The organism is Nostoc sp. (assembly GCF_054880495.1).
The window spans coordinates 57,672-173,014 of the sequence record NZ_JBTYKD010000104.1; the positions used below are offsets into that span (position 1 = coordinate 57,672).

Here is a 115,343-nt window from a genome sequence, read left to right on the forward strand (position 1 = left end):
TTTACCTACCATTGTCAGCCGTTGTCAGGTGTTTAATTTCCGCACTTTGTCTATTCAGGCAATTGTGCAGCACCTCCATATTGTAGCAGATGCAGAATCTATCTCTATTGATGATGAGGCACTAACAGCGATCGCACGACTCAGCGATGGTGGATTGCGGGATGCACTGCAATTATTGGGTCAAGTGAGTCTTTTAGATGAAAATATCACTGCCAATCATGTCATGGAAATCGCTGGTGGTGTGACAGAAACAGAATTAATGTCAATTTTACAGGCAATATCTACGAACAACACCTTTAACTTGCTGCAAGTAGCAAGAGTTTTAGTAGATTCTGGTAAAACGCCCAAATTGATTCTCTCTAATTTACTGCAAACATACCGAGATTTACTGATTATCAAGTCTGCACCCAAAGAGCAATCCCTGCTAACTGGTTGTGTTAGCTATGCTCAACTCAAGGTTTTAGCAAATCACTGGAATTTCGAGACGCTTAACTTGTCTCTAGCAGAGTTACAAAAAGCAGAAAACTATCTTCGGTACACAGTAAATGCTGCTGTGTGGCTAGAAGTTTGCTTACTGAACCTGATACCCAGTTTATTGCCTGTCAGTGCAACCAAGACGCTAACTGCTAAACCTGTAAATGACGGCAAGTTGCTACCAACGCTTGGAGTATACACCACAAACAAGGTGACAGCTAAAACTGTCGATGGCAAAGGGCATGATGACAAATTGTTACCAACAGTTGCAGCCCAGACTACTAACCTGGCTCAAATTTGGCTTTCTGTGATGGATATAGCTAAACCTAGTAATCAAAAGCTGTTGGCTCATGCAAATCTCGTTAAATTGCAAGGTGACAAGGCAATTTTAGAGGTTACACCAGCTTACCTGAATAAGTTTGAGAGTAGTAAAGAGGCGATCGCTAAAATGCTGCAACGAGCGACCCAAAGTCAACAACCAATAACTGTGTTAATTAAAGCCAACAAGAGCAGTAACGGGAGGGTAAAAGCATGATTGTCTTGCTGACAGGTGATGACCAACACGCCATCCAGGAACAGCTAAACCAATACAAAGCAGAGATTGATGCCGAATGGCTCACACTTTGCTATCACCGATTTCCAGCTGATGACCTTGACCGAGCCATCAGCGTAGCTCGCACTCGTTCCCTGACTGGTGGTAAAAAACTGGTGATTGTGGAAAATTGCCACCTCAAGCAGTGGAGTGATACTGAGTTAGAAACTTTGCAGCAGCTTGTTCAAGTGCCTGAATTCACAATTCTGGTGTTTGTCGCCACCAATGTAGATAAGCGCCTGAAGATTTACAAACATATTGTCAAGTATGCCAAGTTGTTTGAGTTTCTATTGATACCACCTTGGCGTGCTGATTTAATTGAGAAGGCGATCGCGACTCAGGCTAAAAAAATCAAGTTGGTGCTGTCAAAAGATACAGTGGAATATCTAGCAGAAGCAATTGGTAACGACATGACCCGTGCAGCCACTGAGTTACGCAAACTGTATATCTATGGTAAGGGCAGACAACTAGAGTTTGCAGAAATAAAAGAATTAGTACCATGTCAAACTCAGAATAGCCTACAACTGGCATCTGCTATTCGCCAAGGAGAAAGCAATCAAGTTTTGCACCTGCTAGATGATTTACTGTCACGCTCGGAACCATTAATGGTGATTATTGCTACTCTCCTAACGCAGTTTAGAACTTGGCTGTGGGTTAAGTCTGCAATTGTTTCTGGGGTTAAGAAAGATAGTGAATTAGCTCAACTGTGCAGTATCAGCAATCCTAATCGCATTTACTATTTGCGTCAGGAGGTAGCAAATACAAGCATCAATGCTTTAGCTAAGGCAGTAACTATGATGCTGGATTTGGAGATGTCTATTAAGAGGGGTGCTGAAAGTAAGGATTTACTGCTAATAATTCTTAGTGTTAGCAGGTTATTTAAGTTAACTTAATCAACATAAAGTTGACTGAGAGTTTTGGATTTTGGATTGTATATTTGATTTCAGTCTAAAATCCAAATTCACTAATAATGATACTAGTATCTGACAAAACTTTCACAAGTTATGCTTACCCTTATCTCGCCTTAGACAACTTCAGTGCTATTAACAAACCAATTTTCAACCATTAAATTATTAAAAAACTCAAAATCAGAAACATTATTAGTTACCAGTATTAAATTATTACAGTAAGCAATACTCGCAATTTGACCATCTACAAAAGCAGGAGTTTTACCAATCTTGGATAATCTAGCCCTTTCTTGGGCGTGCCATTGTGCTGCCTTTAAATCGTAATCAAGCACTGGTAAATTTAATACCGATTCATGAATATAATTCCAAAGAGACTCTCGCCGCTTAGATTCTGGCAACCGCAAACAGCCATGTAAAAGTTCATGAACAACAACACTAGAAACGACAACTTCTGATTTATGAATATCTAGTTTGTGCAAAACATTGGCATTAGGAATAGGACGTGCTGGCTCTGAGAGAATATTGGTATCCAGTAAGTATTTTAAGCTCATAGATCAATTTCTCTTCCCACACTACGATCTCGTAAGTCAGCGAAATCATCATCAGTAAAGATAATCCCCTCGCTTTGGATTACGCTTCTAAATTTTTGTAATCCCTGCCAAAAATTATCCCCTCTAGATTCCTCCTTTTTTTGACGGAGAAACTCAAACAAATAGTCCCGTTCTTCTGTGGGTAAACTTTCAATAGAATTAATAATTTCTTGTAAATTCATCATAGAACCTCCTAATCAAGTAAACCCTACCTTTGCTAACTCTATTTTAATCTTTAAATCCAAAGCCTCAGCCTCTTACATTTAGCCAATTTCCGCAAAAATATGATACAGTATCGGGCGCAGTGGGGGCAAATGTTTCTGGAAGGCAGAAGCAGCGATTAGCGTAGGCGTAGCCCGCCGCAGGCATCGCTAGATGATTTACTGTCACGCTCGGAACCATTAATGGTAATTGCTGCTACTCTCCTAACGCAGTTTATAACTTGGCTGTAGGTTAAGTCTGCGATGTCTGCGACGGGCTACGCCTACATTTTTGGGGTTAAGAAAGATAGTGAATTAGCTCAACTGTCCAGTATCAGTAATCCTAATCGCATTTACTACTTGCGTCAGGAGGTAGCAAATACAAGTATTAACGCTTTAGCCAAAGTAGTGATTATGGTGCTGGATTTAGAGATGTCTATCAAGAAAGGTGTTGATAGTGCAACCTCTTCAAGTAATCGAGCGTCAGGTAAAAATTTACTGCCAACAATTCTCAGTATTAGTAGAATCTTTTAGTATTGAGTATAATTTATGTTAATAAATGCTTCCATCAAATTGGATGGAAGCGTATTAGCAAATTTCAAAGAATAAACTAGATACGAAAGGTAATCACTCATGTCTGACGATTCCCATCCTAATTCTGCTGTCAACGCTGCTGCTACAACCAACATTCACCACGCTAATTTACAGGATTTACCTTTAAGTGCGGCGCGTAGATTATATAAAGGTGGGATTCGACCTGGTGAACCGACAAGAACCAGGGTGCAAGCCCAAGAAATGTTAGAGAAGATTCCCCCATCTCAACGCGCAGGTGTTGACGGCAAATCTGCGGCTAGTAATGCCGAACAATATCTATCTGATAAACACGCTAGTCATATCAAACCCCACAGCAAAGGAGGGTCTAATAACCCCAACAATATCAAATGGGAGAATGCCAAAGACAACATCACTCGTGGTGATAAGACCATGAGTTGGCAGGAACAAATGAGACTGAATGCCAAATTGCAGTTTGACAATCTCGCAGGTGCTGTTAAAGCAGGTTTTCAAGCTGCACCTTTGGGGGCTGCTGTTGGTGCAGTAACAGCCGCACCTTTTTCGCTTCTAACTAATGCACTGCGTGTAGTCCGAGGCGAAATTTCTGCACAAGAAGCGACTACAGCAACATTAAAAGATACCGTCATGGGTGGTGCAGTTGGGGGTGCAACGGCATTTGCAACTACAGCAGTAGTAGCAGCTTGTCCACCAATTGCGATCGCATTAACTGCATTAACTACAGTAGCACCTGCATTAGCTGTTGTTGGTGCTGCGGGTATGGTTTACGAGTTTTTCAAAATCCTTGATGACCATAAACAGGATGTAAGAGTATATTTCGAGTCTTTAACTCAGCAAGAACTAGCGAATTTGCAAGCAATTGAAAATGAACTGATTTATGAACATCAGAAAAATCTAGAATTTTTGTCCGAAGCAGAAGCCATTAATCAAGAAATTACAAATCGTCCAATTGCACCGGGGATAGAAGGGGCTATGCAACGGTTACGTGAATCAGTGGCTATTGCTCAATCTTTAGGACTCACATCAGCAGATAGTAAGTTGTTACCTAATTCTCAACTTCCTTGCCTTCCTCCTCATTCCTAGATAATTAGTCAAAAATTATATGATTTTTATAATTCCTCTTCTATTCGGTGCTTTAGGGGCGGCGGTTGGTGCTGTTGCAGGTGCTTTTACTGCTCATGCTACTGGCGAAAAGGACAGACAAGCAGCCAAGCATCATAGACAAGTTGCAAATGAATTAACGGACAAATACACCAATTTAGAGAAAAAATATTATGAATTTGCTGATGAAAGCAAAAGGCAGATTAATGATTTAACTCGTCAACACGCATTAAATGAAGTAGAAAAAGACTGTTTGCGTTTGGCATTGCGATTACAACAAAATCTCATTTCCTTAATGTGGGAGATTGATAGAGAATCAACAGCAGATGCTTTAAATAGATTTCAAACAGCAGTGGAACAAACTAACCAAGTTCTCTACCAATTAAAAGAGGAGTTAATTATTGTTCCTAATGATTACTATGCAAATCTTTTAACAGCAATAGCAGCAACTAAAAAAATCAACACTGTAAAATCCAACGATGTTGGCAGTAAAACTGTTCTCAGTGTTGATTTAGGCAGAACTTCCACAAAAACTTGTGTGAGTCGTGAACGCGGTAGTGTTGTGTTTGTACCTGCCAACGTTAAGCAAATGTCAATAGAACAGGTACGTGGTGGTGTTTTTGAAGTTCGTGCTATTGATCCTTTAATGAATTTGTGGCTGGAATATCAAGGCAATGGATATGCTGTAGGTCAACTGGCAGCAGATTTTGGAGCGAATCTAGGAATCGGACAATCTAAGGTAGAAGCTGCACTGGTAAAAGTGTTAGCAAGTGCTAGCTACTTTAAACTCAGAGACGATATCTCAGTTGTACTGGGTCTGCCTTTTCTTTCCTTAGAGCAATTTGAAAACGAAAAAGCATACTTGATTAGTCAAGTAGGCGGGCCTCATGTGTTGAACTTCCGAGGCGAATCTGTGTCGCTGAACGTCAGTAACGTATGGGTAATGCCAGAGGGCTATGGCAGCCTGTTGTGGTCTGAAGCTCAACCAAAGAAAAGTCCTAGCAGTCCCGATTTTACAAAAATATCGCTGGCGATCGTCGATATTGGACATCAAACCGTGGATTTGTTGATGGTGGATAATTTCCGATTTATTAAATATCTTTCTAAGAGTGAAGACTTTGGTATGAACAAGTTCTATGAATTGGTGTCCGCCGAAATTGAGGGAGCAGATAGTCAATCTCTAGCTCTGATTTCCGCTGTGAACAAACCCAGAGGTGAACGCTATTACCGTCCTAAAAGCGCAAGCAAACCCACTAACTTAGACGATTTTCTTCCTAACCTCACGGAGATGTTTTCTCGTGAAATCTGTAGCCGTGTGCTAGCCTGGTTGCCAGAACGTGTCAGAGATGTAATTTTCACTGGTGGCGGTAGTGAATTCTTTTGGGACGATGTTCAACGTCTGTTCAAGGAAGCTAGAATTAATGCCTATTTAGCTGCACCTTCTCGTCAAGCTAATGCTTTAGGACAGTACATTTACGGAGAGGCTCAATTACGGAAAGGCTCAATTATACGCTGATCGCGTTTTTTGATAGAGGCTTTAAAGTATCCTCATTAGTGTTAGATTACGAACTAAGTAAACCTTGTACTGCTTCTAACTTTATGACTTTTTCAAACCGATATGATTATAATCCCATTCAGTGGAAAGAACAAATTCTTGAAGATGCACCTGAATGGCTACGTTTAGATTACATCAACCGATTGTTAAATGGACTTACTTATGTAGATCGTGACTCTAGACCTGAATTTCAAACTCGTGATCTTATTCCTCTTGGAATTAAAGATTTACATGAAAAACTTTGTATTTTAACTCATGATGACACAGAACCAATCTACAACGATTCTTGGTATTGTTGGGAACACCTATGTTCACATCTTCGGACGTGTCAATGGAATCATTTTTATGATTTTATTGAACTTGTAGGAAAAGAAATAAAACAGCTAGAACAAAACTCTTACTACAAATCTAAAGATGAATGGATTAATATTTTTGGTTTTGAAGTTTATCGACAGAATTTAAATAATTTTTTTGCAGAACATCAAGTTGGTTGGAATCTTAATGAAGAAAGCAAATTAATACGTTTTGTACCTCAAGTTCTTACCAATAACATTGAGCAAGTTCAATTAGATTTAAAAAATACTTTTGAACCAGCAATAGCACATTATAAAAAAGCATATTTTTTTCTGACTCGGTATCCTTTTGATTCCGAAAACTCAATCAAGGAAATTGTCTCAGCAATTGAAAGTATTGTTAGACAAATTCACCCGAAAGAAAACACTTTAGGAAATGGAATAAAAAAAATGAACAAAGACGAAAGATGGTCTAAACAATTTCTAGACATAATGCAGAAAGTTTACGACTATGCCAATAGTGAACCTGGTGTAAGACATGGTGGAACTATTAGCCCTAATGTACAGAGAATAGATGCTGATTTTTGTTTTCATGCAGGAACTTCCATTATCAAATACTTGAGTGAATACTATTTATGTGAGATAAATATTGATATAGTTCTTAATAATTTAATAGAAGAAGTGCCTCCAATCGAGTAATAAGGTTGGGTGTCTACCAATGCTCTAGGGGATTGCAAAAAATAAATTATCCAAAGATTGTAGGGTGGTTTATGGTTTGTTACAGACTATCTTGCTGACACACCCTACAAATTGGAGATTTTTTATTTGCAATTCCCTAACTCTTGGAAATCCAGGTTTTTCTTCAAGAGTTACAGAACAGAAGGTGATACTGTTCAACCTCATTAATCCATTTAGGTTGTTGCTTCTAAATTATTTTCCACATTGAGCAACAATAGAGAAAAATGCCAGAAAACCCCAGTATGTTAGAAAAACGTTTTTATTTAGCTTGCATTCACCATTTTCATCTAACTCGTATTCATACCAATTGTCTTTTCTGCGTATTTTGAATCGCTCAAATAAATTACTTCTAAGACCGTCTGGCTCCCACTCATACCAATAAGGGAGATGTCCTCTTTTGGCACTATGTCTAAAATCTGGTTTAGAAACAATAATTCTTTCTGTTGGTTCTATAATGCTTAGTTCTTTCCAACCAACTTCAGCGAGAAATCTGTACAAAACATTTGGATTTCCTGCTTCAATATCGTTTTGTATACCTCCTGATTCTATATAAATTTCTTTTTGGACACTGAAACCAAAATGACCACCACTATGATTTACCCAAAGGTGGTCAATTTTACAAAACTCACAATCTGACGGGTTTTCAGTAGGTAGGATTTTTATTAAATCAGATGCAAAAAAACCTTCAATTCGATGATTTTGATTTATTATTTGATTAATCAATTTATTAGTTTCTTTATTAGCTTTTTCCCATTCTTTTCGTTTTAGCAGATATTCGAGTTTAGAATGTTTTATTAAAAAAGGGTTACTTGTATTTGAATTTTGCATATTTTCTTTGAAATCATAACAATCTTAATATTACTATTTTAAGTATAACCTGATAAATTAATTAAAAATTGAACACTACTTTTGGGTAAAAATATTACTTTTTGGGATTTACTACTACTCCCCCATTGGGGGATTTTTTAGGGCAATGAGCGAAAAATACCGCCATGAACACGCCCAATTACAGTTTATTACTTCAGAGCTTTTGGACACCACTTCGTACACCCATTACAGAAAATTCCAACTCAAATAACCATCCTACTGAACCTACAGATATTGCTGAATTTCTAGGTGAAGATTTACTCTGGCAACAGACTATCCCTGCCAAAGAACCTAATCTGAAAAATATCCCTAATGACCTGCCAAATAAATTAATTAAAGCACTTCAATCATTAGGAATCACCCAACTTTACTCTCACCAACTTCAAGCCTTACAAGCAATTAGACAAGGTAAAAGTTTAATCCTCACCTCTCCCACAGCCAGTGGCAAAACTCTCAGCACATACCCCGCCATTCTGGAAGGTTGCATAAATGAAGAACATCGAGCATTAGCATTTTATGGACTGCGAGCTTTAGCGCTAGACCAGTTCCACAAAATCTCTGAACTACTCTCTACCATACCAACACAATCCAGACCTATACTGGCAATGATCACTGGAGATGTCAAATCAGAAAAACGAGAACAAATCCTCAAGAGTGAACCGCATATTTTAGGTGTCACACCAGAATTAATCCACTTTCAACTCAAGCAAGCCTGGAAATCCGCGCATTGGGCAAACTTTTATCAGCGATTACGCTATATACTGCTTGATGAAGCTCACACCCTCTCAGGCAGCTATGGCGCAAATATGTCCTGGCTGATTCGTCGCATTAAACTAGCAGTAGATCATTACGGTGGTGACTCCAAGAAACTGCAATTTATCTTCCTGAGTGCCACTTGTGGTAATCCTAAACAACTGGCTCTGAAAATCTCTGGCTTAAAACCAACTAAACTCAACCCCAAACCCCTAATTTGGATTCGTAAAAGTGGAGCAGCTTCACCATCTAGACAAATAATTGTCACTCAGCCCAGTTACAATCTGACTGGTGATACCGCTCGAATAATTCAATTTTTGCTCAATCAAGGTAAATCAGGTATCGCCTTTTGTAACTCCCGTCGCAGCGTGCGGGAACTAACAGAATTACTCAAATCAAACCAAGTAGCCGCATTCTACAGTGGCATAACTTCTAAGCGTCGCGCAGAAGTAGTTGACCAACTCCAGTCTGGCACGCTCAAGTGGATTATTGCCACAGAAGCATTAGAAGCTGGAATTGACCTACCAGAATTAGAATGTTGCATTTTGCGTGGCTGGCCTGGTTCCAAAATGGCATACCAGCAACGCAGTGGCCGCGCCGGACGTTCTCAGTCTGGACTGACAGTGCTGCTTCCCAATGCTTTCAATCCCATTGACTGCTATGTAGCAGAACATCCAGAAATGCTGGTATCGGGTGAAACTGAGGAAGTGTTCTTTAATGACGAATATCCCATTTTTGCTGCTAAACATTTGATGTGTGCAGCCGCAGAAACTGGTATTCCTACTAATAAAATCAAGCACTACTTTGGCACAGCAGCTTACGAGGTAGCAAAACTCCTGTTAGCCCAAGGGCATCTAAATAAAGGTCGTAATGGACTGTGGGCAAAAGGCTATCCCCATAAAGATGTTAACTTTCGGGGTGGCTTATCCCAAACTACCATCAAGCTAGTAGATGCAGAATCTGGGGAAGAACTAGAGGAAATCTCAGAAGATATTGCTCACCGGGAAGTCCATCCCCAAGCCATCTACAAACGACAAGATGCCAATGGACGAATGCTGACTTATCAGTGCATCTCCCTTGACTTGAACAGCAAGCAAGCAATATTAAAACAGACAGCAGATAGCTCACTGTTTACAGTTGCAGTTACAGAATCAGAAACCAGTAGCCTAACAGTGCTGACAGATGCGGTGAAGTTACCATTGCTGTTTTCTCAAGTCAGTGATGTTGATGACTGTCAGGAATACTTAACTCTGGAACTTAGTTTTGGTGAGGTTAAGCACATTACCAGTGGTTACAGTTTAATGACCCAAATCTATGAGCAGACTTGTTTGAACAAGCGGTGTCTTAACTACAAAGAGCTGCTACCTAAAGAACATCGTTGTCCACTTTGTAGCAAACTCACACGCAAAGCTGTAATTGTGAAAACCCTGTCAGAAGAAAAATTTGAGCAGCCTTTCCGTACTCAATTTTCAGCACCAATGGTCAAAGTAGCAATTAACTCAAGTGCGCGGGAATACCTCCAGCACAATGCCTTGGAAACTAGAACCAATTTAACCCGCAGTGGAGAACCTATTCCACCAGGCTATCAACAGTTGTGGGAATATTCCAGTACCTTGATTGCTATCCACAGCTTTGGGCATCAAATTATGAGAGCGTTACAGCTGGTGGCTAGAGTTGACCCAAAACAGGTGAATTTTACAGTAGTGAAGGAGTTAGGGGAAAATAACAATTACACAGGCTATTTCTATGATACCAGTGATGGCGGTAATGGTGCGGCTGAAGCTGTGTTTAAACATCTGCCAAAACTTGCTGGTGCTGCTAAAGCGATCGCACAGGATTGTAACTGCGATACTGGCTGTGCCAAGTGTATAATTCAACATGGTTGCCCTGATGGTAACACTGGTTTATTGAAGCAGATGGGATTACTGTTGTTAGATGCGATCGCCTCCACCGGGGCGTAGCCCTACACCTGATGTTTGACAAGAGCATCGTCGTAGACATCGCTCAAATTCCTGATTTTATTGTTCCAGATACTCAATCACTGCCTCCAAGTCTGCGATCGCTCGATTAAATCGATTGAGCATTGCTTCTGCTACTTCTGGTTGGGCGTTGACAGTCGGTAGTTTTTCCCTTACTACACCTTTGAGCGCTTCTAGCCACAGCGACAAATTTGTATGTCGAACTGCTGTCAACAATCCCATGTTGGTAAGAACAGACAAATGAAATCCAAGTTGGTCTTGTCCACCGTAACCCAAATATCCGTTACTCAGTTCTAGTTTTTCTGGAGTAAACTCAAAATACTGGTCAGAGGTAATACCAGATCCTTCGAGTTTGGGTTGTGGTAATGGAGGTTGGGATTGAGTCATTATCAATTAGGATTGTTGTACAGCAGGTAATTTTGACATTTGCAAAACACTGTCTGACCAAATGCCAAGTTCTTGAATAATCTGGTTTTTAGCATCTGTGTCATTCCAAGCTTGTTCCCAGTTAAACAGCCAGCGTGTGAGAAACCTTCCTAAGTTTGCTAACTCAAAAGCATTGTCAATATCTATATCTGGGGCTATCCACTCAAGGAAATACATAGTTTCTCTAATCAGGCTTTTGACCACATCCTCATGCGTAGAGTCACTGAAAAGTTGACTTATCCGTGCTAAATTAGTTGCCAATTTTCCCAATCTAACAGGAATACTATCTTGCACAAAGGTTTCTTGCTCATAAGTTAAGCCACTATTCATCCCAGAAACTCCATAAGAATTTGGGACACAATTTGTTTAATCCTAACGTCCATAATTTTCATTGAACGATTAATGTTTTAATAAGATATGCGTTAGCCTTACTCCGCAGGAGTTGCAAGCTACGCGGAGCGTCTCCAGGATTTGGCTTTGGCGTACCCTTCCTTACAGGGAAGCAAGGGGAGCAACGCGAAAAAGTGAGATCAGGGTTTAATTCTCAGTTACATAGCTAGATTCTCAATAAAACAGGTATTTCGCTGCGATCGCACTATTAAACAGGTCATTTATACCCCTAATTTTTAGCACCTCACCAAATCGCGTTGCTCCCGGAAGCAAGAAGCAAGCTACGTGTAGCGTCTCTAAGAGTTGCCATCGCTTGCAGCTTAATTTTACAGGTATCTAGAATTAGCGCGATGTCTACAACGGGCGTAGCTGAAGCACTCCCACACTTGAGCAGTCCGCTTTACCCAGTCTATGAGGTGCGATGCCGAGTAGCCCGCCGCAGGCATCGCTATAATAAAACCAGTATCACTGAGGTAAAACTCACAATGTCCATTACACTTGATCTGCCACCGAAAGTTGAGGCACTGCTGCGACAGCGTGCTGAAAGTACTGGACAAGATATTTCGCAAATGGCGCTAGCGGTGCTGACTTTAGGACTGAGTTTGGACGATCAAGATTTTTTTGAGGCTTTAAAGGGAATCCAACGTGGGCTTGATGATTTTGAGCAAGGACAATTTTCGAGTTTAGAGGACTTCATTGCTGAACAAAATCAGAAATATGGATTGTCTCTTGAAGCATGACGTACCGCATTGATTTCTCTAGCATTGCGAAAGCCGAAGCGGATGCCGCATTCTTAAGTTTTTCTCAGTTTACCACAGATGAACGCGCCCAACTCTGGTATCAAGGGCTGATTAAAACAATCGCCTCTCTGCAAGAAATGCCTCGGCGCTGTCCGATCTCTCGTGAGGATGCCTTCTTTAGCCAAGAAATTCGCGACTCTTCTTTACGGGCAAGGGAAGCAAACCTATCGCATTCTATTTACGGTTCTTGAAGACCAGCCTATTCCCACGGTGAGAATTCTCCATATTCGTCATACAGCACAGAAGACAATCGGTGATCCCGAAGTAGAGGATTGATGGAAATGATCAATGCGGCAATGATAGCAATTCTCAAACGAAGGATGCGTAGGCGTAGCCCGTCGTAGACATCGCTAGTTGTTGCCGAAAAGTGGGAGAGCGATGTCTAAGACGGGCTATTCGGCGATCGCACTTTATTTAAGCTAATGAATCTGGAGCTTCTGTGAATGGAATTCGTGTCATTGTTTCGTGCTTTTATGCGATCGCTCTTGCTGAATTTTACAGGTATCTAGAATCAGGGCGATAGCGAACTATCTCCATCCCATACTTCCTAAAATCTACAAAATCTCATCAATCAGTACTGTACCACCGTCACAAAAGTCTATGCCGAGATGACAATCTTCAAGCAGGGCAGTTCCAATCAATGGACGACGACCTATTCCTAGAACTATAACCTCACGCTCTAGACCATTCCACACAACTGTTACACGATAAGCAAAGGCTGCAATACTGGAATCATCGGCAAGGTTGGCATCAATTCGAGCCACATAGGGGAGTTGAAGCTCATTAACGACCGCAATTGGCAGGGTCAGAAAGCCTTCAAAACCTGTATCTACAACAAATTCAATTTCTACATCTGAACGTCCTGGAGGACGAAGTATTACACTCATTCGAGCTTGTAGCCCGACCACAGTACCGTGTATCACTTACTACTCTGTCCTCATTAATGTCCCACCAATGGTATAGACAGCATTAAACCCAATCCGTCCCGCCCAAATTGGCGCATCCGATTGTTTAGCTTGTAATCGACGACTCGTTATTAACAAATCATCCCCAATTTCATAGTCACCGGTTTCAACATTAATTGAAATAATTTTGCCAATATTTTCTGCTGTCTCAATTTGAGTACGGAGATTTTCATAATGTTTTTTGCCCCGTCGAGTAATTTCTTCGCCGCTAAGTTTAGGGTAAACCATAGCCATTCTCCGCATTCCGGCGCTAATTATTTGTTATGGATATTCTAAACTAGAATACCCAATTCAAGCGATCGCCCAACCACGGTTGATCTGTCTACTCAATCTTTATCTATGGAAGATGGGCGATCGCAATTCTCAAACGAAGGATGCTCCCGCTAGCTGTTGCCGAAAAGTGAGAGAGCGATGTCTACGACGGGCTATTCGGCGATCGCACTATGTTTGAGAATTGTGGATGTTGGGTAACATACGTCAGGGCAACCTACGGCGAGAGGCGATCGCTCCGAGAATGATCATCATAGGTGTTTCTTGTTCTGTATTGGCAGGTAATTAAAGCGAAACTGTTGGGGTAGGCTGATTTTGATTGGGGGAACTGGGGTTAAGGATAGGGATACAGCGCTTCCGGCTATTATGCAATACAGTTTTTCTCCTTGCCCTCTCCTATCAAAGCTTTTAGATTTGAGGATGTACCTCATAGCTGCCGTAAGTGCTGTATTATGTCCTTGATTGACAGCTAGTTCTTGTATCTTGGCTGTACGTATAATTAATTTGCAGCTTACCGCTGCATGGGAGAGATGTTATATTCTCTCCACCATGCCAGTAATTAATCTTGCCGATATTCAACAAATTACTAAAACACAGCAACAAGTCCTATTACCCAGTCAAAAATTTCATCCAAATCGCTCTGCCTTTGACTCTATAGTTGCAGATAACTTTTCTTTGGTGATGAGACAACTATTTTTAGGACTGACTGTAGAACCTTTATTAAATGCCTATCCTCAAATTGCTCAGTGGGTTGATCAAATAGAGGAACTTGCACCGGAAATTTTTAAATCTCGCAAGAAGTTATTAGTCGATAATCCAGTTATTGCACCTCTTGCAATTAATGACGATAAACACTTTATTCAAGTATTAACAAATCTAGCATTTAAACAAGGTATTCCCAGGCTTTATGAATGGGCTATACGTCATCCACATTTAAGCTGGCAAGACCGGGTAAAGTTGTGGACTACGGCTAGACAATACTCAGTTAATCCTAGCCAAATACAACTCGTAGTTTTAGCATTACATCCTGTTAAACCAGCCCAAAGATTAAATGTATGCTGGAATAAAAAGGATCAGATGCAGACGGAAAAATGGTTAATTAAACTACTGACTAAACCTCAAGATGAAAAATCACAATCAAACATAGTCATTCCTGAGTTATCGTCAATGGTCAATTTAGAAGCTATTCCAGAAGTCAAGATTTAAGAGGCTAATGCCTCTGCCATTGGCAAATGCTTATTAAAGATAACACCAATGGTACTTAAATCAACTTTTGAACATGGATGGCTATTACCAAAACTACTGAAATTAGATGATGAATATCAAGGTAGGTGGGAGCAATGGCGATGGACAATGGAAACTGGAGAACTACCTAAAGAAATACCACAAACTGACTTTTTAGACTTAGGACATCCTCAAGTTTTACAGATGCTCTCAAGCTGTCTGCAATCTATTTCTACAGGTGGATGTGGCAGTTCTTCCAGATTTATTCCCTATTTCACTGATTGGTTACTTTATGCACTAGGGCATCCCAGCATTGCTAAATTGCCTCATGAGCCAGAGGGATGTAACGGTGCGAGTAATCGTCTTATTCAAGAACTGGAACTGAAGCTTTTGATTTCTTGTCCCTTCGATTACTTCGGTCATTTGTTGGCTGCTAATCGTTACGGGCAATCGAGAGCTAAATTCTATCCTACTCCTACTTGGACAGCCAGGACAATGGCTATTGCAGCAGTTGAAAGTTCTGCTGCAATAGCACCATTTCATATATATGAACCAGCACTTGGTACAGGAAGATTAGCATTGGAAATGTCCAATTATGCCATCAGTTTAACAGGCTGGGAGTGGGATTCATTACTAATAAAAATAGCAAGTTTAAACTTCATGCTTTATGCTCCATACTTGGCATTGCCTATTCCTAGTTTGGGTGGAGATTTAGTCATCGGAGACACCCTGACTGGCAAGGGTATTTCTTTTATCCGACCAAATTTAAAGTATGAAACTTCCGCATCAACACGTCAAACGAAGCTAAATAATAGGTTACTAATTAATGGTATTAAATACGAAAACACTAAAGCAGAAAATATGTTACAAGGAAGTTTGTTTTGATGAAAACTAAAATTACTGAGTGGCAACAACTATTTCAAAATTGTGTCAGTAATCCTCCTCTGCCAATTTCCTTGCCCACTATAGCCATTGCCAATCCTCCCTATTGCAAAATTAATCTCGCTTCCGATTCAGAACTAGCCCGATTTGAGATGGCTTATAAATGGATACAACACGGAGATAGAAGCTACGTTATTACATCCAAGTTGAAAACCCAAGCAGAACAAGAGTGCTTATTTGTAGAACAGTGTTTAAATCAATTGCAACCTGGTGAAATAGTCTGTATCTTGGTATCTAATGGAATTCTGTCTTCATCTAACCAAGCACACTTTCGCCAATGGCTATTAGAAGACATGGCTTTACTAATTGCTTCCATTCAGTTACCTACAGAAAACTTTCAGGTAGAATGTGGATTGGGAATTATCACCAGCTTTTTGATTCTTCAGCGCAAAGGTGGAGATTTACCAGTACCAGAAGACTACTCAATCTTTATGGCAGTTGCGGATAAAATTGGTTTTGATAGTCGAGGTCGTCGTCTGTTTCGTCCAATTACAAATGGGCAACAAACCCAAGAAATTGATAGTGATTTACCGCTAATTATGGAAGAATTTAAAAAGTTTATGACACAGGTTTTGCGAAATCATGTTTACCTAAAGTAATTCAGGACTTATATCAAGCCAGGTACGTAGCAGGCACTCGTTAAGCATGAAATAAAGCACTTCCCCTGTCTCGCTCTGCGATCTTAATGATAAGTCTTTCACCGAACATGATATTACAGGGGAATTACAGGAGTGCCTCGCTCCGCGAGGAGCTTTGCTAACAATATTGTGTCAAAATTTAATGCAATCCTGGTGTTTGATAAACTCGTGCTGGGAAATTTTCTAAAACATCAGTTTCACTGCTACTAGACTCCTGTGCAGGTGCTACATCTTCTTCTGGTAATGGCAGCATCCGCGCTGCTGACTCAATCCGTTCATGTAATGCTTGTGTTAACGTTTTAATATCTGGAATTGTCACCTGACTTTCTAAAGCAGGTTTAACTTGTGTGTCCCAAAGAGCCTCACTATCATGCGCCCGTTTTTCATCGGCTTTGGACACGGGAATAATTAAAGGATAGGGAATAGAAGCTTGTCCCTCGGAACTGTAACCAGGACTGGTAATTACGCACTTGCCTTGAGGAAATTTCAAAATTTCGTCAGCACTGATTACAGGCATTTTTTGCAAATTCTCACTCCAGCTAATTGAACGGCTCATTTGTCCGCCAAGCGATCGCCCTGTGGTACGATTTTTAATCAGCACTTCCTTCTCACCGTAACGCTTTGAGTAATCCTCAGCCGTTTTGTAATTACCAGGATTAAACAAAACATGAGTACTACAAGCTGATGCGATCGCACTCCCCATCTTATCTCCATAAATATCGTAAAGTTGCTCTAAACTTTGGATACCCAGAATAAAGCAGGCACCGTTGGAACGATATTCATTAATCCACTGTGGTAATCTGTCTAGCTTAATTGATGGTAATTCATCCAAAGAAATAATCAACGGGTCTTTGCGGGGACGGCTCAAATTACCAACAATCATCAAGTGCATTGCAGCTGCCAGCAGAGGCCCAACCACACTGCGGCGTTCATCATCTAGCTTGAACACCACCATCTCTCTACCTTCAAGCTTAGTGGGAATATCCGATTTCCCTATAAATGCCCTCAGCAAATCAGCTTGGATGAAAGATGAGAAAGTACCTGCTGCTGTGGTCAAAATCCCAGAAATAGTCTTCTCTGCATCCTTGGCACTCAAAAATTGAATAAATGAAGTCGCCACCCATTCATCCAACCTTTTGGACTGTACCGCATGGTCAAGACGCTGTACCAGTTTTGGCAACCGCAGCACCGCATAAAGCATCGCCATATCTGGGTAAGGTGAACCCTTGACTAACTGTAAAAGTGCCTTAGCTAACAAGTCCCCGGCTTTAGCAAAAAACTCATCACTTTTACCACCACTGGAAGCATTGCGGTTAATCACTTGTCCAATTTCTCCTGCCATTACCCCATCGCGTGCATCACGCATATAATCTAAAGAATTAATAACACCGCTAAAGGGTTCACCGGGGGCAAATACTCGTACTTTATAGCCATAACGGGCTGCTAAGGGTGCATGAAGTCTTAGTTGGTCGCCCTTCTTGTCGTAGAGTAAAATCGGGAAACCCTGCTGCATCGCACTTTCTAACATCCGGTCTATGGTAGAGTAGGTTTTACCAGACCCAGGCGCACCTATTACCAGTGTTCCCCTTTCGGCATTGGGAAACCAAACTGTAGGTGCAGCACCAAGCATAGTTTGTATGTTAGCCAGCAACCCCCGCCATTTACCTTTTACCCAATAGCGAGGAGTTCCAGACCACAGGGTAACTTTATTGTGTTTACACTCCTTGATTTGCTTGAGTGCTAGGTTAGTTGCTGCTAGTTTCTCGCTGATACCGGAGACTTTACCAGTGGTGATTTTTCCTTTACCAGTACCACTGATTTGCAACAACAGTATAACGAACAGTATTCCACCTACCATCATCCAACCTTGGGGATTGTTATACTGTTGAAACAACTTGCCAAAGTCAATGCTAGCCAGAGGTGTTTGAAAGGATGACACTTCAATTAATGTCGAGTTAGCAGTGATCTGGTTGTGTGGTAGATTTTTCTGGTAAATGTTCATAGCAGTTAAGTAGGCATTTAGCAGAAATTTTAGCTACCAAGTGAAAGCTAAAGTATTGACCTTCTGGACATTTTTTTAGAGGTGTTAGAAACTCTATTTCTAGAGGAGTGTCAGATACATAACAGCTTTATGAGTGGTTGCTGTTAAACCTGGCCAATAAATCCTCACGGGAGAGATTCGATAACTGCAACAGTAAAGAAGCATACTCTTGTGAAGGTAGCTCTAGAATAGGCTGAATAATTGTGGCTAATTGTTCATCTAGCGTACCAAATCGAACTGTTAGTAAATTTTCTACAACCATCCGTTGCCCTTGCTTTTGAGCCTCTTGCTCCCACTGTATATATAGTGGTGATAATTTCATGATTAACCTCCTGTCATCCTCATCTATATTTTCGCTAGTTTGTAAATTAGCATTCAAGATACTTTATTTGATGGCGTAGTTTAAATCTGCGGTGGAGAGTAATTGCCTCATAAACAACGATTGGTAAATAAGTTTTGAGGCTAACGCCTCATGCGTTGGGCAATCATATTTATGTACTCCAATGGTTAAATCTAGGGTTTCAAACAACTCTAATCGCTCCAATCAGTCTACTGCCAAAACTGCTGCTTCTAATCCCAAAGCTAATACCAAAGCTCAAGCAGCTAAATCTAAAGCTCCTAACACTCAATTGTCAGACTTTGATATTGAGGATATTGACCCAGAACTTCTCAGCGACAGTTATAACCAAGTTAGACGACCCTTACTGCCTTACGGCATTGTCGTTAATGACAAACCCGCCGGACTTCTAATTCCAGAAGATCAGCTAGAAAAGGCTGGCTGGCTTGATATACCTGATGAGAACGACCTAACTATTGTCACCCTAACTGAAGATGTTACTGGACTCTTAATTACTCAAGCACGGTTACTAGTTTTAGCTTTTGTACCAGAGTATATCCGTTATAAATCAGATGTTGAAGACTTGGGTGGTTCTTTTGTTGGGCTTTATGATGAATACAAGCATAACCTTGACAAGAAAACAATGGATGTGTGTTCAGAACATGCACTGGTGTTTCTAGATGAGGATAATCAACCCCTGCATACTACTCCTGTCGTTGTCCGCTTTAAGAATGTAGCTCTCTGGAGTTTTAAGTCGGTGCGTGAGGAGTTTTACCGTTCTTTGGAGAAAACCTTTGCTGACTATTTCCAAGTGCCATTTAGTGGCAAAAACGATAGGTGGCGTAGCTTAGGTGTGCTGTCAGTCGAGTTCAAAGCTGTCAAAGAGGGCGAAGGTAAGAATAAACACGACTGTTGTAAGACTGTAGATTATACCAAACCCACCGTTGAAAATCTGTCTCAATTTTATTTGGGTCAACCCACAGCTAAAGCCCTAATTTGGCAACAACATAATGCGATCGCTGGTTTTAATGAACCTCAATCCCTACCTGCTTTGCCAGGAGAATCGGTGTCTGTAGACGTGGAAGTATTGCCACCAAATAAGAATAGAAACAAAACTCAAAGCGTTCGTAAATCGAAACCAGCGACCAAGCCACCTCGCAAAATTCAACTTATTGACGATGACGACTTCCTCGATGAAACCGACGATTTGGAAGCTGAGTTAGACGATGATGATTTTGAGGAGGAAGACGATGAACTGGATGATGAGGAATAGTCCAATGCAACTATAGCGTCAATGAGAGTATGTCACATAAAAATACCCTGCCGTAGCAGCAATGACTATGGCAGAGTTTTCTTCTAGATTTCGAGTTATCAACTTCGAGAATTTTTACTATTAATGAAAAGCTGACTATCAGCAAGTTGATAGCCAGTGCCATTGAAACAAAAATTCAATTGACGTAGTTGCTCTTGCTCAGTTTGCAGTACCTTAATGCACGGTAATGCCTGACCTCGGTTCTCTCCCACTTCTAACAAATGCTTACCTGGTGGCATATTGGGATTCAAGTAACTCAAGAATACCTGAGTAATTGGTTTGTCCTTTCTGAGCCAGTAACCAGTATACAGACATCCCAAAGCACCACAGACATCAGGCGTATTCAAGTTGAAAACCGCGAACCTACCGTCTTTTCCTTCCACACTCCAAGCCAGTATATTTTTAGCAGATACTTTGGCATTCAACTCTGTATTTTCTACAATCACCTGTTCAATTACTGAAGCAGGCACAACATTAACAGCTTTGTTCCAAGTAACGGTTGCCGCATTTAAGCTACAGCCCCCTAAGCTCATGAGAATCGACAGCAACAAAAAGATGCCCAAACCAATCCGAAACCAATGAATCCAGTAGCGTACCCTCATAGTCGGTGCTGGTAATTGATATGCAGTTGTCTTCAGTGGTTGAGACTGACTAGGGGAGGCGGAGTCAGAATAAACTCCCTTTCCTTCCAGTGTTTGCCCAAAGTGTATTTTTGAATTGGTATCAGTATCAAGTATTTCTTTTATCTCATGGGGCGAGGTAATAGAAGTTTTAGATAAATCTGTCATACTCTACCTCCCATTTTCAGTATTGTTAGCAGTGCTGATGTAGCTAGAATTTACATTAGGAGAACAGGTCAGCGTTACATTATCGCTATTACTGTTGCGATAACTAGCTAAAGCGGTTTTGCCGTAATCTTTAAGGCTGAGACGACCGAGGGCATCTGAGCCATTTCCATCAACTTTGCTGTAATCACCACCAAAATGCTTTTGAGCCACTCGTTCAATTAGGCGTTCGCCCGTAAATCGCTCTCCTGTAGCCGGATCGATTTGCTCTTGCGTCACTTGAATTTTGTTAGCCATATCAGCCATAAACGCCCTATCTTGGTCGGCTGGGGGAAAAAACTCAAATAGTTCAGCCTCTGTTGGTTGATGCCCTTGCTCCACTTGACTCAGAAACTCTTGACCTCCAGGCTTGGCAGCAATTAACTGCACTGCATAGGGGTTATAACTCATGAACTGGTAGCGACCGAGAGCGCGACCACAATTTAAACCCCCATCCGCACAGGTATGTATGCCAATGGCTTTGTAATCCCCACTACCAGCGCTCTCAATTTCCGCAATTGCATTTAAGAGCGATCGCAAATCAATACCAGAGAATGATTGACCTGTTATCGACCGACTACCATTACTAAACGCGCATGGGTTAATCTTCTCTATTACTCCAGTACGGTTGGTAGTCTTAGCTTTCGGCTCTCTTGTCGCTCCAGTTGGTAAAGACGCAGTATTTGTCCTCTGTTCACTCAAATTGCCTACAAATATCAGAGAGTTAACCTTGTAGCTGAAAAAAGGAACAGGCCCGATAAAGTAAGGTGTACAACCCATTCGCCAAGCACAGAACCGAAAGAACAAAGCCGTATCTACCGTATCAGTAGTTTCATCCGGCTCCATTACCACCACCTTAAAAGCTTTACCAAACGGTAGCCGTCCTGTTGGTTCCCGACCGTTATTTACTGCTTTCAGGATACCCCGCCCGCCCTCGACTTCTTGGTATTTACCGGAAATCCACTGTTTACCTTCCAACTGACCACGTTCCTGACGACCTGTATTCTCCAAATCATCCAATTCTAAGTAAGCGCAGTCTTTTTCAGTACAAGGCACAGAAAACCCTTGCACGTCTGAACCAGAAATCGTATTGTTACGGCGGTTTTCTGTTGGCCCATAAACTACATCAATCCGCATTACCAAGCTACCAATTTCAGTGATGGGATTAGGCATTAATCCTAAAGGTACTTGTCCCAAACCAGGAATATCCGAAACATTGCTATTCATCCAACCTGTAAATTGTTGTAGCTGTACTGCATCTAAGTTAGGAATTGAAGAAATGGAAAACTCTGACAAGTCGATTTCTCCCAGCTTCATTTGCCCAACTTCATACTGTGTTAGTACTTGAGCTAGTGTTAAATTAGATGCGGCAATTCCCTGAGATTTTAGTAAAGTGGCAACAGGTGTAATATTGTTTACTTGCATCTTAGCTAATTCTGGAACAACCTGAGCTAAATGGCTCAATGTCTGCTCCCCAATCAGGGGAAATTCACTCAAGGCAATTTTGTTTAAATCTATACTGTTAATGTCTGTGTTCGCCTTTGGTTGTGTGCGGAGAGCGATCGCCTGGATCGCCTGCAAAGAAAACTCCTCTGCCTGCAATGCTTCACTGATATCTCCTAACTTCAAATATTGGTCAGGAGTCATACCCACATTCCAAGTGCGACTCAGGTCATAACCTAGTGTCTGGCTGTAGGGACTGCCATCAATTGCACCAGATTGACTGATACCTGGTAGCTGGGCCAGAGAAATACGGCTCCAGTCTGGCAGCAAAACTTTAGTAGCAGGTAGTCGAGACTGAGGATTTGCAACTTCTACAATTCGAGTTGGTAAATTGCCATCACCAATTGTGTTGATTGTAGCTTGTGCGGCGATACTATAAATAATACAAGTAATGACAACCAGAAGAGATATCCATGCTTTTTGAACGTTCATAATTTCAGGTTTAAAAATGACAGCAACTATACCCCAATCAGCAAAGTGATTTATTGAATAAAAACCCAATTAATTGTTGCTTATGGGGTATAGGAAGAGAGTGAAAATATGACTTATAACTCTAGCTCCGGGGATGCTGACTGTTGACTTTTCTTAGACTTGTAACCGGAGCCTGAGCCATATCCTGGTAATTGAGGATTGGGATTAGCAGCCGATTCAGTGTAAGGTGTATCCCCAAGATTGATTTCAAAGATATTCTCTTGATAACCATCCCTAAATTGGTCTGCTTGCCAGGGATTACTACTATCTCCAGAACTTGATTGCTCAACACCGTAACCGTCAGATTGATAGCCACTGCCAGACTGATAATTACTACTGTCGTCAGTATCAAGATTTTGGTTAATTGTGGGTTCGTTATTCATTGGCATTACCTAAAAAAGCTGTATCAATGCCAGCATAAAAAGATTTATCTAGTATCAGCCTTCACCTATTGGACATTAATTTTTTAGCCGATTGGCTATTTTTGGTGATGCGCTCATATCGAGATGACAAATGGAGCAAATGAATTTTATTTCCCCAGAAATAATGGCAGAAATTAGTAATGGTAATAGTACCAAACTGCCAGACAACACCCGAAAAATGCTGCAAATTCTAGCAAGTTTAAATACACCAAAAGAATTATTAGCAAGTCTTTTAGAAATAGCTGAATTTTCCCTACACCATGTTCGCTACCTTGCAGGGCCATTGGTAATTCATCGCAGTCCTTGGAGTGATACAATTCCCCAATGGCTGAAGTTTGCTTGTATTCAGGATCGATTGGAACTTATCTTCACTGAATACGAACAGAATCAGGTTGGTGTTTCCAGCACAGCCACAGAAGTTCTTACCTACATGATGCCAGCAACTTACGAAGCTCCTCTGCATAGGGACTACGCTGACCTTTATCTTTGGGTAGGTAATGAAGTTTTAACCAAATACGATAAATTACCAAAGGGTTGCAAGAGTTTTTATGAATTTCTAGGTGATGGTGATACGAGCAATGCGAGCAATGCCAGCAATAATCGCATCATTCATTTTAATCAGGTAAAAAATGAATTCAACTATCTTAGCAGGTCAATTCGACGCAGCGTAGTTAAACACGCAGCACAAGAGGGATGGGGTAAGCGTAATGTTAATGCCAAGCCTAACTTAGACTCGACCCAAAGCACTCCAACTCCTAAACCTTCATCAAATTCAACTGTGCAAATTAGCTTGTTCTGAATTTTCAAGAAATCCTCAGTCTATTCAAATTTTCATCTGAGGATTTTTCTGTTAAATGGAAGCGATCGCTTTTTTAGTTATGAACGTAAATTATCAAGTTAATCATCATGAATACTCAAGAAATTCAAGAAATTTTAAATCATCTCATCATTGGAATTACAGCCTTATATACCATTCTGATGCTCATTGATTTCGTTGTGGGAATAGTCCATCTGTGGCAGAAATTTACACTCAACATCGAAAACACAACATCTGAACAATCACAGATGGAATCTATTGATATTAAGAAATCTCTCAACTTGGAAAATCAAAACCAATCAACTAACCGTATCACATCAAAACCAGAACCTCAACCAGACAACTTTGTTAGCATTGATGTAGACAAAATTGATTTACGGACAGCTAGAAAAATTGCCAGTGCCATAAAAAAAGCTTCAAAATCCAATCCTGACTTAATTATCAAACAAAAAGTCAACAATAAATGTGTTCCTTTAGCCTGGTTGCAAGCACAGATTAAGCATCGTTTAGAACTGGCACCAGAAATTGTCACACCCATTATTAGAGAATTGGCTCCTACTGCTTTGACATCTGTTCGAGAAAATATTCAGCATTCTAACATTGCAAAAACAGGTAAACGTCAAGTCAGTTAATCATATAAAGAGAGGAATATCGATATGGCGGTTATCGCTCGGATGAGAAGACAAAAGTACTTGCTGTATAATCTTTCCAGCAAAGTTTTTGTATCTCCCTTAACTGCACACCGCTATAGTATTACCTCTCTTTAATAGGTTTTCAAATCTTTGTAAAAAACTAAATATTTTGAAGTTGCTAGATATACAAGCTATCGCTTCTAGGTGATAAATTCAAATTTAATTCATTATGAATACAGGCTTAATAAATACAAATAATTCCAGTATTTTTACCCCACAATATACTCTTGTTTCCAATGTTTCAACTCTTAATTATGCTCTCCAAGGTCTGTTTCAGGCAGAAGTTTTAGCCATAGATTGTGAAACAACAGGACTTGACCCTCTAACTGATTCTATTAGACTGATTCAAATAGCTGCACCAAACCATCCAGTACTGCTAATTGATTTACCAGCTATTCCCAAAAGCGATCGCCAACTGCTCAAAAAACTGCTTTGTAACTCTGCTGTCAAAATTGCTCATAATGCCAAGTTCGACTGGCAATTTCTCACACTCGCAGGACTTCAACCCTCTGGTCAATTCTTTGATACCCAACTTGCTTATAAAGTTCTAACCGCAGGATTAAAAACAAGCTCATCCTTACAAAATATAGTTAAAAAGCTACTACACTTTCAACTAGATAAAACTCAACAAATCAGTGATTGGTGTAAACCTCTTACCAAGCTTCAATTGCACTATGCTGCCGTAGATGCTGCCATATTACTTGACCTTTACCCAATTCTCCTCAACAAGTTAAAGCAGGCAAAGTTACTCAAAATTGCCCGACTGGAATTTCAGTGTATGCCTGTTGTAGCTCAAATGGAACTTAACGGAATGCTATTTGACTTGTCCCGATGGCAGATACTGGGTGCAAAACTAGAAGCTGAAAAAACAGATGCTTTAAACCAACTCAAGCAACTCCGTATTGCTAGCTCTCAGATGTCATTGCTGCCAGAACTGACAGATGCAGTAAACCCGAATTCACCTCAGCAAGTTTTGGCTGCTCTACAAGCTATTGGTATCAAAATCAACTCAACTAATCAAAGTAAATTAGTTTCTTTAGCTGCACAGTATCCCATAATTCAAGCATTGCTTTCTTACCGCCGTCTATCCAAAATTATCGGCACTTTTACCGAGAAACTACCCCAGCATATCCACCCCAAAACTGGGAGAATTCATCCTAACTATTATCAATTAGGGGCAAAATCCGGTAGATTTTCTTGCCGCAAACCACCTCTACAAAATATTCCCCGCGATCAAACAGCTCGTAGCTGCTTCATTGCTGCCCCTGGCTATAAAATTATCAAAGCCGATTACTCCCAAATAGAACTACGAATTATGGCTCGGCTTAGTGGTGATACAAAGATGTGCCAAGTCTATCGCCAGGGGGCTGACTTACATCGATTAACAGCATCTCTAGTAACTGGAAAATATATCAATGAAGTGACTGAAGAAGACCGCAGACTAGCAAAAGCAATAAACTTTGGATTGATTTTCGGTATGGGCGCTGCCAAACTCCAAATTTACGCCCAAGTAAAATATGGGGTGGCAATGACATTAGAACAAGCAAAAGCTTTCAGAAAACGATTCTTTGAAGCTTATCCTGGAATAGCTAGGTGGCATGAAAACATCAAAGGTAAATACATCCAAGGCATTAAGGAAAGTCGTACACTAGCAAATAGACGACGGAGATGGGTAAACAAGCCCCGACTATCAGAGCTATTTAACCATCCAGTACAAGGTTTAAATGCCGACATCAACAAATTAGCTATGGTAAAACTTTCAAATCCATTAGCTAAATTCAGAACAAAACTCATCTGTGTAAGACATGATGAAATTGTACTGGAATGTCCAGAGACTGAAGTTGACCAAGTTAGCAATATATTACACAATTGTATGGTTGCTGCTGCCCAAAAGTTTCTCAGCCCTATTCCAGTTATTATAGATATTAAAACATCAAATAGCTGGTGAACTATCCCAACTTGCCGAGTCCGACTGAAGTTGGATTTGCAGTCAAGCTATTCTGAGAAGATTAGTCAAAAACTCAATTGCCCTCCTCACAGTATAGCTCGTGCAAAATGTGGTTAGAGGGCGTTTCGTTTTTGATCCGAAGCACTATCCCCGCCCTATCCCAATACCGTTCAGTTAAGGACATTTATCTGTTGGGGCGGGCTGTTTTTGAGCAGGGGAAGCAGGGGGAGAAAAAAGGCTTAACCCAAGCGTATTGCACCCTATCCACTATTTATGGCTGTTCCTGAATCGGTATTCTAGCCATTATAAATAACGGAACTATTTTAACTATATCTGCTTACGCAGATTGAGAGTGAATCAAGAGTTTAAAACCCGCTTAATTGGGTTTTATTGGTGTGTCTATAAACTCTGTGACGGACAAATACCTGATGTAATAAACGAGTTCAAATATTTACATATTTGAGGTGTATCAATGTCTAACCCCCGGATTTTAGGGGCAAGAGAAATTCATCTAATTTCACTCTACAGTCACTGGGAATTTGGTATGAAACCAGAGGAATTTTATGCCAAATGGGATGTGAGTTATGAACAAATTGCCTTAATATGCTGTCGTTCCGATTCTACAGTCCGAGGTTGGTTTAAACAAGGTAAATTTAGACGCTATCCTCAGCCTAATGATTTACGACATTTGGCATTCATGGACTTTTTACTGGAACATTTTGAAGAAGTTCCCGAACAACTTTGGCAATTGCTATGTCTGACTCATTCGCCTTGATCTCAATAACATTTCTCTTCTACATATAGCAATCCGGTTTGATTACTGAAAGGTTTTTAAAACAAAAGCTTTGCCCTGCAAGGTTTTCAGACTCAGTACACAATATTTCATTCCAGTCTGAACGCTATATATCTGTCCAATAAATCTAATGCACACATAATTCTAATTGTCAATATCAATTTGACCTGTCTTTGAGTATACCTCCTCGTTTAAGGTAAAATTTGGCGATTTAAAACTACATAGCATGGTTATTTTACAGCATTTTTAAGAAGGAAAATATGACTTATTCTGAGCAATTAAAACCGTGGTGTATTGTCCGTGATATTCCCAATCAAGAAAATATTGTTGTGAAAAGATTCCGCCGACGCGATGATGCTGTTGCTTATCTGCAAGTGTTGAAGCAGTCAGCGAGAGATATTGCTTTTCAAATCATTTTTAAGGCTCAAAACGTCAATATACCACGGGATAATGAAGCTTTTAACGGTTCATTTTGAGAAGATTTGAAAATCATAAAAAAACTAACTTATGGGATGATAGAATCCCGTGTTTTCCTTAAATTTCCACCCCACACGCCACTACGCCAGTAATATAAGTGTTAAAACTGTAGTGTCAAAAATTAATGGTTTGTAGCATTTTTTCAAACAAGGAATCGCCAAAATTCATTAATCGTAGTGAAGGCATTTCATCAAAAACACTAGGGTAAAAAGTAACCATGTAATTCTGCCCTTTGTAATTCAGTTTCCAAGTACGTTCGCTCCTTCTCTCAAACTGCACATCATTGGCTTTTAAAATTGCTGATGATGTGAATAACTGCTCAATAGTTTCTGGCGTAAAAGGAGCAGAGGGGATTGGTTTTTGAATTTCTGCTAAGTCAGCGTCTAAGTCCATTGCTACCATTTCTTCAATTGCTAAACGAGGCGGTGGGCTGTCTAACACAGAATCGAATTGAGACATTAAAACATCCTCTTCTTCTGGATCAGCACTCATAACAGCCCGTTCAATAAAGGTAGGGACTTGGGCTAGAATAGGCTGGAGATTACCAACAACAGTGGCAAAAGCGTTTATGCGATCGCGCAATTTTCTATAAACTTTCGCTTCTACAGTGCCATCATAATAGAAGTTGTGAATTCGCACAGTCGGATATCTTTGTCCAATGCGGTCAATTCTCCCAATACGCTGTTCGACCCGCATCGGATTCCAAGGCATATCATAATTAATCAACACGCCGCAATTTTGTAAATTCAAACCCTCGGAAGCAGACTCAGTACAGAGGAGAATTTTGATTTCATCTTGGCGAAATCGGCGTTTAATTTCTTCCTTGGGAACTAGACACCACTCCCCATTCTGGTACAGTTCCCCCCCACGACCTGAGTAACAAGCTACTTGGCTACCGTATAACTCCTTCAATGTATCCCGTAGATAGTCCATCGTGTCAGTGTACTGGGTGAAAACGATCGCACTTTCTCGGTCGGTTAATTCTTGGCGTAAAATCTGAATAAAGCGAGAAAGTTTGCTATCTTCCCCAGTGTTTTCAAATTGACGTAGTAATTCTTCAAGATATTGAATTTCCTGGGGGTCTACTGGTTCAAAGAAAGATTCCAGCCCAGCAATCACTGCATCATCCTCATTATCCACATCTACTAAATCGTCGTCACTTAAAACGCTTCCCTGTTGAGTTAACAAATAATCCAAACGACGTTGTAGAGATGACTTGATAGCATAGAATGAACTGGTCAAACGTTTGCGGTAAAGGGTCATCAAAAAACCCAAACAAGAACGCTGATCTATTTGCGCCAGTCGGTAAAAGTGACGTACATAGTTGCTGACAGCTACATAAAGCGGTACTTCCCGTTGGGGTTCCAGCGTAATAGCATTATCCTGCACAACTCTAGTGGGAATATCCCGATCTAACAGTCCCCTTTTATAGTATTGTCGGAGAGTGTCGCGGGTGTGGCGGAACATCAAGTCTTTTAGGGGCGTGTTCACTGTCAAGTATTGGCGTGAGGTGTCGATAAAGTCTTCATCTGCCAATAATTGTTTGTGATTGGAGATTTTCTTGCCCCGTTGCCAAGTATCCTGCATTTTGTAAGCAAGAATGCGATCGCTCTTGGTCAAAAACTGCTCTAATCTAAAGGAAGGTTGTCCACCGCGCCCAAAGTAGTCACTAGACATGACTTGCCAAAAATTAATTACTTCCTGCTTGACAGCACCTTGTAGCGAGGCGAAATAATCGCAGAAGTTATCGCCATAACTCCAATGTCCCTGCAATCCCAGCAGATTTAACAAGTCGAAAACTTCTATGGCATCAATTTGCATAGGAGTTGCTGAGAGAAGAATCAGAGACTTGGTTTTCTCCTTCAACTGTGTCATTAACTCTAACAAGCGATTGGGTGTTTCTTTGCGGTCTTGAGGACTCTTGCGACGTGCATGATGGGCTTCGTCTAAGACTACTAAATCCCAAGGTTCTGCTGATAGTAGCTGGTGCATTCTGTCAGTTCTCCGCACCAAATGAGAAGAAGCCAGGATTAAGTCTTGAGTATTCCAGGGGTTAGCTGCTGCGGGGATAGTCCGCTTGTAGGGGTCTTTAAATTCTGTAGATGTGTAACTCCAAAAATGCAGATTAAATTTTTCCCGTAGTTCTTCTTGCCACTGGGGTTGGACACTAGCAGGTGCTAAAATCAGTACCCGCTTCACTTTTTTGGATAACAGCAGATAACGCAGAATTAAACCAGTTTCAATAGTCTTTCCTAAACCAACTTCGTCAGCGATGAGAAAACTTTGGGGAAAATTTTGAGCAACGCGGCGCAGGATTTTAATTTGGTGTGGCCAGGGGTGAATGGGAATTGATTTTAAACAAAAATCCAAGCAGCCGGGATGTTCATGAATATTGGCAAGTTGAGTAAATGCCAACCGTTCTTCTTCCCTTACTTTTGTAGAAATAGCTGAAGGGTCTGATTTTAGTTCCGGTTCTGGTTGTGCTTCTGGTTCAGTTAATTCTATTTTTGTTAGAGGTCTAGAGTCAAATTCAGCTTGGGCATTCCAATCAGGTTTACTAGATTTTGCGTAACGCAACAGCTTTTTCTGTACCGCCTCTGGAACTTCAAAAACTCGCACGTTAGGCGATACGTCATACCAAAGTTGCTCAAACCTCGCTTCTTCTTCTTCAACTCTATCTAGTTCCCTTCCTCCCTCCCAAGAACAATAAACGTGAAAGGATTCTACATTCCTCTCCCAGCCACCGATAGATTCGTTATTGGAACCGTTAAATGCTAATTTTTCGCCCTTGCTATCAGTAAAAATGCCAACCTTTTCGTGAAATATATGCTGTGGGTCTAGTTGCTGTGTACTATCTTCTGGCTGTCCATTTTGTTTCAGGGGAATAGCAATTTTAATATCGAGATATTGATTTTGAATTAACCAACTGAGAATTTCTAAGTGTTTGAGTTGGGCAAAACTTTCTGGTGGTTTTAAGTCTGCGTCTAGACGAGATAGCAATGCGTCTCGCAGTTCGTATCCCTGTTGAATTGCTTGTAAATCTTGGGGACTAAACTGACAACCCATGATTAACCGCATTCGCCCTTTGTTGTGCAGCATTGCACCTAAACCTCGTGCAACTTTACTTAAAATGGCACTGCTAAAAAATCCTGCTTTCCGGTCATATTGAATGGCACACTCTAAAGCAGGGATGTAAAAATCAGTGATGGTGTTGTGGGTGTTGCTGGTGTAACTAATTTTCCAAGGATATTCACGCAGGTTTTTCAACTTTCTAACCAGTTATCTAATTTTAAGTTGGGAATATTGATAAAATCTTTAATATTGTTAGTAACAAGAATATCGTCACGAGAACGAGCTACAGCAGCAATCAAAGCATCAAATTCTCCGGTTGGTTTCCCAACTTTTCTGAGTTCGCTTTGAATCTTGCCAAATTCGATAGCTGCTTCTATTTCAAAAGATTCTACTGGTAGGAGTTCAGTGAACTGTGCTAATATCTCTAGATTCTTGGCTACCTGTTGAGAACAATAAACGCCTTTATATAGTTCTGAAACTACAATAATGGAGAGATAGCACTGGCTGAAAAAGCGATTAAATTTAGTAACAGCTTGGGGATTTTCGTTCAGCAGGGCAATACAAATGTTGGTATCTAGTAGATACATTAGCCGTTATCCCGATTATCAAGTGAGTCTAAAGTTCTGCCTTGATAAGTATGGCGCTGTTGGTCAATTTCTGTAAATATTTCTGTTAATTCCGGTTGGTTCTTCCAAACCCCAAATAATTGATTTAGTCTAGCTAGTCTCTCCTCGTCTGTTAATGGTGGTTGTGGTTCTGTAATTTGATTGGTAATAAATTCTACGTCTATGATTATTTCTGTCCCATCTGGAATATTATTAAGTTGTTCTAATATTTCAATATTTTGACCACGTTTTATGCCTCTAACCTTCATGTTTGATTATCTCCTATAATTATTAGTTGACTGATGATTGATGATTGTTGGCAAAGAAAGTCATGATATAGCTTTTGTTAAGATTGGATAATTAATTTAGAAACTTTATCCGATAAATTTTGCTGACAAGCATCAAACCATTCTTGAACCAATTTATCTTTCCCATCTGGAACTTCATAAAATCTGAAAGACATACCGCTACTCCTAGATATTCTGACAACTCCTGACAGGTCTAATATCTCCTGATTGATTTTAGCGGATATTTCTAATGGGATAGATACAGATTCGATTTCTTTATTAGATGGGTGTTCTGATGGAATTCCTCTGCTTTCTGCTGTTTTTTTCGCCAGTTCTAAATCTTTTAACGCCTCAGCTTTACCTGTAGATTTTAGCTCTACACTAAAATCATATTGATTCATTTGTTATTTCCTCCATTAATTAATTATGACAGTTGTATGCTAACGGTCAACAGCCCTCAATCATCAGTCTCATCAGTCTCTAAATTCAAACTCATTTGTCCATAATTTAAGGATAGCTCAGGTTGCACATAAGACACTTTGGCTTTGATTTCATCCATAGCCAACCACAAATCTAATAAGGCTTTTTCTTCAGTCAGGCGTTTCTTTTCATCACCAATGCGCGGAATTACTTTCAACGCTACTTCAAATGTCCGCATAAATAAATCGTTGCTAACTAAGCCAGTATTTTTGAGAAATCTACGGACTGGTTCTGTATTGTCTTCCTCTTGGTAAAGGGCGATAATGGCGTGGAGTCCATCAACTAAATATCTAGCAGAAAATTCAGTATCGGTAACGGAGAAGGCGCGTTTTTTCAAGCGTTGTTGGGGGGTGAGTAATTTACAGTAACCGCTTGCAGAATCGAGTATTTTGTGTTTTTTGACTAAATCGGAAACATCAAAACCACCGACTGCTAAGGCGAGTTGTCTAGCTTCATCGAAGGGGAATTCTCGCGCTTCAAAGGTATCCCATGCCAAGATGTACCATTGGGTTAAGGGGTCGATACCGTTGAAGTCTTTACCTTCTAATAGCTTTTGTAGTCGGTATTCGACTACTGCTTGGCGTACTTCTTCAAATGCTGCTTTGGGTTCAACTGGATTCCCGGCGCTGTCGAGGATGGAACTATATTTGGTAAACACACTCAAAGCTGAACCGAAAGCACTTAAGCACAAGTTTATACCAGGAGGTTTAATGCGGCGTTGCGGATCTGCTACTCTATCAGCAGCAGGACGAGAATCTTCAGTTAAGCATTTTTCGAGTTCTGGTGCTTTTTCAAAGACGATATTTCGCACGTCAATTCGCACGTCATCCCACCAAGCTTGTTCAGCATTTGGATCGCGCTTGCGGCATACTAAAAGTACTGTGCTGGATACTGCGTTTTTCTGCGCTTGGTGGAGATTTTGGGGGTTTTCGGTGCTGACAGCCCATGAAGCGGTGATTTCAAAGCCAGCGTCTATTAAGGACTTGGCTAGGACATCCCATGCACCGGAGTCTTTATGGTTGAATTGGACTGTCATTACGCCGTCGTTCCGTAATACGCGGTGGTATTCGGCGAAGGCCATGGCCATTTTGGCTTCGTAGTCTTGATAAGCAAGTTCTTTGGGTGAAATGCCCATGTTACGGAAGCGTCCTAAATTAGCAACAGCTTCTCGTTCTTTGTCGGTAAGTTCTAAATAGAATAATTCCGGGAAGATATCACCTAATGTGCGTTTTTGCCAAACATAGAAAAAGTCTGATAACTCAGCATAGGGTATAGTGTCGTAATAAGGCGGATCTGTCACAATTACATCTACAAAATTATTAGCAATATTTGTTAAGTTATCGGCTGATGCTAAATCTATTTGAATTGACTTTGAGTCATGTATTTCAATTCCATAATTTTCTATTGAACCTAGTTTAGTTCCTAATAAAGCACAAAGATTTTTATAATTAGAGGCAAAAGAATCAAAACAAAATCTCCATAATTCACCTGCACCTTGTATTTCTGAATAATTCCACATTAGATTAAGTGCGTGTTGTGATGAAGCTCTTTCAATTGAACCTTTAGATGAATTCAAGTAAGAAAGTCTAGAATTTTTATCTGCACATAAATCAAAAATTAAAGCTAAATAAGTGGATATTGCTTGCGATTTTTCCCATTCATATTCAGACTGAATTAATATTTTAGCTTCCTTGATAATTTCTACATAAGTTACTAGGGTTAAAAGTTGTCGGGAATTAAAATATTTATCCCATGTAGTTAACCCATAACGATAAGCCATCATATATTGAGGATTATCGCTACAATTCTCTTCAGGAATTAAATCATTGTGTTTAAAAATGTTATATGATTTTAGAATTATATTTTTACTTAAATTAAACCCTTCAAAATCTACATTTACTGGAGTTCTAAATTGAAGATTATTAGTTCCTGTTCTGTAAGCTACTGCATATAATTGATGACTAAAACCAATATTTTGTGCATAATCTATTAAATATTCTTGCTGAATAGTGTTAGAACAGTTAGGACATTTAGCTACGCTTCTTGATATTGTCTTATCATCATCAGGATCATATTCACCATCATCAGTTTCAATAGTTGTCCCCTTACCCTTTCTGCCTTTAACTAATTCAAAATCAACCCGCTTATTTTCAAGATTAGGAATTGGCTTAACTGCACACCATTTATGTAAATTCTGCTTTTCAGGGCGTTTATATAACCACCAACTTGGACTTAATGGAACAACCGACTCACAACTTGGACAAACAACCGTATGCGCCCACAAATAATTCTGCACAGTTTCCCCAGGTAAAGAAGGGAAAAACTCAGCCAATCTTTTCTCAGCTTCATCACCTACCCACTTCACCCATTTATCAATATCCTGCTGCAAATCTGGGCCAAACTTTAGCGGATATTCCATCGCCGCCTTCATCGTCACCACCGCCACAGGATTTAAATCAGAAGCCAGCACATTTAACCCATATCTCGCCGCCTCAAAAGGTATACTTCCACCACCTGCAAACGCATCTAAAACAGTCGGTGTGCGCGTTCCCCAAACCTTCTCACAATAATCCTGCACCTTCTTAATTTGCACAGAATTAGGCGGTGTTTTATATAGCTTTACCTCCTTCCCCGGTACTAACCCCAGCAAATATTCAAACTCTTGCATTGTGATATCTGCTGGTAATAAAGAAGCCAACACACTGGCGCGACTAAAAGATAAAGGCTTACGCGAATACCAGCGATGTAATCCTTTAAAAGGATTTCCCCCGTGTTCAAAATTAACTTGCTCATTTAATACCTGCACAGGCATCATTTTTTCAATAAAAACATCGGGGCGTTTAGGCATAATTCAAATTAATACGTAAAAATCGGAAGACACTATAGTAGCAAACTTAACAGATAAATAGAATTCGCAGCCACATAAACTAAGCCTGCACAGGCGGACTATAATCAACGAGAATATCAATCCCCTAAAAGCACACGAATTGCTTTCAAAGCCTGATTACGTTTACCATTGCTAATCTTGGCAAACCAGTAGTGCGATTCCTCATAACTCATGGCTCTAATCCCTTGGGCAATATTAGCAATGCGTTCTATTTTAGAAAGCGGTTGCAAAGTCTGAAACAATAATGCCAGATTTATCCCTGATTCCTCATTCAAAACATAAGGAGTTTGGCGATTGTGACTTAGGGTTTTGGGGTCATAATTATTCGCCTTCAAAGAATCATAAATTGCCTGTTTCACCTGAATTAAAGCATTGCCCTTTAAACGCCCAATTCTTTTGGCAGAAGGACGCTTTTTTTCTCCAGCCTTTTTATAAGCACATTGATACAACTCCAGGGCAAAGTTATTGTTATCTGTAGGAACCACTCGCAATTGAAACTCTTGCATCTCAGTACGTTACTTTCGCCGTCAAATTCAGCCTGTCAACCGGATTACGATTCAGGGCTTGTTTGATATTACTGATTTCTGCGCCGTTTGGTTGCACTGGAGATGAAAATTCAAATACTAGCTTCAGCGACACGTCAGCTTTTACATCCGGGCTACTTAGCAAAGTGTTAACAGCCCCCTGAAAACTCTGAAATCCTTTGACTGGCCCTTGATACTCTAACCTGATAAACTGTTCATTAACAGTAATAGTTGCCGTTTGGTCGATTTGTAAGGGTAGCTTGCTCAACATAGGGAAAACCGTCATCAACTTGCGGTAGTCCATTACTTGCCCAACGGAGATTTCCAACGACTGGATACCCTGAACTTGATTATCTTGGATGCGATCGCTTAATTCATTAAACACCCTATCGAGTGTTCCCTCCAAGTCAAATTCTTCCGGTTTAGCTTTAAACAGAGATAAATCATTCCAGTCATCGCCAATTTTTTCGCTACCGTTAGGTGTGCGGGGTGTACCAGTACCGTAGGTTAAAATGCTTGCTGGGGTTTCCTTCTCAGCAACTTCGCCATTGCCATAATCAGCTATAATTTTGAAAGTTGTGGTTTTAGCGATCGCTGTCTCATGTTCATCACTAGGGCGAAACTCTCCTGCAACCAAATTCCCATCCTGATACAGCTTAATCGTCAAAGCCCCCGATGCTTTCCACCGTATCCGTACAGGTTTTACCGATTCTGTACTGGACAAGACTTGAGCATTCAGTTCAATTTCTCGCGGTTTCGGTGGTTCCAGAATTCCCCGGCGGTAGAGTTCCATCCTCTCAGAAAATTCTATGGAGTCAGGTAGGGTAAACTTCCCGTCATCGGTTTTTATAAACAGCTTTTCTCCTACTTTCATATCCCAGTTACCAGTCTGCAAACCCTGGCGGATGGTATCTCGGAGCTTTGAGATTTCGGCATCGACGAATATATTTAAACTCAAATCTTTGGCGAAAGCTTCTTTTAATGCTTTAGTTGTCCAATGGTTTAACCCAGACAGCCATACCTTCTGCAAAATATAAGCGGGGGCGTAAAATGGTGCATCATCAGCGCGGATTTTTTGACAATCTTTCAGTGCCTTTAAGATGACATCTTGTTGATTATTTTTACCCTTCACATCGCTAGAATCTTGGGCGGGAAGGGTATAGTGCATCAAACCCTTGGGAGCTTTTACTGGGTCATTAGCAGGGTAAAATAAATGGCGGTAGGCATTTGTTAAAGATACTCTTACCCCTAAATCAAGAGAACCTTTTTTATCTTTGAGTTGTTTTTGCTGATTTTCTGATAAATCTTGCAAGCGATTGGGAGAATTTAGAATATTTTGAATAGCCCGAAACTCCCTAGCATTGTCAATTGCTCGTTCTAATTCTTGCCTGTTGGCAACTAAAAATAACAACCGATTTCTAAAAGTACGGAATTTACCCGACTCACCTGTTTCATTAAAAATTTTCTCCACCATTGGCGGTGGCCCTTCGGTAGTTACAGAAATAGTCGCCTCGTTAAAGTCAATTAAACACAGGGCAATACTATCCGACACATCATCCACATCTGCTGGTGATTCCGGTGCAATAACTAACGTCAGTAGTCTATTAGCAAAAATGGCATCGCGGCGACTTCGTAAATCATCCTTTGCCTCGGTAATTCCAACTTGAGCTTTTTCTTCGGCAATAATTTTATTGATTGATGGTTCTTCCTTGAAACGAGCCAAAGTTGTCATTGGATCATTTTCCAAGTACCAAGCAACTTCACTCAACCTTTCTAAGGCAGTATCAACAAAACCAATTTCTAAGCCTGGTGTCAACAAAGATAAATTTAATTCGGCGCGACGAATACCCGCAGATATACCTTGAGTGATGGAATGCAAAAAAATAGTCCGGGCTACCCAGGTTGAAAAGGGAGGTTTACCAGCAGCTTTCCATTCTGCATCTTGTAACTGAGCGTGTGCTTCTCTACCATCTTTATTGTAAATGTCTGCTTGGATCGTAATCCGCATCAAGGGACGTTCCAAACGGGCAGTTAAATCACTGGTGATTTCTTCTTCAATACCAACAGGAATGTGGTGAGAATGAATTAGCGGTATCCATGCAGTAGTATCGTCCCACAGATAACGTATAACTCTAGCAAATAACCGCAAAGCGCCTCTGGTGCGTTGGAAGTTTGGGATCGAGGCAATCTTTTTAGTCAGCAGAGTAAATAATTCCGGGTGAAAGGGATAACTCTGCTCGATACTGTCGGCATAACGTGCATCTTTGCAACCATCTGGTAAATTAATCCGACTCGCTTTATAAGTTTGTAAATATTCTTTTGAAGCATTATTGGCAGCGTTAGCTTCAATGCTGCTGAACATCCTCTGTTTAACTATATTGTAAATTTCAATATCAGTGCTGGGTTTAATGATCCGCTCTTGCCTCGCGGTAGCGGAAATGGTTTCCCGGATTTCGGTAGTTTCTTCGCCAAAACTGTCAGTGGAGGAAGCCAGCGTGTAAACAAATACTAAATTATTACAAGATGCTGCTAAATCCATGAGGGCGAATAAAAAAGCAACAACCTGTCCGGCTAAATCGCTATTCCCAACTATAACAGCTTTGGCTTTTCTCAAGTATGTGGCAATTTCATCAAGGATAATAACAGTGGGCTGACCCTGTGTTATCCTTTCTAAAACTACAGTGCCTGGACTAACTCGCTGCTCATCGGAACCTTTAAGCAAGCTATAACCTGCTACACCATTAATTTGATAAGCAATTTCTCCCCAAAGGGTATAAGTGGTAACGCCAGTGTCCGCATGGAAAACACCGTTAACTGGATCGAGGTCTTGACAAGCGATCGCAGCTGCTTGAATCGGTCGGTCTGGAATTAAATTAATGTTATCAGTAAAACGGTCTAGTCCAGAAATCTCTCGTCCATGTTTGGCAATATGCCACAAAGCAATTTCATCGTGGGTTTTACCACCACCAAAGCTGGTTTCTAGTCGGATAATGGGAGAACCTACAGCAGCACCCACCAACCGCCCGAATACTTCAGAGATTAGGGTTTTTAAACCATCGGTAGCAAATGTATTGGCGAAAAATGCTGTAGGGTCTTGGTAGACTTGGGGCGCTTTCCCTTCCACAACCAGTCGCAGCTTGGCGGCGAATAATTCGGGGGAGAGTTCCCCTGCTAAAATTTCTTCTCTGGGAAGACACGTTTGAAATACTGGCGAAAGCATTGGTATATATCAATAGTTCTTAGTTGACAGTTGCAGCTATTTTCAGGTAAATAGACCACGAGGTGGGGGCAATTCATGAATTGCCCCTACGACAGATGTGGTTCAAATACATGAAAACTGCTGTAACTAACAACCGCCAACAGTAGCTTGTTTTTAAATATACAATAAGTATAGGTGTAAAAAATTCTGATTTCCATAATATTGTAAGCAACAGTATAAGTTGGGCAAAGTCCCCAAAGCAAAGATTTGCGATCGCCACCGAAAAGAGCGGGTACGCCATCGCGCTCATCTGCTTTGCCGCTCCCACTCTCATCAACCACCATGCGATACTCCCGGAGGGAGTCAGCCCTTTGGGCTATCGCAGTCCTAAAACTGACCGACAAGTCTTTGCTCCCGCAACTGCACTCTCATAGCGTGAGTGTGAAAGCGCAGATATTACAAAGGGCAATCGCACTTCATGTAGTGCTAGGGTGCGTTCATCAAGGTTCTGCAATGTTCGTGCATCACTCATTTGAACAATGACAATTGACCAGGAGAAATATTGCCTCGTCGGAATCGATGGTAGTAAAGATGACAACCACTACATAACGGGGCAAGATTTTCTAAGCGATTGTCAGAAGGATCAAAATTAAAGTGGTGTACCTGAAGTGTATAGACTCGGCGCTGGGATAAAGTTAGCTCTGGTGGCTTTTGTCCAGGACGCAGGCAAACGCGATTACATCTAGTACAGCGCCAATCAAAAGATTCTTTGATAGAGGTGGCGATTTCTTTCCAATTCTGGGAATAGCGGCTGGTACTCATGAAAATACTTGAGAGAGCAACAACATGAGGTAATTCTAATCGATTAAGTACTCTTAAGTAGTATTTGTGGCACGGAAACGTGTTTAGAGCTTTGATGAATGGGTATAATACAGACAGCTTTTATACCAACAATAGAATCAGGACTAAAAGTGATTGAGAAGTGGTGAGGCAGAAGGCGATCGCCTAACTATCTCCTAAGTACAAAAGAATATTTATTACGCTTTCAATAATATTAATATTTAAAGCTGCTATTTTTTTGAGCAAAAAAATTCTAGCACTCGTGAGAGAAATTAAGCTGGTGTTATGCCAAAAATCAACAAGTGTGTAGGCGTATTTAAAATTAATAAAAATACTAACTTACCGGATGATATAATCCCGTATTTTCGTTAAATTCCCACCCCATACCCGATTTATCCTTGCCCTTGCACCATGCCACAAAAAGCGGTGGGTGCAGCTTATTTCGCTGCTCGCGTACAGTTTCTTGACTTACACCAAGTCTTGAAGCTAAACCGTCTTCCGTCAACGGTTGGATTCGGGGAGTATGCCCTTGATAGGATGAATTGTTGTAGTACGATTTCTTGCCCCGCCCTTGTTGGTTATTGAGATGATTTTGAATTTTAATAATCGCCTCGGTAAACTGTGTCATTCGGGCTGTTATCCCCTCCACTTTTTCTGATAAATCGGCGAGATTATGGATTGCTCCGGTTTCGTTGCTAGATTCACTTGAAAACTGTGACTCCAGCTTATCAAGTCGTGAGCAAATAGCTAATATCGTTTCATTCGTCAGACTGGCGTTACTCTTGTTACCAATAGCTAAGTATTCCTCAACACTTGCCTTAATCTTAGAGTCCAAGCGTTTATCTAAATCATTGCCACCAATTGCATCAAGGTTATCTATATCATCTAGGTAGAGTTCGATAAATTGGATCAGCGTGGCTGTTGCCGTCGTGCCTTTCTCCCGGCAGCGGGCGATAAACTGCTCCCACATCTTTTGGTCGCAGTTAAAAGATGCCAGTTTCTTGTTTTTCCCTGTTTGGCTCATGTCTAGGTAATGTCTAGGTAAAACGGGACTGGACGCGGCTGAGTGAGCGCGTCATCCATCTTGATAATTACCTTGACACTATCATTTTGGAGCGCATGAGTGCGATGGCGTACCCGCCCGCCTTCTTGCGATGCCTTCTCTGCGAGACGCTACGCGAACGGCGGGCTTTCCTGCGGAACGCTACGCGAACGCCTACGCTTTTTTACCGATGTTTGCTTTTTTTACGCAGTGCGTGAGAAGTCCCAACACGCCCGACATGGTGAATGTACTTTGCAGTCGTCGCCGGGGAGGCATGTCCCAAATCTGCTTGCAAGTCAAAATCAGAAGCTCCATTTTTCTTAGCCAGCGTCGCATGAGTGTGGCGCAGAAAGTGGGCGCTGAACTTAATTCCCGCACTAGCAGAAATGGACGCCATCATCAGTCGCAACCCCCGATCGCTTAGAGGTTTACCTCTATCCCGCCGACTGGGACTAGGAAACACCGGCTCATCATTGCTGGCATCGCCACGGTAATCCAGTAGCACTGCACTAGTTTCCGGATCGAGACTAATGGTTCTGGTTTTATTTCGTTTCCCCGTCACAGTTAATAACAGACAATCTCCATCCTCCCGAAACTGCCGCCAAAATAACCCCGGTGTAACTATGCGCTTACCATAATCAGAAGTTTGCCGCGCAATTTCTCCCGCCCTCACCCCACTGTAAAAGACGAGAGTCAACAGCAGCCAATGCATCTTATTAGTGTTGTGTTGCAAATCTACTTCCATCGCCGCTTTTTCCAACTTAGCAATGTCGCGTTCCGACAGAATGCGCTCTGCGAGCTTATCGTCCCATTGGATACTTAAGTCCTTGCCCAAGTCGATAGCAAAATAACCAATAGAAGCTCTAGTACCCCACTCCCACAAACTTTTAATCGCCGCAGTGTATTTAGCTGCCGTATTTTTACTAATTCCATAAGTATTTTTCTGTCCCCGTACTGGCTTTTCATCTTTCAGCCAAGCCAGATAAGCGTGTAGATGGAATAACGTTACCATCCTCAAATCAGATATCCCAAACCGCGACTGCATATAATCAACAAGCTCATAACCAATTTGCCGATATGCCCGTCGCGTTTGGTCGCTTTTAATAGTGACAGAATGTACCCATAGCTCAATTAGCTGCTCCGTCGAATTAATTCTCTGGCGGTTGGGAAAATAATAATCCACAAGCGCAACCCGGGCTTGATCAAGCGGTAGAGTCACCATCTCCACAGCAAGTGATTCCACGCTTAATACAGGTAAATTTTCCATAAGATAAATCCCCAACCCCCACTGATAATTATGATACCGGGAATTGTAATTCCCGGTATCTTTATGATAGTTGTTTCTAAAATGCGATCAAATTGCCCATCTAGAATCATCTATATCGTATATACGCGGATATCCCGTATGCGATGATGGTAGTGAGAGGAGTAGGGGAAGTAGGGGAGGATAGGGAGGTAGGGGGAGTGAGTAAATATTAGAACTCGGACAAACGTGCAAATGGTTAAAGAACTGGTTAGAAAACACCAAGATTTAGAAATTTATAAGATGGCATTTGATACGGCGATGCAAATTTTTGAATTATCGAAAAAGTTTCCTGTGGAGGAAAGGTATTCGCTTACCGATCAAATTCGTCGCTCATCCCGTTCTGTATGTGCGAATTTAGCTGAGGCATGGAGGAAGCGTCGATATGAGGCAGCTTTCGTCGCTAAATTGAATGATTGTGAATCAGAAGCAGCCGAAACTCAAACCTGGATAGAGTTTAGTGTTAAATGTGGTTACTTGGATGTTGAGATTGGTCGAGAACTCTACGGAACCTATAACCAGATTTTGAGTGGATTAGTCAATATGATTAATCATTCGGAATCTTGGTTGATGAAGCACTAATCATTTTCCTCCCCCTACTTCCCCTACTTCCCCTACTTCCCCTACTTCCCTATCTCCCCCTACTCCTCTCACTTCTCACTTCTCACTTCTCCACAACAAAAGCGCGAGGGACTGGTGGAATATCCGCAGATAAATATAAAACTTCTGTCAGAAGAAGACCGGGAGTTGGTGAAGCAGGCCAAGCAGCGTGCTGAGGAGTTGCGCTTAACTTTTAAAGAGTTTGTGCTCTCTTGTATTAGAAATGCACTCTTTGAAGAGAGTTCTGATAGTGCAGATAGTGCAACTGCTGCTGAAATTGAAGCTTTGAAAGCTCAAATCGCCGCCCTGTCAGAGAAAGTGAGTATTCCTTCTGCAAGCAAAACGGAAGTGCATACCCTCCAGGAAAGGGTAAATCAATTGCGGGTGGGGATTTCAAATGAAATTAAGAAAGATAGGGAGCAACTTGCTTCTTTGGCGCTGGCGCTCTCCCGGCTTGAAAGCCAGATTGAACAGCTGGTGCCTTCTTTAAATCTTCAAGTGGATAGCGAAGGTAATGCTGATAGTGATAGCGATTGGCTTTTTGGAGAAGACTCCGGTGCTGAACTACCGTTAACTTAAGCATGGGAATTGAAGAATGGGGACGGCGTAAAGCCTGCGGCATAGCTACGCTTAACGCGCAGCGTCTCGTAGAGAATAAATTCGCCTGCGCCTTTCTTCCATGCTTTCAAGCACCAGGTGTCCCCGCAGCAGAACACTTGGTGTAGTTCACCTGACTTGAAATCTGCTGTAATTATTTAGTGGAGATTTTAGCCTTGTGTGAGCGTTAATTCTTCACGCTTGGCGGAATTGACAATTTTCACCAAATGTTGGTTTAAATAACTTTGGGCCGAAATGTACAGACTTTCCCAAATTTCTTGATTGCGACAAATTTTAGTCCCCACTGTATTTCCTGCTGTTTTCTCCGATATCAAGTATTTACGGTAATAGTTACCCCACAGGTGTTGGAGAAAGTTTTCGGCGAATTCGTCAAAAGGAATAATCCAGTTATAGTCTTGGTCTAGGAATACCCGATAGGATGCAATTATGGGTAGTGCGAGGTCAGTTGGCGCACCAAACCCAAAGGAGTACTTGCTATCGGGGAGAAGGGTACTTTTGCGTGTATCAATTGATGCTAAATCGTTGACACCCTTTCTTCTGGGGTTGCTGATATGTTCTTGGATGATTTCGTACAGTCTTTGCTCTATCCACAGAGCTTTGGGAAGTAGAGGCAATAGAAGAGTTAATCTTTCCCTCTCAGTGTCTGTGATTGTCGAAGGTGTGTTCGTACCTGTAGGGTGCTTGCTTCGTTTATTGCCGTCGGGATTGTATCTATTTCTGTCGAGGCAGTTTAGAAGCTTGAACAAGTGGTTAACATTACACTGAGCATTTCTAGGAGCGCCGCTTTGGTTTTGGTAATAGGCGATTCTAAATTTTCTATCTTCTGCTCTTTCTAACTGGGCTAAATACTGCTTGATGAATTTGTAATCTCCCCTGGCGTTCACTTTGGAGCGAGAATCCACTGGCGATGTGGTATTTGAGGCGAGGGCTATATCTTTAGCCTCCTCTTCCTGGAGTCCGATGTGGATGGTAACTTTGACTCTGGCAAGGCTGAGGTCATATTTGTAATTTTTAGCACTTTCAAAAGCTAAAACTGTGTGACCTCCATTGATAATGCCATCGCTACCCCCCTCGCTAGCTTCTAAGACTTCTAACTCCAGTTCGGTTTTGTTTTTGCTGGGCTTAACTTTATTGGCTGACAGAACGATTCCACTGTGACGAGAGAAGAATTTTTCTGGTTGAGTCGTCACAGAGTCAAAGATTTGTCGGTATGTCGCACTTTTGCGGTTGGGTTCCCGGATGTTGGGTTCTAGGGGTAGGTTTGTGGGAAACGTGTCCACATGGGCGGTGGCGATGATGCAATTGGGGTTTGCATGGAAATAGTTGTCTACTTTAATAATCCAGTTTTTCGGCATGGGTGGTTTCTGCATCTTAGCGATACATTCTCAATTATTCTTCTGGTGGGAAGAAGCTCGCGCTTAAAGATTATATTTCGTAATTTATGTCTAAAGTTATTGCAGTTGACTGGCAACGTCTGAACATCTGGCGGCAGTCCCCTTATTTTAATTGAACAGCGCGAACGCTTCAGTTTCAAGCCTACCTTATTGAACGGATGGCTTAACGTGTATAAAAACAACAAGAATAGTAGATGATAATCATGCCTTGGAACCTAAAGCAATTATCCCAGTAATGCAAATCCAAGGGTCTACTTTTCTAATTTCAGTAAATTCACTGCAACAGTATTTCTCTAGAAAGGTACATAAAAGTATAAGTTAACTTTCAGGAAAATTACGATGAATTTTACAGAGTCTATCAAAAATGAGCTAATTTCTTCAGGTATAATTGACCAAACTTTAAAGGTAGGAGATATTATTCCTAATTTCATTCTACCTAATGCTTTCAGCCAAGCAGTAGAATTACAAAAACTACTAGTTAGTGGGCCTGTAGTTATTTCCTTTTTTCGAGGTTCTTGGTGTCCTTTCTGTAACTTGGAACTAGCAGGACTTCAACAAGCATTACCTGCAATTAAAACATTAGGGGCATCAATAATTGCTATTTCACCTCAAACTACTCGTCATACCATATCAACTGTAGAAAAACATGAACTAACTTATTGAAGTATTGAGCGATCGCAGCAATATGATTGCTCGTCAATTTGGAATTGTGTTTCAAATCCCGGAGTATCTAAGACCTATATTAGAGTCAAAGGGTCATGTGTTACCTAGATACAATGGAGATGAGTCTTTTGAACTACCTATTCCAGCTACATTTGTAGTTGATCGAGACGGAAAAATCGTTTATGCTTTTGTTGATGCAGATTATACTAAACGGTTAGACCCAATTGAAATAGTGAGTATTCTACGAAATATTCCTACAGTTAGCAAAAGCTAGTACCGCTGCGCGTAATTCGTAATTTAGATACTGCAAGCCTTCCATTGATTTGGAATGGGTGTTTTATTTACGCCGTGCTGTAGTAGTAATTTTAGATTTAACTATTTTTTCCAATTCTTAGATAATATTCAGCTTTATATCATACTCGTATCAGGATAATCTGTAATTCTAATAATTAAAATAAATCAGGCAGCTTTGAGAAAATATTTCCTTCTCAAGTATCTATCTGATTTGATGATTTTTATTTAGAATTATCACAAAATAGTTGTCAAAGATATGCAAAACGCTAATCTACAAAAAGCGACATTTGGATCTGGCTGCTTCTGGGGAGTTGAAGCAGCATTTCGTCAAGTAAAAGGAGTAACTTCTACAGCAGTTGGTTACAGTGGCGGACACTTTGATAATCCAACCTACGAAGATGTCTGTAGAGGAAAAACTGGACACGCTGAGGTAGTGGAAGTGGAATACAATCCAGCAATAGTATCTTATAATGAACTGCTAAATGTGTTTTGGAATAAGCACAATCCCACAGCATCAAACCATCAGGAGCTAGATGTTGGTTATCAATATCGGTCAGTGATATTTTTCCACACACCAGAGCAGGAATTATTAGCAAGAGCCTCCAAGGAGCAGCTTGAGAATAGTTCTCGTTATCATAAAAATCCAATTGTGACGAAGATTGTAGCTGCATCACAATTCTATAGAGCAGAAGAGTATCATCAGCAATATCTGGAGAAGCATGGACGAGCATCTTACAGGATAGGCTAATCTTTCACTGGATTGAGGGGATGTTAAAAGTCGAATGCTGTAAATCCCCTTACTTGCTATACATATCAGGGAACTTTGCTTGAAGTTTAGCCAGTTTCGGCAAGTCATTCACTACCACATAGCGATCGCTGGGATGATGCACTATATAATTCTGATGGTATGCCGCAGCCTGATAAAAACCTTTCAAAGGATCTAATTCTGTCACAATCGGCTTGTCGAAGATTCGCGATTTGTTGAGTTGAGCGATATATTTTTGTGCAGCCTGTTTCTGCTCATCGTTAGCAAAAAAGATCGCCGAACGATATTGCTTACCTGAGTCTGGGCCTTGTCGATTTAACTCTGTTGGGTCATGCGCTACCAAAAAGTAGACTTTTAGAAGCTGATTATATGATATTTTTGATGGATCGTAGGTGATTTTCACAGATTCAGCATGATTAGTTAATCCAGCACTAACAATTGCGTAGTCTGCGGTTTTTGCATCGCCTCCAGAAAAGCCAGAAACGACATCAGAAACACCTTTGAGATGCTCAAAAACTGCTTCCATTCCCCAGTAGCACCCACCAGCGAAAACCGCTACTTGCTTTCCCTGCGGTGCAGCATTCGAGATATCAGTGGCGGGAGCAGAAAGTATCACACGAGATGCACTGTATAGGAGTACAACAGTCAGCGAAATGATGGACAAGTTGCGTAATAACTGGCGGGAGAGAGTAAAGTTATGAATTGACATGACGTTGTGAACTCCTTTATTTAATAGACCAAGAACCGAGTTTATTCAGCTATTTTGTCATTAGATAGCGATCGCCTTTAAGCCAATCCTCTACAATATTCTGAGAATAGAATCTTCACCATTCCAAAGAGCGATGTCTACGACGGGCTATTCGGCGTCGCAAAACAAAGCCGTTGATGATTATCAGAAATACCAAAAATCCCATCTTCACCCCAACGGTAGGCGCGAGAACGGGCTTGATCGTGGGTGAAATAGTCCCAGGCTGTACCATTGGGGCTGTAGTCTTCGCGTACTGTTCCCCACTGGCGATCGCTCAAATATGGCCCCCATCTGCGCCAATGGGCTATCTGATTTTGGGCTTCTGCTAATCTGATTTCTTCTTGGGTTGGAGTTGTCATCATCTCACCCTCTGCATATCTGCACTTTATTTTATTAATTTGCTATATTGAGTATCACGTTTTTATCAAAGATGGGGCTGATATTTTGATTAAAATTTGCTAGGTGAATTGATAAATAAAAATCTAGGATAAACTCAGGAAAAATTTATATTAATTTTTATTATCAAAATCAACTATCGTTTGATACTATATGCCCGTTGGTGTTCAAGATGATGCAAGTATTGCATTGATATGTCGCCGCACAAGATATTTTTGTTGATCTGCGGAGAACTGCTCAGGACAAATGACAACACCAGTGCCAATGCCATCCACTAGGGCGATAAGTGCATTGGCTTCGAGGGTTAAATCAAGATCGGCTCGAATCAGCAAGGCTTTTTGTAAGTCAGCTAACTCTTGACAAATAATCTGCCGTAAAAAGTCATAGCGTTTTCGGTGCTCCTGAACAAGGCGATCGCGCCCGATAGAATAGCCCAAAAATGCCACCCAAACCTTCCAATCAGCTTTTTCAATGTCCTCCAGAGGTAGAGCCACAAAAATCATCTGTGCTAGTCTGTCAATTCCTTGTTGTCCCTCGGCACAGGTTTTCATGTCCTCTAGGACGTTTTCAAACACCTGTTCCAGGGCAAATAAGGTGAGTTCTTCTTTATCTCGAAAGTAATGGGTAACAACCCCAGTCGAAGAGCCAAGTTCTTGCGCGATCGCCCGCATACTGGCACGATCCAATCCTTCACGGACAATCACCCGCCATGCCGCTTTCGTGACTTCAATACGGCGATCGTCATAACTCATAGCTTTCCTCGATTTACAGCAACATGAAACAAGTATCTTGACATCTTATCACAACAGTTGTTATGTTTGAATGCAACATAACAACTGTTGTAATATTTCCTTCAAAGGCTAACCTGTTTTACACACACACGGAGTTTGCGATGATTCGACCGACCATGCCCGATGACACAACCGCGCTGATTGCCTTAGCCGATGCAACCGGACTGTTCCAACCGAATCAACTTGAGGAACTTGGCGAAATGCTGTCCGATTACTTCGGTGGTATCAACGACAGCCATTCTCTACGAGACGGCAAAGCCGAACGCTTTTGGATTACCGACGACGACAACGGGGTGGTGGGGGTCGCTTACTGTGAGATGGAACGGATGACTGATGAGACGTGGAATCTACAGTTGATTGCTATCCGACCCGACCGCCAAGGACAAGGACGTGGTGCAACCCTGCTACGCTACATTGAGCAAACATTGATGGCACGCGGCGGGCGTGTGCTGCTGGTGGAAACTTCGGGTACGCCGGACTTCGAGCGCACACGAGCTTTCTACCGCAAGTGCGGTTATGAAGAGGAAGCACGGATACGCGACTTCTATCAAGCGGGCGCTGACAAAATCGTTTACCGTAAGGCGCTGTCTGCTCAGGAGCAGTAAGCGCCCGCTTGATGCGATCGCTGTGACAGATTAATCTCCTACATAACTCTTGAAAAATAAAATAATTTATACAGAGAATGGGTTACAGCTTTATTTTCTAACATTAATGAAATTCATCTTTTAAACTTTTCAATTTGCTGCTGAAAGTAATCTTGCCAACCTGTAGGTAAAGCCTCAATTTGTACGGCGCGGTGTAACAGTTCCAAGTCGTGTGTTTCCCGTGCATAAAGTCGGGTGATGTCAGCAACAGTGACATTATTTGAGTCTCGACTGATTAACGACAAAGTATCACCATTTCCGACTTGACCCTCTTGCAGCACCGAAAAGTAGAACCCCGTTAGGCGGCTATCTAAAAACTGTTTAACTATATCAGGCCGTCCAAACTTGACTCCCAGTTTATAACAAGGCATTCGAGGTTGAGTCACCATTACCTCTGCGCTACCGATTCGGAAGCGATCGCCAATATTAACCTCATCCTCTAACAGCCCAACCGTAGTAAGGTTTTCACCAAACATTCCCCAGGGTAAATCCATATCAGGTAACTTGCGCCGCCAATAGTCGTAATGCTCGAATGGATAAGCATAAACTGCTTTGTCTTTACCTCCGTGGACACTCAAATCAGCTTGTCTATCCCCGTCTAAATTGTGCGTCTTGTCTTACTAACTCTTGAATCAGAGCAGCATCAACATAACCAACACTGTGGTATTTACCTCTATCTTCAGATGTAGGACGACTATAGCGAAAATGCACATTCAGATTATGATTTTGTCGAGAAATTTCCCTCACTTCATCCCGAAAAGCATGAAAATTTCCGTCTCTAGCACCATGTACAAACCAAATAGGACGAGTAGGATTAAGAAGAGTACAAGCTTTCGCCATACTAATCATCGGCGTAATTCCCACCCCATTGCTAATCAACACTGCGGGGATAGATTTCTGCACATCTAAAACAGCCGATTTAGCTTTGGCATTAGTTACTCCAATTACAACAGCAGCAGATAAGGTAATTACCGAACCAACTGTAGCTGCTGCGGCTATACTTCTGACTAATGGATTCTTAATTCTTCCCAGACTTTCTAGCATCGTTGTCTCCTATCTAAACTGATGTTTGTAAACCTGTGAAGTTGACCTTTAGGAGAATGAAGAAAGGTTCCAGGAGTTGACTTGCCTAACGGTTTCGCCTGAGTTGAAGACACGGGAACAGAGGCATTCACAGCTATAGGACTTTCATTAGCCTGGTTCTTTGAGACTTCGCGGACGCAGCCAACCATGACAAGAGAAGACAAGCCCAGTATTAATAAATGTCTTAATTTCATGATTTCAATTCCTCAATGTCTCAATCAGCAATATAGCTCTTGGCTTGAACTTTAAACTGATTATTGCTTAAATAATTTATCTAAGAATTATGAATAGATAAGGATTGATATCTAAAAAACTGATATTTCCCTTAGAAACTTCTTACAGATTTCTCAGCCAAATTTAAATTTTTATCTTATAAGTGATTAAATGTAAAAAAATATACGCCAGTTTGTCAGATATGCTTTTTCAAATCTATAGCCAGCCAGATATAGAGCAAAACTTCTGTATGGGCACAAGACCTTGTGTCGCTTCTGACTTCTACTATAACTATGTCATTGTGAATAAAGCAGACTAAAGTCAAGTTATCATAAGGCTATAGGATTGTTTCGCTTCACTGACCATAACCAACCTGATTTTCGCTTGCTATTTGTTGTATAAATTTACATTTATTTAAGTAAAAATTCATACTTTTTCTGCATAAATAGCACATTTATCTAGTAAAATTTCCCCATCAAAATTATTAGGATATCCAGAGTTAATACCTGGAAAATCCAATATTTGATTTTTTAACTTATTTTGCTAAACCATGCAACAAGCATCCATGAGCAAAGCCAATGATGAAGAAATGTTGTTGCAACAGCCTTGGCAGCGCGAGCGGCAGATAATAGCACGTTTGTCCTCTTTGAACTATCGCACTGGTGAGATAGGTAGCTATTTACACAATATTGCCTGTGGAGTCAGCGAACTGATTGCAGTTGATTGGACGGTTGTTACCTTTTGCCAAGAAGGGTTTGAAACTGTTCTAGCTAGTAGTCTGGAAATGTCCGAAGATACACCTCGCGTTTATGCACTGCATGGTAGATTGATTGCTACAGTTTTGCAAATTGGGCGCACATTAGCTGTTGAGGATGCTGTGGCTAATCCAGAATATGGTAAACCTGCGCCAGGTTATCGAGCATATTAATGTCTGCAATGGTGGTGAGCCAATTCCTTCAGAGGTTTTGTCAAAGCTAATGCAGCCGTTCTTTTCTACAAAACCAAGCGGTACTGGGTTGGGGCTTGCCATTAGTAAACGTATCGTCAATGCTCATGGTGGAGAATTATCTATTGAGTCTGACACTGTGATAGGTACTAAAGTGAGTGTTCAATTACCTCTGGTTGTTCTTGGGAGCCTGTAAATGGATGGTATTTTTGACGGCTGGAGGAATGAAGACAGAACTGAAAGAGTTTACAATCTTGTTAAGTTGCGATCGCTTACAGAGGTTCTCACTTCAATGAGGTACAAGAAGAAGTAATTAACCACAGATGAACATGAATCAACACAGATAAATTCGTACCTCAGCAGATTAGGAAACGCTATATACCATTTCACGAAATTATTGATACAAATCACTATTCTTGCTCCCCCTGCCTCCCCTGCTCCCCCTGCAAGAATCTGTATCAATCTTAAAGTGAAACTGTATTACTATGCAGTATAGACGACTTATTCCTTCCCATCTGCTCTGTCATGGGTTGGTTGTAAAAAAGGTGACAGTTCTTTATTTAACTTACCTGCGCGGACAAACTCAGCATAGGTATCAGCTTCAATTGCCAGCAGTTCCCCTCGCAGTTCTTCGGTTGTAAATTCTTGCAAATTCGGGTACTCATCAAGTAACTTGTCAATTTCTTCTTGCAAACAGGTAATTTCACTTGAAAGTAGCGTCTTCTGGTAGTCATAAAACTCTGGCTGAATGCCGGGACGCTTTTGTGCTGTTTCTAAATATTCCAGCACCCTTTGGAGAGCAACTTGACGGGCAATTGCTTCGGTGTATTTTTGACGTAGCGGTTGCGAACCTAAAAGTTGGAGTTTCTCTAACAATGGTTGGATGGTTAAGCCTTGTACTAACAGGGTAAATAAAACTACTCCAAATACAGTGGCAATAATTTCTTCCCTTTGGGGGAGTATGGCTGGTACACTCAAGGCCAGGGCGATGGAGACAGAGCCGCGTAGCCCACCCCACGTCAATACAGTTTGTTCAGATAAAGGAATTTGGGATTTAGCTAACCAGTTGCTGAGACTACTTAAAGCATAAATAGATACTGCCCGTCCCACAATCATAGCTGCGATCGTCACTGCAATAGTTTTCAGATTATCTCCTAAGACAGCAAAGCGAATTTGATCGCCAATTAAGAGAAAAACAATCGAATTCACAAAAAAAGCTAAAAATTCCCAAAATTCAGTAACAATGATCCGTGTGCGCGGGTTCATGCCAATGCGTGAGCCAAAGTTGCCTAAAATTAAAGCTGTTGTGACAACTCCAATCACTCCAGAACCACCCAAATATTCTGTAATTAGGTAAGTGCTGTAGGCAGAAACCAGGGTAAGAGATTGTTCTACTAATGGTAAGTCGAAACGTTGTGTTAGATAGGAAATACCAAACCCAATTAATCCTCCAACGCTGATACCAATGCCTACTACCTGAACAAATTCTAATAAAGCAGACTGTAAATCAAGTTTGGCAGTACCTAACGGCAGAGCAACTAATAAGCCAAAAGCCACAACGGCCATACCATCATTAAATAAACTTTCTCCTTCCATCAGCGTTGTTAGACGTTTGCTTGCTCCTAGTTCCCGAAATAGAGCCGTTACCGAAACCGGATCGGTTGCTGATAGACTAGCTCCAACTAATAGAGCAATGCTAAGTTCAAGTCCAGCGAATTGATGAAGACCAATTGCTACTCCAGCAATAGAAATTATTACCCCTACTACTGCATACAGACAAATAGGGAACAAATCCCGCTTTAAGTCTGACCATTTCAAATTCCAAGCAGCTTCAAACAGCAGTGGCGGTAAGAAAATCATCAGAATCAATTCAGGAGAGAGATTAATCAATCGTACATTGACGAATGCTAACCCTAATCCCACTATGACGAGTAAGAGTGTATAAGGAATGCGGCGCAACCAACTAAAAATTTGTGGTAGTGTAGCAACACCCAATGAGACAGATAGTACTAGTAAAAATTGCTTGAGTTGTTCTGCAATTACGACTTCACCCGTGGTAGAATCTAATGCTATAAGGGGATTGCAGTTAAATAGAATATTTAGCATCAAGTAAATATAGAGAGATTATCAAACTCCCAACATTTTACCCCGATGGATGCTGTACTTATAGCAATCTTATCTTGCACCGTAATATACTTCTTTGGTCTGAGAATCTAGAGACTGTCACCTTTTCTTTTTTTTCAGCAAGCCCTAATTATTCCCATTCCAGGCGATCGCTCGACAGACACGACCAACAGCGATCGCCTCTCACCACATTTAACTGAATATTTCAGGCAGGAAAACATTTACCAAATGCCTGAAGTAGCTTAAGAGAACCACTAACCCGAATTTTACACCGCAGCAATGCCCAAATTAGGTTTTGTTCCTTGCCAAGAAAACCCAGCCAAGTTTTGCTATCTGCCGTGACAGAAATATCTGCTTTCCCAAGATGTCCTTCTTGAACTCGTACCATTTTATTTTGAATCGTCACTGTTGCACGACGAGACTCAGAACCAGTGAATGTGAAATGGTAAATTGCACTCAATCCCTCCGACCGATTGCGTTGAAATAACAATGGTAATCCAAAGAGAAATCCTTGAATCGATTGAGGACGAATGCCACTGCTCACAAGCTTCACCGTTTTATTGGGAAAATGTTTGGCAACATAGTTTTCGGCATCCGATCCCGGCACCACATAGATGGTTTCGGTTTTGTCCTGCAATGGCTTGACCACATCTTTAATAAATGCTTTGCGATTGCTCAAGAATGGAGCAATTACATCTTCTCCCGCCGGACATGCCGCAATACAGTAGGCTGCTTTGTAGTTAGGCTTGAAAGACAAGCTTTGCCACATTGAGGCTGATTCAGAAGCACTGACTTTTTTTCGATAATCACTAGCACTTTTGCTGTCAGCGATCGTCTCTGTCCAATCTGTGAATCCGCCCATGAACTCGCGGTAATTATGAGTGTAACAAGCTGAAAAGCTAAAACTACCGTCAGCCCCGATCGCGCCTACAGGACAAGCCGCAACACACAATTTACACTCAATGCAGGGATTGTAATCGATCGGGTGGGCGTACTCCGTTACTTCTGTATCGATTAAAACTGTACCGAGGGCAATGAAATTACCAAACTTGGGATGAATCACATTTCGATGAATTCCTATGTGTCCTAATCCTGCTTCAACAGCCACAGGTTTATGAGATATAACCCAGGCTTTTTTGTCTGGATAACGATCCATTTCCATTGGGAATGCCACTGACGGATTCAAGGCTCGGACACCAATCTGCGCGAATGCTTTGACGAGGTTTCGAGCTACTTCATCGGCATGGTCGTAATTGGCATGAAATTCCAGATTAGCGATTGATCGCGCTGGAGTGCGAACGTTTTCCCGATTCATGCAGGAGACAAAGCTAATCAATGTTTTCGTGGGTGGAAATACTGCCAGAATTTCGGCATGTTGGTCGGCGATCGCGGGTCGATAAATTTCCACAAATCCTACATCATCAGCACCCGCATCTAAACAAAGTGTTCGGAGTGAATCAGAATTCAAAGCGACTGTGCTTGTTTTTGGGTTGTTTGTAGACTGCTCACGCCACCATCTCACGGTAGGATGGTTATCAAATTTAGCCATAGAAGCCTCTAGCGTTGATAATTATAAATCTGTATAGATTTTGGATTTGGCTAACTCATAGTTTTTATATCAAGCAGTAGCAATTGCAGTGTTTGACATTTTTGTTGTCCAAAAAGCGCGACAGCTTACTACAGTTCAAGATTGAAGTTGCTGCATCAGACCTGCCGCGTCGGAAATTGATGTCGCTCATCAGCTTTTCTCCATAGAGTAATTTTCAATTGGTTTTAATGGGTAATTTATACCCAGCGACGCACTCGTGCCTTGTAGCGTAAGTATTCATCGCCAAATTTACGCTCCAAGTAACTCTCTTCGCGCTGAACAACCCCGATTTGCACAATAACTAAAAGGGGCAATAATAGTAGCAATGCCCAGAGCGCACTAAATAGCAACGCGATGCCGATGTAAAGCAGAGTCAGAGACAAATAAATTGGGTTGCGGCTTAACCTAAAAACCCCGTCCGAAACGATCGCTGTTGTCGGACGTGAAGGGTTAACCTCTGTCTGGGCGCGATTCATCGTCCGAAAAGCTGAAGTTACTATCAAACCCGCGCAAATAATCGCTAATACTCCCAAAACTAGTGCTACCGATCGCGATAAAAAGTCGATTGGAAACACGAAACTAAGTACTAATCCGATTAATAATGTTCCAGCATAGAGTGCTGGCGGAAAAGCAATTACTCCAGGATTATCCGACATGCCCTCTTCCATGATGACCTACCTTTTTGTAATGATTTTGCTAATAATGCTGTGAAATCCTGATGATGAATTTGTCCAGGATCTTTGTTTCATCTGGCTTCTGCACCCAGACTCCTAAGCTTTTGGGATGGCGGTCAGTTGTTCGACAATCACTTTGGCGTTAATTTCATCGGTCTTTGCTGCCTGCCAATAGGCACTAAGCTTTTGATACTTGCTGATAAGATCCGAGGTTTTCATGTTGCTGACTCCTTGACACGAGGTGCCGATGATTTCTTTGAATGCATATCATCAACTGCCAATATAGAGAAGTTAAGTGCATATACACTTTTTGGAGAAAAATTTTAGACTTAACGCAAGAGTGCTGTTGCTTCCACTAAATGTGCCAGCAAAGTGTTCCATCGTTGCTGTCCAAGCACTTCCTCAACCATGCTTTGAGCCTGTTTCCACAATGGTAAAGCTTTCGCTAAGACAGCTTCTCCGGCTTCGGTCAAGGCAATGATACGAGTTCGCTGGTCTTGTCCAGGTTTGGATTTTAACCATCCTTCGCGTTCAAGGGGCTTGAGATTCCTGGTTAAGGTCGTGCGATCCATCACTAGCATCTTTGCTAACTCGTTGACCGTGGCTGATTTTGCGATCGCTACAGCAGCCAGAATGGTGAACTGAGTCACTAGCAATCCGCTCGGCTTGAGTACTTCATCAAAGTGTTGTGTCATAACACGAGAAGCCTTTCGGATATTGAAACAGGCGCACGCTGAACCCACTTGATCTAGAAGATCGGTATTGATTGGGTTAGTGTGTTTATCCATAAATTAAGTGTATGTGCACTTAATTTTGATGTCAAGTGGCTGCATGAAATTTTCTGCTCACTCTCAGGCTAAAAACATCCCTGTTGGAACTCTGGTAAGGCAATACTACCTATGTCATTAATTTTCTCTTAGTCCGCACAGGCGGACGAGAGTTTGTGTAGCCACTGTTAGAAACGACGACGGCGCACGGGTGCTATATTACTGCTGTAAAGCTTGCCACGTCAGCGCTCCTACTCTACCATCACCAACTATTCTGTGCGATCGCTGGTTGCAGGGTGAGTACTCAAAAATGTTGGCACTGAAGGCTGGTTGAGTAACTTTTGCATAAAAGCAATCATGGCAGATTGAGCATAACCAGCACATCCTAAAGTCTTCAGTCCTCTTCGATCGGCTTCAAATTTATCTTGGCGACTGTGGGGACGACGTAATACCAAATTCACCCCAATCTGGACTGCTGTGCTGCGTTCTAATCCGGCTGCTGTGGCAAAACCACGAGCGATCGCTGAGATAGATTAGTAATTCTATAGCCATAAGTTAGGAAAATCAAATCAATGCTGCACCTATTACTCTTCTAGCCAATACAGTAGACCAAGAGAGGTAACTCCACCAAAAAAGTGAGCCTTCTCCAGGAAAAACTATAACTAAATCACTACCTTTGACTATAAATTTTCCCGGTCGAGTCTGAAGCCGTATTAGTAGATTGTATTTACAAGCAATATTTATGAGTTCTTGATCATCAATTGCTTGCAAATAAATAACCTGTGGCGATCGCTCGAATGGGACAAGCTTCTTCTTCAAAGTTAACTGGGATGGACGGTGTTACTTGTTTCTGTAGTTTACTATATCCAATTTTTTCGGGAAACAGGCGATCGATAGTTTTGTGTAAATCACTACTAACATTTCCAATTACGTGCGATGCCTGAATGATGGTTGAAGCATGATGAATAATTAATTTCCACCTTGCCTGTGTGGTCAAGAGTAAGCATTGTGAAAGCTAAAGCAGTAGCTAGCACTGCCATAACTGCTGGGATGAACCAGTAACTTGAGTGCAACTGATCCCAAAGTTTGCTTAATTTAACGTTTCTCATTGTTCGTTGATTTGAGCATCTACCTTACCGTTGTCATCTCGTGAGGAGCGCTCTTGAGCAAGTAACCTGAGTGAATCACCAATGTTGCGGGGTTTTGGTACTTTGCCTTTACCAGATGGCCAACCTTCACGCTGACGGGAGCGATCGCCATCTATCTCTTCTGTCTGGTCATGGAATAAAATTTGCTGTGTGGGAAAGGGTAAATCGATGCCGTTTTCAACTAACGTTTTCTTAATTGTAGAAAGCACCTTGTCCCGTGAGGCGAGGTCATCTGCACGTCCTGGCGGGTTAATCCACCAACGAACGCGGATATTAACGGTACTTTCGGCAAGTTCCATGAGCAGCACATCAGGAGCAGGATCTTTCAGTATTTCCGGCACACTATGCAATGCTTCAAGCATTAACTTCTTGGCTCGGTCTATATCATCGCCGTAACCAATACCGACATCATACTGTAGTCGGCGACTTTCAAAGGCAGTGTTTACAGTTACCGAATTAGTGAACAATTCTGAGTTAGGAATCACAATGCGACGACCATCGTAAGTTCTAATTGTTGTCGCTCGTGTCTCAATATTTTCTACAGTTCCCTCAAAGCCTTTAAAAACTATTTGGTCATTGATTTGGAACGGCTCTGTTAAGAGGATCAGAATCCCAGCCAAGAAGTTTTGCAGAATGTCACGAAAGGCAAAGCCGATCGCTACACCACTAATCCCCAGTAGTTGTATCAAATCTCCGGCTCGGAATGTCGGTATTACAATCGACAAAGCCACAAATAGCCCGATTAACAGTATTGTACCTTGCGCCAAGCGTCCCAGTACTAGTCCTAGATTCCGGGCTTGGTGGCGATCGCGAGTCAATCGTTTAACTACTCTCTTAATCGCTCTAGCCACCGCGAAGAAGATTGCAAAGACAATCAATGCCAGCACGATATTCGGCAGTAGGACAATGAATCCGTTAATCATTCCCTGGATTCTGTCCCAGAGTGCGGATATATCTGCATTCATGATCTTACTTGCTTAATTAGTCAACCTTAATAAGGATATAAAAATATCCTGATATCTAACTCCACCTTTAGTTAGTTTTTCCTATCTATAAATAGGATGAAAAATTTATTTGACATATTATGCTAAATCTCCTTCGTAATAAACATGAAACCCTTGCTACACCAAAAAATAAGAATTATTTAATAACATTTTAGGCAGTTGGTTGGGTTTTGGGTTTTTTACCTATACTTTCAAGCAAGTTTTGATGTTTAACTAATAATTTGGCATAACAGGTACGGAAGAACCGTTTATTTGTGAGGAGAATCTGATTTTTCTCCTCTGACTTCTTTCACTTGACTAACTTCAAAAATCAGGGAAAAACGTTGCCTAGTTTCTTTTTCAAGAAACGCTTCTAAAAGGCTTACTTGCTTTGATGTTACAGGTTCTTGTGCGCTAACACTCAAGCGAACTTGAGGCGGATTACTCAGCCAATTAGTATCAGTTTTCAGTAGTTCCAAACGTTGAAAAGTTACAGTTCGGTTCAGCAGTGCCTTTCTCAAATGGGTTTCGAGTTCTGCTTGTCTAACTAATCGGGTAAAGCTCACAGTTAAAGGTATTAATAAAGCACCTGTTAACGCCAATGCCCATAGCAGCGCTTTTTGGGCGCGATCAACAGGAGAATAGCCGGTGAATAAAAATGTCAGCATACAAGCAAGGCTAATACCCAAAAGGTTCGTTAGGTAGAGCAAAGTCGCTCCTAAGCTGAGTGATAAGTTAAATTTTGCTAGACCTAAACCGATGACGCAAATTGGGGGCATGAGGGCAACAGCTATTGCCGTCCCTGCCACACTAGCAGAGATTTTTGAATTTACTTTAGCGTAGCCACTGATACAACCTGCTGCGACTGCAATACCCAAATCAAGCAGGTTAGGTTTGGAGCGAGATAGCACTTCACTGCCGAAACTAGGTAGATTAACGATCCAACCTATACTGCAAGAAATTAAAAGTGCTAGTAATGTGCCTAAGAATACTGCTATTACGCCTTTACGAAATAGGTTAATATTTCCAATTAATGCACCAAAGGCTAAACCTCGAATTGGCAACATCAGAGGTGCGATAATCATTGCGCCGATAATTACAGCAGTGCTATTGGCAAGTAGGCCAAATGTAGCGATCGCACATGAGCCAATAATCAAAACCAAATATGTTGCGTCGAGACTAGACTCTTCCAATAATTCATGTACCAACTGTTTTAGTTGTGATGGTTCAACCCTTTTGCGCTTAAAACCCCTGAAGCGATTGCGAATATTATTTATCAAAACTCCTCCAAATCAAATGATTTTAGATTCTGGATTTTAAACCTGACTTTTCACGGTATCTGGAAAACCTCTCTCTAAATCTGTCTCCTAAAAGGAGAGAGACTTTGAATTTTCCCCCAACCCTGGTAGGGAAGGGGGTTAGGTTTTTCATGGCTTTTCCACATAACGTGAAAAGTCAGATTTTAAACAAAAGCTTTAGCATAGAATATCGTTATCAAGATAAATAATGCACTAGATAGCAACATTTATTTCCAGAAATCACGATGAAAGAGGAAGTCGAACTGTAAATGTACTACCTAGCCCAGGTTGACTTTGAACGTGAATATTGCCTTTATGCGCTCTGGCGATCGCGATGGCGATCGCTAATCCCAAACCCGAACCGCCAGAGGTACGAGAGCGGTCGCGATCTACTCGGTAGAAGCGATCAAAAATTCGCTGTTGATGTTCAACAGCAATACCAATTCCTGTATCTTGAATTTTAATCATGGCGTAAAGCTCACTTTTTTCCAAAAAAACCGTAACTTTTCCACCGCTAAATGTAGCTTGAATTGCATTAGCAATTAAGTTGGAAATTAAGCGATAAAGCTGTTCTTCATTTCCCATCACATACAGTTTTTCTAGGATTTGTACCTGTTTAGAGAGATTGACTTTAGTTTCTACTGCCAAAAATGCTAATTCCTCAATTAAGTCGCTAATTAAATCATTCAAACAGCAAGACTGATATTCTCCTGTTAGTTCTTTTTGGTCTATCCTCGTTAATAACAGCAAATCTCCTACTAATTGTGATAGTCGCCGATTTTGGCGTTTGAGTACATCTAAAATTCCACCATTGGATTTTGGTTCTTGCTGTAACTTGATAGCAGCTTCAATAGTAGAGTACATTGCTGCTAAAGGTGTGCGAAACTCATGGGCAGCATCAGCAGTAAATTGTTGCATTTGTTGGTAGGAAAGATATACAGGTTGCATTGCCCTTCCTGCCAACCACCAACTAGACAACCCAACGAAAATCATGGAAATTGGTAATCCCAACACCAAAGCTAATCTTAAATAAGCCAGATGTTGGTCTAAATCAGTGATACTACGCGCCACTTGTAGATAACCCGAAACCTGTTTTTGAGTATACAAAGGTAAAGTGATTTCGCGGTATCGAGCGCCAGAAGAATCTGTTAGTATTTGCCAATGCTGTAATTCTGAGGTAATCGGTAACTTGTCAAATTCCATACCTCCACTAGCAAAAAGTTTTCCTGAGCGATTCAATAAGCGTATATAGTAATTAACTGGATTCGCCGCCTCTGTGATTGATTTTTTAATAGATGTTATTTTAGGCAAACAATTTGTCTGAGCCACACATAATTCTAAAGAAAATTCTTTATTCAGGCGTTGTAATTGTCCGGGTTGTTGCCAAGCCGGTTCAATACTTTTATGGAGTGCCTTTGCGACTGATTGCAATCCCTGGTCTATGGTTTCATAGTAGGCATGGGCAACCACACTATAAACCCCCAAACTAGATAGCCCTAAAATACCGCCCATGACGAGGGTATACCAAGCTGCCAGCCGCAACCGAGTCTGGTGGAAAATGGGGTTGCGTTCCATATTTCTATAACCTTGGTGAAAGTGTCGCTGTCTTAGCAGAAATCATCTGCCTATTTCCGCGGCCGGAATATTGAGACGATAGCCCATACCATAAACAGTTTCAATCAAAGATTCGTTCTCTTCTTCTCCTAATTTGCGTCTCAATAAGCGAATTTGTGCTGCTACGACATTGCTAACTGGTTCTGCACCAATTTCCCAAAGCTGATTAATAATTTGGTCGCGGCTGACAATTTGGTTAGGATGTCTCATGAAATATTCCAACAATTGAAATTCCTTGACAGTTAAAGATAATACTTGATTTTCTCCGTGACCATACTGACGAGTAAGTTGATGAGTGCTGTAATTGAGCGTCAGGCAACCTACTTGTAAGCGTCGGGGTTGGACTTGAGGTGTCAGCGTTACTCCTACGTAAGAGGATCGCCGTTGTAATGCTCGCAATCTTGCCAGCAGTTCTGCCATATCAAAGGGTTTAACCAAATAATCATCTGCACCGCTATCTAGACCAATAATCTTTTCCTCCATTCGGTCTTTAGCCGTTAGCATTAATACAGGTAGAGTTAATTGGCGCGATCGCAACCATTTACACAACTCTATCCCCGATACTCCAGGCAGCATCCAATCAAAAATCGCAAGTGTGTACTCAGTCCACCCAGTTTCTAAATATTGCCATGCCTGAGTACCATCTAGAAACCAGTCAACTATATACGCCTCATGGCTCAGGACTTGTTTGATTGCTGCACCTAAATCTGCTTCATCCTCAACTAATATCAGCCGCATAGTCAACCCAATGCTAAAAGCCTTCTTTAATTACGCTTTCACGAAAAAGTGAAATAATTATGAAATCCTTATTCTACTAAAGAAATAAATATGGATCTTCAGTACTTGTTATGCTAAATTCCTTTGATAAAATCCTGAAACCCTTAATTATCAACAGAATTAACATTATTTACTAACATTTTATGGTTTTAGTAATGATTTTGGCTTTTAACCTTATTTTTAAGCCAAATTTTGATGTTTAACTAATAATTTGGCATAACAGGTACTGAAGAACCAAATAAATTATGATTTCCTGTTAGCTAAATTCCTCCAATTTTCAATTTTAATAAATTTATTTATGGGGTTTTCCCCTGCTCCCTGCCCTTTTTCTCTTCATTTACTTCATCCTTTAAAGATTTCATCCAATAATGAAATCGTGATGAAATTTTTATAGTTCTTTCGGTAGAGATATTTATTATTCCAATGGCTAGAAGCGTTCATTCTTGCAAACCTCTAAAGTAATGCCAGAATCACCAAAATAGCTGTCAAAAATTAAACACATAAGCAAAATATGTAATTGGTATAAAAAGTTCAACGTAGGACAGCTTGCTTCAATTTGGATTCAATCATAAGTTTTCAATATCGGCTATCCTCAAACTTTGCAAATGAAAATACATAGCAAAAATTCTGAAAAAGTATTATGAGTTATTCCCCTTATCTGCTTAAAGGTCAAAAAGCACTTGTGACAGGTGGTAGTTCTGGGATTGGTGAAGCGATCGCTCGCTATTTAGCTTTATCAGGTGCAGTGGTAGCTATCAATTACCATTCTGAAGCTGAGTCAGCCCAAAAAATTGTTGATGATATCAAAGCTGCTAATGGAGAAGCATTCGCTATTCAAGCCGATGTCAGCAAAGAAGACCAAGTAAAGGCAATGTTCAGCCAAACCCTTAAACAATTTGGCACTATTGATATTTTAGTAAGTAATGCGGGCATTCAAAAAGACTCAGCATTGATAGATATGACCCTCGATCAATGGAATGCAGTTATTGGGATAAATCTAACGGGACAATTCTTATGTGCTAGGGAAGCCGCAAAGGAATTCTTGCATCGAGGTGTGAAGCCTGATATTTCATGTGCGGCAGGTAAGATTATTTGCATGAGTTCTGTGCATCAGGTAATTCCTTGGGCTGGTCACGTCAATTATGCTACTAGCAAGGGTGGTATTAATATGATGATGCAAAGTATTGCCCAAGAACTTGCCCCCCACAAAATTCGTGTTAATAGTATTGCTCCTGGTGCAATCAAAACCCCAATTAACAAATCAGCTTGGGATACCCCACAAGCAGAGGCAAATTTACTAAAACTAATTCCAGCAAAACGTGTGGGTGATGTAGAAGATATCGCCAAAGCAGCAGTTTGGTTGGCTTCTGATGACTCTGATTATGTCAACGGTACAACACTGTTTGTAGACGGTGGTATGACATTGTATCCAGGTTTTACAGAGAATGGTTAAGATAATTCATAATTCGTAATTCGTACTTAAGTTTTGTAGCTGGGATTTAAAAAGAGCCACAAAACTTGCTGCTTGTTGGAAGCGGGGAAATTAAAACCACACAATTGGTTAATTGAGAATGCCTACAAAAGTTACTGTCAATTCGGGTTTGATAACCATTAACGATGGTTCCTCTTTTTTAGTAACGGCTAGTGATGGTTCTATCGACGAGAATTTACCTCAAGGTTTTTTTGTTTGGGACACACGGCTGATTTCTTACTACGAAATTTCTCTGAATCGCTATCGCCTTTCGCTGCTAGCCTCTAGCAATATCACCCATCATAATGCACTTTACCAATTCACTAACCCACAACTTCCTATTATCAACGGCTCTTTACCTGCTGGTAGTTTGCTTGTAACTGTTCGGCGCGACATTGTGGAAGGTATGCATGAAGATATTGATATAATTAACTATCACAGTGAAGCTGTTAAGTTTCAATTAATGCTAGCTGTGCGTTCTGATTTTGCGGATATTTTTGAAGTCAAATCACAGCAAATATTGACGCGGGGTGAGACACAAACCAAATGGGAAAATGGTGTACTTACTACTGAATATCGCAATGGCTCTTTCTTGCGAGGTATTGTGATTGAGCCAGTTTGTGGTAATTCTGAGCCACGCTATGCCAATGGTCGTTTAATTTTTGATGTGGTCATTGCTCCTGGGAAAACATGGCACACTTGTGTCAATTTTACAGCCTTAGCTGATGGAAATGTTTTCAAACCTCAAAATACCTGCGCTGTGCCTCACAATACGAAAGCGGGAAAGGTTAGGGATGAATTTCTGACTAATGCAACAAAGTTGCGATCGTCTAATGCTGAAATTGCCGAATATTATCAGCAAGCGATCGCAGATATGGGAGCGTTGCGGATTGAGGTGGATGATAATGGACATCAATTTTGGATGCCTGCTGCTGGTATTCCCTGGTTTGTTGCTGTTTTTGGACGTGACTCAATAATTTCTAGCTTGCAAGCGATCGCAGTTTATCATGAATTTGCCCGTGGCACCTTACTGAAGCTGGCTCAACTCCAGGCAACTGAGTTGGATGATTGGCACGATGCCCAACCGGGCAAAATGCTGCACGAAATGCGGCGCGATGAGTTAACTACACTCAACCTACTTCCATATCATCCCTACTACGGAACAGTAGATACTACCATCCTTTGGATTGTTACTTTATCTGAAGCCTATAACTGGAACGCCGACCTCAGTATGCTTGATGAGTGTCGAGCGCCACTGGAAAAGGCGCTAAATTGGATTGACAAATACGGCGACTTGGACGGGGATGGCTTTGTTGAGTATTTAACTCGTTCGTCAAAAGGATTACGCAATCAAGGTTGGAAAGATTCGGGTGACGCAATAGTTTACCCAAACGGTGAGTTAGTTGAGCCGCCAATCGCTTTATGTGAAGTCCAAGGCTACGTTTATGATGCGTGGCTGAGGGCAGCTTTAATTTATGAAGTCTGGGGCGAAAAAGAACAAGCGAAAAAGCTGCGTCAAAAAGCCGAAGAACTTTATCAAAGATTTAACGATCGCTTTTGGATGGAATCAGTTGGCTTTTACTGTTTAGGATTAGACGATAAAAAGCAGCAAATTCAATCAATTACCTCAAATCCTGGTCATTTGCTCTGGTCTGGTATCGTCCCAGAGGAACGAGCAAAAAAACTTGTTAACCGACTTTTTCAACCAGATATGTGGTGTGGTTGGGGTGTGCGGACTCTTTCATCTCAAAATCAGGCATATAACCCGATTAGTTATCAACGGGGTAGTGTTTGGCCTCATGATAATTCCATAATTGCCGCCGGATTAAAGCGATATGGCTATCACCAAGAAGCTAACCGCATTGCTGAGGGTATCTTTGCTGCTGCTAGTTATTTTCAAGCTGGGCGAATGCCAGAATTGTTTGCGGGAATTGAACGCCAAGATGATAACTTTCCAGTCCCATACCCAGACGCTAATATACCCCAAGCTTGGGCTGCTGGTTCAATTTTCTTACTCATTCGTACCATTTTAGGACTCAAAGCTGATGCCTCAAAACAACAGTTAAAAGTACAGCCGAATCTACCAGATTGCTTACCCGATTTAGAACTCACAAATTTGTCCGTGGGAGACGCTACTGTGGGATTGCGATTTTGGCGTGATGGCGAACAGACTCAATGGGAAGTTACCCATCTCGATGGTGAATTAGAAGTTTCTACTACTTAGGAATTGGGATAAAACTATTCTGATAATTGATAAAAATGAACACTATAAACCCTTTTAGCGACCCCATCAATGGAATTTTCCTAGCACTCAACATGACATTTTCTATGTTGTGGGAAATTCTTTGGGCGCTCATTCTTGGTTTTACACTATCAGGTATTGTTCAAGCGGTAATTTCCAAAGGGGAAATGAGCCGACTACTACCAGATGCGTCACCAAAATCGATCGCAGTAGCCTGTGGTTTAGGTGCAGCTTCATCGTCATGTTCTTATGCTTCTGTCGCCCTTGCCCGTTCCATCTTTCGCAAAGGTGGTAACTTTACAGCAGCGATCGCATTTCAATTTGCCTCAACTAATTTAGTCATTGAACTAGGCATTATCTTGGCAGTATTAATGGGGTGGCAATTTACCCTGGCTGAGTATGTCGGTGGGTTGTTGATGATTGCCATATTAGTGTTTCTATTTAAAGTATTCCTAAAACCCCAGATGGTGAAAGCAGCTAAACAGCAAGCCAACCGGGGACTCTCTGGCAAAATGGAAGGACACGCCAACATGGATATGTCGGTGACAGAAGGTTCCATTTGGCAAAGGATTTTTTCTGATAAAGGGTTTACATCTATTAGCCACTACTTTGTCATGGACTGGGTTTCAGTATGGTTAGATATTGCGCTGGGATTAGTAATTGCAGGGGCTTTGGCTGCTTGGGTATCCAACGACTTTTGGCAAGCATTCTTTCTCACAGATCACCCTATATGGTCGAAATTATGGGGGGCCATTGTCGGGCCAATTGTAGCAATATTTTCCTTTGTTTGTTCTGTGGGGAATGTTCCTCTAGCGGCTGTGCTGTGGAATGGAGGTATTAGCTTTGGAGGTGTAGTTGCATTTATTTTTGCCGACCTGATTATACTACCAATTTTGAATATTTACCGCAAATATTACAGTTTAAAAGTTAGCATATTTCTAGCGATCGCTTTCTACACAGCGATGGTAAGCGCGGCATTAATCATTGAAGTTCTGTTCCAAATTTTGGGATTAATACCACAAGAACACAACGCCAAAGTAGTTGAGGCATCTATCCAATTTAACTACACTACAGTATTGAATATTTTGTTTTTGGCTCTAGCAGCTTTACTAGTTGCGCGGTTCTTCAACACTGGTGGGCCGAATATGCTGCAAATGATGAATAGCGGCAGCGAACAAGAAGATAGCGAACACCATAAACAGTGAAATAATCTCGCAAATCTGGAAGGGAATTTTTAAGGCATAAAATAAAAAAATTAAACTTATCTGGTCATTATAGGCTAAAGTAAATAAAAATAGGCTTGCGATAATCAGGCTCACAGCTACTTTTAAAGAGAAAACTTCTGCGCCATCCCAGGCACTAAATTTGAAAAATTAAAACATAATAAGAAGTGATAGTAATGTCGAATTCCAGAAATACAGACAATGGATGGTCGCAGTTAACTCGTGGTGCGCCATTGGCAGTAATAGTAGCTGCGGCACTCTACATTTTATATCAACTTTTACCAGTATTAGAACTTTTGGTTATTGCAGCATTGATCGCTTTAATTTTGCGAACTCTATTACGATTTTTACAAAAGTTAGTCAAATCACAAGATGTTGCTGTTTTGCTACTGATTGGATTAATCATCGGATTTGTGGTGGTATTAGCTACTGTAGTCCTACCTAATGTGACATTTGAATCTCAAAAATTAATCAAAACATTACCAACTTATCTCAATACGTTGACAGGAGATGTTGAACAACTGCGCCAAAAATTCACTTTTATTCCTGACATTTCGCGAGCACTAATACAATTACGGAATTTGACCGAGCAGTTGCTAAGGGGAGTACCAGTTTTCTTAGGTGAAGCTTTAAGTTTAACCGTTGAGTTGGTAGCGACGTTAATTTTAGCGCTTTACATGGCTTACGATCCTAATTCCTTAGTGAAAGGGATTTTAAGATTAGTACCAAGGCAACATCAACAGAGGTTTAAACGAATCCTTAAGGCTTGTGAAATAAGATTGCGAGGCTGGATTTTTGGTACAGGAATAGCGATGATATTTCTGGGTGCTGGAGTAACGTTTGGACTTTTGATTTTGGGGATTCCGTCAGCCCTAACATTTGGGATTATTACAGGATTATTTGAAATAATTCCTTACTTTGGTTCGATTATTGGTGCTTTTTTACCAGCATTAGTAGCATTGAGTATTTCACCGCTAAAACTAATATTTGTATTAATACTTTTCTTTGTAATGAATCAAATAGATGCCCATATTGTTCAGCCTTTAGTGATGGGTCAGCAAGTTAATATTCATCCAGTAATGGTGATTGTGACATTTTTGGTAATGGGTAAGCTATTTGGATTTATTGGTGTGCTGCTAGCAGTGCCTGCGGCAGCAGTGATAATTACGTTGATTGATGAGTTTATGCCTGAAGAAAAGCTGATAGAGTCGGTAGGAATTGAAGGTAGAATAGATATTGAATCGAACGACTAAATAAGCAACTATCATATTCACTCAGGTGAACACTATTCCTAAGCCTCGTAAATTGGCGAAGGTATTGAATAGCGATCGCCTTTCAACACATTTCTGATAAATAGCAATCCCCAAGCCCAAGCAACTAAAGAATATCTCAGTGGTAAGTTTGGCTAAAATACGATGTACACAATGTTTAGTCTATAAGCATTTGACATAATAATGGTGCAATTTGAAGAGACTCCGACTGTAGAGCAATTCTGTAGATTTAGTAGCCAATACAGTTCAGAATGAGCAACAAAATATTTGTAGAGACGGCGATTTATCGCGTCTCGAAAACCCAAAATTGTTGCCAGTAGCCCTTAACCCAAGCGTATTGAGTTTGTAGCGATCGCTAGCAGTGCGTTAGTATACTCCTTTAGTGAAGTAAACTATGCATAGCCTGTCGCGCCAGTATCAGCCTGTTAAAAAGCTAGTACAGCACAGCGTAAATAGCTATATTTTTTCCTGAAATATAAACCTCATAATTTAGGAAGATTCAGTTATGGGAGGTTGTACAGCACGACTTAATTTTTCTATGGAAGAATCCTTGCCCATTACTATTCTGATCAGTGCAACAGTTGTGGCTGGTATTGCTGCTCAAGTTTTAGCTGGTTATTTTCACATTCCTAGTATCGTCTTGCTACTTCTGTTTGGGATTCTTCTGGGACGAGATGGTTTTGATTTTTTAAATCCATCTTTACTGGGCATTGGTTTAGAAGTTGTAGTTTCCCTATCAGTGGCGCTGATTTTATTCGAGGGTGGTTTAAATCTACAGTTAGGAGAGTTAAAAGAGGTTTCTAGTAGTCTTCGCAATCTTGTCACTTTGGGAGTGCTGATTACCTTAACTGGTGCTGGAATGGCTGCACACTGGCTGAGTGAATTTCCCTGGTCAATTGCTTTTCTTTATGCCTCCTTAGTAGTTGTGACAGGGCCAACAGTAATTAATCCACTCCTCAAACAAATTGGTGTAGAGAAAAAAGTCTCAACACTTTTAGAAGGAGAGGGTGTTTTTATCGATCCAATTGGTGCGATTTTGGCTGTGATTGTGCTTCACTTTGTTTTGAGTGGAGATGTGGAGCCACTAATTTTAATTAAGGGTCTAGTTTTGCGTTTGGGTATAGGCGTAGCTATTGGTATAGCTGGAGGCTGGTTACTATCCCAACTTATCAAACAGGATCAATTCTTATCCCAAGAGTTAAAAAATCTAGTCGTTTTAGCTAGTGTTTGGGGTTTATTTAGTTTGGCACAGGTGTTACGTAGTGAATCTGGTTTGGTGGTTGCTGTAGTTATGGGGATAGTTTTAAGAGCTAGTAACCTACCTTCAGAATCTTTATTGCGTAAGTTTAATGAACAGTTGAGCATTTTAGCTAATTCGGTTTTGTTCATTCTGTTAGCAGCAGACTTATCAATTGCCAGTGTTTTCGCTTTAGGTTGGGGTAGTGTTCTGACAGTTCTAGTGCTGATGCTAATAGTGCGTCCTATTAATATTTTAATATCTACCTGGAATCAAGGTTTTAACTGGCAACAGCAGTTATTTTTATCTTGGGTTGCTCCTCGTGGAATTGTAGCTGCTTCTTTAGCCTCTTTGTTTGCAGTTTCACTGACAAAACAGGGTATCAATGGCGGTGATTCAATTAAAGCCTTAGTATTTTTGACAATAATGATGACAGTTTTTTTCCAAGGATTGACGGCTGGTTGGGTCGCCAGCCTGCTTGATTTACGTTTAGTAGATCAAATAGATCAAGATTGTTTGCAAGCAACTAATGATGATGTCAATAGCCAAAAAGATGTAGATAAAAACAGCTTTACTTCTGAGTTAATTGAGTCGTAGTTAAAAATTTTTTACTAACTTATCGAAATTATCACTCTTGTTCTCGTAAATTAGTTTATTTATGCCATCTAAAATTCGTAGTCATCCTTATTTTTTAACTCCCGAATTATCTAACTCTAATTATCCACTCTTTGTATTTCTACCTGGAATGGATGAGACTGGCAAGGAATTGATGTATATTCAAACAGCAGGGTTAGAAGCAGCTTTTGATGTACGTTGTTTTGTCATTCCCCCTGATGTTCTAACAAGTTGGGATGAAATGGCAGAAAAAGTGGTAGCTTTAACCAAGATAGAACTAGAAAAAGTACCGCGCTCGCACGTTTATCTTTGTGGAGAATCATTCGGTGGTTGCTTGGCACTTAAAGTATTAGAAAAGTTTCCTCAATTATTTACAAAGATTATTTTAATTAATTCTGCTTCTTCATTTCATCGAGTACCTTGGTTAAACTTAGGTTCACTTTTATTTCCTTACACACCTCAACTTTTTTATAAAATATCCTCGTTTTTATCTTTATCTTTTTTAGCTAATTTAAGTCGAATTTCACCTACTGCTAGACAAGCTCTTTCAAAATCGACTAGTTCCGCACCACAAGAAACTGCTAATCAGCGATTATCTCTGATGAGAGAATTTGATGTTGACGAGAATAAATTATCTCAAATTACTCAACCTGTCTTACTAATTGGTAGTAGAAATGACCGACTTTTACCTTCAGAAGCAGAAGCACAATATTTAAGTAATATTTTCCCTAATCATCAGATAATAACTTTACCTCATAGCGGTCATGCTTGCTTAGTTGAAAGGGATGTTAATCTCTATCAACTTTTATTATCCGCTAATTTTACTGTTGCATAGTGTACTATTTTAAATGATATACCATGACTCATTTGATAGATAAAAAAACTGTTTGGCTAAAATTGGCTTTGAGAATTTTTAGTATAGGATTGCTACCTACACTAACTGCTTATCCCGCGTTAGGTGCAGAGCGCATAAAATTTAATTATGGTCTTTTAGAAAGCTATATCCCAATTAGTTCGCTCGAAACCTATGCTAGAACAGGCAAATTAGACAATGATTTAGCTGGATATAGTCATTATGTAGACAAAAAACAACTAGCTCAACTGCGTCAGGTTTTACTAACTCCTATTCCTTTAAATCAAGTAGAAGTTTCGCAATTTCTTTATACACCCATTGGTGAGCGATTATTAGAAAAATTGGGGAAAGTTATTCAAACAGAATCTCACTTATCAGGGTTCTATGCAATTCGTGCAGCACTGATTTTGTCAGCCGCAGATTCTAAAGATTTTACGCTTTTAAATGTATTACACAAGTTTCCAGCAAGTGCAATTTCCATTAACTTAAACCAGAGTTTGGCAATAGCAGAGTCATTACAGAATTTAGTAAATCAAACTCAAAATGCAGTAGCATTTATTAACCAACAATCCCAACAAAAACTAACTATAACTTCTACACTTAAGACCATTCCATTAATGGACTTGGGAAAAATCGGAAGTTTTCGCTTCTCAAAGCAAACTATTACACTTAATGACCTCTCACGTCAGAGGAGATTTCCTGCTGATATTTACCTCCCAACTGCTCAAACTCCTCGGACGATAATTGTCATTTCGCACGGACTTGGTTCTGATAGAACGAGTTTTGCATATCTAGCTGAACATCTCGCTTCCTATGGTTTTGTGGTTGCTGTTCCAGAACATCCTGGTAGTGATGCAAGACAACTGCAAGCATTATTAGCAGGTACAGCAGATAGAGTTACCAATCCTAGAGAACTAATTGATAGACCTTTAGATATTAAATTTTTACTAGATGAACTTACTAGATTATCACAGTCTGATTCAACATTTAAGGGACGTTTAGATTTAGAACAAGTTGGTGTAATAGGGCAATCATTTGGTGGATATACGGCATTAGCATTGGCGGGTGCAAAGATTAATTTTGAGCAACTGAAAGCTGACTGTCCAGCTTTGGAAGATACGTTAAATGTTTCGCTTTTACTTCAATGTTTAGGGCTAAATTTACCAAATACTAAATATAATTTATCTGACGCAAGGGTAAAAGCAGTAATTGCGATCGATCCAGTTGATAGTAGTATTTTTGGTCAAGCTAGTCTCAGCCAAATCAAAATTCCGGTGATGATTGTATCTGGCAGTTCTGATACAGTTGCTCCCGCTTTAACAGAGCAAATTCAGCCTTTTACTTGGTTAACAACTCCAAGTAAATATTTAGTACTTATCAATGGTGGTACACATTTTTCTACTATTGCAGAATCACCAAATGCAACCGTACCTCTTCCTACACAAGTAATCGGTTCAAGTCCTGCTTTGGCACGTCGTTATGTTAAAGCTTTGAGTGTTCCCTTTTTTGAAACATACATTGCTGAACAGTCAAATTACCTTCCTTATTTGAGTACAGATTACGTTAATACAATTAGTCAGCAACCACTACCGTTAAGTTTAATTAAATCTCTGACAGATGAACAACTACAAAAAGCGTTTAAATAAATCTAAAATCCAAAATCTGAAATTAAATGACAAGCCCCTGACTTTAGGCATGGGGTCAATCCTTCAAGAATACCCGCAGCACCAGGGTAGTGAGCTAGAAAGTGCCAAGGGTAATGTGTCTTGTAATACCACCACAGAAGTTCCCTTTGGGCATTAGCTTTGAATTCGGAGGAAACGGCGTGACCGAAAACGAAAAGGATACAAGCCCCTAAATTTATTTATGGAGAAGTAAAAAAATGTATTTCCAGACACACAGCGCATCGCGTTTCGCGTCTCCCCTTGGGAGAAGAAATACGAAGTCCGTTTATAGAGCAACTAAATTTATTTATGGGGATCATTAATTTTGAATTTTGAATTCGGAGCGAAGCGACGTGACTTTTCCCATTAAGTCTGGAAATATCAAAATAAGGGTTTGAAGCTACAAGCAATTATCAATAAGTCATATTTAGTGTTTGATTTGATGTATAAATTATACAAATCCTGATAAACTATTCAAAAGCGGTAGATGAAATTGAACTTATTTACCTATCAAGATACAGGAAGTATTCAATGTTGTATGTTCTAGTGAAAAACTAGGGAACTAATCAGGAATTTTGCGGAGGTCGAGAGTTAATCAACAGAAAGTGATGAGCGAGTGCAACGGTGAAGAAATTCTTCGAGAACTCTGCGGTCATTTAAGATTTGATTCAAAAGGAGATCAACATGAGAACTATTAAGCCTGAAACTGATGAGCAAGTTGTTAGCTCTGGATGGACAACCGCGATCGCTATTCTCATGATCCTGTTGGGCATCATTGCGATCGCTTTTCCCTTCTTTGCCAGCGTTGCTTCAACCCTACTATTTGGCTGGATATTCATCTTTGCCGGAATTACTCAAATCGTTTATGCCTTTCAATCGAGAGGTGCAGGTAAAGTCATCGGGAAGCTGATTCTCGGTCTTTTATATCTCCTGGCTGGAATTTTCGTAGTGGTAAATCCGTTCAAAGGGGTGCTGGCCTTGACGTTAGTGTTGGGCATTACCATTTTTTTGCAAGGCATAATTCAAGTGTCCATTGCATTTCAAATGCGCCGGATTTCACCTAACTGGGGATTGATGCTGGTGAGCGGTATCATCGGCATTATTTTCGGTATTTTCGTTTGGTCTAACTTTCCGTTTAGCGCAATTTGGCTGATTGGCACTTTCATTGGAATCAATCTCTTGTTTGATGGAGTTTGGATGCTGACTCTGCATTCAGGACAGCGACGCACTTCACAGTAGAGATTCAGAGCCGCACCGCACACAACAGGACAAGTGGTATGCGTTTGTCGAGTGTGCCTCACAGTTTGACACACCTGCTATTGTTCAAAGCAAAGATTTAGAGAGCAATACCTTATGTCTAGCTACCTAGAATCAAAATCTCATCCTTCAGAGAGGCAGCAAGCTGCTAGTTTACTGCGATCATTGGGGTGGAGTGGGTTTTGGATACAGTTTGTTTTAACCATTGTTTCTCTTCTCATTTTAGGGTTCGCGATTCTCGATCCGACTCTCAACCTCAATCTCAAATCAGGGATCGGGTTGCTGTCCGTGATTGGTGGAATTGCGGCTTTAGGCTTAAGCATTTACTGGTTCTTTCGTTACGTTCATCTTGGGCAACAATTGTCAGCCCCGGAACCAGCCTTACATCCTAGCCGCAAGAAAATAATTCAAGTTTTACAACTAGGAGTTCTAGTCAACTTGGCAGCAATGTTACTGACGTTAGTCAGTATCGAAACAATTGTTGGAGGCTTGCTTCTCAAAACACTATCAGTTCCACCAGGAGCCGCTGTTTATCGGACAGGACAACTGATTGAGCCGATTGATATTTTTGTCGTACAAGCAAATATCAGTATGATTGTGGCTCAATTTGTGGGAATTGGAATTCCATTTTGGCTTGCAAGTCGTGTAGAACACCATTAGATAAGTGAGATGAACCTGAAGGCTCGAAATAATGAACTTTAAACGCATTCTGGTTGCCATTAATCATTCTCCTTTAACATCCATTGTGTTTGATCGGGCACTCAATTTAGCGCAGCAAGAGCAAGCTAATTTGATGATCCTTCATTGCCTCGTAGATTTTACTGCGATCAATCCAGGATTCGAGTCAGGTGGGACGTTTGGACTCTATCCGATCAACACTGGGCTTTCTCAATCATTTCGCGAGGAAACACTTCAGCTAGAGATTGAGCAGGCAAAAGTTTGGTTACAAGAATACTGTCATCAGGCAACTGCCCGAAATATTTCTGCTGAATACCAACACAATTTTGGTGAGCCAGGGGCAACGATTTCTAGTGTTGCTCAAGAGTGGAATGCCGATCTGATCGTACTAGGTCGGCATGACCACTCAGCGATGGGCTACGCCCCGCTGGAAGCGATCGCAGAATTTTTCGTAGGTAGTGTCAGCAATCATGTCGTTGACCATGCGAATTGTTCTGTTTTAGTCATAAAAGATACAAATCCTGATAAAGATAAATAAAGAGGGAAGAAGCATGAAAGTAATTGATAAGACTGGCGTATTAGGCTTAGAAATTGGGCAATCAACCATAAAAACAAAGACTCTTTCCCCAGAACTACTCCATAAGATAGATGCCTACTGGCGTGCCGCCAACTATCTGTCAGTTGGGCAAATTTATCTCTACGACAATCCATTGCTGAAGGAGCCTCTGAAACTCTCCCATGTCAAACCACTGGTGGTTGGACACTGGGGTACGACACCGGGACAGAACTTCATCTATGTACACTTGAACCGGGTAATCAAGAAATATGACCTAGATATGCTCTACATCGCTGGCCCTGGTCACGGAGGCCCAGCAATTGTGGGCAACGTTTACCTCGAAGGCACCTGGAGCGAAGTTTATCCCAACGTCACTCAGGACGAAGCTGGGTTGAAAAAGCTGTTCACGCAATTCTCATTTCCTGGTGGAATTTCCAGCCACGTTGCGCCGACAACACCGGGGTCAATTCATGAAGGTGGTGAGTTGGGGTACTCCCTCAGTCATGCTTTCGGGGCTGCCTTCGACAATCCCTCACTGATTGTCGCTTGCGTCATCGGCGACGGGGAAGCCGAGACAGGCCCCTTAGCGACCGCATGGCAGTCTAACAAGTTACTCAACCCAATTACCGACGGTGCCGTGCTGCCAATCCTGCACCTGAATGGCTACAAAATCAACAACCCAACCGTCTTAGCTCGTATCGAGCATGAGGAGTTAGAGCAATTTCTTAGAGGTTGCGGCTGGACACCTTACTTTGTGGAAGGTGACGAGCCGGAAAAGATGCACGAACTTATGGCCAGCACCCTGGACAAGGCGATCGCAGATATTCGGCAAATCCAAAGCAATGCACGGAACCAGAACGATATGACTCGCCCGCGCTGGCCGGTGATCGTCCTGAAATCGCCCAAGGGCTGGACGGGGCCAAAAGTCGTGGATGGTCTGCAAATCGAAGGCACATCGCGATCGCACCAGGTGCCGCTACTGGTGAACTCCGAGCATCCCGATCATGTCCAGCAGTTGGAAAGCTGGATGAAAAGCTACAAGGCAGAAGAACTGTTCGATGAGGATGGCCGACTCCTGCCGGAATTGGCTGAACTGGCCCCGAAGGGCGATCGCCGCATGGGTGCGAACCCCCACGCTAACGGCGGCATACTACTGCACGACCTACAAATGCCAGACTTCCGCGACCACGCGGTGTATGTACCTTCGCCTGGTGCTGTTGACGGTCAAGATACCCTCGTACTGGGCCAATTCCTGCGTGATGTAGTCAAGCTGAATCAGGAGCAGCGGAATTTCCGCATCTTCGGACCCGATGAGACACTCTCGAATCTTTTGGGCGCGGTGTTTGAAGTTACTAACCGTCAGTGGGAAGCACGGGAAGAAAAAAATGATGAATTCCTCGCGCCCGCCGGACAAGTATTGGACTCGATGCTCAGTGAACACCAGTGCCAGGGTTGGTTGGAAGGCTATCTGCTAACTGGGCGGCACGGGCTATTCAACAGCTATGAGGCGTTTATTCGTATCGTTGATTCGATGTTCAGCCAGCACGCCAAGTGGCTAAAGGTAACATCGGAACTGCCCTGGCGACGGAAGATTGCATCGCTGAACTATCTGCTCGCCTCCCACGTCTGGCAGCAGGATCATAACGGCTTCACGCACCAAGATCCAGGTTTCCTCGACCATGTAATCAACAAGAAAGCCGATATTGTGCGTGTGTACCTGCCACCCGACGCGAACTGTCTGCTGTCGGTCTTTGATCACTGTTTACGCAGCCGACACTACGTGAATGTGGTGGTTGCTGGCAAACACGCGCTTCCGCAATGGCTGAGTATGGATGCGGCGATATTGCATTGCACTGAAGGCATTGGCATCTGGCAATGGGCTAGCAACGACCAGGATACCGAGCCGGACGTGGTGATGGCTTGCTGTGGAGATACGCCAACGCTGGAGATTTTGGCTGCCGTTTCCATCCTGCGCGAACATCTGCCGGATCTGAAAATTCGGGTAATTAATGTTGTCGATCTGATGAAGTTGCAATCCGAGAGCGAACACCCGCACGGACTAAGCGAAACGGATTACGATTCGCTCTTTACCAAAGACAAGCACATCATCTTTGGCTTTCATGGATACCCCTGGTTGGTGCATCGGCTGACCTACCGCCGCACCAATCGCAATCTCCATGTCCGGGGTTACAAGGAAGAGGGTACGATCACAACGGCTTTTGACATGAGGGTACAAAATGACCTGGATCGCTTTCATCTGGTGCAAGACGTGGTGGATCGTCTGCTGCATTTGGGTAGTAAAGGAGCCTATCTCAAGCAAATGATGCAGGACAAGTTGATCGAGCATAAGCATTATATCGACAAGCACGGCGAAGACTTGCCGGAAATCCGCAACTGGAAGTGGGGGGCAGGAAATCATTCGTAATTCCATCTGAATATTAAGCCAATCACAATTCAACAGGAGAACATCGTGCAAATCCAAATCCATACCGGACATAATATCGAAGGTCACGAAGCACTAGCCACTCAGGTTAGCGGTGTAGTGGAAGAGAGCCTGAGCCGATTGGGCGATCGCATCACTCACGTTGATGTTCACCTGAGCGATGAGAACAGCGACAAGAAGGGCGGCGATGACGATATGCGCTGCATGATAGAAGCCCGCCTCAAAGGCCGCCAGCCCATCGCGGTAACACATCAGGCAGCGACCTTAGACCAAGCCGTTGACGGGGCTGCCGATAAATTGATCAGATTGATCGATAGCACTCTCGGACGGCTGCACCACCAAGAAAATCACAGAACTGACCCACCTCTGTCTAGCTCAATTAATAGTCAATAAATTTTCCCAGGAGTCAGAGATGAATGCACAAGACCTTATAGACACTGCAAGGATGCTGGTTGCCGACTACAAAGGTCTGCTGGCGATGGATGAAAGTAATCCAACCTGTAACAAACGATTCGCAAAGCTAGGCATTCCGCAGACTGAGGAAGCCCGACGCGCCTATCGAGAGTTGATTATCACCACGCCCGGTCTTGGTGAATACATTAGTGGCGCGATCCTCTACGACGAGACGATCCGCCAGCAAAAGAAAGATGGCGCTCCCTTTCTTCAAGTTATCATCGATGCGGGAATCATTCCCGGCATCAAAGTTGATATCGGTGCTAAGGATATGGCGGGTCATCCTGGAGAGAAGATCACCGAAGGTCTGGATGGCTTGCGCGATCGCCTCAAGGAATATTTTCAAATGGGCGCTCGTTTTGCCAAGTGGCGTGCGGTAATTACCATCGGCGTTGGTATTCCCAGCCGGGGTTGCATCGAGGCTAACGCCCAGGCGTTGGCTCGCTATGCTGCCTTGTGCCAAGAAGCCGGATTGGTTCCCATTGTCGAGCCAGAAGTGCTTATGGAAGGATCGCATACCCTGTCGAGGTGTAGCAAGGTAACAGAGGAAGTCCTACAAACCGTCTTCAACCAACTCTACACGCAACGGGTGATGCTGGAGGGCATGATCTTGAAGCCTAACATGGTGCTTCCCGGATTGACTTGTTCTCAACAAGAATCGGTGGATGAGGTGGCTGATGCTACGGTGAACTGTCTCTTGCGGGCTGTCCCTGCTGCTGTTCGGGGGATTGCGTTCTTGTCGGGCGGTCAATCCGGTGAACTAGCTTCGGCTCGTTTGAATGCGATGAATCTTAAATTCAAATTGCGATCGCCTACGGTGGGGCAAAGCCCATCGCCTTGGGCATTGGCGTTTTCCTTTGCCCGTGCCATCCAGCAACCGGCTTTGGAGATTTGGCAAGGTAAAGATGCTAATGTGTCGGCAGCACAGCAGGCTCTGCTGCATCGAGCTAAGTGCAATTGGGCGGCGCGCCGGGGCGAATACAAGGCTGCGATGGAAGGAACGGGAGCATGAAAACAAGTATACCTACCCCCCTACGCCTTTACCTGATTCGGCACGGCGAAACCGAGTGGTCGCTCGACCGTCGGCACACAGGTTGCACGGATATTCCGTTGACTGCAAACGGCGAGTCCGAGGCACGGGAACTTGGCAAGCACCTCCGGGATATCCAGTTTTCCCATGTGCTGACCAGCTCACTCAAACGCGCCCAACAAACCTGTGCGTTGGTCGGGCTGGATCAAGTCCCGGAAATTGAACCGGATCTGGTCGAATGGGACTATGGCGATTACGAAGGGCAGAAATCCGTGGATATCCGCAAGGAGCGCCCGGACTGGACTATTTTTCGGGACGGTTGTCCGCACGGTGAAATGCCCACCCAAATTTCTGATCGTGCTGATCGACTCATCGCTCGTCTGCGTTCCCTGGATGGCAATATCGCTCTCTTTTCCCACGGTCAATTCGGTGGCGTTCTGGCTGCGCGCTGGATCGGATTAACGGTGGATGAAGCGCAGCATTTCCCCCTTGGCACGGCATCGATCAGTATTTTCGCCTTCGACCCCCACCACCCAGACGTGTCGGTCATTGCTTTGTGGAATGCTGCCTCTCACGAAATATTCAACAAAGATTCTCTATCCTAAAAGTGTACTGCAATCTGCGCTTCCCTATCGGCTGCCTATCTTTTTCTGGAATATGCGCTGCTTGCCACAATCATTTTTGCGTGATTTACCAGTAAAGGAGCCATCTCATGACTGTATCTACCGATCAAGAAACGCTTTCGCATCTATCTTTAGAAGCACTACAAAAGCAACTGACTACTTCCAATCAGGGATTGAGCAAAAAAGAGGCACTGCAACGACAATCAAAAGGTGGCTACAACGAGTTACCCGAAACGACCGTCAGCCCAATAATGCAATTCCTATCGCACTTTTGGGGGCCGATTGCCTGGATGATTGAGGCGGCGGTCATTCTCTCAGCAATAGTTGGAGACTGGGTTAATTTTGGCATCATTTTGCTACTCCTAATTGGCAACGGAGTAGTGGGATTTTGGGAAGAGTTTCAAGCAGGTAATGCGATCGCTGCTCTCAAGGCAAAATTAGCACTCCAGGCACGGGTTAAACGAGATAACACCTGGACGCAGATCCCAGCCCGCGAACTGGTTCCTGGCGACCTGATCCGCTTGCGTCTGGGCGATATTGTCCCCGCAGATGTGCGGTTTTTGTCAGGCGATCCGGCACAGGTTGACCAATCGGCGTTGACGGGGGAATCACTACCCGTAGAATGCCAAGTGGGAAGTGTGCTGTACTCCAGTTCTATCCTCAAGCAAGGAGAATTGGATGGAATTGTCTATGCCACTGGAATTAATACTTACATGGGCAAAACCGCCCACTTGGTAGAATCTGCCCAGACAGTCAGCCACTTTCAACGAGCAGTATTGAAAATCGGCGATTACCTGATCGTGATTGCCCTAGTGCTGGTGGTAGTGGTGCTGGTGGTAACGCTGTTTCGGGGCGATCCGTGGCTAACTACCCTGCGGTTTTTACTGGTGCTGACGGTTGCCTCCATTCCCGTAGCAATGCCAACGGTGCTGTCAGTGACAATGGCTGTAGGAGCGCAAAAACTGGCGAAAAAGGAAGCGATCGTGAGTCGGCTGGCGGCCATTGAAGAGATGGCTGGAATTGACATTCTCTGTTCCGACAAAACGGGTACTTTAACTCTCAACCAGTTAACTCTGGGAGAGCCTTTTTGTGTGGGCAATACGGCTCCAGAAGCGCTGATCCTCAACGCCGCCCTTGCTTCTCGTGATGAAGACAAAGACCCCATTGATCTGGCAATTCTCGCTGGTCTGAAACCAGACCAACCTTTAGATGCTTACCAAGTTGTCCACTTCCAACCCTTTGACCCCGTGGGGAAACGTACCGAAGCCACCGTTGAAAGTGATGGCAATCGCTTTAAGGTAACTAAAGGTGCGCCACAAGTGATTCTGGCGCTCTCAAAAAATGTCGCTCAGGTGCAGCCGCAAGTGGATAAAGCGATCGCAGAGTTTGCCCAACGCGGATTTAGATCGCTGGGGGTTGCCCGGACTGACGATGGTGAGAACTGGCAGTTTTTGGGCGTACTACCGCTATTTGACCCACCCCGCAGCGACTCCCAACTGATGATTCAGGCAGTGAAAAAGCTGGGAATTGACTTGAAAATGTTAACGGGAGATCAACAGGCGATCGCCCGTGAAACTGCTCATCAACTAGGTCTAAAGGGAGACATCCTCGATGCCAGTTTGCTAGAAGCAGCCGCACCTCACGAAACTGGACAAGTTAGCGATGCGATTGAAGCCGCCGCCGGATTTGCTCAAGTCTTCCCGGAACACAAATACCATATTGTGGATGTCTTGCAGCAACGGGGGCATCTCGTGGGCATGGCTGGCGATGGTGTTAATGATGCCCCTGCCCTCAAAAAAGCTGATGCCGGGATTGCGGTTTCTGGAGCCACCGATGCTGCTCGTGCGGCTGCCGATATTGTTTTGCTCACACCTGGACTTTCTGTAATCGTAGAGGCGATTCAAGAAAGCCGCCGGATATTTCAGCGTATGAACAACTACGCTATTTACCGGATCACCGAAACCATCCGGGTTTTGTTGTTCATGACCCTTTCCATTGTGGTTTACAACTTCTATCCCGTCACCGCCATCATGATTGTGCTGCTGGCATTGTTAAATGATGGTGCGATTATTTCCATTGCCTACGATAACACCCGTCCTGCCAATCGCCCCGAAACCTGGAATATGCCCATCGTCTTGGGGCTGGCAACCATTCTGGGGCTAACTGGGGTAGTTGAATCCTTTGGACTGTTGTATTTGGGGGAACGGTATTTTCACCTTGATCGCAGTATTCTGCAAACACTAATTTACCTGAAACTCTCCATTGCTGGTCATCTCACCATCTTCGTGACGCGCACAAAGGGGCCATTCTGGTCAATTAAACCAGCGAAAATTTTGCTAACAGCCGTCCTGGTAACTCAATTCCTGGCAACCATACTTGCAGTGTATGGGATCTTTATGACTCCCATCGGGTGGGGTTGGGCTGGATTTGTCTGGATTTATGCGTTGATCTGGTTTTTGATTGAGGACTGGGTGAAACAGCGTGCTTATGGTGTGTTTAATCATGCTAAACCTGTCTATGTAACACGGGGTTTAAGACTGTTGAATCAATGGTTTTCTCATAAGCCTTTTTCCCACGTAACCCAAGCTGATATCTCTAAGCGATCGCCGTCAAAGAAGAATAAACCATGAGCTTACCCAAGATATTAATTTAATATTTGAGAGTTAAAAGTATGACCGATAAACATAACCACACTGATTCATCCTTAAACCCATTTCCCATCGAAAAGCTTGACGATTTGATTCGTCCTTTTATTGTGCCACCAGAACGAAAATTTTCTCTTGCCAAAGACTATGACCCAGCCTACAAAGCCGATCACCTCAAAAAGTCGAAAGCTAAAGGTCAATTAAAGGAAGGTATTGAGGCGTTAGCTGAATATCAGGATGTTCTCTATGCCCAAAACACCCATGCTGTGCTAATTATCTTTCAGGCTATGGATGCGGCTGGTAAAGATAGCACGATTAAACATGTGATGTCGGGTATTAATCCTCAAGGATGTCAGGTGCATAGCTTTAAAGAGCCATCTACGGAAGAGTTAAATCATGACTATTTGTGGCGATGTTCTAAAGCTTTACCCGAAAGAGGACGAATTGGAATTTTTAATCGTTCTTATTACGAAGAAATTTTAGTAACAAGAGTGCATCCAGAAATCCTAGAGCAGCGACCGATCTCTGTTAGTGTAATTGATAATAATATTTGGAAGCGCCGCTTTGAAGAAATCAACAACTTTGAGAAACATCTGGTTAATAACGGGACGATTATCCTCAAGTTTTTTCTCAATGTATCTAAGGAGGAGCAGAAAGAACGTTTTCTAGAAAGGATTAATCGCTCTGAAAAGAATTGGAAATTTTCTGTGAATGATGCGAAAGAGCGTAGCTTTTGGGATGACTATATGACTGTCTATGAGGATATGTTCAATCACACCAGTACAAAATATGCTCCTTGGTACATTATCCCCGCCGATCGCAAATGGTTTACTCGTCTGGTTGTGGCGGGTATCATTTACACGCAGTTAAAGGAACTGAACCTCAAGTATCCTACGGTCAGTAAAGAGCAACATCAGGAACTTTTAAATGCGAAGGAAATTCTGGAAAGCCAGAAAGAAGGATGAGAATTGGTTGATTTTAGCGATCGCTATTACTGTGAGTCGTGATTTTTAGGCGATCTCTGTTTTGCTCTTAATATATCGTATATTAGGTATTGGAGCCTAGATCAAATGTCTAGACTTTTAAACTTCATGTAATTACTACAAGAATTTAACCGTGATTACAAATGCTAGTAGCCTTACCCTTGGCGCTCTCCGTCAAACTTTTGGCTTGAGACTAGACTCTAGCGATCGCTTTTTTGATGAATGGTTAAATAATGCGCCGACTCTAACCGAAGGGGAACTACAAGGACTAGATCGCCTCACTCGAAACTATACCTATCTCAGTCAAGAAGAACCACCTCTCGAAGAAATTGTTAAGCTTGTAGTTATATCACCATTGCTAGATTTAGCAGGTTTCTATCAGTTTCCTTTTTTGGTAAAAGCAGAAGTAAGTACCAATATCGAAGTTGCAGACGAAGCTAATGCTATTGCAGTTCAAGGCAGGATTGATATTTTGGTGATTCAAGATAGTTTTTGGATTTTGGTAATCGAGTCAAAGCCTGCAAGACTAGACGTTACGGCGGGAATTCCCCAAGCACTTACTTATTTGTTGAGCGCTCCCAACTTACAGTCAAGTTGTTATGCAATGGTTACAAACGGAAGAGAAGTATTGTTTTTGAAATGCGATCGCCATCAAAATGTCCCTCAATATACTAGATCCAATACTTATCGGTTACTTGAAAATACATCAGAACGTATCCAAGTTTTGCAGGGACTTAAACAAATTGGGGCTTATATTGGCGATTTGAGGAGTTAGGCGATCGCTATTTCTCTGAGTCGTAATTTTTAGGCGATCGTTTAATAATTATTGGTCTTTGCATAGGCAGAAACCATCATAGGCATCGCCAATAACATCTCTGAACTAAACAACGAAGCTAACCGAACGACGGCAAACCTTGTAATTCAAGATAACTTTTGTTCCGTTTCGATTCAGTGATTTGTTAGCTCAGCTCATCATCTACTTTACAAACTTGAGGGGAAATAAACTCCTGAAGAATTGGTACGACTAGTTCCTCAAAGTGAATGAAATCATTGCTTTCATCTCGTTGTTTACAGACCCAATCACAGAACTTCGGTTTACAAAAATCTCTGACGGTAGTTTCTCCACCATAAGGTGTTTGTATGGAGCGTTCCTCATAGAAGCTGTCTTCAAACAATTCAACTGGGAAAAGATTCTCAATACCTTTAGTTACTTTAGTGTTATGAGTATTTTGAGGTATGCAGCGACTTGATAGCGAACCAACATCTTCAGCCTTTTTTCCTGTATCACAATCGTAAAGAAGTAGCACTCGTCGTGGAAATCGACTTTGATTATTCTCTAAAAACTTACGAGCAGCGTCTAAGTTTGTGTGACCACCACCTTTTGAACCTTCTTTTCCTGACTTGCCAACCTCATCAATTTCCAACTGCTCTAGAAGATCCTTGTGTCCTAATAACTCTAATGCTGTTTTAAGATAAGCAACATCTGTCCATCCCTCTGTTAAAACTAAAGGTTTAGATGCTCTTAACACTTGTTCTTCAACTGAATTTTCAAAAAGCTGAGTCTGACGATAATACTCGAATGACTTTAAAAACTCCTCAAATCTCTCAGTACTAATTTTTTTACCCGTAGGCATTTCTAAAATCTGAATGCCATTAGAACCAAATTCACGTTCCATACCGAGTAAAAAAAGTGGTGCGTGCGATGTGATGATAAATTGCACTTTTGGAAACAGTTTAACTAGTTTGGGAAGAACTTCATATTGCAAGTCTGTGTGCAGATGAGCATCAATTTCATCGATCAAAACGATTCCCTTGATTTCACTCAAGTTAATACTTTTTTGAAGATCGGTTCGATCCGCATAACGGACAATCGTAGCAAAGAGATTGAAGAGTAAAGCCTGTCCTGCTGAGAGATGGATCAGCGATGGGACAATAACACCATTTCCGAAACGGATTGAAATTCGTCCATGTACTGCATTACGATAGTTCAGTATCAGTTGAGCGTCTTTATCCTCAAGAACTGAACGGAGTAGTGATTCAACATTCTGCCGTCCTTTCTTTAACAACAATTTGTCTTGAACGTTTGCGTTTAGTTGCCACTGGAATTGCTGAGTACCTCCCTGAGTAAGCGGCAGGGGAACAAAATCTACATCTACAAGTGAGTCAAGCAATACATCCATTAACCACTGTCGATTGTCTTCAGCTGCCCGTTCAACAATTAATGGTTTTCCGAGTACGCCTGACATTCGTTGATTATTACCGAATAGAGGTTGATCTTCCACTGCACTAAAATTCAGCCAATGGGGACGCTCATGACGAGAGGACGGGAAAAAACAGACTGCTCCATTTTGGAAAAAAGTCTCAATCTGCTTCTCGTCTCCTGTAACTACCTTATGAAAGGGTTCGTTCTCTTCCCAGGATTTCACAGACTCAAATCGACCTTTCAGTTTTTCAGAATAATTCTGTGAATCGATTTGACCTACTTTTTCTACATAACAGAATTTACTATCTGTATCTGAGAACTCCAAAAGACTGAGACTGTTTCCAGATAGAGAGCGTATATCTCCACCGCTAGTTATTTTGAAAAATGGGCTATGCCCAATCTGTTGACCTATAGCTATATCGCTAAACTTCTTCTTCGCTAACTCTGCTAGTGCATCAAGAATATAGGCTAAGAAAATGGTTTTTCCGGTTCCATTTTTACCTACCAAAATTAACGGTTTAGGATTTCCTGCGGTGTCTAGATCCAATGAAACATCAAGTGCAGTAATCGGTCCAACATTCTCAATCAAGCATTCGCGGAGATACATCTCAAATATTTAAGTTATTTCTGACAAAGTAAGCATAAGCCATATTTTCATACATTTGTACTTGGATTCAAGAAAATCTTCCGATCTCTAGCTGCTGGCTGAAATGTAGAGCTAACTATGTATTGTCTTGCAAATCCAGTATAAATATTTACAAAATATTTATACTACATAAATTGTCAGATAAAGCTACCAATAAGTGTTATGACAAGATTTTTGTTGGGTAATATCCCTGAATAGAGTGTTATTTGGCAAAATGCAACCTTGTAGAGTGTCCTAGCGGAGAGTAAGCTACAAACAATTAGCATTAAGTAAAGTTTGGGTGCGTTACATTGCATTAACAAACACTACAAGGTCTGCGATCTCAGGGGAGTAATGTATTGCGATCGCTATTCCTGTGACTCGTAAAGCGTTAGGCAATCGCCTCAATTATCTAACTGCTAGAGGTTTTGCTGATAACTTAAGAACAAGGAAATAGGCGATCGCGTAACATAGAATTATAACTGACTTCAAAACAGCAAATTATATGCTAGAAGCAAATATACGCGACAACCAAGAGCTTTCTCAGCTAATCCAACAAGCCAACTCTAAGCGAGAAGCGATCGCCTTAGTCCAAGAAGGGCAACCAAAAGCAGTAGTCATCTCAGTTGCTCCCGACTTAATGAATTCTCGACATTTAAAAAGCTGGTTTACTAATTGCTTTTAGATAAAAATTAAAATTCCCCAAACCAATAATTAAATTGATTTGGAGAACTAATAGTGTTCTAGTGTAAAAGAAGAGGTTAACTTCAGTAATTGTAATCTAACAATCAGTTGTAAAGATAAGAGGTAAATATCGGGTAGAAATCGGGTATTTTCCTAAAGCTGCTTTAAGCGATAGCCCAATCCATGAACTGTCTCAATAAAATCATCGGCAGCACCTACGTCTTTAAGTTTATACCGTAAACTCTTAATGTGAGACTTAACAGTTTCCTCGCTGGGAGGGTCATCAAGCGACCAGATGCGCTCAATAATTCCGGCTCGACTTAGCACCCGCCGACCGCTAGAAACCATTAGTTCTAAAAGAGCAAATTCTTTAGGTGTTAGGTGTAAAGGCTTGTCAGAGTATGTGGCTTCATAAGTGCTAGAATTTAAACGCAGATTACCCCAACCAAAGTCTGAAGAAGATGTTGCGGCACTATTGCGGCGCAACAGGGCGCGAACACGAGCCATTAACTCTGGCATTTCAAAAGGTTTGACCATATAATCATCTGCTCCAGCATCCAACCCGATAATTTTGTCACCAAGGGTATCGCGTGCTGTTAACATGAGTACAGGTATTGTGATATTACGCGATGGGCTACGTACTGATGTAGGCGATCGCAAGCGTTGACAAAAACTTACACCATCTAACTTGGGCAAAGTAATATCTAGTACCACCAAATCATATTCCAATACTTTAATGCAATCCCACGCTTCCTCTCCATCTTGGGCTATATCTACCACATATTGACGGTCAGTTAGGGCTTCCATCAGCATCTCTGCTAGCTGAACATCATCTTCGACTACCAAAATACGCATTGTGATAATATTTCTGTATTAAAAAATAGATAATACTATATTTTTTTTAGAAAAATAACTTTCCAATCAGGTTTCTTATAATAAAGTGAGTTAGACAGGGGAACAACTTTTACAGTAAGAACCCCTAAATATGACGATGACAAGGAGGAAATAAGATGTATTTTTTAATGAGCTTGAACAAAATTGCTGAGTTACAAAGTGGAATCGCCTACATTTGTAAACAGTACTCTGATAGCACTAACAAGCAGTAAAACTCCAAATATTCTCGCCAATATCACATTAGATAATCCTGTTCCTATTTTAGCACCCAGCCATCCACCTAATACAAAACCCAAGCAGAGCAATCCTGCTATTTTAAAGTCTACATATCCTTGCTTGTAGTAAGTCCATGCAGCCAAAATATCAATCGGAGGAACAAGCAAAGCTAATGTTGTACCCTGAGCTTGGTGTTGAGATAAGCCAAACAGAAAAATTAAGGCAGGCAGAATAATTATGCCGCCGCCAATTCCAGTTATTCCGCTTACTATTCCTGCAATTAGTCCCAAAATTAGACAAACTAAAATGTTATCCATAGCTTTGAAAATCCTTGATTTGCGACAAAAGATTAAAACATTTACTTTCTCTAGGCTAGAAAAAATATTTGATAATAATTTGTCATTGTTATGAATAAGCTATGACATTTTTATTGCTTTTGTGTGTTCATATATACAATATGATTAAAAGCTTTTATTAAATTAATAAGAAAAAATATTTGTTTTTATAAATGAAAAAATATAAACTAAAACCAACTAACCAGTGTGAAACTAATTGGTGTTTTTACCTATAAAACCAAATAGTGGAGAATAAACCTTGAATACTCTGGATTTTTCGCTATTAGTATGGTTTGGCTCCTTGAGCGCTGGATTTTTAGGAGCTTTAACAGGCTTGGGTGGTGGCGTAATAATTGTTCCTTTCCTATCTGTAGTTTGTAGAGTGGATCTCCACTATGCTATTGGTGCTTCCTTAGTATCTGTGATTGCTACATCTAGTGGAGCAGCTTCTGCTTATGTAAAGGAAGGTTACACTAATATGCGGCTAGGGATGTTCCTAGAAATAGCAACAACCTTTGGCGCTGTAGCTGGAGCGGTTGTGGCAGCGAAGATTTCTACTGGAGCGATCGCTATTGTATTTGGGATTGTTTTACTTTATAGTGCGTACCTATCTCGTAAACCCTACTCCGAAAACATCGATAATTTACCGCCAGATCCCCTGGCAACACGCTTGAAGCTAAATAGTACTTATCCAACTTCTACGGGAGAACAATCTTACAACGTGCGTGGTGTTCCCTTTGGATTTGGGCTAATGTTTATAGCTGGTGTATTTTCCGGCTTGCTAGGTATTGGTTCGGGAGCGCTCAAGGTGCTGGCAATGGATCAAATAATGCATATTCCATTCAAAGTTTCCACAACTACCAGCAATTTCATGATTGGAGTAACAGCAGCTGCTAGTGCAGGAATATATCTAAACCGAGGTTATATCGACCCCGGATTAGCAATGCCAGTGATGTTGGGAGTACTGTGTGGTGCTGTATTGGGGGCGCGAGTACTTGTCAGAGCCAGGGTACAACTTTTGCGAAATATTTTCAGTGGTGTGATTTTGGTACTGGCGCTGGAAATGATCTACAAAGGTCTAACTGGGAGGCTTTAAAATGGTTCTAAACAGACGTACTAAGTTTGAGCAGCGTTTTGAGCAATTTATTGGCAATCTGTTAAGAGTCGGGGTCATCCTTGCTACCGTTCTGGTTCTAACGGGTGGAATTTTGTACTTAATTCGCCACGGGACAGAGGTTCCTAATTACCAGTTTTTTCGGGGAGAACCAGCAGAGTTTCGCACTCCAGCCGGGGTAAAAACATCAATATTATCAGGTCGTAACCGAGGCATTATTCAACTAGGACTACTGCTACTGATTGCTACTCCAGTTATGAGAGTGTTTTTTTCTCTGTTAGCCTTTGTTCGACTAAAAGATTATACCTATGTAATTGTGACTCTAATTGTACTGACTGGGCTGATTTACAGTCTTATTGGAGAAAATTCTTAGATAGGTCTAAGTTGGCTTCCTATTACTTATGTTACTCTTGTATAAAGAATAGATACTCCTGTCTCCCTTATGACAAGCTGTTGGAGCCGAGGGAGCAGAAGGCGAAAGGTGCAAGGAAAAAATAATAGTTAGTACAATACTTTCTTTAATAGCTTCAAGAGTTTATTAGAACAGTGTTAGAAGTTGAAAACTCGCACACATACCTTTAAATTACTATTTTGTCAATCATTCTTATTTATCTTTTTGAAAAAAAATCAAAATAGCTCGTATTACTTTATTACTTTAGAGTTTAGATAGAATTACAAGTTTAAAAGCTTGTATAGTATCTAGCCTGATGAGACTACCAAATAAATTTGAATACTCACTTCTAGCGATGTTGGCATTGGTAGATTCCTACCAGAATGGCGATCCAATGCAAATTAAACAAATAGCAGAGCTAAAAAGTATACAAAATCGCTACTTAGAACAACTACTAGCAACATTAAGATGTCGAGGTTTAATTAATAGCATACGTGGCGCGAAGGGCGGCTACATCTTAGCACGTGACCCCCGAAAAATCACAGTTTTAGATGTTTTGACTGCCATAGAGGGAGTAGAGATTGATGCACCTGCCAACAATACAACTATTGAAACTATGGAATCGGGCATAGTGGAGGAGGTTTGGCAAGAAGCCTGTCAATCAGCTAACTTAGTTTTCCAAAAGCATTCACTCCAAGACCTTTGGGAAAGACGGTCTAAACGTCAACAAAGGGAACTTATGTACTATATATAAAAAGGTAAATATTGTAACAATGTTTAACAATAATCTTTTTTCCGAACCTTTTGGTGAAACAACTGATGTGGAAATTTGGCTTAGTCGGGCTGGGCTAAAATTTGAAGACTTAGGTAATGATCTCACTAGTGTAGCCATTCGTAAGCAATGGCGGGAATATCAAGCGGCAGTGCAAAGATGCTGTGCAACCTTGCATCAACCACCAGAACGTGTTCAACTGAGTGGCGTTTATCAAAAGTTGAGAATACCTACTAGTGAAGCAATGAGGTATAAAGTTCTGAAGACTTGCTGTGAGGTTTTCATCTGGAAAAATTAAATGCGTCTCAGCTTAGAACATTTTTAATTTGATTTCGGACGAGGAAAATTAGAAGGTGGCTGGAAGTTTTCTACTGGTACACCCTTAAGTGCCTTATGCATAAAATCACGCCAAATAGGAGCAACCATACCTCCGCCTGTCGCGTGGCTAGATAATTGTCGGTTGTTGTCCCTCCCTACCCAAATGGCAGTTGTTAACTGCGGTACCGTACCAATAAACCAAATATCTTTCTCTGAGGAAGTTGTACCTGTTTTTCCTGCAACTGGACGACCTATATCTGCACCTCTACCAGTTCCTTCTTTAACTACCGTTTGCATTACGTCTAAAATTGCTGCTGATGCCCAAGGGTCAAGAACTCGCTGAGGTTTAGGAGTATTATCTATTAACACATTGCCACTACCATCAGTAACACGGGCAATAATCGTTGGAGGCGATCGCCAGCCGTAATTAGCAAAAGTTGCATAAGCGCTAGCCATTTCTAATGGTGTCACACCGATCGCACCTAGTGGTAAAGAACTCACCGGTTCCATCGGACTCATAATTCCCAAAGTACGGCAAGTTTCAATAACTTTATTCATACCCACAGCTTTGCCAATTTTGACTGCGGGGACATTACGAGACTGGGCTAGGGCTGTACGAATCGGTATTGCTCCCATAAATGTATTATCGTAGTTTCGGGGATAATACCAACCGTTACCATCACGATAACTAACTGGAGTATCTAGGATTGTTGTATTTGGTGTAAATTTACCACTAGCAAAGGCAGTATAGTAAACAAACGGTTTAAAAGAAGATCCTGGCTGACGGTGGGCTTGAGTTGCTCGGTTAAATTCGCTAGTTTTTGAATCTACACCACCCACTAGTGCTTTGATAAAATGTGTGCGAGGATCAATTGCCACTAAAGCCATTTGATTATTGTTTAATCCCTCACTTTCAAGAGTTTGATGCCACTTCTTGATAGTTTCTTCTGCCATCATTTGGAAGCCTGCATCTACTGTGGTTTGTACGTGCATTCCTCCTTTGAGCAACGTTTCATGCCCAAACTTTTTAATTAATTCCTGGGCTACAGTATTGGTAACGTAAGGCAAAGCACTACCTTGAAATGACTTGATTTCACCAAGTTTTATTTGTTGTTTGAGAGCATCATTATACTCTTGTTGAGTAATCCAATTTAATTCCAACATTCGCCCCAATACTTCTTTTTGTTTTTGTTTTGCCAACTTCATGCTGACAAACGGGCTAAATTCTTCTGGAGCTTGAATCAAACCCGCCATCATTGCTGATTCGCCCAAAGTCAAATTTTGCGCTGATTTTTTAAAGTAAGTACGTGCTGCTGTCTGAACACCATAGTTATTGTGACCCCAGTAAACTTGATTGAGGTACATCTCTAATATTTGGTCTTTACTGATAACTTGCTCTAAGCGAATTGCTAATACTGCTTCTACTATTTTTCGGGTAAAAGCGCGTTTTTGAGATAAGAAAATATTTTTTACTAACTGCATGGTGATTGTAGAACCACCCTCTCGCACTTCCCCAGATGCAAAATTGACTAATGCAGCACGTCCAATACCACCGGGATTAATACCATGATGCTCGTAGAAGCGACTATCTTCACTAGCTAATACTGCTCGTATTAAATTGGGGGAAATTTGATCTAAAGGCACTACTTGGCGATTAGCTTCCCCATGTATACGTGTTAAAAGCTTGCCTTTAATATCATAGATATAAGTTGTTTCTGAAGGTACAAAGTTTCGTAGTTGTCTAACATCTGGTAAATCGCGGAAACTAATAGCTAAACCGACTAGTCCTCCAGCCAGCACGGAACTTGATAGCATAGTAATTGATAAGAGTGTGCCACCAGTTATTTGACCAACTCTTTTGAAAAACTCAAAACTAGGTAAAGTCTGAGTTTTTGATTGTTTCTCTTCAAAAGTTTTAAATGAAGACACGGCAATTTAATTTCCTCACTTATATTTTTAAATCCTCAGTATGATGCCTAAAAATTAGAGATGATAGAATAAGATAATCAGAGTTTATTTCATGAAAATCTATCAACCCGCTTTGATTTAGATAACTCACTTGGTTTAGCAGGTAATGGTCAAGAAGGGTTTGGATTTTTGAGTTGTAATGAGTTTTTTAAAATAAAACATGAGTCTTACTATATAAAATTAAAATTCTCCAAACAAACAATTAAATTTATTTGGAGATATTTTAGTGCAAGAGAGTTTTAATTTAATTACTATTTTAACAACTGGTTGTGGAGATAAAAGGCAAAAATCGGGTAGAAATCGGTTAGTAAGAAAGTTTTTTAACTAAGCTTAATATTGGAAAAATCTTTACTTTGATGTAAGGTCTTGGATAAGATATGGACTCTGAACCATTAATGATTAATTAATTTTTTCTATGAAATGGTCACTGGAAAGGAAATGGATTGCCTCTGGCTTTGGCTTGAGCTTATTATTAATGGGTACAGCTAGTCTGATTTCTTACCAAAATGCTACTCAGTTAATTGAAAGTAGCAATCAGGTGAAAGACACACATGAGGTAATGAAAAATGTTATTGACATCTTCGCTACACTAACCGATGCAGAAGCCGGACGCAGGGGTTATATTCTTTATAGAGAGCAATCAGAACTCAAACGTTACTATCAGGCAATGCAAAGCCTGGATGCCAAAGTTAAAAAATTGCAGCAACAACTTGCTGATGACTCTTATCAACAGCAGCAAATAACGAAGCTAAAATTCCTTATTGCTCAAAGAGTTCAATTATCTAAACAGTCGATTAACCTCAGAGAAGCAGGTAAATCAAGCTTTGCTATTCAAGCACCTTTAGTTACTCAAAGTAACCAAAACCGTAATCAAATCCGCGAAACGCTTACTCAAATGCAAGCTAGGGAGGAACAGTTACTACAAATCTCGGTCAGACATTCCCAAGAGAATATCCGCAATCGGATGTTGATTGAATTCCTCGGTACTTTCTTGAGTTTTGCCATTTTATTAGGCGTTTATGCCTTGCTTTATCAACAATTAGTAAAGCGCCAAGAAGCAGAAGCTATTCAACAGACTTTAGCTCAAGAAAAAGAACTTAGCGAATTGAAGTTACGCTTTTTTTCAATGGTATCCCATGAATTTCGTACACCATTGAGTATTATATTGGGGTCGGCTCAACTATTGGCTCAAAGTAATCAGCAGTGGACGGAAGAGAAGAAACTTAAAAATCTGTATCGCATTCAATCTTCTGCTAGGTCAATGAACCAGTTACTAACCGATATTTTAACTTTGACTAGGGCAGAAGCTGGGAAATTAGAATTTCATCCAGAACTGATAGATTTGGAAGCATTTTGCATTAATTTGATAGAAGACCTCCAATTTTCTAATCAACAACAGCATACTATTAAATTTATCAGCCAAGGGAACTGTACTCATGCCAAATTAGACGAAAATATACTTTATTCGGTTCTGAGTAACTTACTCTCAAATGCAATTAAATATTCACCTCCAGAGGGAAGTATTTTCTTAATTCTTAGTTGTGAATCATCCGCAATATTTTTCCAAGTCAAAGATAATGGTATAGGAGTTCCTTCGGAATTTAAAGAGCATTTATTTGAGCCTTTTCATCGTGCTAATAATGTAGGCAAGATTGTTGGCAGTGGACTAGGACTTGCTGTGGTTAAAAAGTGTTTAGAAATACATCATGGAGAAATTTATGTAGATAGCGAAGTAGGAGGTGGAACAAGTTTTACGATAAAATTTCCCCAACAAGGAACAGTAATAGTCAAGAGTAAATTAAGCAGTCATGATTAAACTTAAATTTTCTTGGTTATAAGGTTTTTATCCTTACTATTTAACAAATTCATTTCGAGAGAAAGATGTCAAAAATATACCTGTTAATACAAAATATAATTAGAAAAAACTAAGGTTAATTTGGAATGAACAATGCCACACGTATTACTTGTAGATGATGAAGCGGCTCTTTGCGACAGTCTTACCCATACACTAATACCGTTCAGTTAAGCCCAAAAACCTTAGTAAAGACGCGAAATTTTACGTCTCTACATGTCTAAAATCAGTACCAAAAATCCTTAACTGAACTGTATTGAGTTATACAGTACAAAAAGAAGGTTACACGGTGACTACAGCCGCCGATGGACGGGTTGCGCCTATGTAATTAAGTTTTTACCATGATAACCGTACAATTACTCTTGCGAGAAATATTCTCGGCAATATTTCCTTGAATCGCTTGTTGCAGTAGGCTTTCACGGCTAGCTCCCAGAACAATAACATCACTATTGTCTTGTTCTGCACACTTGAGGACAGCATCAGAAACAGAATTGGCACGAACTGGAGTAGCTACCACTTTACCACTAACTCGGCGTTGCAGAAAGTGAACAGATTTATCTAGTAATGTTGTATCAGGAATGGAGTTATTAGGCTGGAAAACCTGACATAGCTTGATTTGAGGTGATGTACTTAAAGAAGCCAGAGCAGGTAATAACTTAATTGCTTGGCTGGAGTTAGGGCCACCTGCCATTGGCAACAACCAACGGTCAAAGGATCTTTTATCATCTAATTTAGCCAAGATAACATCACAACCTGCCTGTCGAATTATGGTATCCACCACTCGGCTAAAAACTCTACCAGGAGTTGATGTACTGCCTTTCCATCCCATCAGCACCAAATCAATATGTCTATCTTTGACAGTCTCTAAAATTGCCCCAGCAACATTATGTGTAACTCGGATTTGGGTGTGAATGGGAATCCGCCATTTCTCTCCTAATAATATTGCCTGTTGCAAAAGTTGAAGACTTTTGGCGGTTTGCACTGGTGTTTCCGATGGGATGCGGCTAGACGGAACGATAATCACTTGTAGGCATTCTATTTCGTAATTGCGATCTTTGGCGATCGCAACTGCCATTTCTAATAAAGTCTCAGCTGTCTGGGGATGTGAAAGTGGTACTAACAACCTTCCTTTGCCTGTAGCTGGAGCGCGAGTTTGGTAAACCACATAAGAAGGTGCTGATTTACGTTCTATTTGTTCGCTATTACCACTCAGTTGCTCTGCTTCTACACGGATAATATCACTACGAGTAATAATTCCTATGAGCTTGCGACCTTCTGTAACAGGCAAGCAGCTGAGGTGATAACGATTGAGTATATGCAGTACATGAGCCAGTGTAGCTGTGGGAGTTACTGTCACTGGCTCTGGTGTCATAATCTTGCTAATAGTTGTATCTTTGCCTAACTGTTGCGAAGCAATATTAACTAAATCTTTTTGAGTAATAATACCAACAACTTTACCATTCTCTAAAACTGGGAAGTTGCGATGGTGAGAGTCAGAAAATGCCTGTACTGCTTCATCAGTACTCATTTGGCTAGAGAGAGTTTCCACACGCCGTTGCATCACATCTACAGCACTCAGTTGTGCTAGAAGTCCCTCTGTGCTAGGCTCCTTGGTGATGTGAATCCCTTTCCACTCTAGTAGAAGGTCGTAGAGCGATCGATGGTCAATTTTTTCTGCTACTAAATAGGCAACCACAGACGCAATCATTAGCGGTAGCACCAGATTGAAATCTGTTGTCATCTCAAATACAATGACGACTGCTGTAATTGGTACCTTAGAGACGGCGCTAAAAAAAGCAGCCATGCCGACATGAGCATAGACTGTTGCAGCACTCATTCCCAGTAAACTGTGTTCAACAGCACCCACTAAATAACCAAGGGCAGCTCCCAACACCAAGGTTGGAACTAGTAAACCCCCTGGCGCTCCAGAGCCGTAGGTAAAAATAATTAGGGTAAACTGAACTAAAAGAGCGATCGCTGCAAATGACCAGTTAGTATTACCCGCAAGCAAAATTTCTCTCAGCCCAGCATGATCCCGAAAGGCAGCAGGTAACAAGGCGATCGCCAAACCACTGACTAACCCAGCAATTCCAATTCGCCAGGGTAAACTCACATGTAGCAGGCGGCGGTTAATTGCTAGACTCTCAAGGATACCTTTATTAAATAGAATGCCTAGAAGTCCCGCCAGTACTCCCAAAATCAAGTAGAAAGGGATTTCCTGAGCGAAGAAAGTTGTATCGGGAAGACCTAAATTTAAATGATTTAGATCCAGGTTGTGGCTACCATAAAGCCGGGAGATGACTGAAGCGATGAAAGAAGCCAAAATCGCAGTACCAAGAGTGATACCTGACACATCTTGGAGCAATTCTTCCACTACAAAAAGCACACCTGCGATCGGTGCATTAAAAGCCGCAGCTAATCCCGCCCCGGCTCCGGCGGCGATCAGTTGGCGACGATGCTCTGGTGAAGTCGGTACCCAGTTACTAAGTTGATTTGCCAAGGCTGCCCCAATTTGGACAGTTGGCCCTTCCCGTCCCAAAGGCATTCCCGAACCCAACACTAACGTAGCGCTGATCAACTTCACCAAAGCAATCCGCAGATTTAACGGCATCGGTACGCGAGCCAATACCGCTTTCACTTCCGACATTCCACTACCTGATGCTTCAGGTGCAAAGCGTTCTACTAGCCAACCAGCTAAAAGTCCCCCTACTAGTCCAATAGCTGGTAATACTAAGTAGGCAGGCCAATGGTAAGAAATACGCACTCGCAATGCGCCTGCCCAATCCACTGCCTGTCCTAACAGAACTGCCGCTAACCCAGAAACTAGACCAATCAGGCAAGCTTCCACGAAAGCCAAGCGCCTCGGTTGAAGCAGTTGACGGGAAAGCCTCAACCAGAGAATTTTACCCCTGGCTAACATATTTTTAGCAATCACTTGTCACCAATGAAGGTATATAAATATCTGAAATGTCTTACCGTTCACCCTATTCATAGAGTTTCATAAGAAAATGAAATCAGAATGAAATTTTTCTATGCCTAAAGATAGATATGTGCAGTAGCAGTACAAAACTTGTGACATCTTGTACTGCTTGAAAGTGGGTATTTGTTAGCGGCTTTTACGACTAGGTGTGAAGGTTAATTGAGTAACGGCCGAATAGGAATTACCAAACAGCCCTCCTCTATTAGTTGCATCACCAGCAGGGTTATTAGCTAGACCGTCATCTACTACATAACCTGCACTGAGTCGGATCTGATTATTAAACCGATAAGCAAAAGCTAAACCAGCGCCATCAAAGCCAGTCCGGTAAATTACAGGGTTAAAGAGTGCAAACCGGGAAAGAGTACCAGTTTGACCCTTACCAATCAAGGGATTGAGTGTCGGGGTAAAAGCCGCTGGTGCCAGTGCCCTTGGTCCTATCCAAACAGTGGTTTTAGCTCCAAGTGGGAAGCGATAGAACTAGAACAATCTGTCAAGATAAACAGATTTACCTGCTCCCGGTGTCCCCAAAAAAATCAAGCTTTGACTGGTATCTACCAAACCGTCGATCGCTCTTGAACCAGCTGCAACAAGCGAACTCAATGCGGTACTGTCTACTACTTGTGGTTCACTGTCCTGAATAAGATCAGGTGAATCCTGATCGGTTGGAGTAGTCACAGGCGTTAAGGTTGCAGTGGTTTCAACAGTCTGGGACTCAGTTTGAGCAGATGGTTTCTCAGCCAAAATCTGCTCTGCTAGTTCAGGGTTATTCTCCAGCAGCAGCATGGCATACCCATCAAGTAGCTGCGGCTCAAAATCCTTAAATCGAATATCCGAGGACAAAACCAGCTTCTTCTCTTCCTCGTCAGCTAAAATCGCCTGCTGTAGAAGTATAAAAAAGTTGTACAATTTTGCAAACGTTTTCCCTGTAAGGATTTGGGAATATTTGCTTCAAAATTCAGTGGCGATGCCTACGGCGGGCTGCGCCTACGCATCCCAAGTGTAAAGCTGAATCAACAGCTTGAGGAAAGCGAGGGATGCGATGGCGTAACCGCCCACCGCAGGCATCGCACTCTATTTCACTTTACCTATAGCCGCTAGCATGGAGCGATCGCAGCATTTGTACACGCACAAAATTTTTGTTTCCATAGTGTGCAAATAAGAATCACGATCGCTTAATCCGGCGATCGCATCTCGTGATTCGGTATGAGATGTATAGACAGTTATGAGTACTGAGGTTATAACTCAAGGAAGATGGACTTTCATCATAGGGAAGCCAAAACTGAACCTCAAAAATTGGCAACCATAATTAAATGAAGCGACTTGTTGACTTCAGCCTACCTCATAGCTATTTAATCCAGCAGTTAGCTAAGTATCCTTATCTTCAGGTAATTACCCCAACTTCACTTGCAGCACGAGCATTAAAAGTACCACACCAAAGCTTAGAAACTTTGGGAAAACAAAGTTTGCTAAAAGCAGGTATTCGAGTTGCACCAATACTAATCGCATTACGCTTGCTGCATACAGCAGTAGGTACAGTTATTCAAACATCTGATGTTGAAGGAACTACACGCGCTCTGTCTTCTGCCGTCAAAGCTATATTGCGTGCCGGAATTAATCTAAAATCATTGGCTGCTGCTAATAGTAACCGTACTAAACAACTAGCTCTTTTGACTCAAACATACGTAAGTTTGCTGAGAGAGGAGGGCATGATAGATCCTGCTGAAGTTCTGTGGCAGGCTAGTAACGTTATTACCAAACGTCAACCCGTTCTGATTTATGGTTACTTTCATCCGCGCATTGACCAACTTAACTTTTTAAATGCGATCGCAGATGATGACAGTGTGATGGTATTGCCTTGTCCAGAGTCTAGCAACTTTGTCGATACTAAAAAAGCTGTGGAATGGTTACAGCAGAAGGGCTGGGAAGTACAAGCCTTGGAAGAAACGACTATTTCACTAGGCGAGCAACTGCAAAATTGTTTCCTTAATACAACAATAGTTCCCCCTGATGTCAAAGCCTACATTTATCCACACTTGGAATCAGAGGTACGCGGCACGTTAGCCCAGGTAAAAAATCTTCTCAGCCAAGGAACGCCAGCAAATGAAATTGTGCTTGTAGCTAGGGATGATACACTCTATGGCCCGTCAGTGTTAGATGTAGCTTACGAGTACAAATTACCAGTACGCGCTCTTTATGGAGTACCGTTAAACGCCACTAGGCTGGGAGCTTGGGTGCAGTTACTATTGGAAGTTATCGAAGAAAAATTTCCCTTTGAGTTAACTGCCAGATTGCTTAGGCATCCCTTGTGTTCTTTTTTGTCTGCCCAAGTTTGGCAAGAAGCTCGTAAACAGCATCCATCTGACCTTTTGGCATGGCAAAGTTTGGGCGTTAACCTTTCCCTGCTCGATTGGCAGTACGAAGATACTCGCGCTAATTGGGTAGAACGGATGCAAGATGTATTGAATAAGTTTAACTTGCGTCAAGGTGCAGGACGTTGGGCTAGGGAGATTGTTGCTTATTATGAATTTCAGGAAGTGCTGGTGGACTTGTCGAAACCAGAAGAGGAGGTCATCACTTTCGGAGAATTTGCTGCGGATGTTATGGGCAGTTTAGCACTGGTGACAGTGCCTGCCCAACCTGGTAGAGGAGGTGTGGAATTACATACACCCCTTTCCTTATTTGGAGCAAAATTTCAGCACGTTTTTGTCTTGGGTGCAGTAGAAGGTATTTTACCAGCGCTAGTACAAGATGACCCAATATTGGATTTCTATGAACGTAAACTACTGCGCCAACAGGGGTTTGAGTTTGAGGATGCGGCACAAGCAGCGCGAAGAGAATTAATTTCATTCTACGCTTTACTACAAACTCCTACCCAAAGCTTGACTTTTTCTTATCCGCAGCTGATTGGTAAGGAAGCCACTTTACCCAGTCCTTATTTGTCCCGATTGAGATTGGAAGTTGTGCAACCTCCACCTTTACCTGTTGCCAGCTTAGAAGAGGCACGACAAATTTATCTTCGACGTGAAATTTTACCAGACGATGATGTTTTACCACAGGCAGTTCATGCTTGGAATGTGGAAAAACGAAGAGAAGGAGCAGACCCTTATGATGAGTATGATGGAGTAATTGGTCTGCCATTAGACCCGGATCGACGAGTATTTAGTGCATCTCAACTAACTGCTTTGGGTCAATGTCCCTTTAAATGGTTTGCTAATAAAGTTTTAAAATTGGCAGAGTTGGAAGAAGCTGAAGAAGAATTAAGTTCAGGATTAAGAGGTTCTCTGTATCACCGTAGTTTGGAACTAGCTTTATTAAATACTTCAGATTTAACCAGAATTACAGAGAATTTACAATCTGCTTTTGTGCAAGCAGAACAAGATTTAGAGTTACCTGTCTTGTCAGCCTGGGAAGCTCGGAGAATAGAACATTTAAAAGTTTTAGGGCGTGCCTGTGTGCAAGCTGATTTTCGTCAATCAGAGGCAGAGTTTTTCCATGTAGAGAAAGAGTTTAGTGGAGAATGGCACGGCTTAAATATTAAAGGTGTAATTGATAGAATAGACCGCACTCCCCAAGGTTTAGTTTTATTAGATTACAAAACCAGTTCTCAAGTGCCAAAGGGTATCAAAGATGAATCTGGTAAAGCTAATGTAGATATTCAACTACCTCTATATATTCACTTCGCTAGTACAACTTTATTTCCTGGGGAAACAGTACATGAAGCTTATTATTATTCTGTAACCAAGGGCAAAAAGCTTCCTAAGAAACAACCAAGCCAAGAAACACTAGAAGCGATCGCTCAAAAAATCAAAACTTTCTTGCACACAGGATATTACGCAGTTGAACCGGATGTCGATCAAGATGCCTGTCAGTATTGTCCTTACGACTTAGTTTGTCGTAAAGGTTCTCGCCAAAGCCGCAAAGGAATTAACCTATGAGTTTGACTGAACAACAGCAAAAAGCAGCCTATGCCAATGGTAGTGTTGCAGTCATAGCAGGTGCGGGCACTGGTAAAACCTATATGCTTGCCGAACGCTACTTGTATCATTTGCGGGTGCGTGAGTTTTCACCTTTAGAGATTGTTGCAGTTACATATACAGAAAAAGCGGCTGCGGAGTTGCGATCGCGCATTCGTCTTTTAGTCAGTCAGGAATTACCAGAACGTTCTGACTTATTGGCAGAACTTGAGGCGGCTCAAATTAGTACTATCCACGCTTTGGCAATGCGAATCTGTCGGGAACATTCCCAAGCTGCGGATGTGCCACCTGATTTTACAGTTTTAGATAAACTGGAGGGAATTCTTTGGGTAAGCCAGTGGTTAGATGAAGCATTGGATTCTTTGCCAGTAGAGCTTTACGAAAAAATTCCTTACTCTTTGATGTCCCAAAGTTTGCAGACATTACTTAAAGACCCAATTGCTGCTGAGAAAGCTTTAGTACAGGGTACTGAAAAATGGCAGCAATTGGCACAGGAGTTACAAGCAAAAGCTCTTCGTGAGTTGTTGCAGCATCCAACTTGGAAACAAGCACGCATCACTTTACAAACTTATGTGGGACAAGCAAGCGATCGCTTGGAAGTAGAAACCCGTCAACCAGCTTTGCAAGCAATGAATGCTGTAGAGTCGGGAGAAAATATTATAGAATCGCTATTGGTGATAGCTGGACTCAAAATTAATTTTGGTAGTAAAAAGAATTGGCCAGAGGGAGCCTTAGAAATTGTTAAAAAAACTATCAATGAACTGCGAGAATTAGTCCAAAAAGCTCTTAAAGATGGTTTAGTAACTCTAGAATTTGGTGTGGCTGATGAGCAGTTAAAGACTATGCTACCAGCACTGCAAGAAGCGTTTAGTTTAGTACAAAGACATATTAATCAAGAGAAACACCGTTCTCGTGTTTTGGACTTTGCAGATTTAGAAATTGGCGCACTGCGAGCTTTACAAGATGAGCAAGTACAGTTTTATTATGCTCAACGGTGGCAGGCTTTCTTAGTCGATGAATTTCAAGATACTAACCCTGTTCAGTCGGAGATATTACAATTACTGACGCAAAATACTTTACTAACTATAGTCGGGGATGCTAAACAATCAATTTATGGGTTTCGCCGTGCTGATGTTGAAGTATTTCATAGTTGGCGCGATCGCATTACCAGTTGTGGTGGAAATGAAGAGATTTTAACCACTAGCTTCCGCACTCACAAACTACTGGTGGATAATATCAACAATATATTTGCCCCATTGCTAGGTAATATACACCAAAATTTAGATGCTCATCGCGCAGACTGCCCTAATTCTTACCCACCAGTACAAGTTTATACAGTACAAGCCGAGTCAGACATCAATAAACCTCAGCGTTTAAGAGTAGAAGCTTGTCATATAGCGGAACTACTCAGACAAATGCTAGATGACCAAACCCCGGTTTACGATAAAAAAACTCAGATGTTGCGTCCAATGCTGGCTGGAGATATTGCAATATTGTCTCGCACATGGGAACCGTTGGAAGTTTACGGCGAAGCTTTGGAAAGTGTGGGAATTCCTGTCGCTTTGGCTGGCGGTGGTAATTTACTGGCCACAAGGGAAGCTAAAGATGGTTGGGCATTGTTGCGTTTTTTGGCTGATCCCAGTGACGATTTAGCTTTAGTGGCAGTGCTGCGTAGTCCGTTTTTTGCAGTTAGTGATAGAGTTCTGTTTACTTTCATTCAAAGCCAAGAGGAAAAGAAGACCACAGAAAAAGACGAAGAATCGAAAACTAACTGGTGGCAAAAACTAAAATCATCTGATATTCCTGAATTGCAGCGACCAATACTTGTATTGGGTCAACTGTTGCGCGATCGCAATTTAGAACCCCCAACTCGCCTTTTGCAACTAGCAAATCATCTAACTGGTTACACTGCTGTCATTACTAACTTACCGGGTGCAGCACGGCGAGAAGCTGACTGGCGAGGTTTTCTAGAATTAGTACAGCAGTTAGAACATGGCAGTAGTGATGTGTTTGCCGCAGTCCGTCGTCTCAAGCGGTTAGCAGCAGCAGAAATAGAAATACCCCGTTTACCTTTATCAGCTAATGATGCAGTGGCTTTAATGACTATCCATGCTGCTAAAGGGTTGGAGTGGTCAGTAGTAGTTATTCCTGATTTAGCTCGTTCCCAATCCCATCCCAGCGAAACAGTTTACTTTGATCCTGCATACGGTGTTGCTTTGAAGCTAGAGGATGAGCAAGGTGAAACTCAAAAACCTGTGCTTTACGTTTGTTTGGAGCATTTGCGTAAAAGAAGGGAAGAAGCAGAGGCGTTGCGGGTACTGTATGTAGCTTTAACCCGTGCGCGAGATCAACTAATTCTGACTGCAACCGATGAATCTGGTGGGAGTTTATCTAGGCTGTCCACTGGTTTAGCTGCTGCGGGAATTTCTATAAATACTATTCCTTTTAATTCAGAATTAGCACAACCCCCGGTGCCACCAGAACCGCCTTTACCACCAGAACCTCATAGTTTACTAATCAATTCTGTCGGATCGGGTTTATTTGAATTGCCTGTCACTGCTTTAAGTGAGTATGCCTTATGTCCCAAACGGTTTGCTTATCGGTTTATACAAGGTCATCCAGGGATTGGCTCAGGTGTTGGAAGGGCAAGGCGAGTCGGAACTTTGGCACACTTGGCTTTAGAACGGGATATCCGCGACTTAGAAACACTAGCAGGATTTGACGTTAGTTTGGCAAAAGAATATGTTGATGAGGCTTTGCAGCTAGCACGGCGATTTGATGAGGTGGCAGATTTTGCCTTGTTTCAAAAAGGGCAGTGGGAATTGCCTGTAAATTTGAATATTGGGCGCTTGACCTTTAACGGTATTGTTGATTTGTTAGGAGAAGACTGGGTTCTAGATTTCAAAACTGACCAAGAAATAGACCCACAACATCACCGCTTTCAGCTTTGGGCTTATGCACAAGCAACAGGAAGCACTAATGCTCACATAGCTTACCTGCGGCATGATTATTTGCACTCATTTAGCATTGAAGAATTGCAAAACACTGGTCAAGAGGCAGAAATTTTAGTTCAACAGATTTGGGATGGAAATTTCCTGGCTAATTCTTCCCACGCTAATTGCGGCTTTTGTGCATATCAGGAAATTTGCGACGAACGTTATCAAGCAACAGATGACGCAGTAGAGTCAACTGCCTTTCAAATGGCAGACACAGAAACTCAGGATCAGGAAGACAGGGAAACAAATGAAAATTCTTCTTCATCCGCAAAGTTATCGTCTGAGGTGAACACGCAGCCTGAACAACCAAATATTGCTGAATATGAATTAATATCCACAAAAATTAGCAGCTATTTTCCCCAAGCCGCAGAACTGTACTATCGGCTGATTATAGTTCCATGTGATGCCTGCGGCAGGCAAAGCGATCGCACTCAAAAAATCAACTTTGAAAAAATTGCCGAATTCGGTAACAATAGATACATAAATGTCAACCTAGAATTGAGTCGAGAGTTACTAGAGGTGACACAACGGCAGCATTTTTTAAAAGCAGAAGAGTTATTAAGAAAAATAATTGGGAATCCTGATAATAGGGTAATTTTTTTAGAACACTTGGAGATTCTGTTTGATACTTCTCTCAACCTTGAGCCATTAAAGTGTCTCCAAAAATTAGCCCGCAATCGTACCATTGTGGCTAGATGGCACGGTAATATTGAGAACAATAACTTAATTTATGCTGAATCAGGACATCCTGAGTACCGTCGTTATCCTGTAGAGGATTTTTTAATCGTTAACCTCGAACAGATGGAAGCCAGCTAAAGCTAATAACTAGAGTAAAAATGCTGCTATGAAATACGGTGAGTTAATTCAATTTGAGCCGATTGAGACTGTAATTCAATTACAGGATGCTAGTGAATTAGCTGAGGCACAGCGACTGGTTTCCACTTATGTAATTTCTCAAGAAATGGCAGATCGTCTAGCATCTGTAGTTTTTCCGAATTTGCAATTTGAGCAGCCTGCTGATAATAAAGGTATTCTGGTTGTCGGAAATTACGGTACTGGCAAGTCGCATTTAATGTCAGTGATAAGTGCGATCGCAGAACATACAGAACTTTCTAGCTATCTGCAAAATCCTCAAGTTGCTGAAAGTGCGCGTCCCATTGCTGGTAAGTTCAAGGTGATTCGCATAGAACTGGGTTCGACAACAATGGATTTGCGAGAAGTTGTCTGTTCTCAGTTAGAAGAAGCACTCTTAACTTGGGGGATTGGATTTCAGTTTCCCTCAAGGGATACAATCTCTAATCATAAGGGTGCATTTGAAGATATGATGGCGCTTTTTCAGGAACAGTTTCCTGAGCAAGGTTTGCTGTTTGTGGTAGATGAACTCCTAGACTATTTACGCAGTCGTAAAGACCAAGCGCTATTTCTCGACCTCAGTTTTTTGCGGGAATTGGGCGAAGTTTGCAAAGATTTGAGGTTCCGCATTATTGCAGGTTTGCAAGAAACTTTATTTGATAATCCTCGTTTTGCATTTGTAGCTGATGCAATTCGCCGAGTTAAAGACCGTTTTGAGCAAATATTAATTGCTCGTAGAGATATTAAATATGTAGTTGCAGAACGTCTGTTAAAGAAAACCGCAGACCAACTAACAAAAATTCGAGAGCATTTAACTCCTTTCGCAAAGTTCTACGGCAATATGAACGAGCGAATGGATGAATTTGTCAGGCTGTTTCCCATCCACCCGGATTATATTGATACATTTGAGCGAATTACTGTTGCTGAAAAGCGGGAAGTGCTGAAAACTCTGTCTCTGATGATGCAAAAATTGGTCAGCCAAAATATGCCGCAAGATGCACCGGGTTTAATTGCTTACGATAGCTACTGGGATAATCTCAAAGAAAACTCTTCCTTCCGCGCAGTTCCTGATATTCGCGCAGTGATTGATTGTTCCCAGGTGCTAGAAGGACGCATTCAGCAAGCTTTGACTCGTCCTATCTATAAGCCAATGGCATTGCGAATTATCGCCGCGCTATCAGTACATCGTTTAACTCTAGGAGATATTTACTCACCTTTGGGTGCAACACCAGATGAGTTAAGAGACAGTTTATGTCTTTATGACCCAGTAGTAGCAGAGTTAGGGGGTGAGCCTGCGGATGATTTGCTCTCCCAAATTGAAACGGTATTGCGGGAAATTTATAAAACGGTTAGTGGGCAGTTTATTTCTTCTAACACTAATAACCGTCAATATTATATTGATTTAAAGAAAACAGATGATTACGATGCTTTAATTGATAAACGATCGGAGAGTCTCGATAGTTCACAGTTAGACAAATATTATTTTTTAGCGCTCCAGCAGGTGCTGGAATGCACAGACCAAACTTATGTCACTGGTTATCGCATTTGGGAGCATGAGTTAGAGTGGACAACCAAAAAAGCTACTCGCCAAGGCTATTTGTTTTTTGGTGCGCCAAATGACCGTTCTACCGCAGTTCCATCAACAGATTTTTATCTGTACTTTATTCCACCTTTTGACCCGCCACCGCCATCTTATAAAAAAGAAAAAAATGCTGACGAGGTTTTCTTTGAATTAGCAAAGCCTGATGATACCTTTCGGCAGAATTTGAACAAGTATGCAGCTGCATTAGACTTAGGTTCAACTTCATCGGGACAAGCGAAGAGAAGTTATGAAGATAAGGCAAAAAGCTTTTTACGTAATTTGGTTAATTGGCTGCAAGAACATATAACAACAGCCTTTGAAGTTACTCACCAAGGAAAAAGTAAATCATTTTTGGAATGGATGAAGGGTGTTAAAACAGCGAGTGGTGCGCGTGCAAATGTACGCGATCTTCTCAATACAATTAGTTCTGGCTGTTTGGCTGGTCATTTTACCGATCAAGCACCAGAATATCCTACTTTTAATGTGCTGATTACCAGTGCGAACAGAAGCCAAGCTGCACAGGCCGCATTGGGTTTTATTAAGGGTAGCAGCAAAACCCAGCAAGCGATCGCAGTTCTTTATGCTTTAGAATTACTCGATGGCGACAAGCTCGATGTTCATAGCTCCAAATATGCCAAGTATATTTTGTCTCTTCTACAGCAAAAGGGTTCTGGCCAAGTTCTCAACCGTGTAGAAATTATTCAGGATGTGTTGGGTGTGGAGTATATGGCTCCTGGTCAATATCGCCTAGAACCTCAGTGGGTAGTGGTTTTGTTGGCGGCATTAGTTTACAACGGGGATATAGTATTAGCAGTTCCAGGTAACAAGTTTGATGCTAATAATTTGGATATTTTGGTAACTACTTCTGTTGAGGAATTAATTGACTTTAAGCACCTTGAACAACCGAAAGATTGGAATTTACCTGCACTGAGAGCATTATTTGAGCTATTAGGATTGACACCAGGAATGGCTCAGTTGATCACTCAGGGTAAAGATGAAGCAGTTCAAGAATTGCAGAAAGCTGTTACTGAAACAGTTAATCAAATTGTATTAGCACGGCAGAAATTACAAACTGGGTTAATTTTCTGGGGACGAAATCTTTTAACTGATGTATTACAAAATGAATATCGCTCTAATTTAGACCGAACTAAAACTTTTCTGGAGTCACTGCAATCTTTTACTACTCCAGGTAAGCTGAAAAACTTCCGCTATGAAGAGCAAGAAATCACTACACACCGTAGTGGTTTGCAAACCCTGGCAGAAATTACCGCACTACAAGATTTACTCACTAATTTGGGAGCAATTGCATCTTACCTGACAATAGCCGAGGCAGTGTTACCGAGTGAACATCCTTGGTTAGCTAAAATGCGACAGTTGCAGGGAGAAATTCTGACAGATATCTTAAATTCCCACAAGCGTTCTACAGCTAGTTTTCGCCAGCAAAGCTTGCAAAAACTAACAGACCTGAAGCAGCATTACATCCAAAATTACATGGCATTGCATACTACTGCGCGACTAGGTGTAAATGAAGGCAGGCTCAAAACCCAGTTGCTTAAAGATGTGCGATCGCAAAGTTTACAGAAATTGACGACAATAGATTTAATGCCAGCTAGTCAGTTCCGGGATTGGCAAAATAATCTGGCAAGTTTGAAAACTTGTGCAGTATTGACTGAACAGGAATTGCAAGCCACAGCAATTTGTCCTCACTGTCAGTTTAAACCGGCAACTGAGGCAATAGAGATACCTGCTAGTAGCAATTTAGGAGAGATTGAAGCTGAGTTAGATCAAATTTTGGCTAACTGGACGCAGACACTACTGGCAAATTTGGAAGACCCGACAACGCGAGAAAATTTGAATTTACTCAAAACTGAGCAAAGACAGTTAGTAGATGAGTTTTTGACATCGCAGGCTCTACCTAACCCCCTAACAAATGAGTTTATTCAAGCAGTTAAGGAAGTGCTTTCCGGTTTGGCGAAAGTGGTGGTGAAGTCGCAAGACTTACAAAAGGCTTTGCTAGCTGGAGGTTCGCCTTGTACTGTGCAAGAGATGAGAAAGCGGTTTGAAGATTATCTTAGTCACCTAACAAAAGGTAAGGATTCAGCTAAGGTAAGGATTGTTGTGGAGTAGGATATACGAATGACCGAAAACCCCTACATCCCTAACTTATTTGAGCAAATCGCTACTGGGTCAACAGGCTCAGTAGAGTGCATTGGCATATCTTTTGAGAGTGAGCAAGCAAGGCGTACTTATTTCTTAGAAAAACTCCGAGAAAAGCTGCAAGAACCTGAGTTTCGCAACATTGAGGGATTTCCTCTGGGTGAAGATGAGGATATCTTGGCAATTTCTGATCCACCTTATTATACTGCTTGTCCCAATCCTTGGATTGCTGACTTTATCGAGCAATTCGGTAAAAATTACAACTTAGATACAGATAATTATCAGCGAGAACCTTTTACAGCAGATGTAAGCGAAGGTAAAACAGATGGTCTTTTTACAGCTCACAGTTACCACACAAAGGTTCCGCATAAGGCGATTGCCCGCTATATTCTCCACTATACTGAACCTGACGATATTGTTTTAGATGCTTTTGCTGGCTCTGGAATGACAGGTGTAGCTGCCCAAATGTGTGCTAAACCAGATCCAGATTTCAGATACAAAGTGGAAACTGAACGAAAAGCGGCAGATTTGCCAGCCCCTAAATGGGGTTCTCGTCGAGCCGTATTGAATGATTTAGGTGTAGCTGCTACTTTTATTGAGGCAAATTACAATCTGCCATTTAATGTCGAAGCTTTTGAGCGTGAAGCCCAGCGAATTTTAGATGAACTCAAGCAGGAAATCGGCTGGATGTATGAAACCCTGCACACAGATGGAAAAACAAAAGGTCAAATTAACTACACAGTGTGGAGTGAAGTTTTTGCTTGTCCTGAATGTGGGACAGAAATAGTTTTCTTAGAAGAAGCACTAGATAAAGAAACTAAGCGAGTCAGAGATACATTCCCTTGCCCTAATTGTTCTGCACAATTAACAAAAGATAATTTGCAAAGGTTGATGGAAACTTTCTTAGATCCAGCAACTAATGAACCTCATCAAAGAATTAAGTTTATACCAGTATTTGTTAACTATAGTATTAAAAAAGCTAAGTATGAAAAACAACTTGATGAACAAGATTTGGAAATTTTAAAGTTAATAGAACAACTTCCGTTACCAACAACAATACCTACCAACAATTTTCCAATTAAGCAGATGTATCATGGTTCGCGTTTAGCACCTAAAGGTTTTACACGCGTTCACCATTTGTTTATTCCTCGTGCAGCCCAAGCTTTAGGCACTTTATGGTCAAAAGTTGTTGCTATAGGAGATAGACGAATACGCAATATGCTTTTGTTTTTTATTGAGCAAGCAGTGCGCGGTATGTCCATCCTGAACCGCTACAAGCCAATTCAGTATGGAAAAATAGGTGGTTCACAAGTTGGATTAGACTTAAACGGGGTTTACTATGTGCCATCTATCTCAACAGAAGTTAGTCCTTGGTATCAGCTTGATGGAAAACTTCAGCGACTAGTAAAAGCCTTTTCTACCTTTCGTACAAATATTGACCAAGCTGTAATTACTACTGGTACTGCTGCTAAAGTCGGTCTGCCTAACAATTCAATAGACTACATTTTTACTGACCCTCCTTTTGGCGAAAATATTTATTATGCTGACCTTAACTTCTTTGTCGAGTCATGGCATCGCGTCCATACCGACGCACAACCAGAAGCTATCGTTGATAAAGCTAAGGGTAAAGGATTGCTAGATTACCAAAACTTAATGCAATCTTGTTTTGAAGAATACTGTCGTGTTCTCAAACCCGGTCGATGGATGACAGTAGTTTTTCATAATTCCCGTAACGCTGTATGGAATTCTATCCAAGAAGCAATGCTTTCAGCCGGATTTGTTGTAGCTGATGTCCGTACCTTGGATAAACAGCAAGGTTCCTACCGACAAGTTACCAGTACAGCTGTTAAGCAGGATCTCGTCATCTCAGCTTATAAACCCAACATTCGCTTAGAAGAACATTTCAAGTTAGAAGCTGGTACAGAAGAAGGTGCTTGGGAGTTTATAAGAAACCATTTAAAACAACTGCCAGTATTTATTTCTGAAAATGGTCAGTCTGAAATTATTGCCGAAAGACTAAATTATCTTTTATTTGACCGCATGGTTGCTTTTCATATTCAGCGAGGTGCAACAGTACCACTATCAGCATCAGAATTTTATCTTGGACTTGAGCAACGGTTTTCCAAACATGATGAGATGTATTTTTTGGAAGAACAAGGTGCTGAATATCAGAAAAAACGCTTGACTGTAAAAGAAGTTCTCCAGTTAGAACTTTTTATCACAGACGAATCAAGTGCGATTCTCTGGTTGAAGCAACAACTTACTAAAAAACCTCAGACACTTCAAGAAATGACCCCCAATTTCATGAAGGAAACACCAAGCTGGTCTAGGTATGAAAAATCCCTGGAATTACGTGATTTACTAACCGAAAATTTTCTTTGTTATGAAGGCGAAGAACTTATACCCGCACAAATTGTTTCATGGCTAAAACAATCTTCGATTTACCGTGAGAGAATCCAAAAAATTGAACAAAATTCACCATCAGAAGCAGGACTAAAGACAACAGATGCCATACTGATAGATGCTGCCAAAGATAGATGGTATGTTCCGAACCTCAATCAAGCTGTAGACAGAGAGAAATTCAGAGAGCGAACTTTGCTCAAGGAATTTGAAGAATATCGGCAGTTTAAACAAAAACAAATAAAAAAGTTTCGCCTTGAAGCAGTTCGTACTGGTTTCAAGAAAGCATGGCAAGAACGTAACTACCGCACAATTATTGAAGTAGCAGAAAAAATCCCTGAAAATATTCTTCAAGAAGACCCTAAACTACTAATGTGGTACGACCAAGCTTTGACTAGGGTAGGGGAAGATAATGTTTGAATATCTACTTGTAGAAGATTTAGGGGTATTGTCAAGAATAGAATGGCGAGAACACCAAAAGATTAACATCATTATTGGAGAGAATGATACAGGTAAAACTTATATTCTTAAAATGCTTTATTGCATTGCTAAGAGTGTGGAGGAGTATACTAAACGTTCTGAATCAGATAATAAAAGCTGGAAAGAAATTCTCTCAGAGAAAATTTTTTGGGTTTATCAACCAAGCAAGAAGAAACTTGGTGAACTTGTGCGAAAAAGTGGAAATCGTCTCAATGTTGAAACTAGGCTAAGAGGAGAATTCCCAAATGGAGACGAATATAGCTTTTCATTCGGTAAAGACACAAAAGCTACTATCACTAAATGTACAGATGAAGTATATAAAAAACTAGATTTAAATGCTTTATATCTACCTACAAAAGAAGTTCTTACGGCTTTGGATGCTATTGCAGCAGTAAATGAACAGCTAAAAATATTTGGCTTTGATCAAACTTATCAAGATTTAATACAAGCTCTCAGAATACCTACTTCTCTGAGAAAACTTGATAAACCTTTAGAAAATGTTTTAGCTGATTTACAAAAGCTGTTTCAAGGGGAATTGTCCATAGAAAGAAAAAGGTTCGTTTTCAAAAAAGGACGTGAAAAATATGAAATGTCTCAGGTAGCAGAAGGCATTAAAAAAATTAGTATAATCACTACATTAATTCGTAATAGAACAATTAATAAAGGCACAATTTTATTTATTGACGAGCCAGAAACTAACTTACATCCTCGTGCCATCATTGCTTTATGTAATATGCTGTATTCTCTCAGTCAGGTAGGTGTACAAATTTATATGGCTACCCATAGTTACTTTGTAATTAAACAGTTTGAAATTCTAGCACGCCAACATCAAGAGAGTATTCAGTTATGCTGTATTGAAAAATCCGAAGATATCATCACTATTAAATTTAATGATCTTAAAGAAGGAATGCCCGACAATCCCATCATAGATGCTTCTATACAGCTATATGAAGATGATGTAAAACTAGATTTGCAATCATAAGTATGCCAATTTATGACGAAAGTGGTTTGAGAATTACATTACCAGACGGTGAAAGTTTTCGTTTTCAACACTGCCCTACTTATACAATTTTAAATGGTCAAAACTTATCAGAAATAGATTTTGGTTGGTGGGATTCTACAAAAGATACGTTTTGGTTATTAGAACTTAAAGACTATTCTCACCTAACTCCATCTGAAAGGCTACCTGAACACCTTTTGAATAAGCTAATTAATAAAGTAACAGATAGTTTATTGATATTATCTTCTGTTTGGTCAGGTTCTCTTCAAGGTCAAAAAATTTGTGCTGATTTACCAACTTTCTGTCATTCTTTCCCAATTCAACCCAAAAAATTAAAAATTGTATTTGTTCTCAAAATAACTAGCGCACACTTGAAGCTAGAACTTAGTCCCCTCAAAACTCGTTTGCAAGACAAACTCAGAGGGAGATTACAGTTATTTGATATAAAAAATATTACATTAGTAGACCACGAAACTGCGATTAGAATGGGAATGGCAATTGTCAGCGTATAATTTTCGTGGCACTCAATCATGGAATAAACTTAAGTGAATGGTTGTGGAGTGAAGAACATCGCCAATTATGCAAAGTTATTGAAACCCAAACCCTTTGGGGTAATACCTTCCATCGCATCTGGCTACCCAACCAAGAAACAGTAGTTCGCGTTCGCGCAGACACACTAAAACCCCTATCCGTTGCAGGAATAACCACTCCAGCAGGTATTGCCTACATTGCCACATCTGCCCGCATTGCAGATGCACTGACTCAAGATGTACTCCTAGCACCAATTGAATCTGCTGTTATTCCCTTACCGCATCAAATCAAAGCATTATCAAAAGCAGTTTCCAGTAATAGCGTTCGCTACCTGCTAGCTGATGAGGTTGGACTGGGCAAAACCATAGAAGCTGGGCTAATTATGCGGGAACTGAAACTGCGGGGAATGGTGCGACGTATCCTGATAGTTGCCCCCAAAGGTTTAGTCAGCCAGTGGGTAAGCGAAATGCGGCTGCATTTTAACGAAGAATTTCAGCTTATCCTTCCTGAAGACATCAAAACTTTGCAGCGTCTGTATAGCAACCCAGAAAACCAAAATCCGTGGAATCTTTTTAACCAAGTAGTTTGTCCAATGGACTCAGTAAAACCAATGGATAAACGCCGTGGCTGGACAAAAGAACAACTAGCAGAATATAACCGCGATCGCTTTGAAGATTTAATCGCCGCAGCTTGGGATTTAGTCATAGTAGACGAAGCCCATCGTTTAGGCGGTAGTAGCGACCAAGTTGCCCGTTATAAACTCGGTCAAGGACTATCAGAAGCTGCACCTTACTTTCTAATGCTTTCTGCCACACCGCATCAAGGCAAAACCGATGCTTTTTATCGTCTCATTTCTCTGTTAGATCCTGTTGCCTTCCCCGATATCTCCAGCGTCACGCGGGAACGGGTACAACCTTACGTTATTCGTACCGAAAAACGCCGTGCCATAAACGCCCAAGGAGAACCTTTATTTAAACCAAGACAAACTCAGCTTATACCAGTTTCGTGGTCAGTAAAACATCGCCAGCACCGCCAACTTTACGAAGCAGTTACCGACTACGTGCGTGAAGGTTACAACCAAGCACTAAAACAGAAAAAAAGTTATGTTGGCTTTTTAATGATTTTAATGCAACGGTTAGTAACATCTTCCACCCATGCCATTCGCACCACTTTAGAAAGGCGGTTAGAAGTCCTGCGCGAACCAGAAGAACAACTAACCCTCTTCCCCATGTTTGCGGCGGAGGAATGGTCAGAAATGGACGGACAGGAACAGGTTGATTCACTCCTGACAACCCGACTCAAAGCATTTAAAAACGAAAAAGCCGAGGTGGAATTATTACTAGAAGCTGCCAAACTGACAGAAGCCGCAGGTGCAGACCCCAAGGCGGAAGAGTTACTAGACTGGATTTATCGCTTGCAACAGGAAGAAAGCGACCCTGACATCAAAGTTCTGATTTTTACTGAATTTGTCCCTACCCAAAAAATGCTGCGGGAA

104 protein-coding genes and 3 pseudogenes (2 of these 107 cut by a window edge) are annotated in these 115,343 nt (G+C 41.4%); 57 read left to right on the forward strand and 50 right to left on the reverse strand.

Annotated features, from left to right (window positions below; genetic code table 11):
- On the forward strand, nt 1-1,009 hold the 3' portion of the coding sequence (gene dnaX, locus ACYTXL_RS11895; RefSeq protein ID WP_461924923.1) for a DNA polymerase III subunit gamma/tau. It extends 491 nt beyond the left edge of the window; the window shows 1,009 of its 1,500 coding nt (coding positions 492-1,500); the start codon falls outside the window, past its left edge; its stop codon occupies nt 1,007-1,009.
- Nucleotides 1,006-1,959 (forward strand): DNA polymerase III subunit delta, encoded by a 954-nt coding sequence (gene holA, locus ACYTXL_RS11900; protein ID WP_461924924.1) that lies wholly within the window; start codon nt 1,006-1,008, stop codon nt 1,957-1,959. Before dnaX ends, holA begins: the two co-directional genes overlap by 4 nt.
- A 131-nt stretch (nt 1,960-2,090) precedes the next feature.
- Here the strand turns inward: holA and ACYTXL_RS11905 are convergent, their stop codons facing one another.
- Both ACYTXL_RS11905 and ACYTXL_RS11910 read right to left on the reverse strand, forming a co-directional pair.
- The gene (locus ACYTXL_RS11905; protein ID WP_461924925.1) at nt 2,091-2,525 is read right to left on the reverse strand and encodes a PIN domain-containing protein; all 435 of its coding nucleotides are present in this window, start codon (nt 2,523-2,525) and stop codon (nt 2,091-2,093) included.
- Nucleotides 2,522-2,749 (reverse strand): hypothetical protein, encoded by a 228-nt coding sequence (locus ACYTXL_RS11910; protein ID WP_442946723.1) that lies wholly within the window; start codon nt 2,747-2,749, stop codon nt 2,522-2,524. The genes ACYTXL_RS11905 and ACYTXL_RS11910 overlap by 4 nt, the downstream gene beginning before the upstream one ends.
- Before the next feature lie 279 nt (nt 2,750-3,028).
- Between ACYTXL_RS11910 and ACYTXL_RS11915 the strand changes: the two genes are divergently transcribed.
- The 4 genes from ACYTXL_RS11915 (at nt 3,029) to ACYTXL_RS11930 (ending at nt 6,982) form a co-directional block, all read left to right on the forward strand.
- On the forward strand, nt 3,029-3,298 hold the full coding sequence (locus tag ACYTXL_RS11915) for a hypothetical protein (RefSeq protein WP_258169895.1): 270 nt from the start codon (nt 3,029-3,031) through the stop codon (nt 3,296-3,298).
- Nucleotides 3,299-3,397: 99 nt separating this feature from the next.
- Nucleotides 3,398-4,417 (forward strand): hypothetical protein, encoded by a 1,020-nt coding sequence (locus tag ACYTXL_RS11920; RefSeq protein ID WP_461924926.1) that lies wholly within the window; start codon nt 3,398-3,400, stop codon nt 4,415-4,417.
- 457 nt (nt 4,418-4,874) lie between these two features.
- Entirely contained in the window at nt 4,875-5,951 is a 1,077-nt protein-coding gene (fcmB, locus tag ACYTXL_RS11925; protein ID WP_461925031.1) for a filament morphology actin-like protein FcmB, read from the forward strand.
- An 83-nt stretch (nt 5,952-6,034) separates the two neighbouring features.
- Nucleotides 6,035-6,982, forward strand: coding sequence for an AbiJ-NTD4 domain-containing protein (locus tag ACYTXL_RS11930; RefSeq protein WP_461924927.1), 948 nt, complete (start codon nt 6,035-6,037; stop codon nt 6,980-6,982).
- A 231-nt stretch (nt 6,983-7,213) separates the two neighbouring features.
- Here ACYTXL_RS11930 and ACYTXL_RS11935 read toward each other — a convergent pair whose 3' ends face one another.
- On the reverse strand, nt 7,214-7,849 hold the full coding sequence (locus ACYTXL_RS11935) for a GUN4 domain-containing protein (RefSeq protein ID WP_461924928.1): 636 nt from the start codon (nt 7,847-7,849) through the stop codon (nt 7,214-7,216).
- 164 nt (nt 7,850-8,013) lie between these two features.
- On the opposite strand from ACYTXL_RS11935, the gene ACYTXL_RS11940 reads away from it, so the two are divergent.
- Nucleotides 8,014-10,602, forward strand: coding sequence for a DEAD/DEAH box helicase (locus ACYTXL_RS11940; protein WP_461924929.1), 2,589 nt, complete (start codon nt 8,014-8,016; stop codon nt 10,600-10,602).
- A gap of 57 nt (nt 10,603-10,659) precedes the next feature.
- Here the strand turns inward: ACYTXL_RS11940 and ACYTXL_RS11945 are convergent, their stop codons facing one another.
- Nucleotides 10,660-11,007: a hypothetical protein gene (locus tag ACYTXL_RS11945; RefSeq protein ID WP_375471106.1), complete on the reverse strand. Its 348-nt coding sequence runs from the start codon at nt 11,005-11,007 to the stop codon at nt 10,660-10,662.
- Nucleotides 11,008-11,013: 6 nt separating this feature from the next.
- Nucleotides 11,014-11,376 carry a hypothetical protein gene (locus tag ACYTXL_RS11950; protein ID WP_461924930.1) on the reverse strand — a complete coding sequence of 121 codons (363 nt, stop codon included), beginning with the start codon at nt 11,374-11,376 and terminating at the stop codon, nt 11,014-11,016.
- Between the two features lie 410 nt (nt 11,377-11,786).
- Between ACYTXL_RS11950 and ACYTXL_RS11955 the strand changes: the two genes are divergently transcribed.
- Together ACYTXL_RS11955 and ACYTXL_RS11960 are read left to right on the forward strand one after the other, a co-directional pair.
- A complete protein-coding gene (locus ACYTXL_RS11955) occupies nt 11,787-12,176 on the forward strand; it encodes a hypothetical protein (protein WP_461924931.1) in 390 nt (129 codons plus the stop codon).
- On the forward strand, nt 12,173-12,427 hold the full coding sequence (locus ACYTXL_RS11960; RefSeq protein ID WP_461924932.1) for a hypothetical protein: 255 nt from the start codon (nt 12,173-12,175) through the stop codon (nt 12,425-12,427). The genes ACYTXL_RS11955 and ACYTXL_RS11960 overlap by 4 nt, the downstream gene beginning before the upstream one ends.
- 363 nt (nt 12,428-12,790) lie before the next feature.
- Here ACYTXL_RS11960 and ACYTXL_RS11965 read toward each other — a convergent pair whose 3' ends face one another.
- A complete protein-coding gene (locus ACYTXL_RS11965) occupies nt 12,791-13,159 on the reverse strand; it encodes a clan AA aspartic protease (protein ID WP_461924933.1) in 369 nt (122 codons plus the stop codon).
- A 3-nt stretch (nt 13,160-13,162) separates the two neighbouring features.
- A complete protein-coding gene (locus ACYTXL_RS11970) occupies nt 13,163-13,429 on the reverse strand; it encodes a hypothetical protein (protein WP_461925032.1) in 267 nt (88 codons plus the stop codon).
- A 591-nt stretch (nt 13,430-14,020) separates the two neighbouring features.
- Here ACYTXL_RS11970 and ACYTXL_RS11975 point away from each other — a divergent pair.
- Genes ACYTXL_RS11975 through ACYTXL_RS11985 form a run of 3 tightly spaced genes read left to right on the forward strand, consistent with a single transcriptional unit; the run spans nt 14,021 to nt 16,236 of the window.
- Nucleotides 14,021-14,677, forward strand: coding sequence for a hypothetical protein (locus ACYTXL_RS11975; protein WP_461924934.1), 657 nt, complete (start codon nt 14,021-14,023; stop codon nt 14,675-14,677).
- Nucleotides 14,678-14,725: 48 nt separating this feature from the next.
- Complete coding sequence (locus ACYTXL_RS11980) at nt 14,726-15,580, forward strand: hypothetical protein (RefSeq protein ID WP_461924935.1); 855 nt, start codon at nt 14,726-14,728, stop codon at nt 15,578-15,580.
- Entirely contained in the window at nt 15,580-16,236 is a 657-nt protein-coding gene (locus ACYTXL_RS11985) for an N-6 DNA methylase (protein ID WP_461924936.1), read from the forward strand. Before ACYTXL_RS11980 ends, ACYTXL_RS11985 begins: the two co-directional genes overlap by 1 nt.
- A 178-nt stretch (nt 16,237-16,414) precedes the next feature.
- Here ACYTXL_RS11985 and ACYTXL_RS11990 read toward each other — a convergent pair whose 3' ends face one another.
- Together ACYTXL_RS11990 and ACYTXL_RS11995 are read right to left on the reverse strand one after the other, a co-directional pair.
- The gene (locus tag ACYTXL_RS11990) at nt 16,415-18,277 is read right to left on the reverse strand and encodes a type IV secretory system conjugative DNA transfer family protein (protein ID WP_461924937.1); all 1,863 of its coding nucleotides are present in this window, start codon (nt 18,275-18,277) and stop codon (nt 16,415-16,417) included.
- 127 nt (nt 18,278-18,404) lie between these two features.
- Nucleotides 18,405-18,638, reverse strand: coding sequence for a hypothetical protein (locus ACYTXL_RS11995; RefSeq protein WP_461924938.1), 234 nt, complete (start codon nt 18,636-18,638; stop codon nt 18,405-18,407).
- Nucleotides 18,639-18,819: 181 nt separating this feature from the next.
- Here ACYTXL_RS11995 and ACYTXL_RS12000 point away from each other — a divergent pair, with 181 nt between their 5' ends.
- Nucleotides 18,820-19,926: a DUF5895 domain-containing protein gene (locus ACYTXL_RS12000; protein ID WP_461924939.1), complete on the forward strand. Its 1,107-nt coding sequence runs from the start codon at nt 18,820-18,822 to the stop codon at nt 19,924-19,926.
- A gap of 98 nt (nt 19,927-20,024) precedes the next feature.
- Here the strand turns inward: ACYTXL_RS12000 and ACYTXL_RS12005 are convergent, their stop codons facing one another.
- The 3 genes from ACYTXL_RS12005 to ACYTXL_RS12015 all read right to left on the reverse strand — a co-directional run bounded on the left by ACYTXL_RS12005 (nt 20,025) and on the right by ACYTXL_RS12015 (nt 23,146).
- Complete coding sequence (locus tag ACYTXL_RS12005) at nt 20,025-20,753, reverse strand: hypothetical protein (RefSeq protein WP_461924940.1); 729 nt, start codon at nt 20,751-20,753, stop codon at nt 20,025-20,027.
- A 3-nt stretch (nt 20,754-20,756) separates the two neighbouring features.
- Nucleotides 20,757-22,724, reverse strand: coding sequence for a M23 family peptidase (locus ACYTXL_RS12010; protein WP_461924941.1), 1,968 nt, complete (start codon nt 22,722-22,724; stop codon nt 20,757-20,759).
- A 113-nt stretch (nt 22,725-22,837) separates the two neighbouring features.
- A complete protein-coding gene (locus tag ACYTXL_RS12015) occupies nt 22,838-23,146 on the reverse strand; it encodes a hypothetical protein (RefSeq protein WP_461924942.1) in 309 nt (102 codons plus the stop codon).
- A gap of 130 nt (nt 23,147-23,276) precedes the next feature.
- On the opposite strand from ACYTXL_RS12015, the gene ACYTXL_RS12020 reads away from it, so the two are divergent.
- The 5 genes from ACYTXL_RS12020 to ACYTXL_RS12040 all read left to right on the forward strand — a co-directional run bounded on the left by ACYTXL_RS12020 (nt 23,277) and on the right by ACYTXL_RS12040 (nt 27,911).
- Nucleotides 23,277-23,984, forward strand: coding sequence for a hypothetical protein (locus ACYTXL_RS12020; RefSeq protein WP_461921537.1), 708 nt, complete (start codon nt 23,277-23,279; stop codon nt 23,982-23,984).
- A gap of 107 nt (nt 23,985-24,091) precedes the next feature.
- The gene (locus ACYTXL_RS12025) at nt 24,092-24,634 is read left to right on the forward strand and encodes a hypothetical protein (RefSeq protein ID WP_461921538.1); all 543 of its coding nucleotides are present in this window, start codon (nt 24,092-24,094) and stop codon (nt 24,632-24,634) included.
- A gap of 229 nt (nt 24,635-24,863) precedes the next feature.
- Nucleotides 24,864-26,642 carry a bifunctional 3'-5' exonuclease/DNA polymerase gene (locus ACYTXL_RS12030; RefSeq protein ID WP_461924943.1) on the forward strand — a complete coding sequence of 593 codons (1,779 nt, stop codon included), beginning with the start codon at nt 24,864-24,866 and terminating at the stop codon, nt 26,640-26,642.
- Nucleotides 26,643-27,114: 472 nt separating this feature from the next.
- The gene (locus tag ACYTXL_RS12035) at nt 27,115-27,417 is read left to right on the forward strand and encodes a hypothetical protein (protein ID WP_069069453.1); all 303 of its coding nucleotides are present in this window, start codon (nt 27,115-27,117) and stop codon (nt 27,415-27,417) included.
- A gap of 278 nt (nt 27,418-27,695) precedes the next feature.
- Nucleotides 27,696-27,911: a hypothetical protein gene (locus tag ACYTXL_RS12040; protein ID WP_461924944.1), complete on the forward strand. Its 216-nt coding sequence runs from the start codon at nt 27,696-27,698 to the stop codon at nt 27,909-27,911.
- A 115-nt stretch (nt 27,912-28,026) separates the two neighbouring features.
- Here ACYTXL_RS12040 and ACYTXL_RS12045 read toward each other — a convergent pair whose 3' ends face one another.
- From ACYTXL_RS12045 to ACYTXL_RS12100, 12 genes are all read right to left on the reverse strand, one after another.
- The gene (locus ACYTXL_RS12045; protein ID WP_461924945.1) at nt 28,027-31,179 is read right to left on the reverse strand and encodes a DEAD/DEAH box helicase; all 3,153 of its coding nucleotides are present in this window, start codon (nt 31,177-31,179) and stop codon (nt 28,027-28,029) included.
- Complete coding sequence (locus tag ACYTXL_RS12050) at nt 31,176-31,571, reverse strand: type II toxin-antitoxin system VapC family toxin (protein WP_461924946.1); 396 nt, start codon at nt 31,569-31,571, stop codon at nt 31,176-31,178. Before ACYTXL_RS12050 ends, ACYTXL_RS12045 begins: the two co-directional genes overlap by 4 nt.
- Nucleotides 31,571-31,858: a hypothetical protein gene (locus tag ACYTXL_RS12055; protein WP_461924947.1), complete on the reverse strand. Its 288-nt coding sequence runs from the start codon at nt 31,856-31,858 to the stop codon at nt 31,571-31,573. The genes ACYTXL_RS12050 and ACYTXL_RS12055 overlap by 1 nt, the downstream gene beginning before the upstream one ends.
- A 77-nt stretch (nt 31,859-31,935) precedes the next feature.
- Nucleotides 31,936-32,277 carry a hypothetical protein gene (locus ACYTXL_RS12060; protein ID WP_461924948.1) on the reverse strand — a complete coding sequence of 114 codons (342 nt, stop codon included), beginning with the start codon at nt 32,275-32,277 and terminating at the stop codon, nt 31,936-31,938.
- Nucleotides 32,278-32,333: 56 nt separating this feature from the next.
- Entirely contained in the window at nt 32,334-35,204 is a 2,871-nt protein-coding gene (locus ACYTXL_RS12065; protein WP_461924949.1) for a DUF1156 domain-containing protein, read from the reverse strand.
- A 116-nt stretch (nt 35,205-35,320) separates the two neighbouring features.
- Nucleotides 35,321-35,749 (reverse strand): DUF7680 family protein, encoded by a 429-nt coding sequence (locus ACYTXL_RS12070; protein ID WP_015130210.1) that lies wholly within the window; start codon nt 35,747-35,749, stop codon nt 35,321-35,323.
- Nucleotide 35,750: 1 nt separating this feature from the next.
- Nucleotides 35,751-38,987 carry an ATP-binding protein gene (locus ACYTXL_RS12075; RefSeq protein ID WP_461924950.1) on the reverse strand — a complete coding sequence of 1,079 codons (3,237 nt, stop codon included), beginning with the start codon at nt 38,985-38,987 and terminating at the stop codon, nt 35,751-35,753.
- Nucleotides 38,988-39,073: 86 nt separating this feature from the next.
- Complete coding sequence (locus ACYTXL_RS12080) at nt 39,074-39,310, reverse strand: hypothetical protein (RefSeq protein ID WP_461924951.1); 237 nt, start codon at nt 39,308-39,310, stop codon at nt 39,074-39,076.
- A 32-nt stretch (nt 39,311-39,342) separates the two neighbouring features.
- Nucleotides 39,343-39,498, reverse strand: coding sequence for a hypothetical protein (locus ACYTXL_RS12085; RefSeq protein ID WP_461924952.1), 156 nt, complete (start codon nt 39,496-39,498; stop codon nt 39,343-39,345).
- Complete coding sequence (locus ACYTXL_RS12090) at nt 39,495-39,788, reverse strand: HNH endonuclease (protein ID WP_461924953.1); 294 nt, start codon at nt 39,786-39,788, stop codon at nt 39,495-39,497. The genes ACYTXL_RS12085 and ACYTXL_RS12090 overlap by 4 nt, the downstream gene beginning before the upstream one ends.
- Before the next feature lie 352 nt (nt 39,789-40,140).
- Nucleotides 40,141-40,830, reverse strand: coding sequence for a hypothetical protein (locus ACYTXL_RS12095; RefSeq protein ID WP_461924954.1), 690 nt, complete (start codon nt 40,828-40,830; stop codon nt 40,141-40,143).
- 202 nt (nt 40,831-41,032) lie between these two features.
- Complete coding sequence (locus ACYTXL_RS12100) at nt 41,033-42,115, reverse strand: tyrosine-type recombinase/integrase (RefSeq protein WP_461924955.1); 1,083 nt, start codon at nt 42,113-42,115, stop codon at nt 41,033-41,035.
- Between the two features lie 231 nt (nt 42,116-42,346).
- Between ACYTXL_RS12100 and ACYTXL_RS12105 the strand changes: the two genes are divergently transcribed.
- Both ACYTXL_RS12105 and ACYTXL_RS12110 read left to right on the forward strand, forming a co-directional pair.
- Entirely contained in the window at nt 42,347-42,733 is a 387-nt protein-coding gene (locus tag ACYTXL_RS12105; RefSeq protein WP_461924956.1) for a four helix bundle protein, read from the forward strand.
- Between the two features lie 114 nt (nt 42,734-42,847).
- Nucleotides 42,848-43,330, forward strand: a complete 483-nt coding sequence (locus tag ACYTXL_RS12110) for a hypothetical protein (protein WP_461924957.1) — start codon at nt 42,848-42,850, stop codon at nt 43,328-43,330.
- 188 nt (nt 43,331-43,518) lie between these two features.
- Here the strand turns inward: ACYTXL_RS12110 and ACYTXL_RS12115 are convergent, their stop codons facing one another.
- Nucleotides 43,519-44,724, reverse strand: coding sequence for an AIPR family protein (locus ACYTXL_RS12115; protein ID WP_461925033.1), 1,206 nt, complete (start codon nt 44,722-44,724; stop codon nt 43,519-43,521).
- 378 nt (nt 44,725-45,102) lie between these two features.
- On the opposite strand from ACYTXL_RS12115, the gene ACYTXL_RS12120 reads away from it, so the two are divergent.
- The 3 genes from ACYTXL_RS12120 to msrA (ACYTXL_RS12130) all read left to right on the forward strand — a co-directional run bounded on the left by ACYTXL_RS12120 (nt 45,103) and on the right by msrA (ACYTXL_RS12130) (nt 46,468).
- Nucleotides 45,103-45,426 carry a redoxin domain-containing protein gene (locus ACYTXL_RS12120; protein WP_461924958.1) on the forward strand — a complete coding sequence of 108 codons (324 nt, stop codon included), beginning with the start codon at nt 45,103-45,105 and terminating at the stop codon, nt 45,424-45,426.
- A 4-nt stretch (nt 45,427-45,430) separates the two neighbouring features.
- A complete protein-coding gene (locus tag ACYTXL_RS12125; RefSeq protein ID WP_461924959.1) occupies nt 45,431-45,700 on the forward strand; it encodes a thioredoxin domain-containing protein in 270 nt (89 codons plus the stop codon).
- Nucleotides 45,701-45,976: 276 nt separating this feature from the next.
- The gene (msrA, locus tag ACYTXL_RS12130; RefSeq protein WP_461924960.1) at nt 45,977-46,468 is read left to right on the forward strand and encodes a peptide-methionine (S)-S-oxide reductase MsrA; all 492 of its coding nucleotides are present in this window, start codon (nt 45,977-45,979) and stop codon (nt 46,466-46,468) included.
- A gap of 49 nt (nt 46,469-46,517) precedes the next feature.
- On the opposite strand, the gene msrA (ACYTXL_RS12135) is transcribed toward msrA (ACYTXL_RS12130), so the two are convergent.
- From msrA (ACYTXL_RS12135) to ACYTXL_RS12145, 3 genes and pseudogenes are all read right to left on the reverse strand, one after another.
- Nucleotides 46,518-47,195, reverse strand: coding sequence for a peptide-methionine (S)-S-oxide reductase MsrA (msrA, locus tag ACYTXL_RS12135; protein WP_292793364.1), 678 nt, complete (start codon nt 47,193-47,195; stop codon nt 46,518-46,520).
- Between the two features lie 99 nt (nt 47,196-47,294).
- A pseudogene (locus ACYTXL_RS12140) lies at nt 47,295-47,593 on the reverse strand (MGH1-like glycoside hydrolase domain-containing protein); the annotation flags it as partial.
- A gap of 204 nt (nt 47,594-47,797) precedes the next feature.
- Nucleotides 47,798-48,382 (reverse strand): TetR/AcrR family transcriptional regulator, encoded by a 585-nt coding sequence (locus ACYTXL_RS12145; protein WP_461924961.1) that lies wholly within the window; start codon nt 48,380-48,382, stop codon nt 47,798-47,800.
- A 140-nt stretch (nt 48,383-48,522) separates the two neighbouring features.
- Here ACYTXL_RS12145 and ACYTXL_RS12150 point away from each other — a divergent pair, with 140 nt between their 5' ends.
- A complete protein-coding gene (locus ACYTXL_RS12150) occupies nt 48,523-49,026 on the forward strand; it encodes a GNAT family N-acetyltransferase (protein WP_461924962.1) in 504 nt (167 codons plus the stop codon).
- A 113-nt stretch (nt 49,027-49,139) separates the two neighbouring features.
- Here ACYTXL_RS12150 and ACYTXL_RS12155 read toward each other — a convergent pair whose 3' ends face one another.
- The 3 genes from ACYTXL_RS12155 to ACYTXL_RS12165 are packed head-to-tail and all read right to left on the reverse strand — an operon-like array spanning nt 49,140 to nt 50,342.
- The gene (locus tag ACYTXL_RS12155; RefSeq protein WP_461924963.1) at nt 49,140-49,643 is read right to left on the reverse strand and encodes an MOSC domain-containing protein; all 504 of its coding nucleotides are present in this window, start codon (nt 49,641-49,643) and stop codon (nt 49,140-49,142) included.
- 10 nt (nt 49,644-49,653) lie between these two features.
- Nucleotides 49,654-50,109 (reverse strand): ferredoxin reductase domain-containing protein, encoded by a 456-nt coding sequence (locus ACYTXL_RS12160; protein ID WP_461924964.1) that lies wholly within the window; start codon nt 50,107-50,109, stop codon nt 49,654-49,656.
- Nucleotides 50,103-50,342 carry a hypothetical protein gene (locus tag ACYTXL_RS12165; RefSeq protein ID WP_461924965.1) on the reverse strand — a complete coding sequence of 80 codons (240 nt, stop codon included), beginning with the start codon at nt 50,340-50,342 and terminating at the stop codon, nt 50,103-50,105. Before ACYTXL_RS12165 ends, ACYTXL_RS12160 begins: the two co-directional genes overlap by 7 nt.
- Before the next feature lie 569 nt (nt 50,343-50,911).
- Between ACYTXL_RS12165 and ACYTXL_RS12170 the strand changes: the two genes are divergently transcribed.
- Nucleotides 50,912-51,289 (forward strand): hypothetical protein, encoded by a 378-nt coding sequence (locus ACYTXL_RS12170; RefSeq protein ID WP_461924966.1) that lies wholly within the window; start codon nt 50,912-50,914, stop codon nt 51,287-51,289.
- Nucleotides 51,255-51,503, forward strand: a complete 249-nt coding sequence (locus ACYTXL_RS12175) for an ATP-binding protein (RefSeq protein ID WP_461924967.1) — start codon at nt 51,255-51,257, stop codon at nt 51,501-51,503. Before ACYTXL_RS12170 ends, ACYTXL_RS12175 begins: the two co-directional genes overlap by 35 nt.
- Before the next feature lie 305 nt (nt 51,504-51,808).
- Here ACYTXL_RS12175 and ACYTXL_RS12180 read toward each other — a convergent pair whose 3' ends face one another.
- The 11 genes and pseudogenes from ACYTXL_RS12180 to rppA all read right to left on the reverse strand — a co-directional run bounded on the left by ACYTXL_RS12180 (nt 51,809) and on the right by rppA (nt 62,241).
- On the reverse strand, nt 51,809-53,380 hold the full coding sequence (locus ACYTXL_RS12180; RefSeq protein WP_461925034.1) for a Na+/H+ antiporter: 1,572 nt from the start codon (nt 53,378-53,380) through the stop codon (nt 51,809-51,811).
- A 256-nt stretch (nt 53,381-53,636) separates the two neighbouring features.
- Complete coding sequence (locus tag ACYTXL_RS12185; RefSeq protein ID WP_461924968.1) at nt 53,637-54,980, reverse strand: SCP2 sterol-binding domain-containing protein; 1,344 nt, start codon at nt 54,978-54,980, stop codon at nt 53,637-53,639.
- 236 nt (nt 54,981-55,216) lie between these two features.
- Nucleotides 55,217-55,687 carry a methyltransferase family protein gene (locus ACYTXL_RS12190; RefSeq protein ID WP_292793345.1) on the reverse strand — a complete coding sequence of 157 codons (471 nt, stop codon included), beginning with the start codon at nt 55,685-55,687 and terminating at the stop codon, nt 55,217-55,219.
- A 102-nt stretch (nt 55,688-55,789) separates the two neighbouring features.
- On the reverse strand, nt 55,790-55,912 hold the full coding sequence (locus ACYTXL_RS12195) for a hypothetical protein (RefSeq protein ID WP_461924969.1): 123 nt from the start codon (nt 55,910-55,912) through the stop codon (nt 55,790-55,792).
- 110 nt (nt 55,913-56,022) lie between these two features.
- The gene (locus ACYTXL_RS12200; protein WP_461924970.1) at nt 56,023-56,481 is read right to left on the reverse strand and encodes a MarR family winged helix-turn-helix transcriptional regulator; all 459 of its coding nucleotides are present in this window, start codon (nt 56,479-56,481) and stop codon (nt 56,023-56,025) included.
- 248 nt (nt 56,482-56,729) lie between these two features.
- Nucleotides 56,730-56,984: pseudogene (locus ACYTXL_RS12205) on the reverse strand (M48 family metalloprotease); the annotation flags it as partial.
- Nucleotides 56,985-57,102: 118 nt separating this feature from the next.
- A pseudogene (locus ACYTXL_RS12210) lies at nt 57,103-57,569 on the reverse strand (DUF2254 family protein); the annotation flags it as partial.
- Nucleotides 57,566-58,573 carry a mechanosensitive ion channel family protein gene (locus ACYTXL_RS12215; protein WP_461924971.1) on the reverse strand — a complete coding sequence of 336 codons (1,008 nt, stop codon included), beginning with the start codon at nt 58,571-58,573 and terminating at the stop codon, nt 57,566-57,568. The pseudogene ACYTXL_RS12210 and the gene ACYTXL_RS12215, both read right to left, overlap by 4 nt.
- Nucleotides 58,574-58,860: 287 nt before the next feature.
- Nucleotides 58,861-59,871, reverse strand: coding sequence for a DUF389 domain-containing protein (locus ACYTXL_RS12220; RefSeq protein WP_461924972.1), 1,011 nt, complete (start codon nt 59,869-59,871; stop codon nt 58,861-58,863).
- A gap of 258 nt (nt 59,872-60,129) precedes the next feature.
- A complete protein-coding gene (gene rppB / locus ACYTXL_RS12225; protein WP_461924973.1) occupies nt 60,130-61,464 on the reverse strand; it encodes a two-component system sensor histidine kinase RppB in 1,335 nt (444 codons plus the stop codon).
- Between the two features lie 42 nt (nt 61,465-61,506).
- Nucleotides 61,507-62,241 (reverse strand): two-component system response regulator RppA, encoded by a 735-nt coding sequence (gene rppA / locus ACYTXL_RS12230; protein WP_461924974.1) that lies wholly within the window; start codon nt 62,239-62,241, stop codon nt 61,507-61,509.
- 679 nt (nt 62,242-62,920) lie between these two features.
- Here rppA and ACYTXL_RS12235 point away from each other — a divergent pair.
- The 7 genes from ACYTXL_RS12235 to ACYTXL_RS12265 all read left to right on the forward strand — a co-directional run bounded on the left by ACYTXL_RS12235 (nt 62,921) and on the right by ACYTXL_RS12265 (nt 72,838).
- A complete protein-coding gene (locus ACYTXL_RS12235; RefSeq protein WP_461924975.1) occupies nt 62,921-63,733 on the forward strand; it encodes an SDR family oxidoreductase in 813 nt (270 codons plus the stop codon).
- Nucleotides 63,734-63,851: 118 nt separating this feature from the next.
- Nucleotides 63,852-65,975: an amylo-alpha-1,6-glucosidase gene (locus ACYTXL_RS12240; protein ID WP_461924976.1), complete on the forward strand. Its 2,124-nt coding sequence runs from the start codon at nt 63,852-63,854 to the stop codon at nt 65,973-65,975.
- Nucleotides 65,976-66,010: 35 nt separating this feature from the next.
- Nucleotides 66,011-67,198 (forward strand): permease, encoded by a 1,188-nt coding sequence (locus ACYTXL_RS12245; protein ID WP_461924977.1) that lies wholly within the window; start codon nt 66,011-66,013, stop codon nt 67,196-67,198.
- A 194-nt stretch (nt 67,199-67,392) separates the two neighbouring features.
- Nucleotides 67,393-68,469, forward strand: a complete 1,077-nt coding sequence (locus ACYTXL_RS12250) for an AI-2E family transporter (protein ID WP_461924978.1) — start codon at nt 67,393-67,395, stop codon at nt 68,467-68,469.
- Nucleotides 68,470-68,992: 523 nt separating this feature from the next.
- Nucleotides 68,993-70,321 (forward strand): cation:proton antiporter, encoded by a 1,329-nt coding sequence (locus ACYTXL_RS12255; protein WP_461924979.1) that lies wholly within the window; start codon nt 68,993-68,995, stop codon nt 70,319-70,321.
- Nucleotides 70,322-70,382: 61 nt separating this feature from the next.
- Complete coding sequence (locus ACYTXL_RS12260; RefSeq protein WP_461924980.1) at nt 70,383-71,174, forward strand: alpha/beta fold hydrolase; 792 nt, start codon at nt 70,383-70,385, stop codon at nt 71,172-71,174.
- 23 nt (nt 71,175-71,197) lie between these two features.
- A complete protein-coding gene (locus ACYTXL_RS12265) occupies nt 71,198-72,838 on the forward strand; it encodes an alpha/beta hydrolase (RefSeq protein ID WP_461924981.1) in 1,641 nt (546 codons plus the stop codon).
- A gap of 2 nt (nt 72,839-72,840) precedes the next feature.
- Here the strand turns inward: ACYTXL_RS12265 and ACYTXL_RS12270 are convergent, their stop codons facing one another.
- Entirely contained in the window at nt 72,841-73,056 is a 216-nt protein-coding gene (locus ACYTXL_RS12270) for an HAD family hydrolase (RefSeq protein ID WP_461925035.1), read from the reverse strand.
- Between the two features lie 408 nt (nt 73,057-73,464).
- Here ACYTXL_RS12270 and ACYTXL_RS12275 point away from each other — a divergent pair, with 408 nt between their 5' ends.
- From ACYTXL_RS12275 to ACYTXL_RS12325, 11 genes are all read left to right on the forward strand, one after another.
- Complete coding sequence (locus ACYTXL_RS12275; protein ID WP_363318227.1) at nt 73,465-73,554, forward strand: hypothetical protein; 90 nt, start codon at nt 73,465-73,467, stop codon at nt 73,552-73,554.
- The gene (locus tag ACYTXL_RS12280; RefSeq protein ID WP_461924982.1) at nt 73,541-74,095 is read left to right on the forward strand and encodes an HdeD family acid-resistance protein; all 555 of its coding nucleotides are present in this window, start codon (nt 73,541-73,543) and stop codon (nt 74,093-74,095) included. Before ACYTXL_RS12275 ends, ACYTXL_RS12280 begins: the two co-directional genes overlap by 14 nt.
- A 114-nt stretch (nt 74,096-74,209) precedes the next feature.
- Nucleotides 74,210-74,773, forward strand: a complete 564-nt coding sequence (locus ACYTXL_RS12285; RefSeq protein WP_461924983.1) for a DUF3611 family protein — start codon at nt 74,210-74,212, stop codon at nt 74,771-74,773.
- 31 nt (nt 74,774-74,804) lie between these two features.
- A complete protein-coding gene (locus ACYTXL_RS12290) occupies nt 74,805-75,329 on the forward strand; it encodes a universal stress protein (protein WP_461924984.1) in 525 nt (174 codons plus the stop codon).
- Between the two features lie 13 nt (nt 75,330-75,342).
- A complete protein-coding gene (locus ACYTXL_RS12295) occupies nt 75,343-77,772 on the forward strand; it encodes a phosphoketolase family protein (protein ID WP_461924985.1) in 2,430 nt (809 codons plus the stop codon).
- Nucleotides 77,773-77,817: 45 nt separating this feature from the next.
- Nucleotides 77,818-78,183, forward strand: coding sequence for an HPF/RaiA family ribosome-associated protein (locus ACYTXL_RS12300; RefSeq protein WP_461924986.1), 366 nt, complete (start codon nt 77,818-77,820; stop codon nt 78,181-78,183).
- A gap of 19 nt (nt 78,184-78,202) precedes the next feature.
- The gene (locus ACYTXL_RS12305; RefSeq protein WP_461924987.1) at nt 78,203-79,255 is read left to right on the forward strand and encodes a class I fructose-bisphosphate aldolase; all 1,053 of its coding nucleotides are present in this window, start codon (nt 78,203-78,205) and stop codon (nt 79,253-79,255) included.
- Entirely contained in the window at nt 79,252-79,878 is a 627-nt protein-coding gene (locus ACYTXL_RS12310) for a histidine phosphatase family protein (protein ID WP_461924988.1), read from the forward strand. Before ACYTXL_RS12305 ends, ACYTXL_RS12310 begins: the two co-directional genes overlap by 4 nt.
- 107 nt (nt 79,879-79,985) lie before the next feature.
- On the forward strand, nt 79,986-82,526 hold the full coding sequence (locus ACYTXL_RS12315) for a plasma-membrane proton-efflux P-type ATPase (RefSeq protein WP_461924989.1): 2,541 nt from the start codon (nt 79,986-79,988) through the stop codon (nt 82,524-82,526).
- A gap of 41 nt (nt 82,527-82,567) precedes the next feature.
- Entirely contained in the window at nt 82,568-83,506 is a 939-nt protein-coding gene (locus ACYTXL_RS12320) for a polyphosphate kinase 2 family protein (protein WP_461924990.1), read from the forward strand.
- 151 nt (nt 83,507-83,657) lie between these two features.
- Nucleotides 83,658-84,299 (forward strand): type I restriction endonuclease subunit R, encoded by a 642-nt coding sequence (locus tag ACYTXL_RS12325; protein ID WP_461924991.1) that lies wholly within the window; start codon nt 83,658-83,660, stop codon nt 84,297-84,299.
- 184 nt (nt 84,300-84,483) lie between these two features.
- Here the strand turns inward: ACYTXL_RS12325 and ACYTXL_RS12330 are convergent, their stop codons facing one another.
- Entirely contained in the window at nt 84,484-86,316 is a 1,833-nt protein-coding gene (locus tag ACYTXL_RS12330; protein WP_461924992.1) for an AAA family ATPase, read from the reverse strand.
- 541 nt (nt 86,317-86,857) lie between these two features.
- Here ACYTXL_RS12330 and ACYTXL_RS12335 point away from each other — a divergent pair.
- Nucleotides 86,858-87,037: a hypothetical protein gene (locus tag ACYTXL_RS12335; protein ID WP_323204503.1), complete on the forward strand. Its 180-nt coding sequence runs from the start codon at nt 86,858-86,860 to the stop codon at nt 87,035-87,037.
- Between the two features lie 152 nt (nt 87,038-87,189).
- On the opposite strand, the gene ACYTXL_RS12340 is transcribed toward ACYTXL_RS12335, so the two are convergent.
- Nucleotides 87,190-87,891, reverse strand: coding sequence for a response regulator transcription factor (locus ACYTXL_RS12340; protein ID WP_461924993.1), 702 nt, complete (start codon nt 87,889-87,891; stop codon nt 87,190-87,192).
- Between the two features lie 191 nt (nt 87,892-88,082).
- Entirely contained in the window at nt 88,083-88,463 is a 381-nt protein-coding gene (locus tag ACYTXL_RS12345; RefSeq protein ID WP_461924994.1) for a TSUP family transporter, read from the reverse strand.
- Nucleotides 88,464-88,740: 277 nt separating this feature from the next.
- Here ACYTXL_RS12345 and ACYTXL_RS12350 point away from each other — a divergent pair, with 277 nt between their 5' ends.
- The 4 genes from ACYTXL_RS12350 (at nt 88,741) to ACYTXL_RS12365 (ending at nt 91,056) form a co-directional block, all read left to right on the forward strand.
- The gene (locus ACYTXL_RS12350; RefSeq protein WP_461924995.1) at nt 88,741-89,577 is read left to right on the forward strand and encodes a sulfite exporter TauE/SafE family protein; all 837 of its coding nucleotides are present in this window, start codon (nt 88,741-88,743) and stop codon (nt 89,575-89,577) included.
- Nucleotide 89,578: 1 nt separating this feature from the next.
- Nucleotides 89,579-89,968: a DUF1634 domain-containing protein gene (locus ACYTXL_RS12355; RefSeq protein ID WP_292793249.1), complete on the forward strand. Its 390-nt coding sequence runs from the start codon at nt 89,579-89,581 to the stop codon at nt 89,966-89,968.
- A 334-nt stretch (nt 89,969-90,302) separates the two neighbouring features.
- Nucleotides 90,303-90,740 carry an RrF2 family transcriptional regulator gene (locus ACYTXL_RS12360; protein WP_461924996.1) on the forward strand — a complete coding sequence of 146 codons (438 nt, stop codon included), beginning with the start codon at nt 90,303-90,305 and terminating at the stop codon, nt 90,738-90,740.
- A 19-nt stretch (nt 90,741-90,759) separates the two neighbouring features.
- Entirely contained in the window at nt 90,760-91,056 is a 297-nt protein-coding gene (locus tag ACYTXL_RS12365) for a hypothetical protein (RefSeq protein WP_292793245.1), read from the forward strand.
- Nucleotides 91,057-91,079: 23 nt separating this feature from the next.
- Here the strand turns inward: ACYTXL_RS12365 and ACYTXL_RS12370 are convergent, their stop codons facing one another.
- Nucleotides 91,080-93,005, reverse strand: a complete 1,926-nt coding sequence (locus tag ACYTXL_RS12370; protein WP_461924997.1) for a transglycosylase domain-containing protein — start codon at nt 93,003-93,005, stop codon at nt 91,080-91,082.
- 454 nt (nt 93,006-93,459) lie between these two features.
- Between ACYTXL_RS12370 and ACYTXL_RS12375 the strand changes: the two genes are divergently transcribed.
- On the forward strand, nt 93,460-94,860 hold the full coding sequence (locus ACYTXL_RS12375) for a sensor histidine kinase (protein ID WP_461924998.1): 1,401 nt from the start codon (nt 93,460-93,462) through the stop codon (nt 94,858-94,860).
- A 364-nt stretch (nt 94,861-95,224) separates the two neighbouring features.
- Here ACYTXL_RS12375 and ACYTXL_RS12380 read toward each other — a convergent pair whose 3' ends face one another.
- The 3 genes from ACYTXL_RS12380 to ACYTXL_RS12390 all read right to left on the reverse strand — a co-directional run bounded on the left by ACYTXL_RS12380 (nt 95,225) and on the right by ACYTXL_RS12390 (nt 98,782).
- The gene (locus ACYTXL_RS12380) at nt 95,225-97,816 is read right to left on the reverse strand and encodes a chloride channel protein (protein ID WP_461925036.1); all 2,592 of its coding nucleotides are present in this window, start codon (nt 97,814-97,816) and stop codon (nt 95,225-95,227) included.
- A 186-nt stretch (nt 97,817-98,002) separates the two neighbouring features.
- Complete coding sequence (locus ACYTXL_RS12385) at nt 98,003-98,263, reverse strand: hypothetical protein (RefSeq protein WP_461924999.1); 261 nt, start codon at nt 98,261-98,263, stop codon at nt 98,003-98,005.
- A gap of 90 nt (nt 98,264-98,353) precedes the next feature.
- Entirely contained in the window at nt 98,354-98,782 is a 429-nt protein-coding gene (locus ACYTXL_RS12390) for a hypothetical protein (RefSeq protein WP_461925000.1), read from the reverse strand.
- A gap of 404 nt (nt 98,783-99,186) precedes the next feature.
- On the opposite strand from ACYTXL_RS12390, the gene ACYTXL_RS12395 reads away from it, so the two are divergent.
- The 7 genes in view from ACYTXL_RS12395 to ACYTXL_RS12425 are tightly spaced (at most 28 nt apart) and all read left to right on the forward strand, a layout consistent with a single transcriptional unit that may run on beyond the window.
- Nucleotides 99,187-101,811 carry a PD-(D/E)XK nuclease family protein gene (locus ACYTXL_RS12395; protein WP_461925001.1) on the forward strand — a complete coding sequence of 875 codons (2,625 nt, stop codon included), beginning with the start codon at nt 99,187-99,189 and terminating at the stop codon, nt 101,809-101,811.
- A complete protein-coding gene (gene brxF, locus ACYTXL_RS12400) occupies nt 101,808-105,662 on the forward strand; it encodes a BREX-3 system P-loop-containing protein BrxF (RefSeq protein WP_461925002.1) in 3,855 nt (1,284 codons plus the stop codon). Before ACYTXL_RS12395 ends, brxF begins: the two co-directional genes overlap by 4 nt.
- A 28-nt stretch (nt 105,663-105,690) precedes the next feature.
- Nucleotides 105,691-109,407: a DUF6079 family protein gene (locus ACYTXL_RS12405; RefSeq protein WP_461925003.1), complete on the forward strand. Its 3,717-nt coding sequence runs from the start codon at nt 105,691-105,693 to the stop codon at nt 109,405-109,407.
- A gap of 9 nt (nt 109,408-109,416) precedes the next feature.
- Complete coding sequence (locus ACYTXL_RS12410) at nt 109,417-112,257, forward strand: DNA methyltransferase (protein ID WP_461925004.1); 2,841 nt, start codon at nt 109,417-109,419, stop codon at nt 112,255-112,257.
- Nucleotides 112,250-113,299, forward strand: a complete 1,050-nt coding sequence (locus tag ACYTXL_RS12415; protein WP_461925005.1) for an AAA family ATPase — start codon at nt 112,250-112,252, stop codon at nt 113,297-113,299. Before ACYTXL_RS12410 ends, ACYTXL_RS12415 begins: the two co-directional genes overlap by 8 nt.
- Nucleotides 113,300-113,301: 2 nt before the next feature.
- On the forward strand, nt 113,302-113,829 hold the full coding sequence (locus tag ACYTXL_RS12420; RefSeq protein WP_461925006.1) for a hypothetical protein: 528 nt from the start codon (nt 113,302-113,304) through the stop codon (nt 113,827-113,829).
- 5 nt (nt 113,830-113,834) lie between these two features.
- On the forward strand, nt 113,835-115,343 hold the 5' portion of the coding sequence (locus ACYTXL_RS12425) for a DEAD/DEAH box helicase (RefSeq protein ID WP_461925007.1). It continues 1,305 nt past the right edge of the window; the window shows 1,509 of its 2,814 coding nt (coding positions 1-1,509); it begins with the start codon at nt 113,835-113,837; its stop codon lies off the right edge, out of view.

What these genes read in the sequence shown, in the direction of transcription:
- ACYTXL_RS12085 (WP_461924952.1), bottom strand. Translation starts at nt 39,498, where the DNA reads ATGAGTGATGCACGAACATTGCAGAACCTTGATGAACGCACCCTAGCA.
- rppA (WP_461924974.1), bottom strand. Translation starts at nt 62,241, where the DNA reads ATGCGGCTGATATTAGTTGAGGATGAAGCAGATTTAGGTGCAGCAATC.
- ACYTXL_RS12060 (WP_461924948.1), bottom strand. Translation starts at nt 32,277, where the DNA reads ATGAATCAATATGATTTTAGTGTAGAGCTAAAATCTACAGGTAAAGCT.
- ACYTXL_RS12410 (WP_461925004.1), top strand. Translation starts at nt 109,417, where the DNA reads ATGACCGAAAACCCCTACATCCCTAACTTATTTGAGCAAATCGCTACT.
- ACYTXL_RS12280 (WP_461924982.1), top strand. Translation starts at nt 73,541, where the DNA reads ATGAGAACTATTAAGCCTGAAACTGATGAGCAAGTTGTTAGCTCTGGA.
- ACYTXL_RS12000 (WP_461924939.1), top strand. Translation starts at nt 18,820, where the DNA reads ATGGTTAAATCTAGGGTTTCAAACAACTCTAATCGCTCCAATCAGTCT.
- ACYTXL_RS12255 (WP_461924979.1), top strand. Translation starts at nt 68,993, where the DNA reads ATGGGAGGTTGTACAGCACGACTTAATTTTTCTATGGAAGAATCCTTG.
- ACYTXL_RS11915 (WP_258169895.1), top strand. Translation starts at nt 3,029, where the DNA reads ATGTCTGCGACGGGCTACGCCTACATTTTTGGGGTTAAGAAAGATAGT.
- ACYTXL_RS12030 (WP_461924943.1), top strand. Translation starts at nt 24,864, where the DNA reads ATGAATACAGGCTTAATAAATACAAATAATTCCAGTATTTTTACCCCA.
- ACYTXL_RS12405 (WP_461925003.1), top strand. Translation starts at nt 105,691, where the DNA reads ATGAAATACGGTGAGTTAATTCAATTTGAGCCGATTGAGACTGTAATT.
- ACYTXL_RS11980 (WP_461924935.1), top strand. Translation starts at nt 14,726, where the DNA reads ATGGTACTTAAATCAACTTTTGAACATGGATGGCTATTACCAAAACTA.
- ACYTXL_RS12095 (WP_461924954.1), bottom strand. Translation starts at nt 40,830, where the DNA reads ATGAGCCAAACAGGGAAAAACAAGAAACTGGCATCTTTTAACTGCGAC.
- brxF (WP_461925002.1), top strand. Translation starts at nt 101,808, where the DNA reads ATGAGTTTGACTGAACAACAGCAAAAAGCAGCCTATGCCAATGGTAGT.
- ACYTXL_RS12355 (WP_292793249.1), top strand. Translation starts at nt 89,579, where the DNA reads ATGGTTCTAAACAGACGTACTAAGTTTGAGCAGCGTTTTGAGCAATTT.
- ACYTXL_RS11920 (WP_461924926.1), top strand. Translation starts at nt 3,398, where the DNA reads ATGTCTGACGATTCCCATCCTAATTCTGCTGTCAACGCTGCTGCTACA.
- ACYTXL_RS11930 (WP_461924927.1), top strand. Translation starts at nt 6,035, where the DNA reads ATGACTTTTTCAAACCGATATGATTATAATCCCATTCAGTGGAAAGAA.
- ACYTXL_RS12055 (WP_461924947.1), bottom strand. Translation starts at nt 31,858, where the DNA reads ATGAAGGTTAGAGGCATAAAACGTGGTCAAAATATTGAAATATTAGAA.
- holA (WP_461924924.1), top strand. Translation starts at nt 1,006, where the DNA reads ATGATTGTCTTGCTGACAGGTGATGACCAACACGCCATCCAGGAACAG.
- ACYTXL_RS12215 (WP_461924971.1), bottom strand. Translation starts at nt 58,573, where the DNA reads ATGAATGCAGATATATCCGCACTCTGGGACAGAATCCAGGGAATGATT.
- ACYTXL_RS12070 (WP_015130210.1), bottom strand. Translation starts at nt 35,749, where the DNA reads ATGCAAGAGTTTCAATTGCGAGTGGTTCCTACAGATAACAATAACTTT.
- ACYTXL_RS11905 (WP_461924925.1), bottom strand. Translation starts at nt 2,525, where the DNA reads ATGAGCTTAAAATACTTACTGGATACCAATATTCTCTCAGAGCCAGCA.
- ACYTXL_RS12165 (WP_461924965.1), bottom strand. Translation starts at nt 50,342, where the DNA reads ATGAAATTAAGACATTTATTAATACTGGGCTTGTCTTCTCTTGTCATG.
- ACYTXL_RS12175 (WP_461924967.1), top strand. Translation starts at nt 51,255, where the DNA reads ATGGTAAACCTGCGCCAGGTTATCGAGCATATTAATGTCTGCAATGGT.
- ACYTXL_RS12290 (WP_461924984.1), top strand. Translation starts at nt 74,805, where the DNA reads ATGAACTTTAAACGCATTCTGGTTGCCATTAATCATTCTCCTTTAACA.
- ACYTXL_RS12335 (WP_323204503.1), top strand. Translation starts at nt 86,858, where the DNA reads ATGCTAGAAGCAAATATACGCGACAACCAAGAGCTTTCTCAGCTAATC.
- ACYTXL_RS12160 (WP_461924964.1), bottom strand. Translation starts at nt 50,109, where the DNA reads ATGCTAGAAAGTCTGGGAAGAATTAAGAATCCATTAGTCAGAAGTATA.
- ACYTXL_RS12340 (WP_461924993.1), bottom strand. Translation starts at nt 87,891, where the DNA reads ATGCGTATTTTGGTAGTCGAAGATGATGTTCAGCTAGCAGAGATGCTG.
- ACYTXL_RS12250 (WP_461924978.1), top strand. Translation starts at nt 67,393, where the DNA reads ATGTCGAATTCCAGAAATACAGACAATGGATGGTCGCAGTTAACTCGT.
- ACYTXL_RS12150 (WP_461924962.1), top strand. Translation starts at nt 48,523, where the DNA reads ATGATTCGACCGACCATGCCCGATGACACAACCGCGCTGATTGCCTTA.
- ACYTXL_RS12090 (WP_461924953.1), bottom strand. Translation starts at nt 39,788, where the DNA reads ATGAGTACCAGCCGCTATTCCCAGAATTGGAAAGAAATCGCCACCTCT.
- ACYTXL_RS12050 (WP_461924946.1), bottom strand. Translation starts at nt 31,571, where the DNA reads ATGTATCTACTAGATACCAACATTTGTATTGCCCTGCTGAACGAAAAT.
- ACYTXL_RS12295 (WP_461924985.1), top strand. Translation starts at nt 75,343, where the DNA reads ATGAAAGTAATTGATAAGACTGGCGTATTAGGCTTAGAAATTGGGCAA.
- ACYTXL_RS11945 (WP_375471106.1), bottom strand. Translation starts at nt 11,007, where the DNA reads ATGACTCAATCCCAACCTCCATTACCACAACCCAAACTCGAAGGATCT.
- rppB (WP_461924973.1), bottom strand. Translation starts at nt 61,464, where the DNA reads ATGGAACGCAACCCCATTTTCCACCAGACTCGGTTGCGGCTGGCAGCT.
- ACYTXL_RS12345 (WP_461924994.1), bottom strand. Translation starts at nt 88,463, where the DNA reads ATGGATAACATTTTAGTTTGTCTAATTTTGGGACTAATTGCAGGAATA.
- msrA (WP_292793364.1), bottom strand. Translation starts at nt 47,195, where the DNA reads ATGTCAATTCATAACTTTACTCTCTCCCGCCAGTTATTACGCAACTTG.
- ACYTXL_RS12310 (WP_461924988.1), top strand. Translation starts at nt 79,252, where the DNA reads ATGAAAACAAGTATACCTACCCCCCTACGCCTTTACCTGATTCGGCAC.
- ACYTXL_RS12040 (WP_461924944.1), top strand. Translation starts at nt 27,696, where the DNA reads ATGACTTATTCTGAGCAATTAAAACCGTGGTGTATTGTCCGTGATATT.
- ACYTXL_RS12235 (WP_461924975.1), top strand. Translation starts at nt 62,921, where the DNA reads ATGAGTTATTCCCCTTATCTGCTTAAAGGTCAAAAAGCACTTGTGACA.
- ACYTXL_RS12015 (WP_461924942.1), bottom strand. Translation starts at nt 23,146, where the DNA reads ATGAATAACGAACCCACAATTAACCAAAATCTTGATACTGACGACAGT.
- ACYTXL_RS11935 (WP_461924928.1), bottom strand. Translation starts at nt 7,849, where the DNA reads ATGCAAAATTCAAATACAAGTAACCCTTTTTTAATAAAACATTCTAAA.
- ACYTXL_RS12360 (WP_461924996.1), top strand. Translation starts at nt 90,303, where the DNA reads ATGAGACTACCAAATAAATTTGAATACTCACTTCTAGCGATGTTGGCA.
- ACYTXL_RS12395 (WP_461925001.1), top strand. Translation starts at nt 99,187, where the DNA reads ATGAAGCGACTTGTTGACTTCAGCCTACCTCATAGCTATTTAATCCAG.
- ACYTXL_RS11910 (WP_442946723.1), bottom strand. Translation starts at nt 2,749, where the DNA reads ATGATGAATTTACAAGAAATTATTAATTCTATTGAAAGTTTACCCACA.
- ACYTXL_RS12100 (WP_461924955.1), bottom strand. Translation starts at nt 42,115, where the DNA reads ATGGAAAATTTACCTGTATTAAGCGTGGAATCACTTGCTGTGGAGATG.
- ACYTXL_RS12185 (WP_461924968.1), bottom strand. Translation starts at nt 54,980, where the DNA reads ATGGCTAAATTTGATAACCATCCTACCGTGAGATGGTGGCGTGAGCAG.
- ACYTXL_RS12195 (WP_461924969.1), bottom strand. Translation starts at nt 55,912, where the DNA reads ATGAAAACCTCGGATCTTATCAGCAAGTATCAAAAGCTTAGTGCCTAT.
- ACYTXL_RS12020 (WP_461921537.1), top strand. Translation starts at nt 23,277, where the DNA reads ATGGAGCAAATGAATTTTATTTCCCCAGAAATAATGGCAGAAATTAGT.
- ACYTXL_RS11960 (WP_461924932.1), top strand. Translation starts at nt 12,173, where the DNA reads ATGACGTACCGCATTGATTTCTCTAGCATTGCGAAAGCCGAAGCGGAT.
- ACYTXL_RS12170 (WP_461924966.1), top strand. Translation starts at nt 50,912, where the DNA reads ATGCAACAAGCATCCATGAGCAAAGCCAATGATGAAGAAATGTTGTTG.
- ACYTXL_RS11990 (WP_461924937.1), bottom strand. Translation starts at nt 18,277, where the DNA reads ATGAACATTTACCAGAAAAATCTACCACACAACCAGATCACTGCTAAC.
- ACYTXL_RS12065 (WP_461924949.1), bottom strand. Translation starts at nt 35,204, where the DNA reads ATGCCTAAACGCCCCGATGTTTTTATTGAAAAAATGATGCCTGTGCAG.
- ACYTXL_RS12240 (WP_461924976.1), top strand. Translation starts at nt 63,852, where the DNA reads ATGCCTACAAAAGTTACTGTCAATTCGGGTTTGATAACCATTAACGAT.
- ACYTXL_RS12025 (WP_461921538.1), top strand. Translation starts at nt 24,092, where the DNA reads ATGAATACTCAAGAAATTCAAGAAATTTTAAATCATCTCATCATTGGA.
- ACYTXL_RS12010 (WP_461924941.1), bottom strand. Translation starts at nt 22,724, where the DNA reads ATGAACGTTCAAAAAGCATGGATATCTCTTCTGGTTGTCATTACTTGT.
- ACYTXL_RS12265 (WP_461924981.1), top strand. Translation starts at nt 71,198, where the DNA reads ATGACTCATTTGATAGATAAAAAAACTGTTTGGCTAAAATTGGCTTTG.
- ACYTXL_RS12080 (WP_461924951.1), bottom strand. Translation starts at nt 39,310, where the DNA reads ATGGTGGTTGATGAGAGTGGGAGCGGCAAAGCAGATGAGCGCGATGGC.
- ACYTXL_RS12245 (WP_461924977.1), top strand. Translation starts at nt 66,011, where the DNA reads ATGAACACTATAAACCCTTTTAGCGACCCCATCAATGGAATTTTCCTA.
- ACYTXL_RS12200 (WP_461924970.1), bottom strand. Translation starts at nt 56,481, where the DNA reads ATGGATAAACACACTAACCCAATCAATACCGATCTTCTAGATCAAGTG.
- ACYTXL_RS11975 (WP_461924934.1), top strand. Translation starts at nt 14,021, where the DNA reads ATGCCAGTAATTAATCTTGCCGATATTCAACAAATTACTAAAACACAG.
- ACYTXL_RS12380 (WP_461925036.1), bottom strand. Translation starts at nt 97,816, where the DNA reads ATGTTAGCCAGGGGTAAAATTCTCTGGTTGAGGCTTTCCCGTCAACTG.
- ACYTXL_RS12105 (WP_461924956.1), top strand. Translation starts at nt 42,347, where the DNA reads ATGGTTAAAGAACTGGTTAGAAAACACCAAGATTTAGAAATTTATAAG.
- ACYTXL_RS11970 (WP_461925032.1), bottom strand. Translation starts at nt 13,429, where the DNA reads ATGGTTTACCCTAAACTTAGCGGCGAAGAAATTACTCGACGGGGCAAA.
- ACYTXL_RS12115 (WP_461925033.1), bottom strand. Translation starts at nt 44,724, where the DNA reads ATGCCGAAAAACTGGATTATTAAAGTAGACAACTATTTCCATGCAAAC.
- ACYTXL_RS12365 (WP_292793245.1), top strand. Translation starts at nt 90,760, where the DNA reads ATGTTTAACAATAATCTTTTTTCCGAACCTTTTGGTGAAACAACTGAT.
- ACYTXL_RS12375 (WP_461924998.1), top strand. Translation starts at nt 93,460, where the DNA reads ATGAAATGGTCACTGGAAAGGAAATGGATTGCCTCTGGCTTTGGCTTG.
- ACYTXL_RS12260 (WP_461924980.1), top strand. Translation starts at nt 70,383, where the DNA reads ATGCCATCTAAAATTCGTAGTCATCCTTATTTTTTAACTCCCGAATTA.
- ACYTXL_RS12075 (WP_461924950.1), bottom strand. Translation starts at nt 38,987, where the DNA reads ATGCTTTCGCCAGTATTTCAAACGTGTCTTCCCAGAGAAGAAATTTTA.
- ACYTXL_RS11955 (WP_461924931.1), top strand. Translation starts at nt 11,787, where the DNA reads ATGTCTACAACGGGCGTAGCTGAAGCACTCCCACACTTGAGCAGTCCG.
- ACYTXL_RS11940 (WP_461924929.1), top strand. Translation starts at nt 8,014, where the DNA reads ATGAACACGCCCAATTACAGTTTATTACTTCAGAGCTTTTGGACACCA.
- ACYTXL_RS12005 (WP_461924940.1), bottom strand. Translation starts at nt 20,753, where the DNA reads ATGACAGATTTATCTAAAACTTCTATTACCTCGCCCCATGAGATAAAA.
- ACYTXL_RS12120 (WP_461924958.1), top strand. Translation starts at nt 45,103, where the DNA reads ATGAATTTTACAGAGTCTATCAAAAATGAGCTAATTTCTTCAGGTATA.
- ACYTXL_RS12420 (WP_461925006.1), top strand. Translation starts at nt 113,302, where the DNA reads ATGCCAATTTATGACGAAAGTGGTTTGAGAATTACATTACCAGACGGT.
- ACYTXL_RS12035 (WP_069069453.1), top strand. Translation starts at nt 27,115, where the DNA reads ATGTCTAACCCCCGGATTTTAGGGGCAAGAGAAATTCATCTAATTTCA.
- ACYTXL_RS12285 (WP_461924983.1), top strand. Translation starts at nt 74,210, where the DNA reads ATGTCTAGCTACCTAGAATCAAAATCTCATCCTTCAGAGAGGCAGCAA.
- ACYTXL_RS12190 (WP_292793345.1), bottom strand. Translation starts at nt 55,687, where the DNA reads ATGGAAGAGGGCATGTCGGATAATCCTGGAGTAATTGCTTTTCCGCCA.
- msrA (WP_461924960.1), top strand. Translation starts at nt 45,977, where the DNA reads ATGCAAAACGCTAATCTACAAAAAGCGACATTTGGATCTGGCTGCTTC.
- ACYTXL_RS12415 (WP_461925005.1), top strand. Translation starts at nt 112,250, where the DNA reads ATGTTTGAATATCTACTTGTAGAAGATTTAGGGGTATTGTCAAGAATA.
- ACYTXL_RS11995 (WP_461924938.1), bottom strand. Translation starts at nt 18,638, where the DNA reads ATGAAATTATCACCACTATATATACAGTGGGAGCAAGAGGCTCAAAAG.
- ACYTXL_RS11985 (WP_461924936.1), top strand. Translation starts at nt 15,580, where the DNA reads ATGAAAACTAAAATTACTGAGTGGCAACAACTATTTCAAAATTGTGTC.
- ACYTXL_RS12145 (WP_461924961.1), bottom strand. Translation starts at nt 48,382, where the DNA reads ATGAGTTATGACGATCGCCGTATTGAAGTCACGAAAGCGGCATGGCGG.
- ACYTXL_RS11950 (WP_461924930.1), bottom strand. Translation starts at nt 11,376, where the DNA reads ATGAATAGTGGCTTAACTTATGAGCAAGAAACCTTTGTGCAAGATAGT.
- ACYTXL_RS12305 (WP_461924987.1), top strand. Translation starts at nt 78,203, where the DNA reads ATGAATGCACAAGACCTTATAGACACTGCAAGGATGCTGGTTGCCGAC.
- ACYTXL_RS12315 (WP_461924989.1), top strand. Translation starts at nt 79,986, where the DNA reads ATGACTGTATCTACCGATCAAGAAACGCTTTCGCATCTATCTTTAGAA.
- ACYTXL_RS12320 (WP_461924990.1), top strand. Translation starts at nt 82,568, where the DNA reads ATGACCGATAAACATAACCACACTGATTCATCCTTAAACCCATTTCCC.
- ACYTXL_RS12275 (WP_363318227.1), top strand. Translation starts at nt 73,465, where the DNA reads ATGAGCGAGTGCAACGGTGAAGAAATTCTTCGAGAACTCTGCGGTCAT.